Source organism: Anaerotignum faecicola, assembly GCA_024460105.1.
In the GTDB taxonomy this organism is placed as follows: domain Bacteria; phylum Bacillota; class Clostridia; order Lachnospirales; family Anaerotignaceae; genus JANFXS01.
In genome coordinates this window covers 115344-230686 of the sequence record JANFXS010000004.1, presented here as the reverse complement: position 1 = coordinate 230686, position 115343 = coordinate 115344, and the positions used below count along the sequence as shown (strand labels likewise).

The window sequence follows — 115343 nt, the reverse complement described above, 5'->3', positions numbered from 1 at the left end:
GCGGCACAAACGGAACGTCCATTTTATAAAGCTCGTGGGCAACCCTGTAAACGTATATTGCAAAAAGCCCCGGATATGAAAATATAATTTCTTCCTTGCTTTTCGCCGCCGGATCGCCGTCAAAACCGGCCTGTATGTCTTTAAGGAGCATCTGCTGTATATAGGGAACCTTTTCAAACAAACGGCAGCTTATTTCTTCCGCCCTCAGCGCTATTTCCTCTTCTGTGGCGTTATCGGCGTTTTTATATAGTATGGCCGTTTCAACCTGTAGTTTCAAAGCTTCATAAAGTTTCGTTATTGTGTGCCCGATAAAATATTCCGGTTCGGACGCCTTTATATTTTCGCTTCCGAAATACCCGGGAAACATAACGCGTCTTAATTCCTTTATTATCTGTATAATAACATACCTGCTGGGAAGTTTCCTTCCCTCCCTTGTTATAAAAAGTTCCTCGTTTTTGCAGTTTTCTGTTACGGAGTGTACGGCTTTATTAATAACTTTCCTAATGTCGTTTTCCATATGATATATCTCCTATCAAAATAATATGTTTTATACATTATCTCAAATAAAGGCAATTTCTTCAAGCATAAATTTGCGACGCTTTTTTCCGCAGGCAAAGACTCCGCATTTTCATTTGTTCCGTTTAAAGTTCGCCGTTCAGCCGCCGCTTAATCCGCTCTGTGGGGAACATATCTTTAATATCCGCTTTTTCAAACAAATTCGGCGGCAGTTCTTTTTGTCCCGTAAATTTCAGGTACCAATCAACCGCCCTTTTGTCGATTATAATTTTGCCGCGTCCGGCCCAATGCCTGTTGCTCTCCCGTTTTTTCACGCCTGAAATCCAATATTTATCCCCATTTTCTACGTCTTCATAATTGAAATAATATCCGGTGCGCTTCTGAAAAGCGCGGTCGTTAAAATAAACCGTCTTTCTGCTTTTTGAAGTTTTCACATAGCCGATCCATGCCGGGCCGTCGTCCGAATACCCTGTTTTTAACTCTATATACATTAAATCTTTTATCAAGTTTTCTCCCCCTTCCGAAATCCGAACGCGGCTTAGAGCCACGCCGCATTATTTCCCGGTTTATAGCCTCTAGGGCCGCATATTTATTTTCACATAAGTCTTTGCCGGCGGCATAAACGCATCTTTCCTCCGACGCTTTTCCTACGTCGGCCCAATCGCAAGCGTAATTACAAATTAAGATACCTTAAAGAGCTTCTTATAAAAAGTTCAACTCCGTATTTAAGCACGTTTTCATCTATATTGAAGCATGGGTGGTAATGCGGGTAAACGCTTCCTTCCGACGGGTTGTTAATACCGATAAAAGTCATAACGGAAGGTATGCGCTGGCTGATTTCGGCAAAGTCCTCTCCTAAAAGGCTTTTAAATTCCCTTATATTCCCGTTTGTGCCGAACACCGTTTCCGCCGCGCCTTTAACAAGGCTTACAAGGGCGGCGTCGTTTATCAGCGGCGGGTTGCTCGGTATAAAAGATATTTCAAACTCAAGATCCAAGGCGCTGCAAATGCCCTGCACAATTCTTCTGAAAGAGCTTTTTACTTTTTCCTTACCGCCGTCGCCGCCTGAAAAAAGGAACCTGATCGTACCGCCCATTTCAACCCTGTCGCTTATTATGTTCCTTGCCGTACCGCCGCTTATTTTTCCTACCATTACGGCCATAGGGCACAAAGGATCGTATTCCCTTGTGCACAATGCCTGAAGGGAATCTATAATTTTCGCCGCGCCGAGTATCGCATCCTTTCCCGTATGCGGCAGGGAAGTGTTCGCCGATTTGCCGTAAACCGTTATTTCAAACTCTTCCGTAGTGCCTATAACGGGGCCGCTGCTCAGCCCTATTTCGCCGCTTTCAATCTGATTCCAAAGCTGCACGGCAAAAGCCGCGTCCACAGCCGGGCTTTCAAGCACTCCGGCGTTTATCATTTCCAAAGCTCCCGTAACTTCCTCATTAGGCTGGAAAACAAATTTTATATTGCCCCTGAATTCGTCCCTGTGCCTTGAAAGTATTTTGGCCGCCACAAGGAGCATCGCCATCTGGCCGTCATGGCCGGAGGCATGCATTACCCCTTCGTTAACGGACGAAAACGGGAGCCCCGTTTTTTCTTCCACAGGCAGGGCGTCCATGCTTGAGCGGAGGAGTATTGTCTTTCCTTCTCCCGCCGTGCCCCGCACTATGCCGACAACGCCTGTTTTAGCTATGTTTTTAACCTCGATATCAAGCTTTTTCAAATATCCGTATATTATCTGCGACGTTCTGAATTCTTTAAATCCTATTTCCGGATTTTCATGGAAATCGCGCCTTAACGCTATAATTTCGCTTTCATACCCCGCGACTTCCCTTTTTATATCAAACACCTGAAAACGCCCCTTTCATTTCTGCCGTTCGGCGCCCTCCCCTATTTTAGAACTCATAAGGCATACTGAACCGACAATAAGGGCTATGCCGGCTATTTTAAGCGGCGTCGGGCTTTCATTATACGCAAAGCATCCCAAAAGCATTGCGCTTATCGGCTCTGTCGTTGAAATTATGGACGCTTTCGACGCTTCCACATGTTCAAGCCCTTTAAGATGCAGGAGGTAAGGCAGTATCGAAATCGCTATGGCAAAACCGGCCATACTCAGCCATGCCCCCGAGGCAGTGACCTTTGATATTGTGTCAACGGGATTTGCCGCTGCCGAAAAAACGAATATCGCGACAAAAAACAGATAGAAAGTAACGGTTTTTGCCGAATAGCCGCTAAGGTATTTTTTCCCCAGCACATTGTAAAGCGCGAAAGTAAACCCCGAAACTACGCCGAAAAATATGCCCGACGCGCTGTATGACGCCCCCTTCGTTTCAAGGGCCCCCGAAACAAAAAGGCAGCCGATCGTAGTTATAACTATAACCGCCACTTTTTTGGGAGTTATTTTTTCCCCGAACATGAACCTTGAAAGCACCAGCACAAACGCCGGATATGTATAAAAAAGCGCCCCGGCTACGCCGACGGACGTTTCGTTTATGGCAACGACGTATGCCGCCCCGTATGTGCAGTACCCAAATACGGCAATGGAAGCTATGCCGAGAAAATCCTTTATACTGCGGATTTTAAATATCCCCCTGTCGGTTATGAAAAAAACGGCCCCTATTATCAAAGCCGCAATCATGTTTCTTACAAGATTCATCTCCGACGGCGTAAATCCGTACCCGGTAAGCGTTTTTGTAAAAAAGCCGGTAACTCCCCAAAGCACTGCCGCAACCGTTATGTAAAAATATGAAACCGCCTTCCTGCCCATTTTAACACCAACCCTTTTGTCATTTTTCAAAGAATTATATACGAACGGCTAAAATAAATCAACACATTTATATGTATACAGATTAATTCGCAAAATACGGCGTGCGGCCGTAAAATTTTATCCGTCCCCGTAAAATAAATCCGCCCCGTTTCCGCCAATACATAGACGCGCCGTTTTTTACAGTTAAATCCCAACTTCATTATGCCTGCAAATCATATCCATATAACGATATGCGGCTGTATTTCATAACGGCTCATATAAAAATTAAAGGCCGGCAAACCTTTTAAACCGGTTTGGCGGCCTTTAAACTATGCGCAATAAATTTCAGCTCTGCCGAAAATACCCGCTTAATAAATTTTTACGTCGCGGATATTATAAAACGGCAACCGCGTCAATTTCCAGGTTCGCTCCGCCCGCAAGATCCGTAATCTGCATCGCAATCCTTGCCGGAGGGTTTTCGGGGAAGTATGAAGAATACACCTCGTTAAAATCAGCCATCATTTTTATGTCCTTTACAAACACATTAACTTTTACTATGTCTTTAAGCGTGCCTCCGGCGGCTTCGACAGTATTTTTGAGGTTTTCAAGGGCATATTTTGTTTCTATCTTAATATCGCCGTTTCCGACAATTTTATCCGTTTTCGGATCGTCGCCGCATACGCCCGCAAGATATACGGTGTTGCCCGCCTTTACCGCCTGCGAATATGGGGCGGTTGGTTTTGTGGCTTTTTCGGTAAATATAAACTCTTTTTCCATTTTTCGCACTCCCATTAATAATTATCGTTTACAATCTGTTTAACGGTTTCCATGCTTATGCCGTTTCCCGTTACGATTATGGCTACATTGCTGCCTTTTTTAATCGCGCCGCTCCTTAAAGCGTATGCAATTCCGGTTGCGCTTGCGCCTTCGGCAATTACATGGTGGTTTTCCATTATGTATGCGATGCCTTTCGATATTTCCTCTTCGCCTACCTGTACGGTTTCGTCGACATAGTCCCTTACAATATCAAAAGTATATTTATTGTCAAGGCCGATGCCGCCCAAAAGGCTGTCCGCCAACGTAGGCTCTTCCGGCATTTCAACGGGACGGCCCGCTTTAAGACTCTCGATCATGACGGCGGCGCGTTCCTGAGAAACGCCTATAACCTTAACCCCCGGAACGGTAAGCTTAAAGCCCAGCGTTACGCCGCTTATAAGCCCTCCGCCGGAAAGAGGGACTATCGCCGTGTCGATTTCAGGGCAGTCCTCAAGTATTTCAAGGCTCATGGTTCCCTGCCCGCATATTATTTCCTTGTCGTCGAAAGGCGGGATAACCGTAACCCCCTCCTTTTCCTGAAGCTCATAGCAGTAAACGCCGGCCGCGTCCTGGCTGTCCCAGTTTTGAAGTATCGTGGGGTTATACCTGCTTATGGCTTTAACCTTTACGTCCGGCACGTTTTTGGACATGCACACCGTCGCCTTGACATTAAGCCTGTCTGCGATATATGCAACCGCCATGCCGTGGTTTCCCGTTGAGAAAGTGGAAACGCCTTTTTCTTTCTGGCTTTCGCTGAGGCCGAGTATTTTGTTTGCCGCCCCGCGTACCTTAAAAGCCCCTATAGCCTGTAAGTTTTCCATTTTAATATAAATGTTTGCCCCCGTCATTTCGCTTAAAGCCGGGGAATAAACGAGCGGCGTCCTTGTTATATACGGGCTTATCCTTTGTTTTGCCCTCCAGATATCCCTTGATGTAATATCTTTTACCTGCATAATTTATGCCTCCAAACAATATAGACGCGCGGCGTCAAAGGGGAAATATGCCGCCGCGGCATTTTAAAATATAATATCCCGCCGCGCTGTCAACGGCGCGGCACAGGCTGCAATAAACTTTACTCGGCATTTACGGCCGCAACCTCTTCGAGGAGCTTGTCGAGTATAGCGGCGCCGTCTTGGCCTACAAGTTCTTTATATTTGTCATAAGCCGTTAATGCCTTTTCTTTGAATGCAGCCCTTTCTTCTTCAGTAAGGTCTACAACCTGTATGTCGCTTTCTTCAAGTATGAGATCCAACGCTCCGCCGTTTAATTCTTCCTGTATTTCAAAGGAGCGCGGAACCATTTCATCTATACAGTCAAGCACAATCTGCTGTATATCCGCCGGAAGCGAATTAAAGAAATCCGGGTTAACGCATGTCGCCGTTATATAGAGGTTTGAATTGGCTCTTGTAAGGTAATCCTGAACCTCATGGAACTTAGACGTATGTATTGCGCTTATCGGGTTTTCCTGTCCTTCAATCATGTTAAGCTGAAGTCCCGAATAAACCTCAAGGTAGCTCATAGGGGTTGGGTTTGCGCCGTAAGCTTCATAAGCCGCAATTATCATAGGCGACTGCATCGTCCTGAATTTAAGGCCTTTGAAAGCGTCCGGCGTATTGAGCGGCTTGTTTGCGGTCCACTGCATTGCGCCTTCCGTCCAGTAGCTTAAAGGCTGTATTTTCTTTTCAAGGTATTTTGCCGTAAGCATTTCGTTTAAAGCCACGCTGTCCCTTAAAATCTGCTGCGTTTTCGTCATATCCTCAGGGAAAAGGAAATGAAGTGAGAAAAGCTGGTTTTCAGGCACAACGGTTCCTGTGTTGCCCGGGCTTATAACCGCAAATTCAAGCCCTCCGTTTTGGAGCAGTTCGCACTGTTGGAGAGCGTCGCCGATTTGGCCTACCTGGTAAACCTCAAGCGTTATGCGGCCGTCGGACTTTTCATTAAGGAGCTGCGCAAATTCCTTGCAGTAAACGTCCTGCATGTCGCCTTCATATTCCTCGTGCGCCATCCTCCAGTTATATGTAGCGTCCGGATCCGATGCGGCTTCCCCTTCCGCGCCTTGGGCCGGAGCGCTTGTCGAAGCCGACCCGCTGCGATCCCCCGCGCACCCTGCAAATACCGAAACAGCAAGAACAGATACTGCCGCTAAAGCTAAAATCCTTTTTTTCATAATAAAATCCTCCCTTTCAGTTAACCGTTTAAAAACGACAATACATTACGCACCTGAAGTTCAACGCCGTATTTAAGCATATCTTCGTCAATATCGAATTTAGCGTGGTGGTGCGGGTAATCGCTGTGCTTTTCATGATCTGCAACGCCTATAAAAGTCATAACAGACGGCACTCTTTGGCTGAATTCCGCAAAATCCTCGCCCGCAAGGCTCCTGAAAGCCTCGACGTTTTCCCTTGTGCCGAATGTTTCAGCTGCATTTTCCTTAACAAGCGACGTAAGGGCCGCGTCATTGAAAAGCGACGGGTTGCTCGGTATGTATTTAAGCTTGTAGTCAAGCCCCAGCGCCATGCATGTGCCTTTTATCACCCTTTCAAAGGCTTCAAGCACTTTGGGCTTATTTATGTTTTCATCGGGGAAAAGGAAACGTATCGTCCCCCCGAGCTTAACGCTGCCGGTTATAATATTTCTTGCTGTGCCGCCGTTTATATGTCCAAACATCACGGCTATAGGCAAAAGCGGGTCAAACTCCCTTGTGCCCAAGCTCTGCATTGCATACACCACGCTGCATGCGCCCAAAAGCGCGTCCTTTGCTGTATGCGGCGTTGAAGTATGTCCGGCAGCGCCAAGTATTTCAAGTTCAAACTCCTCCGTTGTGCCGAGTATAGGCCCGTCGGAAAGGCCTATGTTTCCGCTTTTTATAGGGCTCCAAAGATGGAGCGCAAAAGCCGCGTCGACATGTGGGTTTTCAAGCACGCCTGCGTTTATCATATCAAGCGCGCCCGCTTCTTCCTCATTGGGCTGGAAAACAAATTTTACGCTGCCCTTTATTTCGTCCTTGTGCGCCGCAAGTATTTTGGCAACAATAAGCTGTATAGCCGTGTGGCCGTCATGGCCGCATGCATGCATAACGCCTTTATTTTGCGATGCGAAGGGAAGGCCCGTTTCTTCCTCCACGGGAAGGGCGTCCATATCCGCCCTTAAAAGTACGGTTTTGCCTTCCCCTGCGCCGCCTTTAAGCACGGCGCACACTCCCGTGCCGTTAACTGTTTCAACCTCAAGACCCAAAGCCGTTAAGTAACCGCAAACTTTTTTTGATGTCAAAAACTCCTTATATCCCAGCTCCGGATAGCTGTGGAAATCACGCCTTAAATCTATAAGCTCTTTTTCAAGGGCCGAAACTTCACTTTTAATATCGAACATCCAAACCCCTCCTTAAAGCAGGAACAGCGAAAGCTGCGGGCACAGTATTACAACCGCCGTTATTACGACAAGCATGATAAGGTATGGCGGCAGCCCCTTTACAATATCTATGTACGGCCTGTTGAATATCGCGCAGCCTGTAAATATATTGCATCCGAACGGCGGCGAGATTGAACCTATAGCGGCCTGAAGCGTTATTATAATGCCGAGGTGTATAGGATCGATACCTGCCTGCATTGCAAGCGGGTAGAAAATAGGGCTTAATATGATTATTACAACAAGCGAGTCTACAAACATACAGCCGATAAAGAAGAATATTGTTACCGTTACAAGTATCTTAATTGCGGAAGGATCAACGCCGAGTATTGCAGACGTAAGCATCTGAGGTATTTTCGCATAGGAGATAACCCATGAGAAAAGCTGTCCGCCCGCAACAAGTATAAATACGGCGCACGTAACGACTGCCGTTGAAAGGGCAATCCTGTGGAGATCCTTTATTTTAATTGTCCTGAAAACAAGCATTTCAAGTATAAGCGCATATAAAACCGCTATTGCCGCCGCCTCTGTAGGGCTGAAGAAGCCGCTGTAAATACCGGCAAATATGATTATAGGGAAGCCTAAAGGAGCGATAGCCCTTTTAAAAGCTTTTCCCCTTTCCTCCCATGTAGCTTTTTTAAGACGCGGTATATTAACTTTTTTCGCATAGAAATAGCTGTAAATCGCAAAGAAAATAAGTATCAATATACCGGGGCCAACGCCCGCTATAAACAAATCGCCTACAGACGAGCCCGTAACAACAGCGTACATAATCATCGAAATGCTCGGCGGTATCAAAAGGGCGATAATAGCGGAGCTTATAATAAGGCCGCTGGAGGCGCCGTCCTGATACCCAAGCTTTAAAAGCCTCTGGCGCATCGGTTTTCCGATTGCAACGACAGTAGCCTGTGTCGATCCTGAAATCGCGCCGAACATCGTGCACGTTATAGCCGTTGTAATGGCCATGCCGCCGTGGATGTGGCCTACAAATGTTTCAACAAGATCCAAAAGCCTTTTTGTAGTGTTCCCGGCGCACATTATGTCGGCCGCAAGTATGAACATGGGCACCGAAAGGAGCACTGTTGAAGAAACTCCCGCAATAAGCTGCTGAACGCTCATGGCCAAGTCCATATTAGGTATAAAGAAAATTATAACGGCTAAAGGCGCCGCAACCATCGGTATAACCATCGGGAAGTTTAATACAAGGAAAAATACCATTATCCCAAGCAGTAACGCCACCATATATTATTCCCCCTCCTTTTCTTCCTGAAATTCGGCGTCGTCCATATTTTCGCCGAGCCTGAATTCGCTCGATATAAATATCTCGCCTTTATGCGTTATATTCAAAAAGAATGTCCTTAAATATTCAATGCCGCCGAGAAAGAAGCCGACAGGCACGGGAGCTACGACAATCCACATAGGTATCCTTAAAGCCGCCGTTGTCCTTCCCAGTTCGTAAACGCTCATTGTGTAGTAAATTCCGAGATATGTTAAGTAGAACATTATAATTGCCGTTAAAAGCGTAATTATTATCATCATTGCTTTTTTATATTTTTCATTTACAAGGTCATACACAACAGACATGCTTATATGCCTCGCTTTTTTTGCACAGTAGCCTATACCGAAAAACGTTACTATGGTATTAAGCGCCTGGCCCACTTCTTCCGTAAATGTCCAGCTTGAGTTGAAAACGGCCCTTGCTATAACGCCGCCTATAAGGATAAACGCCATAAGCAGTACGGAAAAGCTTAATACAATCTCCTCGAATTTGGACAAATACTTGTCAAATGTTTTCATTAACGGTTTCCTCCCTTTGCCTGTAGTTTCCTGTTATGGATTTGCAGGTTTAAAACCCTTTTAAAATATTGTCCCAAACAAGGCTTTGCACGCCGCGGACCAAACCCGGCGGCGTGAATCCGTTATTCCCCGTAAAACGGATATAAGCCCTGTATCAAAATCCTTTTAAAATTATTTTACAAGGAGCTCCCTTCTGAATTGACAGAATGGCTCGGCGCCTGTTTCTGTTACAACGAAAGGTTCGCTTGTGTCAACGCCGCAGTCATCAAGCCAGATGCCCGGTATCATGTGGAATGTCATGCCCGGCACAAGCACTGTCTTATCCCCGGGACGAAGGCTTGCTGTGTGTTCGCCCCAGTCAGGAGGGAAGTTAAGACCCATTGAGTAACCGATACGGCTGTCTTTTACGAAACCGCTTTTAGCGATTGTTTTTGCCCAGATCCTTTCGACATCTTCACATAACATTCCCGGCTTAATGCCTTCAAGAGCGGCCGTAAGACCTTCTGATACTGTTGCGCCGAGGTCGCGTACTTTCTGTGACGCATTGCCGAGTATCATTGTCCTTGCAAGAGGGCAGTGGTAGTGGCGGTAGTTTCCGCTGAGTTCAAGTATAACTGTGTCGCCGTCCTTATAAACGTCGTCCGTCCAGCTTAAATGGGGCGTTGAAGTCCTCACTCCTGCCGGCATAAGCGGCGCGATCGCCGAATATTCTCCGCCGTATTCGGGAGTGCCGCTTATCTGCGCATGGTATACGGCGGCGGCAACGTCGCACTGCCTTACGCCTATATCAATCATGTCATAAGCTTTATTCATGGCGTTCTGCACTATAACGGAAGCTTTCTTTATGAAATCGATTTCCCTTTCGCTTTTAACAATCTTAACCCAGTTGACAATGTTGTATCCGTCTTTAAACGTTGCGTCCGGAAGGCATCTTTCGATTGTCTGCTGGCATTTTGCCGAGAAATAATATGCGTCTGTTTCCGTAGCGATAACCTTTTTGTCAAGGCCCCTTTCCTTAAGGATGTCAGCTACAAATTCATAAGGGTGTTTTACTGTAGAGTTTACATAGTCGTCTGTGTAAGGATAGATGTTTTTTTCATCAAGGTATGTAGTAAGCCTTGCCGCATTGCCGTCCTGTCCGCGGCCGAACCAAATCGGCTGTTCCTCGTCAAGCACGACAATCACGCCCTGATGTACATAGAACGACCAGCCGTCAAAGCCTGTAAGGTAGTTCATGTTGGCGGGGTCCGTTACGATAAGCACGTCGATACCCTTTTCTTCCATGCTCTTTTTGGTTTTTGCAACCCTCTGCATGTACTCCTCAACCGAAAAAATAAGTTCTTTCATTGTGCAACTCTCCTTTATTATTAAAATCCCTTAAAACATAACTTTTATTGTTCATTACTTATATATGCGGCCGTTTTTTCAGCCGTTATATAAGCAACTTGCCCTTTGTAATTACATGATACGCTTTCCCGAATATAAAAATCAATAAATTAATCCCATATTCGGCATTTTAGTTATCAATTTTTTTATCAATTACGGAATTTATGCAAAATGCAGTTCCGTTTTACGGAATATAAAACACATCTGCCAAGCCATCTTATATGGATATTTATCCCGATTTAATCTTTATTTTCGATATACGGCATATTTTTTCAGAACATACGATAAAATTCCGCTTATTAATTCTTATTTACAGAATTATATTTCATTTAAATATTTTTTCATTTTTTATGTTCTGTATATCAGAATATAAATCCTTATTTTGTATGCTATCTGTTCTTATACAACATATATCCCGTTATTTTTTTAATATTTTAAAAAAACTCTTTTTATATCTTTGTTTTTGATGTATTATATATAAATTAATTCCGTATTACAGAATAAATATCCGATAATATAAAAGGAGGCACTTATGGAAGAATATACGCCAAAATATCCGCTGCATACTTTGAGCAAAGCGCTCGAGATACTTAACTATATAAAAGACTGCCCTACAAGCAACGGCGCAACCCTCGCCGCCTTAAGCCACGATCTCGGCATAAGCAAATCCAGCGCGCACAGGATACTTGACACCCTGCTTGCCTACGGCTTTGTTGAAAAGACAGGCGGGGCTATAACAACATACCGCCTTGGCTGGTCGGCATATAAAGTCGGCAATTCCGTTTTGAAGTACCACACGCTGAACTCATCCGACTACGTCGCATTGCTTGAGGATTTGGCCGTAAAACTCAAACGCACCGTATCCCTTGACATATTGAGCCAGTACAGCGCCATTGTTATGTACAAGGTAGACCCCAACAACGCCGTCCCCGCGCCTAATTTTATAGGCGAAAGGAACCCGCTTTACGCTACGGCAAGCGGCAAACTTTTTATGCTTGATTTTACCAACGAAGAAATACGCGCATATTTCAAAAACACCACAATAAAAAAATACACGCCCAACACAATACTTAACTACATTGATTTCCTCGACGAGCTGGCCAAAATAAAACTGCGCGACTATTCAATCAATAACTGCGAATACCGCGAGGACAGTTTCTGCATATCCATGCCCGTACGCGACTACACAAAACGCATAGCCGCCACCATCAGCGTCAGCGCCGCGCCGCAAACAATGGGCGAGAAAGAAGTTTCGGAGATAATACCTGTTCTGAGAGAAGCATGCCGCCATTTATCAAAATTTCTTGGCGAATGATAAATCCGGGCCCGCTCTGCCTACCCGCCCCTTTTCACAACAGCCGCGTCCTTTACGGCTTGTACTTTAAAAAAAACAATTAAAACTCTCCAGTAGAATTTACGTTTTTATATAAAATATATGCAAAAAAGCAGGTCCAAACATCATAAAAATCGTCAAACGCAACATTTTTCAGCGGTTTTTAAAACCTTATAGCTAGTGTATTCTTTTATGAAAAACGGGAAAAATTTTTTCATCTGCTTCAATTTAATGTATTGACCTTCTATTTTGAAGATACTTTATACTCTGCCTATATCAGTAATCTTACATACGAAACAGGAGGGTAAAAAATGAGAAAACCACTTGAGGGTATAAGGGTATTAGACCTTACACAGGCTTACAGCGGCCCATTTTGTACAATGAACCTTGCTGACCACGGCGCCGAGGTTATCAAAATCGAACGCCCGGGCACAGGAGATCAGACAAGGGCATGGGGACCTTTCAAAAACGACTACAGCGGTTATTTCGCTTATATTAACAGAAATAAAAAAGGCATCACAATCGACCTTTCTACGGAAGAAGGCAAACAAATCCTGAGGGATCTTATAAAAACAGCCGACGTTATCTGTGAAAACTTCAAAGTCGGCGTTATGGAGAAACTTGGCTTCAGCTATGAAAATATGAAGGCAATCAACCCCAAAATCATTTACGGTTCAATTTCGGGCTTCGGCCTTGAAGGGCCTTTGGCAAAGCGCACATGCTACGACATCGTTGCGCAGGCAATGAGCGGCATGATGAGCGTAACCGGTTTTAAAGACGGCCCTCCGTGCAAAATCGGCCCTTCCGTCGGCGACAACTATTCCGGCGCATATCTCTGCATGGGTATACTTATGGCGCTTTATCAGAGGGAAAAAACAGGCGAAGGCCAGCGTCTCGACATATCCATGATGGATACGCTTTTCTCAGTTATGGAAAACTTTGTAATGGAATATACAATGGAAGGCAAAACGCCTATGCGCGCCGGCAACCAGGATCCGAGCATCGCTCCTTTCGACTCCTTTGAAGCTAAGGACGGCGGATTTGTTATGGGCTGCGGCACAGACCAGATGTTTGCAAACCTTGTAACTACAATGGGCATGCCGGAACTTATAACCGATCCTCTTTATTCGACAAACTATGCCCGCTGCGTTAACTATGAACAGCTTAAACCGACTCTTGAAAACTGGTTCAAAACAAAAACCGTTGCGGAACTTGAAGAAATACTTGTCGGACTTGGCATACCTTTCGGCAATATACTTACAATTCCTCAGGCCGCGGAACATCCTCAGCTTAGAGGCAGGAACATGCTTTGGAGCGTAACACAGCCGGGAATGGACGCGACTATTGAAATGCCCGGCACGCCTATTAAGATGCACGGCAAAGAGGACAAATGCAGCAAAGCTTCGCCGCAGCTTGGCGAGGACAACGATGCTATTCTCTCCGAGATCGGCTATTCGGCTGAAAAAATCAAAGAGTACAGAGAGAAAGGCATCATTTAATCAGCCCCCTAATGGACTCTATTTAAGAGCCTTATTATGATACTCATTTAACTCCCTAAAAAGCGCTGAATTTTTATTCGGCGCTTTTTATCTTTCCCGTTTAAGTTTATTTTCCACAGCCATGCTTACGCAAACGTTTCTGAAACACAAGAATATATATATGTAAATTATTAAACAATATAAAACCGCGCATGCCCTATACAAAAAGAACGCCTTAAATTCGGCTTTAAATTCACCGCTTCGCGCTCCAAATACGCGCCTTATATGCATCTGAACCCGTGCCGCGCCGGCATAAAAATAAGGGGGCGTGCCTTACCGCCCCCTTCGGCTTTGATTTTCAATTAATCTCATTCCCTTTTAATAAAAATTGAATTATCCGCCGTAAAATATCCGTCCGATATTTAAAAGGCCTTTCTTGCCCGGCATATAAGCGGCGTTTACCATAAGGCTTTTGACCCTGTCCGGGCTTATGCCGCGGCCGTGCTGTATCATAAGTGCGCATGCCCCGCTCACCATGGGGGTTGACATGGAAGTGCCGCTCATCCTTATATAATTTGTTTCAACGATATTATCGGCGCTGCGCCTTTTTCCCGTAAATGAAAATTCATGCGCCTTGCAGGAAACTATATTTTCTCCCGGCGCAAATACATCGGGCTTATAATAAACAAAATTTTTGCTTTTTATCTTAAACACAGACGGTTCCTCAATGCTGCCTACAGTTATAATCCTAGGGCTTATTCCCGGCGACGCTATGCCCCTGCTTTCATCATTCCCGGCGGCGCAGACCACTGCAATGCCGCTGTCCCAAAGCGCATTTACGGCTTTAATCAACGGCGACGATATGCTTTGGTCGTCGGTGCCTATTGAAAGGTTAACAACCCTTATATTGTATCTGTCCTTGTTCTTATAAACCCACCTTAAAGCGTTTATTGCCGAGGACGCCGTTCCGTTTCCGAACTCGTCAAGTATTTTAAGGGCTATTATACTGCTTTCGGGCGCCACTCCGCAGTATTTTCCCTCGCTTAAATATCCGTTTCCGGCGGCAATGCCGGCCACATGGGTGCCGTGCCCGTTATCGTCGTACGGTTTCTTTATATTGTTTACAAAGTCCTTAAAAGCCGCAATCCTGTTATTCGGCAGGGTAAAATCCTCCATCGGGCAGATTCCCGTATCCAATATGGCAATGCCTACGCCCCGTCCCGTAATTCCTTTGGGGGCGTCGGCGTTAATAGTTTCCAACGCGTTATTCATATTTACACATCCATAAAATCGGTTCAATACTATTTTATGGACATTTGGGCAATTCGGTGAGTGGACAAAATACAGCCTGTACCGATAAAAATTTTATTTTTCAGTCAATATTTTCAATACCGCCGCATAGAATTGACTATAAACAAAAAATGATTTTAAGGAGGATTTTACAATGGGATTTTTTGGCGGTAACAATTGCGAAGGCGGTAACAACATTCTTTGGATCATTATTCTTCTTTGCTGCTGCGGCTGCGGAGGAAATATGGTAGGCGGAACAAATACAGACGACTGCTCATGGCTTATTATCCTTATTCTTCTTCTTTGCTGCTGCGGCTGCGGCAATAATGTCGGCGGGAACAGCTGCGGTATGTGCGAAGCATAATTGCCGCATATTAATTTAAAACCGGGCAAAAAAACAGGACGGCGGGTAAATTCGCCGTCCTGATTTTTATTTGCGTCATTCATAGCTTCATTTTACAAGAGCACACACGGTTTTAACATACGTTAGCGGCGCAATAGCTGTGTTAAAGCCGCTTGACGTAGGATCCGCTACGCCTTCGCGTCTTTGCCTTGCTCTTACGCCGCTAACGTATGTTAAAACTCTCCGACCTCACAAGGAAAAAATTTTTTGCAGTTCAAGGCGCATATGCGCCGGCATAGCGGCTCCTATGACAAGCGTATGCAACACGGAAATGCGGAAAATTTTTCCTTGTGGGGCGTGTGTGCCCTTGTAAAATGAAGCTACGCTTAAACTCAAAGCATAAAAAGCCGTCGGTAATGACATTAAAAGGAAAATAGCTATCCCATATTAATAATAAGGATAGCTATATTGCAAGATAGATTAAAAGTAAAATACTATATATGGCAGTTACCGGATATTCATAAATCCCCAACTACATGCACGGTTAATTATACAACGGATTATTTATTTTATCAAGTATTTTTTACACTTTTTGTCTATATTATGCACATTTTGCTCTAAAACCAATATATTTTATGGTTTTAAATCCATAAATAATCACTTAATTAAAACCCTTCATCCTTTGCATCCAAGCCGAAAAAGCCACATATATACCTTTCAAATATACATCCATAGTACCCGCCCTTTTGCCGTTTTATGCCTTTACGGATTTTTAATTTCATTTTTACATGTCTTTTCTGTCCTTTATATTTTTATTAATTTCATCTTAACTTATAAATAAACATAATTTGTACAACACAATATCATTATAAATCAAAAGAAAACAATAATTTTATACTCCAATAGTTCTTTTATATACCTATTAGTTGGTTTTAAAATTCTTATATTTTGCTTATCATATTTGAATAGAGAAAATTTAATTTGAGGTGTATAAATTGGATCCAAAAACAGTCGGATTAACTATTCGTCAATGCAGAAAAAACAGGGGCATGACAGTAGAACAACTTGCAAATAAAGCCAACGTGTCCATAAAATTTATAGGCGATGTTGAACGCGGACAGAAAATGCCAAGCATAAATACATTCATTAAAATTGTTAACGCTCTCGACGTATCCTTTGATTATGTTCTTTCACAAGATGTTGTGCCGCAAAGCCTAAAACTATATCTTTTTACAGACCTCTTCCTTCATGCTGCAAACATAACCTGTAGCCTGCTTAAATACATAAAAAATCCTTCCCGGATTATAAAAATTTTTTTAAACAGGAACTATAGGTTAATAATGTTAACTATAGGCTGGTTGTAAATACCAGTTAAATGTCATATTATTACAACAAACTTAAAACTTTGCAGTTTCATGAGGTATATAGTATGCAGGATAAGACGATCGGCGCTTCAATTAGAAAATACAGGCGCGAAAAGAGCCTGACAATAGAAAAGCTTGCGGAAAAAGTCGTGGTTACGCCTAAATTCCTCGGCGACATTGAACGCGGGAAAAAATTTCCGAGCATTAAAACGCTTATAAAAATTGCCAACTCCTTAGACGTATCTATAGACTGCCTGTTGTCTAAAGAGGTTATCCGAAATAAGCCTATCGTTATTAATGAAATAGCAAAAAATCTCCAAAGCTTTAATTTATACCAACTGGAACTGTTTGTAAAGTTTGTTGAGGACATAAACGATCTGAACTATATTTTTAAAGATGAATAAACGCATAAAAACAGCATATTCATAAGAGGTATTTCAATGTCAACATTATTCGCACAAAGATTAAAGGAACTGAGAAAAGAAAAAAAACTGACTCAAGCCGTTTTGGCAAATGTGCTGGAATACGGCTATACCGCCATATCCAATTACGAATCGGGGAAAAACGAACCGTCTTATTCAGACCTTGTCGCCCTTGCGGATTATTTTTGCGTTACAACCGACTACCTTCTTGGGCGAACAGACATGCGTGTTTTTACAAATATAGAAACTGAAATATCATACCGCATTGACAACATGATTAAAGAATATGAAAAAATAAGCCTTGCGGATGTAATAAGGGCAATTAATTCAAATCCTTACTGAATTTAATCCTTTTTATATCGTTAACAATATTCTGGATATGCGCAATTTCTTCATCCTATAATCCTGTGACATGGATGTATCTTTTATCGTCAACAGACAACAGGTAATCGACAGACACGTCAAAAAGCCCCGCCAGTTTTATTATAGTTTCGACATTAGGAATGTTAAGCCCTCTTTCCCACTGGTATACGGCTTGTACAGAAACATCCATAAATTCGGCAATTTCACTTTGCGTAGATTTGTACGTTGTCCTTAAAATTTTAAATCTGTCTTTAAACATGATATCCGCCCTGTTTAAAGGATAGACTATTTTTTATAACTTTAACACTAAGTTATACTTTAATATTTTAAATAATAAATTTAATCAAATTAAATGCGCGCCGATTTATTCCTTGACGGTAATAACGTACCTGCCGCCTTCATATAAATTAAAAAGGAGGTGTTGTATTTTGGATGACTTTTCTATGGATAAAATAATGTCGCTTGCCGGGCTTCTGGGCCAAAACGCCGACATAAACGATATTATGAACGCAGTAAACGCCGCGCAGAAAATAAGCTCTATGATGAATTTTTCGGCCGACGGCCAACAGGAAACACCGGACGCGCCGGATGAAATCAAACCTTTTGCCGTGCCGGCCCAAAGACGGGAACACATTCCGCCGACGAATACAAGCGACGCGAGATCCCGTCAAATTAAGGCCATAAACGCCGTACTTCCGTTTCTGGCCCCTGAATACCAGCGCAGTATATTTACAGCCCTAAAGCTTATAGAAATAAACAGTTTTTATCCCGAAAGCCCCCTTACCATAATGGAAAAAGGCTCGGAAAACGAACGCCGTCTTAAAATGATTAACACAGTCGAAAGTTACCTGACAAGCGAAGAAAAACTTAAAATGAAAACTGTCTTAAACACAATAAAAGCCGGCTCCGTTATCATATAAGCTTCCCGTAAAAATACATCTTAAAAAGCCGCCCTCATTTTTAATGAAGGCGGCTGCTTCTGCTCTCCCTAAATCTTTGCCTGTTTTCCGCTCCTTCCCGGCTGTTTCAGCGCGCGCCGTCCTCTTTCAGCATGTCGATTAAAAGCGCCGCGGCAACAGCCGGATATATTCTGGGGCTTTTCCCCTGTTTTCTTATAGGCTTGTCAAAGCTTTCTTTCCGAACCTTAACGTCCTCGGCTTCATTTATATGTATGTCGTCGATATTTTCAGGCATAAAAAATTCTTCCGGTATAGGCCTTTTATTTTTAGCCGTCATATAACCCCTCCCGCCGTTTTATACTGTATAACAACTCAACCTTATACTATATTTATGACATATAGCGCAAATTTATGCCGTAAATGTTCCGTATTTATAAAAATATTTATGCCTTTTGCTATTTATTGGTAACCCGTATTGACTTGTGGCGCTTAAATAGTATAAAATATTTAACAAAAATTACTTTCTTAAAAAATCCATATATTTACATCTTAAAATTTAATAATGTTAAACAATTTATATTTACATATCCCAGCAAAATATAAAAATAGGAGGTTGAAAAATGTTCAAATTTAATAATAAAACTAATCTTCTGGAAAATGCCGGGCAGACATATCCATTGGTCCATGTTAAAGATCCGAACCTCTACAGGGATTTTTTCCCTTATGACGAAGTGCCGCGCGTTGTGTTTAACCGCCGTATAGTGCCTATGGAAACCCCGTCTGAAATTTGGATTACGGACACCACTTTCCGCGACGGACAGCAGTCAAGGGAACCGTACACCGTTAAACAAATGACACATCTTTATGACCTTCTTAATAAGCTTTCAGGGCCTAACGGCATTATCCGCATGAGCGAATTTTTCCTTTACACAAAAAAAGACCGCAACGCCGTTTACAAATGCCTTGAAAAAGGATATAAATTCCCTGAAATTACAAGCTGGATAAGAGCCTCAAAAAAAGATTTCGAACTTGTTAAAGAAATAGGGCTTAAAGAAACGGGAATACTTGTAAGCTGTTCCGATTACCATATATTCCATAAAATGCACATGACGCGCCAGCAGGCTCTTGACCACTACCTTGCGATAGTGCGTGAATGTATAGAAACGGGCGTTGTGCCCCGCTGCCATTTTGAGGACATTACAAGGGCGGATTTTTACGGCTTTGTAGTGCCGTTTGCCGCCGCATTGATGGAGCTTTCAAAAGAAACGGATACGCCAATTAAAATACGCGCCTGCGATACCATGGGATACGGAGTTTCATATCCCGGAAGCGTGCTCCCAAGAAGCGTGCCCGGCATAATATACGGCCTCAGCCAGCACGCCGGAGTACCGTCCCAATGGATAGAATGGCACGGGCACAACGACTTTTACCGCGCCGTCAACAACGCCACATACGCATGGCTGTACGGGGCGTGCAGCGTAAACTGCTCCCTTCTGGGCATTGGCGAAAGGACGGGAAACACGCCGCTTGAGGCAATGGTTTTTGAATACGCACAGCTGCGCGGCACCCTTGACGGTATGGATACAACGGTTATAACTGAGATAGCCGAATATTTTGAAAAGGAACTTCACTATCCTATACCGCCGATGACGCCGTTTATAGGCAAAAACTTCAATGTAACAAGGGCCGGCATACACGCCGACGGGCTTCTTAAAAACGAAGAAATTTACAATATATTCAACACCGATAAACTTCTTAACCGCCCCGTGCGCATAGCCATAAGCAACACAAGCGGCACAAGCGGCATAGCCCACTGGATAAACAGCTACTTTAATCTCAGAGGAGACGCCGCCGTTACAAAGAACGACAAACTTGTGGAAATCATTTACAACTGGGTTAACGAGCAGTACAACGAAGGGCGCGTGACAATGATAACCGACGGGGAACTTGAGGAACTTACTCTTTCCACAATGAAAAAGCTTGACGGCGAAAACAGCGGCGAATCCTCAGATGAAAATACTGAAACGGAAAACAAAAATTAAAGCAGGCAGGAGAGATTTACATATGAATCCAAATATTGAAAAAGCAAAGGAGCGTTTCGGCCTTCTGCTCGAAGAACAGCTTAAAAGAGTTGAAGCCATGAACGCAGGCAAAGAACCATACGATTTTTCAAAACTTGACAAAATAGTAATAGGCGTTGCAGGCGGCGACGGCATAGGCCCCGCCATTACGGCCCAAGGCAAAAGGGTTATGGAACATCTTTTGGATAAAGATATAAAAAGCGGCCGCATAGTTTTTAAAGACATCGAAAACCTTACAATCGAAAAAAGGGCGGCAGCGGGGAAAGCCATACCCGACGACGTGCTTGCAGAATTAAAGGAATGCCACGTTATACTTAAAGGCCCTACGACGACGCCGCGCAAAGGAGATCCATGGCCCAACATCGAAAGCGCAAACGTAATGATGCGCAAGGAGCTTGACCTTTTTGCAAACGTGCGCCCCGTGCGCGTGCCCGAACATGGGATCGACTGGACATTTTTCCGGGAGAATACGGAAGGCGCATACGCCGTCGGAAGCAAGGGATTTGCCGTTGACGAAAATATAAACGTAGACTTCACAATCGTAACGCAGGAGGGCACGGAAAGAATTATCCGCACCGCCTTTGAATATGCGAAAAAGAACGGAAAAACAAGGGTTACGGCCGTAACGAAAGCCAATATAATAAAGGCCACCGACGGCAAATTCCTTGAAGTTTTTTACAACACAGCCAAAGAATATCCGGATATAAAGGCCGACGACTGGTATATTGACATAATGACGGCAAAACTTATCGACGAGAAACGCCGCCGCGATTTCCAGGTTGTAGTCCTTCCTAACCTTTACGGCGACATCATAACCGACGAAGCCGCAGAGTTCCAGGGCGGTGTCGGCACGGCCGGAAGCTCCAACATAGGCAATAAATACGCTATGTTTGAGGCAATACACGGCTCCGCGCCGAGAATGGTTGAAGAAGGCCGCGCACAGTATGCAGATCCATGCAGTATCATGAGGGCCGTTGTACTGCTCCTTTCACATATAGGATACCAGGAGGAAGCGTCAAAGCTTGAAAAAGCCCTTGACATATGCACAATTACGGAACGCCGCATATTCACGACAGGCCACAGCGACGGCGCGACAAACGGCGAGCTTACGGACTATATAATCGAAACGATAAAAGGCCTTTAATAAGCAATGAAATTATGCCTTAAAGCACAGTACGGACTGTCTGCGCTTTAAGGCTCCTTTTTTTCTATGCGGGAAAATTATTTCGCCAATCGTGCGCAGTTTAAGAAAATCACTTTTTATTGCCGATCCAAATTAGGCTTTTAAAGCCATTCCCATATTTAATTTACACGGTATGTGTCAAACATACAGGCGAAATTTATTATTATCTTCCATGCGCATACTTATTTCATCTGCTCTTTTATACTTTCTTTAAACATATTGTATATTTTACATTTCCCTTCTGTTTCCAAAACGCGGAGCATGCACTTTACCGCAAACCTATTAACTGCATTGTTAACCGTATTTACATAATAATTTTTACATATTACAGCCGGGATTAATATATAAAGGGAATACTTCTCCAAGCTTTCAATAATATTGTACATTCTTTCAATCTCCATACTGTTGTGGCAGCTATAAATTTCGTTCCACATGTTTGGATATTCATTCATCCAATCCATAATATTCATAACATGGCGTTTAAATTCTTTCTCCTGCATTTTCCAATCCTCCAAATAATTTTAACCCCACAAAATAACTGCTATATGTAATTATTATATATTCAGGAATAAAACTACTGTTTGGTATTGTTATTATCATAGGAATCGCGGCAATTGCAAAAAATACCGCAAGACATTTTTATCGGCAAGAACATGAGAAGATTAAGAAAATTAAATAATTATTCGCAAGAAAATATTGCGCTTAAACTTCAGCTAAAAGGACGTTCCATGTCTGTGAGCCATTATGGACATATTGAACAAGGAGGAAAAAATATTTTTGTCAGCGATCTTATTTTGCTGTCCGAAATATTCAAAGCGGATTTCAACGAATTTTTTAAGGATCTCAAACCATCGGATAATAAACTTGAATAAACCCGCAGTACGCTGTACACTGTCGGATTTTTTCGATATTTGCATCGGATTTTTTCCCATATCCCGAATAAAAATAGTATATGGACAAAGCGGCGTCACGGCCGCCTAAATATACAAAATATTTATCGGATGTGATTCCAATGAAAAAGAATACAACCCAATTTATCGCGTACAGCCTTTTTGCTTTGATAGCGCTGCCGGTGGCCATTGCGTCATACGCCGCTAATACCGTACCTGATACGGCAGTAACCGCCGCCGCAGATATCGCGGAAGAAGAAAAAGAAGAAAAGCCCGCCGAAAATGGCGCCGCCGTTTTTGAGGAACCCTCCGAAGCGGTAACGGCTTTGGCTCAAACTATCGACAAGGAAAACCTTGAAAATTACATAGTGTGCGTTGTGGCAGCCGAAATGCCGGCCCTTTTTAACATTGAAGCCCTGAAAGCGCAGGCTGTCGCCGCCCGCACATACGCCGTTAACCAAATGGAAGCCAACGGATTTACCCTTGAAGACATGATCGCTTTCGGCGGACAGGCATACATCGACAGCCAGGGCATGCGCAGCAAATGGGGCGATAACTATGAAGTCTATTACAGCAAAATAAAAAAAGCCGTAGAGGAAACAAAGGGCGAAATAATGGTTTATGAAGGCGAGCCGATACTTGCCGTATTCCACGCCATAAGCCGCGGCAAAACGGAAACCGCCGAAAACGTGTGGCAGCAGGACGTTCCGTATCTGCAAAGCGTTGAAAGCGAAGGCGACACAAAAGCCGCCGAGTATAAATTTGAAACGTCAATGCCGTCGGACGAAATTATAAAGCTTCTGAGCGAAAAATACAACGGGTTCGCCGTCGAAGGCGATCTGTTTGAATCCATGGAAACGCTAAGCCAAAGCCCGGCAGGATACATACTGAAAATAAAGATAGGCAATATGACGTTCACAGGCAGGCAGGTCCGTGAAGCGCTCGGCCTCAGAAGCGCCGATTTTACATACAAAAAGGACGGAGAGAGCATTGTTTTTACAACAAACGGCTACGGCCACGGAGCCGGCATGAGCCAATACGGAGCTCATTATCTAGCCGAAGAAGGCAAAACATACAAAGAAATACTTGCCCACTACTACACGGGAATTTCCTTTTCGAAAATAGAATAAAAATTTTGCCCCGATTGTATAAACAAAGCCAAGCAGGTTCATAATACTTGTGGAGGTGTTTATTACATGAAGGTAAAAAGAATGAGCAAAAAAGAATATATTGCCGTTGCCGCAAGCCTTGCGGTTGTTGCGGTTGTCGGTATAAGCCTAGGCGGCGGCAGCGACAGGGAAGCCGAAATTAAAAATCCCAACCAACTGAGTTCCGCCGAAAAAGGAAAAGAAAACAGCGCGCCTGTAAAATCGGCGCAGCTTCAAACGGAAGAAGTTTCTCCCGTTACAGCAAACAAAAACGAAACCGTACCAAAGGAAACCCCTGAAACAAACGAAAAAAATGCGTCTGACGCCGCAAAAACAGACGGCGGCAAAACAGAAGATTCAAAACCGGCGTCAGAAATCCAAAACGGCGAAAACGGAACGGAAACATCCGAACCCCAAACTCCGTCCGACAGCTCCCAGACTTCTCAAATCTATGAGGACGAATATGAAGAAGCCGGTTTGTTTGACGGCGGCATAACTTTTATGTGGCCTGTCGAAGGGGAAATTGCCATGGATTTCTCAAACGACACCGTCGTTTATGATCCTACCCTCGATCAGTTCAGAACAAACGACACCGTATGCATACTTGCAGAGGAAGGCGCTCCTGTGGCATGCGCAGGCGACGGAACTGTCGCAAGCGTTACAAACGATTACGAAAAAGGTACAGTGGTAGTGGTTGATCACGGCGACGGATGGACAACTACATACAGCCAGCTTATGGATAACGCGGCTGTAGCAGTTGGCGACAAAGTAAAAAAAGGCGAAAAACTCGGCGAAGTCGGAGCTCCGACATCATTCGGCTCCGCAATCGGCACGCACCTTGAATTTAAAATCTGCCAAGGCGAAAACGCTATCGATCCGAAAGTCGCTTTGAACGGCTGAAGTATTTTAACGGACGCAGCGGCATATGAAAACCGTATTAAAACAAACAAAATTTACTGATTTTTTTCTGCAGCTCTCCTTTTTAAAATAATATTCCTATAAAATAAAACCCCTTTAATTTTATAAACGGACAGAACGGCCTGAAAAAGGCCGTTTTTGCCGTTTAAAATAATCATTCGTTTCTCCTCACAGTTAAATTCCATAATAATATGCCCAGCAAAACCGCTCCTTTTTTGCATCTTTCTTATAAGCGGCGCTGAAATCCGTCGGCCGCCCGGAATAGCCGTCGCGTTCATTCCAAAAACCCGGTCTTCACGCTTCTTTCTAAACTCACTTAAATACGCCGTCAGGCTGAAAATTTAATCTCGCCACACCGCAAAAATCGATTTAATCTTCAAAAAAATTCATAAATATATTGTATATACCGTATAGTATATGGTATTATTTATAAAATATATTGTATTTTTTTATTTATAAAAAACAAACTCTTGTTTACACATCACAAAAAGGAGCGGCTTATTATGAAATTAAAAAAACTTATATTTATGTTCCTCACAGTATCCTGTGCGGCGGCATTTTCCGCGTGCGGAAACGGTACTGAAGGCACAAGCGCGGCCGACACTATTAAAGACGCGGTTAACGACGTTTCAACCGCCGCACAGTCAAACGGCAGGGATTACGGCGAAACCATTGAGCTTGCGCAAACAGATGTAATGGAATCTGCATTTTTTAACTGTACTGTCAACTCGGCGGAGCTTGTCGGTGAAATTGACGGTTATGTTCCCAACGACGAAACATACAGCTTTTTAAGGCTTAATGTCACAATCGAAAACACCTTTGAAGATACAGCCGAAATAGCAATGTTTTACAACGATTTTGAACTTACATGGGACGGGCTTGACGGAAGTACGGTTTTCCCCGAAACCCAGTTTGCGGAAAACCAACTGCCCGACGAATATTCTATTTTTAAAAACGAATCGCGAACGGGAGATATAATATTTGTTATCCCTACGGACGCTCAAAATATTAAATTAAAATACATAGAATTCTGGGACGACGATTTTGAAGGCAACGAATATATAATGTCCGTCACCGATATTACAAAATAAAAATCTCAATTAAAAAAATTCCGTTTATGAATACGCAAAACGTTTTCATAAACGGAATTTTTTATTTTGCAGGCTGCATAAATATATGAGTTTTGAAAATAAAATCTTGTATTTTTCCATTTGCCGCATATGCCGAAAATGTCCGGCATACCCGCCGCCCGCATATTTACCGTCAACCGAAAACCGAAAAATAAAAATTCCGTAAAAACTTTCATATCGCGGATATTTTTATTGCCCACTGTTTATCCAGCCGTTTTTAGCCTTGCATGCCGCATCTGAGACGTTCCTCCGCTTTTTATACTGTCCTTAAAACAAGTATTTTCTGCCCCGGAAAAATCCTGTCCGGATTATCTATATCGTTAACCATAAGTATATTTTCAACGGTCGTATTAAATTTTTTGGCTATCTTCCAAAGGCTGTCGCCCTTCTGGACAACGTATATAACAACCGAAACGCACTTTTTCGGCGCGGCCTGATCGTCTTCTTCTATATCCACAACTATTGAGGCATTCTCAACGCGGCTTACGTTTGCTTCCGTCACAACCGCCGCGGAAACTTCCACTTCCCTGCCGCTCAGCATATTTACGGATATACGGTCAACCCATGTGTCCGTTTCCGCCGTATCGCTTTCCACGGCGTCCGGCAGCTCAATTACCTGTTCAAACGGCATCATAAATTCCAATGCGGAAACAGGCGCCGCGTCGTCCTTAGCTATGTAAAGAATGGATACTTTCAGCCCGCCTTCCACAACAACGCTTCCGTTTTCAACCCTGGGAGGATCCGGCATTACCTTTCCCCAGCATTTAACAACCTGCATAATATCCGGATTGTCTTTATCGATTGGTATAACGTCCTTGACAAATGTTTTAGCGGTGTTGCTTCCCACATGGACAACATATTCCATTTCTTCCCGCTCGGTTTTAACGGGCACGACGGTCGAATATGCGTCTTCTATATACTCCACATTCTCCGATCCTTTGGCTCCGCATGACGCCTGTATAACAACTTCTATATCGACGATCCTGTCCTCGCCTTCGGAGTTCGGCACGACAAAGCCTTCCGTTTTTTCAACCGTTATGCTTCCGAAAGGAATCATTCCTTCCGCCGCTTCCGGTATTTCAACCGTCCCGTTGACTGGCATGTAAAATTCGCAGACTTCCACAGTCGCTTCTTCCCCCGTTCCTGTGTATAGAACGCTTATAACGGCTTCGGCTTTAATATTTACCCCGCCCTTAACGGCTTTCATTTCCTTCTGAGATATAACCGTGTCGCATTGAAGTATTTCTTCAATATCGGGCTTTGTCCTGTCAAGGGTAAACTGATCGCGTATGCTGAACGTATCCTTTTTAATTTCCGTATCCAATCCGACGGCAAGCGTGCCGCATTTAAGCTGCAGTCCCTCGCCGGAAGCGTCGGAAGCTATTTCCCCCGAGTTTGTTTCCCAAACCGAAGCCGACACGGAAGCTATAGCCTTAACGCCAATCTTTCTGTCGTTTATCAGCCTGTATTCAATATGTTCAAGCCTGCATGACGCGGTTATGTCGCTTTGGCGCGTTACTCCGTCTATATTAATAAAGTCCTCAAAGTTTATTACGTCCGACATACTGTGTACGGGCTTTTCCGATTTTTTTGCGGCATATAAAACCTCAATATGGAGGCACCCCTTAACGCCGACTTTATCCTCCAACGGTTTTTCCTCCGTTAAATAACAGTTTCCCTGAACTTTCATAAGTTCCATTATGTCGCTTTTAATATCAGGCACTATTACGTCACCTTCAACTAAAACCTGCGTTTGCCCGCTGCCTGTTTCTTTCCGTTCCTTAATGTTGGTTTTTATCAATTCAAACGGCATTATTTACCCTCCTTATACAACTTAAAATTTAAATCCGCTAATTAAGTATATTAGAAAGGTTTGTATTTATTCCAAATTTGAATTAATTTAACCGATTATGACCTTCCCGATCTCCGCCATATGCCGTACATGTTTCTTTGCGCCGTTTACGGCTTTCTCACAAAGTTAAATACGTTTTGCAGACGGCAGTCCTCGGATATGTCTGCCTCCGTTGAATAAAACCGTATGCCGCGGCTTCGAAAAGCTTACGGACAATACTGTCCTTCACGTTTATTCGCCCAAAAAATTGATAAGCTCCCCTACAATAAGCCTTGTAAGTATTCTGTGCGGCAGAACAACCATATCCTTTTTTGTGGTCAGTATATAATCCCCGTTTATAATATCGGCTTCAAGCCTTCCCTGAGGATAGCTTTTCATATTGCCGGAGCAGTTTACATGCAGGAAACCGTCGCTAAGTTCAATAGTTATATACGGCCCTATTGCAAAAGGGGGTTCTTTCAAATATATCTTTTTAAAAACGGCGCATACCGCCGCTATTATTATAACCGACAAAACTGCCGCGCCTGCCGAAACGGCCGCAAAAAGTATATCTTTCCTGACAGCCGCAAAAAATACGGCTCCGAGTATAAAAATACACGTCAGCGCCGAAAGCGCAATTACAAAGGGCTTTCTCCTTCTTTTAGCATAAATTTTCACATAATGTTTTATTTCATCCGCCGAAAGTTCAAAGCTTGTTTTAAACCTATACATATCATCATTCCCGATTGAATTTATTTTTTCAGCTAAAAAGCCAAACCCGCCGCGCCCGTTTCACATATACGGCCTCGCCGCTTCTAAAAAATGTGCATTACCGCCGTCACTATTATAAAAACCGGCTCCCATTATATCGGAAAACCGGCCATCCGCTTTGCATAATTATATTGCCTTCCGTTCGACAACGTAAAAAAGGCGCTCCATTCAAAGCCCGTGTACGGCTATTTTTTTGAAACGGGGGAAATTTCGCCCGTTTCAATATCATATTTATATATATTTTCGCTTTCAAGGGCTATATAGTATTTGGCGGCTATTTCATTTGTGCCGCTGACGCCCTTTTCATACAAATTAATTCCGTAACATATCTCGCCGTTAATTTCAACCTGCCCTATATCAAATATATCCATATAATTTTCGACGGGCTGCGGGAGCATATCGTTTGCGTCGGCAAACTCCTCGAATTTCATATACGCGTCGTCCCTTGTAAATTCTTTTTTTACCTCTTTCGGACGCGGCACTTCGCCTTCCTCTTTTGAAACGGTTATAATATAGTCTTTGTCAACCGTTTCCATCCTGATTTTAAACATCATCCCCTCGTCTGCGGATTCTATAACATATATCAACGGCTCCCCGCCTTCCTTGCTTCCCATTGAAACATAGTTAAGCTCGTCTGTCAGGTATGACGTATACTCCGCTACTTCTTCATCTTTAATCTGCGTCCTTTTATACACATATGAAATTTCTTCCCCGCCGCCGTCCTGCGGTTCTGTTATTTCTTTAAGCTTTTTATCCTTTTCCAAAAAAGACGTAATGGATTTAACCGAATCATCCCCAACCCTGTATTCCTCAGCCTTAAGCGGAGGAGTGCGTTTTGCGGCATAGATATAGCCTATGGACGCCGCGGCTGCAAAAATAACAATAAGTATCGCCGCAAACGTCTTTCTGCTTAAATTAATCTTCTTCATATTCCATTCCTCTGTATAATTTATTATAACCCCCGATATATCATGCGCAAAAGCGGCCGTTTATAAACGCGCCTCTGCCTTCGCCGCGCCGTTAACCGCCTCAACGTCAGGTATAAACTCTGTTATTCCAAAAAATTCCGGTAAAGCGTTAAAGCAGTACCGGAACCTTTCGGCATAATTATCTTTTACGGCGCTTCGTTCGTAAATTCGCTGGACCAGTAGGACTCGCCCCTGCCAACGCCGTCGGCGCCTTCCATATCGTGGAAAGTAAGTTTCAGCATGCCTGATTTATTCCCATTCACGTCGCAAAGCTCATATGGGAAGAATATCGTATCCCTGTTGATAATTCCGGAGAACGATATTTTTATTGTCTTGATAGCCCTTCCGCCGTCGGCCGCCCTTTTTGTAGTATATTCGACAAGCTTAAGACGGGCCTTTGCAGCGCCGTTTACATCGATATTATCGTCGTCTGTCGTAGTAACGAGGTTGTCGCTGAAGAACTGGGCCGTAAGCTCCTGCATCTGCTGGTTTTCGCCCGGTATGTAGTACACTTCTTCAGAGAATGTCAAAAGTATCGTTCCCTTATACGGCTGGCCTTTATGAGCCACCGGCTTGGCATTTGAAATCGTCGTTACGACTTCAACCGAAGGCGCCGTTACGTCGGCAGGCGTTATATCCATTTCAAACGCGATTTCCGAATCGTCGCCCACATTTGTTTCGCCCGAATCTATATTAGTCCTTGCCACCGCAAAGAACACATAATATATATTCCTTTCGATGTCGTTAAATTCTATGGTTGAGCTGTACTTATTATTTGTTTTGTCATACTTTGTTATAACCGTTCCGAATCCGTTAGGCGTTATAGGCTTATAGTCAAGGTTTTCCTGACCGTTCCTTATAATGCCCTTAATCGTTTCCTTCATCGACGGATCTATTATTGTATTGCCCTTTTCGTCTTTTATAAACCATTTTTGGACGCTTAGCTGCGGCAGTACAATCCAGTCTATAGTCGCGTTCTTATCGGAATCGACTCTTATTGTCGCGCTTGATTCCGCCCTGTCAATAACCTGGAGGGAAAGCGTCGGAGGCGCAACTTTAAGAGTTTTAAACTTCATCACCTGTACAGGCGAAGGCTCCGGCGGGTTGCCTTTAAGGAAATAGTACATTTCATAGTCGGTTTCCGGAAGGAGGCCTTCTATAAGCACAGGCACTTCAATCCTTCCGCTCGGTATAGGATAGCTTCCGGTAACGCCTCCAGCCGGCGGCGCAATAGCCCCGCTCATAATCTGTATTGCGCTCGGCGTATCTTTAACCGTGCCCTCAGGAGCGATGAAATACCAGAAAACGCATTTTTTGTTCGTCATAATATCCGGACGGATTAAAGTATCGCCTATCTGTGAGACAATTACGTTTCCTTCGTCGTCCATGCCGTTTTCAAGTTCAGGATACCCCGGCATAAATTCCGGTATCGCCGTGTCGGTAAACGACGCCGAAACTTCAAAGTCAAGCGGGTAGTTAACCTGCGACGCGCCGTTTTCGAGGGCTGTGTCAAAACCGCCCTTAGGATTGCCGGCAAGGGCCGAAAGCACCGTTTTGGAGCCCGTTACGCATTTAATTTTCATTTTAACCGTACTGCTCCAGCTTCCCCTGTCTTCATCGCCGTTAATGCTTGTAAAACGTATGCCGTACTCCCTTTGCTCAAGTTCGTTGAACTTTTCAAACGTATAGTCCGGAAGGTTCAGCGATTTTCTGTCGATTATATAATGGAGAGTCATAGCGTCGCCGGCCAGTATAAGCGGCTTATAACTTTTCGGATAGAACATCGGATTGCCTTCGCTGTCCACAACCGGGTTGCCGTTTTCATCAACGCCCTTTTCATACAATATAAATTCAACAGTCGTATCCGTTTCAAAAATCATGTCGAAAAGCACCGTATCGGCAGTATTTATAGACTGCGGATCGATTGAAAAAGTAATATCCATATCCTCCGGCGCTTCCGTTTTTGAAAGCTGAACAAGGGGCGAAACGGTTTTAAATACGTCAAGCCTTGTTTCATCCTTCATCCTGTTGTTTGAGGTATCAACTATAAAGCTAAGTTCAAACTGGTATCTGTCGCCGCTGTTGAGGTTAAGCGACGCGCTTGGGAAAGTTACATATGTTTTGCCCTCGTCGTCTATTCCTATTTCGGCCATATCATACCGTATATCGACAAGCTCTTCCTCTATGTCCGTAACGTTATAAAGCTTAATGTTTTCGGAAAGGGTTGCGTTGTCAAGCGGTTTCATGGTGTTCCTGTTCCACACCTCTTCGCTGAACCTGATTGTTATATCCCCTTCAACTTTCGGCTCGCCGTTTATATCCAAAGAAAATTCCTGTTTTGCCGTCGGAGCGACCATGTCCGTTGTTTTAACGGATAATTTCTTAACGACGGACGTGTTTTTGGAGCTGTCCTGAGCGGCTACATAAAGGTCGTAGGAACCTTCCGCCTCCAGCCCGTTAAGCTTAATTGTGCCTTCAGCATCCTGTTTTACGGATACCCGGCCGTTTTTAAGGGTGTTGTTTCCCGTAACGACAGCGTCTTTCGCATCCTCCGAGTCAAGGGCGGGCGGCGTTGTTGAAGGCGGCACCGGAGGCGGGAAATCGGCTCCTTTTTTAACAAGCACCCAGTATACAGTGCTGTCCTCGTTAACCTTCACGCGCACGTCTATAGCCTTATCCGTTGTTTTGTCCTGCTTAGGGAACCCGTCGAGTATCACCGGCGGCGTTGTGTCGCTTGTTGAAGCCGTAACTTTCTTAACTGCCGAATTGTTTTCCCCATCGCTTAAAACCATGTATATATCATAGCTTGTTTTTTCTTTAAGGCCGCTTACCGTAAAATAAGAAATTTCGTTCTTTTTGCAGCGTTTTTCCTTGCCTTTGTCCACTTCTCCGTCGAGCTTCTGGTTAATAATCTCCCTGTCCGTAGGGGCCTGGCTTCCCGCCGGAAAAGCTCCCCAATAAACGGTTACGTCCTTTGTAGGGACAAGTTCAACCCTTAAAGTATTTCCCGTTGTAGCCGTAACTTTAGGATAACCGCTTGCAAAATTCGGTATCGTATTGTCAGCCGTCCTGAAATCCTCCGATTTCTTGCCGCTTGTATCGTCCCTTTCGTCTACAAGCACGGCCTCTATCGTATATCTTGTATCTGCTTTAAGGCCGCTTACTTTAACATTAACTTCCTCGTCGGCATTTTTTATAACAATAGTACCCGACTTTATAATCTGGGACACATTATCCGGCTTTTTAATCTCTTTTGCGGAAAGCCCGCTGTCCTCCTCATAAACTACGGCGTAATAAAGCGTTCCGGGCTTATTTGTCTTAACAAGCATGTTAACGCTTGTCGGCGCGATTTCGTCGTCTTTAGGGTATCCGGCAAGGATTTTGGGGAACGACGACGCCTGTTCGGCTTTTATGCTGTCCATTTTCTCGCCGTTGACTTCCGCCGTAAGGCCCGGACGGATTATAATCTCGTCGGGAAGCATTTCCGTTACCGTACCGTTTGATGAAACAGTAAGGCGCGACACCTCTCCCTCCCCGCGTACTTCGCACGGCGCGTCAAGGTTCAGATCGTTTACATATGTATCTTTATCAAGCGTTACAATGCTGTCAACGGCGTCCTCGTCTACAGTAAGAGTCTGTATGCTGCCCTTTCCGAGGCTTACATAATTTTCACGGCCTAAAACGGTAACTTTTTCAAAGTCTCCAGAAAGAGAAAGCTCCGTCTGCGGCTCGCCGTTTACTTCTATATCAAGGAAACCGTCGCTGCCCGAAAAATTCTCAAAATATGCGTCTGTTTTAACAACGGCTTTCCTTATAGTTGTGTTTCCGAGAGTATCTACAGAAACAATCTTTCCTTCTTCGCCGTCTATAATAAGCTTGTTAATGCTGCAGTCCTCAAAATTTATACTGTTCTGTCCGGCGTTGCTTTCGCCGCCGCCGCTTATTATGATTTCGCCGGTTACCTGCACGTTTTCAAAATTAACGTATCCCGATCCTACCCCGGCGGTTATATATATGTCGCCGTTTACAAACGTGTCCTTCAAAGTTGCGCCGGAAGATGAAACCGTTACGTTGCCGTTAACCTCCCCAAAGGAATAAGTGCCTGTTCCGGCTACGAGTTCGCCTACGACGTCCGCAAATATTTTTGCCGCTTCTCCTCTTGTAATGCTGTTGAATGGCCTGAACGTGCCGTCGGTATAACCGTTAACATATCCTTTTTCGCTTGCGGCGTTAATGGAGCTTTTGCTCCATTCGCTGAAAGTACGGCTGTCGGTATAGCCGAGAGCCTCGCCGTAATAGTCTTCCACTTTAAGGTTGCGGCAGATAAGGCTTACCGCCTGCTCCCTTGTAAGGTACGAATCGGGGCTTGCCGTACTTTTGGAATCGCCGCTGAAATATCCCTGGCTGTAAGCAATGGCAATATCGTCGGCATACCAGTCGTTTTCGTCTACGTCTTTAAAAGGCATTTTTACGCCCTGATATCTGTCATAACCGAACGCCCTGTTCGTCATGGAAACAAATTCGGCCCTTGTTATGGGCGCATCCGGATTGAGGTTTCCGCTTTGATCTCCCCTCATGATACCGTAGTGCATAAGTTTCTGCATATAAGGGCCTGCCCAGTGGTTTGTTATATCCGCCGCCGCAACCGTTCTCGCCCCCAGATACGGAGCCGTCTGGCCAAACGCCAAAAACGCGGATAATACCAGTGTTAAAACTTTTTTTCGCATTCCGAATAACCCCTCCTATAATTACATTTTGCTCCTCTTTTGGGAAATCATTTGATAAACTTTTTTTCGTATCATCTCTTCCTCTTTCATGCAGAGGCCGACAAAGCTGCATCCATAGACATATTCCTTTTCGTCCTCATGGTAAAGCCTTCTGACTATCTTAAAATCCACTATAATCGGTTCTTCCGAAACCTGAAGTATAGCCTCATATTTGTTTTCCATGTCAAGTTTGTCCCTGCATACAAAACAGAAGCCGCCTGCGCTCATATCCTTAACGTTTACTTCACGGCTGAATATCTTTTCGCCTTCATAATAAAAAATTCTGAATATCATGTCAACTTCAACTTTTATATCTTTATTAAGCTCTTTGGCGTCGTTTTCAAGGTTACCTACATATATAACGCCATTTTCCCTGTCTATACGTTCGACAACGGCGTTATAATATTCATAGTAGCTTCCGTTGACAATGAAGCTGATGTTTTCGCCTTTATAAATCCCGGACTTCTCAACGTCCGATATATTCTCAAGCGTTATAGCCGCCATTTCTCCGCTTGGATCAAACTTGGAAAACCCGCATGTGGAGTATTTCCTGTCCCCGCTTAACAAAACCGTCTTATTATCCATATAAATCCCCTCTGCACCTTATTGTCCTCCGTCCTGTACGGGCAGTTTTGCGGGCTCCGTTTCCATACCCGGCTGCTCCCCTTTGTTTTTAAGGGAGAAATTCAGAAAATAAACATAAATATCAACAACCATCTTAAAAAGTTCTTCCGGTATTTCCTGCCCAAGTTCAAGGCGCGACAGTATTGTTGCAAGGGAATTGTCCTCAAAAACAGGAACGTTGTTTTCAACGGCCGTTTCAACAATCTTTTCGGCCATGTGCCCCATGCCGGAGGCCACCACTATCGGAGCCACGTCGCTTCCGTCATATTTTAAAGCTACGGCGCGGCTTGAAGTATTTAAGTTATATTTTGACATTTACCCCGTTTTTCCTTTCATAAATTTTTGGGAAAACTTCGGTTATCGTTTTCGGCTTTACAGAACGTCCCAACGCCACATTTGCAGCCGAAAAACCGTTTTTCTCAACTATAGAAGCAATATCTTTTTTCAGCGCCTTTTCGTCGGCCGCAAGGGAAGGCGGATAAAACAGCTGCACTTCAACCTTGCCTTTGTGCTGTGAAACTATAAGGTCGAAAAATCCCAGATCCTTTATGTCGAACTTTATAAGCAGCTTATTGCGGCGTTCATCGTCGGAGCCCCCGCCTCCCGGCTGCCCGTCGTCGGGATCCACCCATATTTCCGAAAACATTACGTTTCCGAATATCTCGGCCGGTATTATAAAATGCATTAACGGCATATACACGCTTTGGTTTACAAGCATGGAGTTCAACACGTTTTGGAATACAAGTTTCGTTTCAAACCCGCCTTCTCCGCTAAGGCCCTTTTTCATAATCTGTATGAATGTTTCGACAAAATCATTCTCCTTATTTTCGGAAAAAAGTTTTAACAGCGCGTCGTCGCCCAGCCCGCCGAACACCGAATGGAAATCTTTGAAACTTAAAAGCTTCGTATAGCTTTGTACAAGTTTATCATAGCTCCCATTTTCGTATTTTGCAACATTTAACGTAAGCATAGTTATCATATCCCGAACTTTTCCCAAATCATTTGTCTGTTTGACATATTGGGAAAGAAAAGGTACAATCTCTTTTTTAAGGATCTGCGTATTCCGAGGATTTTCGCCTATATGCCCTCCGTTTTCAAACTGGAGCTTCTCCGCAAGGAGCGAAAGCTGGCCCCTGAAATTCGACGTCATATATTTAGACATATTTTTTATTATGGAATCTATATTTTTAAGCGTTGAGCCGCTTGAAGAAGCGTCGTTGAAAATTTTAAGGAAATTGAGTATTTCCCTTTGCAGTTCCATGGAATTTGTTTTCGCAAGCACGTTTTCCAACGCGTCGAAAAACACATTGTTGAATTTAACGGCCCCCTGCACCTGGGCTTTCACAAAATCCGCAAGCTGCTCCGGCGACATTTTCATCATTTCCATGAATTTTGAAATCTCGTTTGCAAAGTTTTCTCCTATGCCGCTTGAAACTTCCGTGCCCATCTGAAAAAATATCTGGCTGAAAATTTCGGTTATATTCGGCATATTCCTTAAAAGCGAAATAAATCCTTCAAAATTGGATTCGTAATTAAGGCCCAAATTCTGTTCGTTTGCGGCCGCCTGCCCGTCGGGGCGCGTAACCTTTGTAGGATCGGCAATATTTTGAATGACAGGGTCGTTAACCGTAACATTGTTTGGCCTTTGAGCATTCTCATATACTGTGTTCGGCGTTGTAACTTTTAAAATATCCGACATTTTTTCACCTTCTAGTTTATAATAAACTATTATTATTTTTCTTTTTTTTGACGATATAATTATTATTATTTTTCTTTTTTTGACGATATAAATTAATGAAGATAATTTTTATAAAAATATACCTATAAATAATTAAGGTGGTGTACAAGTATTATGGACAACGGCACAGATAACATGCTTGATATGTATCTATTTGAAACAAATACCCTTTTGGAACAACTTGACGGAATACTTTTAAACGCTGAAAAATCGAAACAATTTACTGTTGACGACGTTAATGAAATATTCCGTATAATGCATACCATAAAAGGCTCTTCCGCTATGATGGAATTTTCAGGCCTTATGAAAATTGCCCATAAAATCGAAGACTTATTCTTCTTAATAAGAGATAACGGCGTGGATACCTTTGACGAAGTCTGCAGCCAGCAGGAACATCATGAGCTTTTTGACCTCGTTTTTAACGGCATCGACTTTATGCGCTCCGAAATCGAAAAAATCGAAAACAACGAAACTCTTACTGATAATATCGACATCCAGCTTGAAAAAATTAATGATTTTATCAATAAAATTACAGGCCATTTTTCATCAGGCGCGGGCAGCGCGCAAAACGGCGGCTCCGAGAGCGCTCCCGCACAGGCCGGCGAGCCCGCCGCAAAAGCCGACGAAACGGAGCTTCCGGATAATTCCCCTTACTTTTTAAGGGTATTTTTCGACGAAGGGTGCGGCATGGAACATCTGCGCGCGTTTATGCTTATTACGGCTTTGAGCGACGCCGTAGGCGCCTTCACTTATTATCCGAAAGATGTGGAGTCCCGCTCCGAAGCCGCCCATGAAATTGTAGAACACGGGTTTTTTATAGGGCTGAACGACAAAGAATCCGCTGAAAAGGCCGTTTCTGTAGTAAAACAGCAAAGCAACATACAGACATATGAAATTATAGAAAACAGCGCGGCGGAACATCAGAACGTTTCCGAAACGCAAAGCACGGAACCGACGTCTTCCGAAAAATCCGAAGAACCGAAAAAACCCGCCGCATCTCCGAAAAAAAATGCCGGAACCCAGCCTTCCTCACATGCTCAGGCTAAACAAAGCCTCATAAGCGTTAACCTTTCAAAGCTTGACAGCCTCATGGCAATAGTCGGCGAAATCGTTATCACGGAAGCAATGGTTACTTCCTGCCCGGAACTTGCCGGCCTTAAACTTGACAGCTTCACAAAATCCGCGCGCCAGCTCAGGAAGCTTACGGACGAGCTTCAGGACATCGCTATGTCTATAAGGATGGTGCCTATTTCCGGAGTATTCCAGAAAATGAACCGCATTGTCCGCGATATGGGCCAGAAACTCGGCAAAGATGTGGAGCTTGTGCTTATAGGCGAAGATACGGAAGTTGACAAAGCCATTGTGGACGGCATAGGCGACCCTATTATGCATATCGTAAGAAATTCCATGGATCACGGCATAGAGGAAAACGTACAGGACAGGCTAGACGCCGGAAAGGCGGCCAAAGCCAAAATTATACTCAAAGCGGAACACACCGGAAGCGAAGTTATAATCTCCATTGAGGACGACGGCCAAGGCATAAACCCGGCTTCCGTTTTGGCCAAGGCGCAGCGTAACGGCCTTCTAACAAAGCCGGAAAGCGAATACAGCCAGAGGGAAATATTAAATCTCCTTATGATACCGGGATTTTCCACAAACGAGGAAGTTACGGAATATTCAGGCAGGGGCGTCGGCATGGACGTTGTGAAAAAGAATGTCGAAAATGTCGGCGGCATAGTTACAATTTCAAGCGCCATGGGACAAGGCACATGCACTACGCTTAAAATACCGCTTACAATGGCGATTGTCGATGGAATGGAAGTGTCCGTCGGAAAATCCATTTTCACAATCCCTATTAATAACATCCGCCAGTCAATAAAAGCTTCTTCAGCCGATATAATTCACAATGTCGACAACAGCGAAGTTATTAAAATGATGGACGAATTCTATCCTGTTTTCCGCCTTCATGAGCTGTATAACCTTGATACGGAAATAACGGAAATTGACGACGGCATTATAATTTGGGTTGAAGCCGCCGAAAAATCGTACTGCCTGTTTGTTGACGAACTTATAGGCGAACAGCAGGTTGTAGTTAAGCCGCTTCCCGCATATCTTAACAGTTTCAACATAAAAGACAGCGGCATTGCCGGATGCACAATACTCGGCGACGGCAACATAAGCATTATACTTGATATAGCAAACCTTTATGCCAAAGCGCACAATTTCAGCTGATTGGGAGGTAACTAGATATGTCTGAAAACAATAACAATACGGCGGCGGGCGAAAAGGAAAGCAGGCTTTCCGACATAGCGGCCGCTGCTGAAAACACAAGAAAATTCCTTACATTTTTATCGGACGGCCTTATTTTCGGCGTCGACGCTTCTTATGTTACGGAAATAATAATAAACCACAACATAACTTTCCTGCCTATTGTGCCGTATTATATAAAAGGCATAATAAATCTCAGAGGCCAGATTATACCGATAGTGGATATAAGGCTTAGGATGGGCAAACCGGAATATGAAAACCCACGCGGATCCAACTGCATTATAGTTTTAAACATTAATTCCGTTATGCTCGGCATACTTGTCGATACCGTCCAGCAAATGCTCGACATAGACACAAGCCGCATTTCCCCGCCTACCGTAAATAACTGCGAGGAACTTGTCAGCGGAATGTTAACACTTAACAACGGCAGCACAATGCTTGTCCTTGACAACGAAGCTCTGGGAAAGGCATACTGAAAATATATACCGCCGGATACGATGCCGTGTCCGGCGGATTATATAATTAAAGGCATATTTTAAACATGGAGGCGTTATGCTTAAAATAGACGACAAAGACTTTACAACCCTCGTTAAATTTGTACATTCAAATTACGGTATCGACCTGAATAAAAAAAGGCAGCTTATCGAAAGCAGGCTGACAAGCACAATAACCGCCATGGGTATGGCAGACTTTTCACAGTATGTAAAATATATTACGACTACGACAAATAAACCGGACATCGAAAAAATGCTGAATAAGCTGACTACGAATTACACATATTTCATGCGGGAAAAAGAACATTTCGACTTTTTCTCAAACACAATACTTCCCTACCTTGTTTCAACAAAGAAAAACAAGGTTTTAAGCATATGGAGCGCGGGATGTTCTTCCGGCGAGGAGCCTTATACCCTGTCCATGCTTATTAAAGATTATCTCGGAAGCAAGGCGGGCGCATGGGATACCCGCGTGCTTGCCACGGATATTTCACAAAATGTGCTTCAGGCGGCTATGAAAGGCGAATACTTGGCGGAGTCCATTAATTCGGTCCCTCCGCACTGGAAAACGGATTATTTCGTCCAGTCGCCTTCGGGCGGCAAAGTTACGGTTGCCCCCGCAATAAAAAACAACGTTATTTTCAGGACCTTCAATTTAATGGAGCCCATACGGTTTAAACTGCCTTTTGATGTGATATTCTGCCGCAATGTTATGATATATTTCGACCAGCCGACAAAAGACGCTTTGGTTGAAAGATTTTATAACGCTTCAAATCCCGGCGGCTATCTGCTTATAGGACATTCCGAAAGCATCAACCGCGCTGTCAGCAAATATCAGTATATTATGCCGGCGACATACCGCAAACCTTTATTAAACAAATAACAAATACAGGAAAGGTTATGGTAAATAATGTATCCATCATCAAAAATCATAAAAGTTCTCGTTGTTGACGATTCGATCTTTTTCAGGAAGGTTCTCATAGACAACCTTTCAAAAATGGATAATATAGAAGTTATCGGATATGCAATAAACGCTTTTGACGCCAAAAAAAAGATACCTCTGCTTAATCCCGACGTAATAACAATGGACGTTGAAATGCCGGGGCTTAACGGCATTGAATTCTTGAAACAGCTTATACCGCAGAACCCTATACCGGTAATACTCGTATCGTCTTTAAATATAAGCGTATTTGAAGCCCTGTCGGCCGGAGCCGTTGATTTTGTAAGAAAGCCGGACGCCTCTCAGGGGAACAATATACAAAACTTTATGTCGGATCTCGGCAGAAAAATCCATATAGCGTCAAATGCGAAAGTGCGCGTTCCTTCACAGGCCCAGCAGGTACGCAAAACATCTGCACGGCAAACGCCGCATGGCCTCCTAGGCCCATCGGCAAAACTTGACGGCACAATAATCGCCCTTGGAGCTTCTACAGGAGGCACTGAAGCAACATTAAGCGTTTTAAAGGAGCTCCCTGCCGATACGCCCGGTATGGTTATAGTGCAGCACATGCCGCCCGGATTTACAAAAATGTATGCCGACCGTCTTGACCGTTTATGCAGCATGACTGTAAAAGAAGCCAAAAACGGTGATAAAATAGTGCGGGGCCAAGCTCTTATCGCTCCGGGCGACATGCAGATGAAAGTTGTGAAAATAGGCGCGCAGTACAGCGTTTCCTGTTTCGACGGCGAAAAAGTAAGCGGCCACAAGCCTTCCGTAGACGTTTTGTTTAATTCTATGGCCGATTCGGTTAAAACCAACGGCATCGGCATAATACTAACCGGCATGGGCCGCGACGGCGCGGCCGGGATTTGCCGTATGCGCCAAAACGGAGCTTATACAATAGGTCAGAATAAAGAATCATGCGTTGTTTACGGTATGCCTATGGTCGCATATGAAATGGGCGGAGTATGCACTCAGGCGTCATGTGAAAATATCCCCAACATACTTATGCAGAAACTGCGTTCAATGAAATAACCCTACGCGCGGTATATATTGTAAAAGCCCCAAAAATTACGGAGTAACTGTTTCTGATTTTATTTAACCTGCCGCCTGCGGCACATGGGGGAAATTAAATGATATCTAAAAAGAAAATTGTTATTGCTGTAATATTTATATTTATACTTTCTTTCTGTTCGTACATGTTCTGGCCGATGACGTTGAACAGCATTATTTTCCATGGCGAGCCGGTTTTTATATCCTTCATTGAAAACAAAGTTGATAACGGCGTAACGTCACAAACGTCATACGATTATGTATTTGAATACGATTCTGACGAATACCGCCAATTATTTGATATATTGGACAAATATCCTTATCACAGGGGATTGTATTCGTTTACAGGCGATATATCCATACCGAAAGCGGGCCGCACCGTCACTCTTTATTCAAGCGGCAACCTTATCGTACTTGGATGTATTCCGAAAATCATAGTAAACGAAAAGGCTTACAGGCTGGGATATTTTAATAAAGAAATTCAAACAAATATTATAGACGAAATCTGCAATCTGCTTCCGGAAAAAAGCGTTTAATATGTCCGGCCGAAAAATCATTTTTTGTTTGCCTTGAAGCAGTTTATCGCATTGAATAATGATTTCAAACAGAAAAAGCCGTAATTTTCTATATGGCCTTAAGCCACCACGAAAACACGGCTTTTTGTATTGAAGCTTCCTGCCGAAAAAATAAATTCTGTATTCGGCACAATGTATTGTCGGATTTTTTATCCGCTTAATCTATATTTTATACGCAAATAAATACCTTTGGCACAGTGTCCGCACGGCTGAAACCATGCTTTTAACGCGCGTATCCGATACAGCCGCGCCGCCGTTTTACGGATACGCCGCTTTATTTTAATTTCCATACAAAATAAATCTAAGACGCCTACAGCATGCCGCTCTCCGGTAAAATAATCCGAACGTCAGATAATTTACACTCCATAGCTTTTGGCGCATGGCTTTAAGTCCTGCGCGCTTTAACGTCCGTTTGCATCTTTTTTCGCGATATTTTTAATCATCTGTATATCGCCGCTTTTTAATATGGATTCCTTATTCATATCGGCGGCAATTATAAGCTCTGTGCGCAGAATTGATATTTCTTTCGGGGCTTTTATGGCTATCTTAACCACCCCGGGATTTATTTCCGTAACCGTAAGCTCAATGTCGTCGCCTATCCTGATTGATTCGCCTTCACGCCTTTGCAAAACAAGCATATCAAATCAGCCCTCCTTTAAAAATTTATAAAAAGGATATTTAAATTCGTACCGATTGTTTTCCAAAATAACTTGAATTGCCTTTTTGTTTTCAGGGTTAACCGCAACAGGACATCTCAAATTAACAGTACTGTTTTTTATCTCGGGGGCTATAACACAAATATTATAAAAATTAAGTTCTTTTTCGTCGGCGGCGTCGAGGTATCTAAGCTCCTCTTCTGTAAGCGTCGGCGTATAATCAGGTATAAAAGCAAACGGGTTCATAACTGTAAAAGCAAGATCCACGTCGTCAAGGCTCTGCAAACACAATATATTCCCGCTTTCATTATCAAATCTTATTAATACAAACCTTTTATCCTGCTGAAATCCAAAAATACCTTTCTCAAATTTTATCTCCTCGTCGCTTGAAAAAGGCAGACTGCCGAAATATTTTGTTTCTATTTCCATGCTATTCCCCATTCCGCGTTAATATTGTAAACTATTATGAATTAAATCAATCGTGCAAAGAGATCCTACGCTATATAAATACCGGACGGATACCGCAATAATCCGGAAAAATATTGTCATATACAAACAATCAGTATGCCCAAATCCAGGGCATACTTTTCGTTGTATTGTTTAAAACTCTCAATCCTTCCGGAACATTTTCCTCCGGGCATATTAAACTTCAGAAAGCCGTTATGTCCGAAACAATCCTTTAAGTTAGCCTCAATTACGCCTTTACATCTATCGGTTCATAATTAGGATCGCTGCTTGGCGGAACATAAATAGGGCCGCCGATATACTCTATTATTACATCGGGCTGCTGCGTTATGTTAAACTCTATATTGCCCGGCACAAATTCAAAGTCGCCTTTAAAAATACGCCAGTCAAAATTAAGCTTATCCATTTGATAGTCTATTGTAACATCCGGCTGCGACCAGCTTAACTCAGCCATAGTATCCGGTATAAACTCAACGTTAAAATCCTTCATTTGAAAATATTTGTCCGTATTTTCCTTGATTATATTACCCAAAACGTCGTCGCCTATTTTTGCTTTAAGCATAAGACGCCCGTTTTGCGCCATGGATGCGGTAGCTTCGTATGCCGCTGTTTTTCCGGCTTGGGCATACCTTTGAATACTGCTGGAAACTGACGCCGGGGAAATTGAATCCCTTGCCTGGAAAGTATCTATGCTCAGCCTTATCGGGCTGCTGGAAATTTCCATCCTGCCGTCGTTCCTTTTTATCTCCAAATCCGCCGTGCCGTTTTTGTATTCCAAATGCGCATTATTTACCTTCATTTCAAACGCTATCGGAACATTAGTTATTTTAATTAAAGGTTCCATATTTCAAACCTCCCCAAACTATTTATAAATCCATTCCCTAAAAATACTTTTTACATTATTTCATAAAATCTATAAAAGAAGGCGAAAGTATGCTTGTTCCGACTTTTAACGCCGCATTATATGCATACTGCTGCCATACATAATCCGATATAGCCGCCGCCATATCGACATTTTCAACGTCTACAATCTGTACATTTATATTATCGCTTGCCGTTTCAAGCTGTTTTTTCCTGTTTTCCAAAAACTCGCTTTTTGTCCCAAGTTCCGCAACAAAATCGGCAACGTCGTTTTTGCTCTCAACAAACTGATCCATAAGCTTGCCGAATTTTGCCTCGTTAAGATTCGGTTCTTCAAGGGCATCGGCCATTTGTCCCAGAAGCGTTACAACATTTTTGCTTACGCCGTCGGCAGTCTGCCCGTATCCTACAATATTAAGACCCGGTACAGCCGTATTAAAGGCACTGCTTCCTACAACGTCGCCCTGGGCATTCTCCTCCATGCCGAATCCGATATCCACATAAAGCGTTTCATCCATCATTTCCTCAAGCTTTTTTATTTCGTCGGGATCCGTTGTATTAACATCTATCCCTCTGTAATAAAGCTTATCGTCTTTAAGCTCAAAAGGCGCTTCCTTCGTTCCCGCCCCGCCGAAAAGGAACCTGTCGGCATACTTTTCATTCAAGCTCAAAACTATTGAGTCCTGCATCCCTCTAAGGGTTTTCGCATATGTAAGCCTTGCTTCATAGCTTGTTGCGCCGTTAATTGCGCTGAGCGTATCTTCGTTTACCTGCTCGTTAAGCACGCCGCTTATGCTGAGCGCGCTGCTTGAAACAGTATCAAACATAGAAATGGTAGTTTTTACGTTTTCCAGATAGTCCGCATTCTGGTTAAATTCCCTCCTCAGCTTAAAAGAACGCGCCGCTGCGGAAGGGTCTTCATCTATATTGTTAAACTTCCTTTTGGTAAGAACCTTCTGCCTTGAACTGTCAAGGTTAGCCATGGTTTTATTAAGATTTCGGCTATAGTTGCTCATAATAGCCCTTGTAGTTACCCTCATGATTAATCAAATCCTCCTTCCGTTATCTTCCTACAACGCCCATTTTATTTATAATAGTGTCAAGCGCCTCGTCAAGCACTGTCATCATTCGGGCCGATGCAGAATATGCCTTTGAATACTGGAGCATATTCATGCCTTCCTCGTCAAGCGATACGCCTGAAACATTGTCACGGTCATCTGAAATGCTTCCGGCAAGCTGCACATGATTGTTAAGTATCTCTGTCGAGGATTTTATATCGAGGCCAAGCACAACGCCCATATTTGAGAAAAATTCCTGATATGTGCCTTCAAAGAGTTTTGTGCCCGTACCGTCGCCGTTTGTATCATACACCATAGATTCCGTAAAAAGGTTTTTCATATGCAGTATGTTGTCATTTGCCCCCTCAGGCGCATTGGGATCCTTTGAGGCCGTTATGCCGTATTCGTTGTTGTTCCAGCCATCGGCTATTTTTATATTGCCCGCCGTTATTTTATCGGTGCCGTCATTTGTTTCAAAAAGGTTGTGTTCAACAGGCTGTCCTGCCCCGTCCGTAAACTGATATGGATTATTCGCCTCATTTAACGTTGTGGCAATTTTATTTGCAAGGGAGTCCAGCATGTTCTGGTAATAGCCGATACCCCTTGTCGCGTTTGGATCCTGATCGAACTCGCCGTCGTCATTAAGGAGGTCAAGCGAGCTTTTAAGGGAGCCTGTTAATATATCGTCTGTAATATCGCCTATTGCCGCGCCCGCCGCCAACGAATCCTGCTTATCCTTATTTGCCTTATCAAGCTCCTTCTGCGCTGCATCAATCCTGTCTTTTTCCGTTTTTTGGAGTTCCGCAATTTCCGTATTGAGATCGTCGACTTTTTTCTGTGCCTTATCAGCCTCTGCCTGCGCATTAGTCAGGGCAGTCTGGGCTTTAACTTCGGCTTTTTCGGCAGTTTTCAGCGCCGCCCTCGCTTCGTCGTAAACCTTCCTCGCCGCCGTAATCTGATCCTTTGTGCTGTTCGGATTGGCCTTTATCGCCTCATAGTCCGCCTTCGCCTTATCGGCGGCCGTTTGTTTTGCGGCAGTATCCGCCTGCGCGGCCGTAAAAGCCGCATTTGCATTATTCAGCGTGTTATTGGCGTCCGTAAGTAACTTCTGAGCCTCTGTAAGCTTATCGGTGGCATTTTTCACTGCGTCCATTTCCTTCTGCAGTTTCTGCTGTGCCTCGGCTATTTTGAAATCAAGCTCCTTATCGTCCGGATCAAGCTTTGTAAGCCCGATTTTCCAATCCTCCGTACCGTTTTGATCGGGAGAAGTAAGCTCCAACTGCCTTGCCTGTTCGTCATCAACAAGGGTTATCTTCTTGCCGTCCTTGCCTACAAGCTCAATACTTAATTCTTCAACAGAAATACTGTCCGTATATTTTACCGTATCGTATTTAACTTCTATATCAAGATACGAGGAAAGCTCGTCAATAAGGAGATTTCTCTGATCCTTGAGTTCCAAAGCGGCGTTTCCGTGAAGGTTGGCTTCTTTTATGGATTTATTAAGATCCCTTATATTGTTCAATAAGTTGTTTACAGCCGGTATGTCGACGTCCTTTAAATCCGTTTCCTGATTTTTCCTTACTTCCTCAAGCTGCTTTGCCGCGGAATTTAAAAGCTCCGTAAGCACCTGGGCCGATGATTTAACCATGCTGTCAAATTCCTTGTTGCCTACGTTTGAAGCAAGCTTGTCAAGTTTGCTTAAAAGATCCCCGATCTGGTTATGGATACCGCCCTCATCGTCAACCTTCGAGGCCTCGTCAAGTATACTGCTGAGCTCCTTAAGCCCTGATATTTTAATGTCATATTCTCCTACCTGCGCCATTTCCGCCCTGAACCTTTTATCAAGGAACGGGTCGCGGATCTGGGAAATGCCCGTAACCAAGGCGCCGTTTCCTATATTTACATTATAAAATGACGAGTATCGGTTTGAGCCGCCGCCTACATTAAAGCTTACCTGGTCTACTCTCTGCCTTGTATAGCCGAGAGTGCTTATATTTGAAATGTTCTGCCCCGTTATGTTCAACGCCTGCTGCGCAACCGTCATACCGAGGCGGGCCGTCATAAAACCGCCGAATGTCGAATTAATCATAAACTATTCCTCCGCAAAAAATCTTTTCATATTAAACACGTCTGCTCCTGAAACTGCTTTCGCCCCTTACAACGCTGCCTTTCTCGTTATATACGCCCGCCGCTTCCGCGCCGTTAAGCTCGCTTAAGTATTTATCGAGCCTATGGAGGTTAATCTCGATAGCGTCCTGTGAAAGTTTGGACGTTTCCTTATAAAGTTTAAGGTTTTTCTGCATTTCATCAAAAAGCGCGTCAAAATTATGTTTTTCATCTTCCGCAAGCGTCCCGATAATTTCCTTAAAGCTCATATTTTCAAAGCCCAGCTCCTTCTGGACGGCTTCGCGTTTCCTATCCAGCCCCCTGAGCTTCAGCATCATAGCCTGTTCGCTTTTCATACATTCTTCCACACGGGATATATTGTTCTTTAAAACAAAATCAAATTTCTTTTTTTCAAGATCCGTAATTTCTTTTAAAAATGAATTTGTTTCTATTAATATATCCCGAAGTTTTGCGTTATTTTCCATTATATACTGCGCCCTTTCCAATGATATTTAAGAAAGCATCATTCTTCTGATAACCTCGTCAATGCCTGTTTCATAAGAGCCGTCTTCAATTTGGCATCTTATTTCTTCAATATTTTTTTCGGGAGCAGGCGCCTGCACTTCTTTTAAAATGCGGTTTTTTAGTTCGCTAATAAACATACCTTCCGGCATGGCTTCGTTTTTGCTGATTAGGATTTCATCAAAATTCTTAGTGTTCGTTTTTACCAGCGATGCCTGCCCTTTGTTAACGGGTTGTTTCCCGCCGTATCCTATTAACGGCGTATTAGGCGTTATTTTCATATTAATCAACTCCTGCCGATGGCAAACCAATTGTTATGCTTTTATATAATATATATCGTCACTATAATAATAAAGATAATATTTAAAACAAATAATTAGATAGAAAAACTAAAATATTTATATTGTTTTAGGCCGAAAATTATTAATTTATACTAAAAATCAATATAAAAAGCCTGTTAAAACAAGCAGGCTTTATATCAAATAACCATATTTTCCCTTTTTTACATCGCCTATTATGCGCCCGCCGTAAAGGGTTACAACACGCTTTTGCATTATGTTTACAATTTCTTTATCATGTGTTGCCATTATAACCGTAACGCCGAGCCGGTTTATTTCGTCAAAAAGCTGCGCAATATCCCATGCGGCATCACGGTCAAGTCCGCTTGTAGGTTCGTCGGCAATTATAACCGACGGATTGTTTACAAACGCCCTGGCAAGTTCAACCTTAGATCTCTCCCCTCCCGAAAGTTCATGGGGCATCGCTTCGGCTTTATCCCTCATGCCCACAAGGCCCAGCGCCTTAAATATTGTCTGTTCCATCAAGCCTGCCGGCTGCTGTGTTGCCAAAAGGGCAAGCTCGATATTTTTATATACGTTCCTGTCGTTTAAAAGAAGATTTTCTTCGCGGATAATTCCAAACTTACGTCTTAAGTACGGCAGTTTTTTCCTCTTCATTTTTATCAAATCGTTTCCGCCTACAAATATAGTTCCTTTAGTGGGAAGTATCTCCCTTGTCAAAAGGCTTAAAAACGTACTTTTGCCGGAGCCGCTTTGACCGAGCAGGAACACAAACTCACCGGTCGCTATATCGATATTTGCATCAATAAGCCCTGCCGCCCCGTTTTCATAAATTTTGCTTACGTCTTTAAAAGAAATGGAAAACATTCTAACCCGTCCTCATATATAAGCTGTATAACCTAACCAACTGCGGGCAAAACCCGTGCCGTCGCACGGACAAATGCCTCAAAATCCAATCAATGCCCGTCTATAAGCGGAATCTTTAATATTTGTTATTAATTTATATTAAGCCTCGCGCCGTTTCCTCAGCCGATGAAAAGTATCCCCGCCCCGCTCATTAATTCATGGAGGGAAATATTGTATTTTTCAAATTCCAACGTTATGCGCCAATATTACGGAAACTATGGTATAATATCTTTGTCCCAAAGCTGTTGCGGGAAAATAATATGTTATGTCTTCGGAGGCATTAAAATTGAGATTTATATATTACACGATAAAATTCATAATCTGCTTTTCGCTTTACATAGCCATTTTTTTTATGTTTCCGGAAATAGCCGAAAAAGCAGACGAACTGTATGCAGGCGCCGCCAATACGATTACGGCGCTTAAAACCGAAATTGCCGAAAGGCGCGCCAAAAACGAAATTGAACGCACTCCCGAGCCGAAAGAAGAAACCTTAACCGCCAAAACAGATCCCAACGGCGATATTATACTTCCCGGCAATTTTGTGAATATACACTATTATAACCAGTCCGACGAACGATGGGGAAACGAAATGTACGGACCCGACAATCCCATATCGATATACGGCTGCGGCCCGACTACCCTTGCTATGCTTGTTACAAGCCTTACGGGAAACGAAATCAATCCATATGATATGGCAAAGTGGTCTTATGATAACGGCTATTTCTGCCAAGACAGCGGTTCATACCATTCAATAATCCCCGGCGGAGCATCCCAGTGGGGTCTTACGGTTGAGGCCGTTAAAGACTATTCGCCCGAAAACCTTCAAATGCTTTTATCAACGGGCAATCTCATTGTTGTTTTAATGGGAAATGGCCATTTTACGGAAAATGGCCATTTCATACTAATCCGTGGGATAACCCTGGACGGAAAATTTTTGATAGCTGATTCTAAAAGCTATGAAAATTCCCAAAAAGAATGGGAACCTCTGACAATAATAGACGAGGCAAAATACGGCGCAAGCAGCAACGGCCCAATATGGGCCGTGCGCTATGAAAAATAACCTACTTTCCCGCCTTTGAATAAAACGACGAGCCGCCGGCAATTTTCCTGCTGATGCGGCTGTCTTTTTCAATTATCTTTCCAAGCTGGTTATGGATCATGCTTTTTAAGCTTATAACCTTTTTTATATCGTCGGGGACGTCCGCCCCGCCGTCCGCATTGTTTACGGCGTCGCGCTGATTAGGCGGAAGCGCCGCAACAAACTTGCCAATCTCCAAATCAAGCGTATCCACAGCGTCCATTTCTTCTCCCCGCATGGAAAGCACCATATTTACGCTTTGCTTATCGTTTCTGGAAAGAGCTTCCGTAAGTTCGTCCGTAAGACGGCCTATTTCTATAACCCTGCCGTATTTTTTTTGGAGTTTTGCCGTTATTTCCTGAGCAATGCTTTTTTCTTCCATACTTCCTCCGCTGCTTTTGACCGCCTATGTGTTCTGCTGCGTTTTTTTGCTCGCGTTCAGGCGATCCGCTTCTTTAAACGCATCCCTTAGTTCGCTTATATGCGATTTAAGCTCGGTAATAATTTCTTTGTTCCTGCCCGCCTCAAGCCTTCCGAGTTCATACATAAAATAATCGTACATGCGGTAGAGGTCGCGGCTTATTTCATACTTCCTGTCAAGAACCGAGGAAAGGTAGTTGATTATTTCCCTTGTCCTTTTAACAGCCCCGCCGAAAGTTTCGTAATCCTCTTTGCCCAATGCAAATTCGGCTATAGTAAGCCTTTTTATACATTCGTCGTAAAGCAGTACAAGCATTTCGCCGTTTGTCATCGTTGCAATCGACTGCTGTTTATATTGCTGGTATCCGTTATTAATCATAATTATCAATTACCGGCCTTTCTGAAATTTAAGCCAAAGACGCATCAGCCTCCGAACTGTGACGAAAGCCAGCTGCTTTGGGAATTCATATTTGAAATATAAGTTTCAAGGCTTGCGAATTTATTGTACGCGTTTTCAGTTTCCGTTTCAAGCTTATCTTGAAGTTCCGATATAATATCGTCTATATCGTCCATCTGTTTCTGGATTGAGTTGTTAAGGACGGAAAGCGGCGATTCCGGAGCGCCGGCCTTTTCGACAAATACGCCTTTCGTCGATCCCGTCGTTGCGGCATACTTTTCAAACACATCGAAAATCTGCGTCATAATGCCGCCCTTGGACGTCACCTCTTCTCCGTTTTCGTTAACCGTTGTTTTAGCCTCCGCCGTAAACAGCTCCTTAACGCCGTCAAGGTTTGATTCTATTGCCGCCTTAAATTTTTCTTCGTCAAAAGAGATTTTTCCGTGGTCGCTGTATGTAGACGATACCGTTATGCCCATTTCTTCAAGCGCCTTTATATCCGATGAGCTTCCTGAAAAAAGGAAACGTATTGCCGACGTAAAGCCTTTAACCTCGCTGCTGTTAAAAAGCATGCCGGCCTTAGCCTTTTCTTCCCACGCCTTAATTTCGTCCTCGCTCATTTCAGCCCTTTGTTCATCCGTAAGGGGCGGATAATCCCTATTCTTTTTCTCCGAAACGCTGTCGTTTGAGAGCTTTATAATCTCGTTAAAATCGTTAATCATCTCTTTAAAAGCCGTAACGATTTTATCGGTGTCGGCTTTCGCGCTGAAAGTTACGGCTTCAGACGCATCGTCAAGTATGGCGTTGCCGCTTCCGTCTACCATATCGTTGCCGTTTTCGTCCTTTTTAATTCCGAACGTGCCGTTAACGGTTACCGTAAGCCCGTCTAAATTGAAGCTGTTTGAACTTCTTGTAATAGCTACCGGATCTTGGCCGCCCGCCCCGTCGTAATCGACATATATTATGGCGTCCTGCCCCATTGTTGCGGAATAATCCGTTTCAACAGGCTTGCCGGAAGAATCCTTTTTGCCGAGGTTCTTTCCGAAAATAGCCTGGCCGAGATTGAACGAGCCGTCGTCCGGCTTTTCTTTTCCGTTTTCGTCAACCGCCCCCACTATGGAAAAATCTCCGCTTGCGCCGCCTTCCGTTGAAGATATATTGAATTTGTCCGTTGTTGAAAGGTACGAAACCTGCACGTTTGCGTCGCTTGCGTTTATGGCTTTTATAATATCCGACATGGACGTGTTTTCGTCAAAATCTTTTCCGTCCATCGTTTTGCTGATTGTAATAATCTCGCCTGTTTTATTGTTTTTAATATTAACCGCATATTCGTTTATAGCAGTGCCGCCGTTTTTGCCGATAATGCCCGATTCCGAGAAGGAAGCGTCAAGGTTGACCCTGTTTGATTCGCCCGCCTTAATGTCCAAAGCGCGCAGTGCGTCCGCGTCGCCGCCCGTTATCTTGAGTTCCGACGTGCCGTCAATCTTCCCTGTCTGAGGGTTTACGGTCTGGAACGACAGCTCCTTGTCGGCTTCGCTGTATTCGACTTTAATCCTTCCCGAGCCGAATTCCCTGTTAAGCTCCTTATTGAAATAATCGGCGAGCTTTTTCATATCGGCTTTGCCTGTCTTTTTATCAAATATATCGCTTTCATCGGCCGACGGTATAGTTATCTGCTTTGAAATGCCGTTATAGCTGAAAGTAACCGTTTTGCCCGCAAGCATGTCGGCTGAAGTCCTCGTCGTCTGGAGGCTTTTCATATATTCCTCCGTAAGCGCTTTCGTTCCGGTAATCGAATTTCCTTTGCCGGAAACTTTGTCGCCCTCTTCAAGGCCGAGGCCTTCGAGGAGTTTCTCGCTTCCGCCTTTGATTTCTATTTTGTTGCCGGTTTCCGCAACAGCGTCGGAAGCATAGCCTATTTTTATGCCTCCGTCGTAAGTAAGGCCGAACTTAATTTTGTCGCTTGCCTTTTCCCCGTCTGTACCGTAATCGATTTCGGAAAGGGATTTGTTAAGCGCGTCGACAACCTCCTCGGCCGTATTATATTCCTCGCCGCTTGGAAGGGTTACCGTAAAGCTTTTGCTGCCGTATCCCACCGTAAGGCTCGTTCCGGCAAGGCTGCTGTCCGTAAATGTTTCGTCGCCCGTAACTTCCCCGCTTGAAAGCTTCTGATCGCTTACGTTTGAACTTGAAACGTAGCTGGTATTCTTTGCAAGCTGTTTAACGGCGGCAATGGAAAGGGATTCCGCCGAATTCGACGAACCCGAAACGCTCACATACTTGCTGTTTTCACCGAGAGCGGAAATAAGCGTTTTAGCATAGAAGCTAGGACTCCTTAGGTTAGTGCCCGAACTGTATGAGGTGTATTTATTTTGGAAAGCTATTAATTTTGAACTTATGGAACGGTATGCGTCCATTTGCCACTGGAGAAGCTGTTTCTGCTGTTTCTGCTGGGCTATTTTACTTTTCGTGCCGAGAACCATTGCCTCGACCAAAGAGTCTGTATCGAGCCCGCTGGCAAGGCCCGTTATCCTTTTTGCATTGCTGTAAATGCTGTTTGACGTGCTTGAACTCAGACTGCCTATTGACGACATATATATTCCCCTTTCTTTATATCCTTTACATCAAATTATTTTTAAATTCTCTATACTTCTTTATCGACATATAGTATACTTTTATTAATATAAAAAAATAATTTTCTGTCTGTTGTAAGCCGCTCCGACGCTTTTTGAACTTTATCCGTATAAATTTCAAAAATGTTTAAAAACTTACATACATACAGATTTACTAATATCGGATACCGCGTGGCGCCGATTTATGAAAGTTAATAGGCGTTTCGACGGCAAGGGGGTAATTTTTTGGCATATGTAATAGCGTTGACAAATCAGAAAGGCGGGGTTGGCAAAACTACAACCTCATGCGCGCTTATAAGCGGGCTTACTGCCAAAAAGAAGAAAGTCCTCGGTATAGATCTCGATCCGCAGGGCAATTTGGGCTTCAGCCTGGGTATTGAAATAGAAGAATGCGCGACAATTTACGACGCGTTTAAGGGACAGGCCGATTTAAACGACATCATTCATAAAACGCCTTACGGCGACGTTGTGCCCAGCAATATACTTTTAAGCGGGGCCGAGCTTGAATTTAACCGTCCGGGCCGCGAATTCCTATTAAAGGATCTGCTGAAAACGGTCGGCGGCAAATACGACTATGTAGTTATAGACACTCCCCCGGCGTTAAATATACTTACGGTTAACGCATATGTAGCTTCCGACGCGCTCATAATACCTATGGTTCCAGAAATACTCAGCCTGCTTGGCATAAGCCAAATAAAGGAAACCATAGATTCCGTCAAAAAATTTTATAATCCGGGCTTAAATATACTCGGCATACTCCTTACAAAATACAACGGCCGCCTTAACCTTGCAAAAGAAGTGCATGAAATGAGCGAAAGCATAGCGGCGCAGCTCGGCACAAAGGTTTTCGACACAAAAATACGTTCCAGCGTTTCCATAGCCGAAGCTCCGGCTCACGGAGAAAGCATATTTGAATACTCGCCAAAATCCAACCCGGCAATCGACTATACGCTCTTTGTCGACGAAACGCTTAAAATAATACGCAAAAGCAGATAACGGACGGGAGGTTGAAACAATATGGCTAAAAAAAGCAGCAAAACGGCGCATGTATTAAACTTAATCTCATCGTCTGCGTCAGAACAGCCGCAAAAGGCAAAAGAAGAAAAAAACGAACAGAAAACCCCGTCGCCCGTTCAGAAAATATTTGAAAAAACCGCTAAAAACGAAGAAATATCAAACCGTATAAAAAACGGGCTTTTAAAAGAGCTTGAAAAAGAAGCCGGCATGGGCGGCGGCTTAACGGCCGGAAAAGAAACGGCCGATGTTATTCCGGGCGCCGCGGCCGATATATCCGTCAAAGACACAGGCGGCCTTTCAGCCAGTTTGGGCGATATAACGGATAATGACGGCACACTTCCGGCGAATACCGAAGATGGCTTCAACGATTATACGGAAAGTCCAAACAAACAAGATAATACCGACAGCGGCGGCTATGATACACAAAACTCCCCCGACAGCGGCGAAAGCTACGGCTTGCAGTATTCCTCACCTTCCCTCAACGGAACCGACGATATACAGAATTCCGACGGCGGCGGAAGCTATGGCTTGCAGTATTCCTCACCTTCCCTCAATGGAACCGACGATATACAGAATTCCGACGGCGGCGAAACTGTTAACGCCGAACAGGTATCCGTATCCCCTGAAGGCGGGGCAAACACGGATACAGTCGTTAGCATGCCGTCTGACGGCAATACGGCTGCGGCAAATATTCCCGCAAGCGGTTCCAATCATCCTGACGGAGAAAGCCTTGATATACGGGCGGATACAAAATACGGCGTTTCAGACGGCGGGACAAACGTCTCCGTTAAGCCTGAAAGCATAATATCATCCGAACCCAAAACGCCGCGTCCTCAATCCGAAAATTACGGCGGCAAGCCGGACAAAGATGAATGTCAAGAACTCGCCGAGAAAGAAAAAGAATTCAAATATATTAATATTTGCGAGCTTTTAGTTCAAGATCTTGCCGACGAATATATGGAAAAGTTCAGCGACTGCAGGTGCAGCAGATGCAGGGCCGACGTTATGGCCCTTGCGCTTACGAAACTGCCGCCTAAATATATCGTTACAGACAGCGACGACATTCTTATACTGATAAACTACTACAAAAAGAAACTTATGATTGAAGGCATGACCGCCCTTACAACGGCATGTTTCGCAGTAAACGGCAGCCCCCGCCATTAAGAGGCGGCATATATGCAAATAAAAAAAAGGGCCCTATTTCTTTTCGGGCTCCTTTTTTATATTCAGCGGCTTTAAATCCCGTTTTCCGTCGGGAATACCTTGCCGCTTATTCATATTTATTCGGCCTTGGCTTCTTCCGTTTCTTTCCTCAGCTCCTCAAGGTCTACCGCAAAATCATTATTGGGATTCATAAAAGTTTCCCAAATTTCGTTTACTTTCTCAACACAGTCAAAATAAATCTGTGCAAGCATATCCGTTTCCATGTTAAGCTCCCCTGCATATGAAACTATCGCCTTCCAATCGGCGCTTTCATAGCTTAAAACAAGCTTATAAAGCGTGCCGCATCTTCCTTCCTGCGATATAATAGCGTCCCTTACTTCTTCAACTACGGGAATTTCGCTCATAACTTCCTCAATAGGAGCGTCCACAAGCGCGTCTATCGTTGAAAACATGCCCAACAGATACGCGTCGGCCTGCGTTATGGGGAGGCCCTTTATATGAGTGTAAAGTTCCGAACAGAAATTAGCGCGCAGGAACGATGTTTTAAGTATTTCCTCTGAATTTGAATCCGTTTCGTTCTTTTCAAAGCTTAAAAGGTAAACCCACTGTTTAAGCTGGCTTAAGCCGAGTATAACAAGCGCCTGCTTAACGGACGACGTCCTGTGGCGCAGTGCAAAATGCACGGAGTTAACCATTTTTAAAAGCGCGTATGTAAGGGACGCGTCCCTTGAAATAATTTCCTCAATTTCATCCATATCGGGTATATCTTTTGTAATAGCAACCACAAGCTGGAAGAAATTCGACTGGAGGTATTCGGTTTTATTCGCCTTTGTGGCCATCGCCTCGGCAATATAACACCCCTGGAAATAATCCGCCGGTACGGCTTTAGCCTTTTCATAAAGCGCCTTGCTGTCAATGCCGGTTACAATACACTTTTTCTGGAAACCTTTTCCGAGTTTAAGTATATTGTCTATGGAAGTTACGTCCGTAATAAGGTGCACGTCTATTTTTATATAGTCTATAAATTCGAGAAGCGCAAAATACCTCGGCGCAAACTGGAAATCCGTCATACAGATCTTATACCCGTCGTCTTTATACCTTTGGAGGACTTTCGACGCCAAAGGATGAACTGTAAAGCTGTCTTCAATCTGTATTACAATATCGCCTTGTTTAAACATTCTCGGCGTGTTTTTAAACAAAAGGTTAGGCGTGAACGTTATAAACGTCATTCCTTTTGAAAAAACCTTTTCACTGTTTTGCAGAAGAAACGATGAAATCGTGTCCGCCGCCACATAATCGCCGTTTACGTTATTGTAAAGCCCGTTGTCAACATTAAAAAGTATCTCATAACCAACAGTTGCGCCGTCTATATCTTTAATAGGCTGTCTGACAACAAATTTGCGCATATTTAAATACCTCCTTTTTCAATTACCCACAGGTTGCTCTTAATATTTTCTTCAAAGTTTTTAAAAGGCGCCGGCTTGGAAAAATTATATCCATGCGCCGTATCGCAGCCTAAATACAGAATAAACTGCTCCTGCTCGTCCGTTTCGGCCCCCTCGGCTATTACATTTGTTCCGAGAGCTTCTGCCGGCGGAATAATATTTAAAAAAATCATTTTCCTTTTCCTGCTTGCAATATCCTTGTCAAAAAAGTTCCCGTCTATTTTAAGTGTGCCAAAACTTATATTCCCGGGCGCATTTAAAGGCGAATATACCGGACCCACGCCGTCCATTTCCGGCTCAAGGCCCTTTTTATGAAAGGGTTCAAGCGTTTCGCTCAAAAACAAGCGCAACCTATCCGGAAATATAACGGTATAACGCCTTTGCCCCGTCCTTCCGCGCCATAAAAAACCGTTTTGTTCAAAAATCCGGTAAGGCTGTCCGTTTCGGCGTTCCCCTCAAAGGGCGGCGCATCCGGCGCACACATAATCATGTTTTCTATAATTCGGCATAAAATTGAAACAAAAGCCCTTTTTAAAGGTTCCTTTATAAATATATATCCCTTGAATAAATTTCCCGTTAAAGATTACGCGAATAATACAAATTTACCAAGCCGATAAATCAAAAAACGTACGAACGTTTCCACGCCGAATTCCCGGCGTATTCATTATTTTCCGGTTAAAAGCCTTGAGCCCGTTTTCAGGCTCCCTCACTTGCTTTCGGAGCCAAAACGCCTTAACTTAGAAAAATCCGTATGCCACGCCCTTTAACCAAACCGCACTGCCGCGCTGTCGTATATACCGTATACCTAACCGCGATACGCCGTAAGTTTTAATCATGCGTCAAAAAATAAAGGGGCGGCATATATCCTGAATAATAACCGGTTGTTTTATACCCCTGCATAAATTTAGGATTATCCGTCCCTTTTAAGAACCATGGGTTATTTGGATCTTATAAGAAGCTGATCTATAACTTCCACAAGATAGCCTATTTCAGGTTTGGAAAGCTGCTCGTCGGCTCCAACCTGCTTGCCCTTTATCTGCATTTCGGGATTTATCAGGGACGAAAATATTATAACTGGTATATTTTTAAGTATATCGTCGCTCTTTACAAGCTTCGTAAGCCTGTGGCCGTCCATTTTGGGCATTTCGATATCGGTTATTATAAGCGACGCTTCGCTTTTAATACTGCCGGCATTGTCTTTAAGGGATGAGAGGTATTCCCATGCCTCCTGGCCGTTATTGAATTCCTTTAAATTTATATAGCCTGCCTTTTTAAGAGATTCCCTAATCATTTTTGTAAGAAGAATGGAATCTTCGGCAAGCACAATAGGCGTTTCATTGCGATCCCTTGCACCCAATTTTTCTATTTCGCTTATTTGTATAGTTGTTTCCGGCGCTATTTCGGCTACGATTTTTTCAAAATCAAGTATTGTAACCAAATCGTCGCCGCACTGGGCAATTCCCGTTGCAACGCCTTCCTCGCCGCCTGAAACCGTTTTGTCCGGCTTTTGTATGTCGCCCCATGAAATCCTGCTTATGCCCTCAACCGTATGCACCCTAAAAGCAATGTTCAGGTTATTGAAGTTTGTTATGATAAACAAATCCTTTGGGTTCTTTTTGGAAGGCACATCCGTAAGGTACATGGGAAGGTCGACAACCGTAAGCAGTATGTCCCTCGGCTTAAAAACGCCCTCCACGGCAGGATGTGAGTGCGGCATAGGCTTTACCTTGTCGCTCATGATAATTTCCCTTACCTTTGCGACATTAATGCCGTAAAGGTTGCCGTCAATCGTAAATTCCATTATTTCTATTTCATTTGTTCCTGTTTCAAGCAGGATATTTGTCTTGTTTTCGCTGATACTGCTCATATAAACGCCCCTCCCTGACCGCTTTGGATATTGGATTATTTTAAAACAAAGATAATACCGGATTTTTAAAAACCGCATCTTCCGCCTTTCAAATCTCCCCTTATAAGATTTATCGGCGGATTTATGTAAAAAAATAACTGAAAAAACATGCCCCTGCGGCGTAACGCAGGCTTACAGTTTCTTTTCAGGCTTTCCATAAGATTTAATAGTCGCTTCGCCGTTTGAAGAATCGAAATACATTGTCCTTGCATAGTTTGACCCTAAGTCCTCCTTTACAATGCGCACGCGTTCCTTCATCAAAACGGCTTTAACGCTTTCGGCATTCCTTGCGCCTATATTGCCGAGAGTTCCGTTGCCTTTAAGCTCGAACATCTTCGCCCCGCCGGCAATTTTGCAGACCATGCGGCTCCTCACCCCGCCGAAAGCCTCCATTTTCCTTATGGTTTCGGGTATGCCTGTGTCGGCGTACTTAAAAATGTTGTCCTTATTATTTTCATACATGTTCGGAAGCATGATATGCACCATGCCCGCAAGCCTTATAACAGGATCGTACACGCATACCCCGATGCAGGAGCCTAAGGCATATGTCACAAGCACTCCCGGGCTTCTGCATATCTTCATATCCGCAATGCCAACCACATAGGTCTTATTCACTCTCAACACCTAATTTCTTCATTAAAAAGTCCAGCGACTTCATATCCGGCAGCATTAAAAGCCGGCTGTATACCTCCTTGCCGTTGCATTTAAAATTGCCGCCTATAGTCATAATCTTATCGGATTCATATCCGTATTCGGCCATAGGCACGGACACAATTGCGCCCAGCATGTTTGTACATATAGCCGGCACTGAAAGGTGTACGGATATTCCCGTTAAGGTAGAAATGGCGTTTATATATGATGAGATAATGATATTTCCTATTTCAATAAGAGCCGATGTGTCAAGCTCGTTTAATTCCATATAATCGTTTATTCTTCGTCCGTTCAGAAGCTTTTCCAAAACTACGTTTATAAGATCCATATCCTGCATATAAAGCATAATGCCGTTTATTTCGCCGCTGAATGCCACAAGCTCGCCGCACACAATCCTTTCGGCGCCGCCCATTTCCTTTATGGCTTTATTGTAGTCCATAATCTTAACTTCCGGCAGCGACATTTCAATCTTCTGTGAAAGCACACTTGAAAGGGCTGTCGCCGCATTGCCCGTTCCTATGCTGCCTATTTCCCTTAATACGTCAAGCTCGAAACTGTCCATATCTTCATACTTTTTAATCGTCATATGTTAGTCCCCCTAATATAGATCACCTGAGGCTGTTAATTGTGTTTTCAATTTCGTCGGAAGTCTGGACCATTTTCAAAGACATCTGATAAGCCCTCTGCGTTTCGATAACTTTTGTCATTTCCTTTGCGAAATCAACATTTGAACCTTCAAGCGCCCCTTTAACTATAACTCCGGCCCTGTAGCCGTCCAAAGCCCGCGGAACGCCGTTTTTCTCAACCGGCTGATATTCGTTGTCGCCGATATTCAAAAGGCCGTTTTTTTGTTCAAATACATAAACTCCAATGCCTATATTATCGCTTGGATTTTCAACGACAATAGGGTTGCCGTTTGCATCAAGAACCCATTTATTATTTTTTGAAACAAGGTAAAATTGCCCGTTCGGCTGCTGCGACGTTGAAAAAGCGCCGTCCCTCGTATATGTTATTTCGCCCGTAGCCGGTTCCCTGAGAGCAAAAAAACCCGGTCCGTTTATGGCATAGTCAAGGCTGAAGCCTGTAAGCTCCAGTGCGCCCTGTACAAAATCCGTGTCGTCTTTGAGCATTTTAACTCCCGCTCCGTATGTAAGCTGTGTTTGGGCGCCGTCGGGCGCGTTCATGTTTTTATAAACAAGATCTGTGAATACGCCGTTTTTTGCTTTAAATCCGTTTGTATTTGTGTTTGATATGTTATTTGCGATAACTTCAAGCCTTTTTGAATGTGACATTGCGCCTACCGCGCCGGAATAAAACGAAAAGTTCATTTTTCAAGTACCCCCTGTTAAATGTTTCCAAGCTGTGTCGTCGCCTTTCCCATCAGCTGGTCGTATATCTTCAAAACCTGGGCCGCGCTTTGGAGCGCCCTCTGGCTTTCAATCATTTTAGAAAATTCTCCCGTTGCGTCCACGTTGGATCTTTCAAGCGTTTTCTGTTCCACGGAAGGATCCGCAACCGCAACCGGGGCCGCGTCCGAAGCAAACAGGCTGCCGCCCGTTTTCCTAAGCTGCGCCATATCGTCAAAGGTTACAATATCAAGCTGATCTATGTAGTCTCCCCCGCTTGTATATACAAGCCCGTTGCCGTCAACGGTGAAATCGTCGGCGCCGAGGAGTATAGGCCCGTTCTTGCCCATAACGCGTCCGCCTTCCGGCAAAACCAAGTATCCGTCGTCGCTGATTGCAAAAGAGCCGTTTCTTGTATAAAGCTCGCCGTTTCCTGTGTCAATCCTGAAAAAACCTTCCGACGTAATTGCACAGTCAAGCGGATTGTCCGTTATTTCAAGCGCTCCCTGCTCATAATCCGTAATGGTTTCAAGGGCGCTTCTGAACCTAGAGGCGTCCCCAAGCCCTTCGGGATTGTCCTTGTCTATATTGCCCGTTCTCGAAACAAGCTCCTCGCGGAATGTGCTGGACACCATTGTATCCTTCTTATATCCCGGGGTTAATACGTTTGCTATATTATTGCTTACTACGTTAAGGTTCCTGTTCTGCGTAATCATGCCGCTGGTTAAATTATAAAATCCCTGAAACATTATATCATCCCCTTATTCTTATTTTTCTCCAAAAATACCTTGAGTTTTGCAAGGGCGTTGGAATGTATCTGCGATATACGCGGTTCGCTAAGATTCATAACGGCCGCTATTTCCTTCATTGTAAGTTCTTTTCTGTAATAAAGGGAGATTACCGTCTGCTCCTTCTCCCTGAGAGACATAATTCCCTCTTTAAGTATACTATGGAATTCTTTTTCTTCAAGCTTTTGTTCCGGAGGCGTTTCGCGGCTGACAAGGCTTTCCGTATTCTGTTCGCCGTTCTGCTCCCAAAGGAAATAGTCCAGTGAAATTACATTGTAAAGATTGGATTTTCCCAAAACCTTTTGGTACTTTTCCAAGCTCATATTAAGGTAATCGGCGGCTTCCTGATTTGTCGGATAACGTCCGAGCCGCTCGTAAAGGGTATGTATAGCGTCGTTCACCTCTTTAGACTCCCGGCGCACGTTGCGCGGTATCCAGTCCTGTTTTCTCGCTATATCGATTATAAGCCCCTTGAGCCTTTTTGAAACAAACGTTTCAAAGCGCGCGTTTTTATCCGGATCGTATTTATCCACCGCTGCCATAAGCGCGATTATGCCTTCGTTTACAATGTCGTCAAGCTGCGTAAAGCTTGCGTAAACGCCTCTGTACTTCATCGCTATGTTTTTAACCAGGTAAACGTACCTAAGCACAATTTCCTGCTTAACCTGCCGGTCTTTTCCCGCTTTATAAAGCGCCAGCAGTTCTTCGTTTGTTTTTTCCTTCAATTCGTCTGGAATATTCATACCGGGTTCTCCAAATTTAGATGTTTTGCCTGGGCTATTTTTCGATAACTATGTTGCCTACGGCCTGTATCTGCACATTATTTGCAATTTCATTAAACGAAAGTACATGAACGTTCGGATAAAACTGTTCAATAAGCCTGTAAACATACAGCCTTATAACATGGCTTGTAAGTATAATAGGCGGCTGGGAAAGCTCGTTGAATTTTTTAATGTTGTCCGCCAGCTGCGTTATAAGCTGCTGCATTGCGTCTGGATTTAAAGCAAGGTAAATACCGTGCTCGCTTTTTATTAGGCTAGACGCGATTGTCTTTTCAGTTTCGCCGTCAAGGGTTATAACCCGCATCTGCCCGTTTTCACAGAAACGCCTTGTAATAGTCCTTTTAAGCGCCACACGTATATTGCCTATCAGCGTATCTATATCCCTCGTATCCGTTGAAGAATCTACAATACACTCTACTATTGAGTTCAGGTCCTTAATAGGTATTCCTTCTTTCAGAAGGTTTGAAAGTATCTTTTGAAAGCTTCCGTAAGATATAATGTTCGGGAACGCCTCCTCCACAAGCTGCGGCGAAATCTTTTTAAGGTTGTCTATAAGCTGCATTACTTCGCCCCTTGAAAGCAGTTCCGACACATTCTGCTTAATAACTTCAGAAAGATGCGTAACCATAACGGAGAGGGGATCTATAACTGTATATCCGTATATTTCGGCCATTTCTTTAAGATCCGGCGTTATCCATTTGCTTGGTATGCCGTAGGCCGGTTCTATAGTTTCTATTCCGTCTATTTCGCCGGTGGGGTTAGGCGGTTCAAGAGCGAGGAAGTAATCCACAAGTATTTCGCCGCGGGCCACTTCTTCACCTTTAATCTTTATTACATACTGGTTCGTATTTAAGTTTGAACTGTCCCTCAGCCTTATAGAAGGTATAACAAAACCCATTTCCTGCGCAAACTGGCGGCGGAAAATCACAATCCTGTTTATAAGCTTGCCGCCGCTTCCTTCGTCTACAAGCGGTATAAGGCTGTAGCCGAATTCCATTTCAACAGGCTCCACATTTAAAAGCGAATAAACGCTGTTTATATCCTTATAGTAATCCTCCGGCGACGGCGCCGTTTCCAGCGCCGCGTCCTCCATTGCCGCCACAGCATACGCCTGCTCGGCGGCGGCCGCCGTTTTCATCCGCTTTGAAACCGTAAGCCCCAGCGCGATAAGCGCCGCCGATATAATTATAAGCTGGAAATGCGGCATGCTCGGCAAAAGCGATATGGCGCCGATTATTATGCCGCCGATAAGTATCGACTGCGGCTGCGCCAAAAACTGTTTCGCAACGTCCGTGTTAAGGCTTCCGTCCGACACCGCCCTTGTAACAATCATACCCGTTGAAGTTGAAATAAGCACGGCCGGTATCTGGCTTACAAGCCCGTCGCCGATTGTCGCTATGGAATACACCTGAAGCACTTCGTTAAACGACATAGTGGACTGCACCATGCCAATAACGGTTCCGGCAACGAAGTTTATAACCGTAATGATTATAGACATAATGGCGTCGCCCTTAACAATTTTTGTAGCGCCGTCCATAGCGCCGTAAAAGTCGGCTTCCCTCTGTATTTTCTGCCGACGGTTCCTCGCCTCTTCTTCTGTAATAAGGCCGCTTGATAAATCGGCGTCAATAGCCATCTGTTTTCCCGGCATAGCGTCCAAAGTGAACCTTGCGGCAACCTCCGCTACACGCTCCGCGCCTTTTGAAATTACTATAAACTGCACAAGCACGATTATGAGGAATATAATTACGCCGACAACGACGTTGCCTTGGAGCACAAATTCTCCAAAGGCTTTAATAACCTGCCCCGCGGCGCCCTCGCGTGTTAATATAAGCCTTGTGGACGATATATTTAAGCCCAGCCTGAAAAGCGTTGTTATCAAAAGCAGCGATGGGAAAATAGAAAATTCAAGCGCTTCTTTTATATTCATTGTTATAAGGAGTATAATTAATGAAAGCGAAATATTCAAAATAAAAAATATGTCCAGCACAAACGGATCCAACGGTATTATAAGGAGCAATACTATTACTATAACAAATAATGAAATTGCATGGTCAAAAATCCTTTTCATTCCTATTTCTCCAATTTTGCGTTATAATTTATTCTTAATCCTGTAAACGTAAACAAGCAGTTCCGCTATAGCGCCGTAATAATCCGGCGGTATTTCCGCATTTACGTCCGCCTGGGCATAAAGCGCCCTGGCAAGGGGTTTATTTTCGATTACATAAACTTTGTTTTCTTCAGCTATGCGGATAATACGCAGCGCAAGCTCGTCCTGCCCTTTTGCCACGACGACGGGCGCATTGTCCTTATCCGGATCGTATTTTAAAGCAACGGCAAAATGCGTAGGGTTTTTAACTACAACGTCGGCCGTTGGCACGGCCTGCATCATCCTGCTCATCGCCATTTTCCTTTGAGTTTCCTTAATTTTGCCTTTAACCTTCGGATCGCCTTCCATCTGCTTATATTCTTCTTTTATTTCTTCCTTTGACATTTTTATCTGCCGTTCATATTCCCACCACTGGTAAAAGTAATCCAGCACCGAAACGGCCGCAAAGGCTATAGAAACAGTCATAACCATCGAAAAAATGGAACTTAATATATATGTGCTTGAAGAAATAAGATCCATATATAAAAGTTTCGGAAATTCAATAAGGCGTTTTTCTACAAAATCATAAAGTATCGCAATAAGTATCGTTATTTTTATAACGCCCTTTATTATTTCAACTATACTGCGCAGGGAAAAAAGGTTTTTTATGCCGTTTATCGGGTTAAGTTTATTAAATTTCGGCTTCAGGTTTTCCGTTATAAATATCGGCTTTGTCTGGAAAACCGTGGCGGCAACCGCAAGCAGTATTGAAATAAACAAAAGCGGAGCCGCTATTTTTGCAAAAGCAATAATAAATTCATTTGTAATTTCCCTTATAAGTTCGTTTGTTACTTCCGTAGTTTCCCCGGCAAGTACAATTCCGTCCGCCATATATGATTTTACGGAAACATATATATTTGGAAAAAGAAGTTTTAAACTGAAAAACATACCCAACAGCGAAACAAGGGTAACAATATCTTTACTGAGGAATATATTCCCTTTTTTGCGTTCGTCGCTTCGCTTTTTCGAGGTGGCTTTTTCGGTCTTGGAGCTGTCCGCCATTTCCGCAAGTCCCCCCTTTTTACATAAGCGTCAATATTTCCTGCAAAACCTTAAACATATCTTCAATTACGCCGTCCAAAAATCCGGCCATCGGCGTGAACAAAAATACAAGAAGTATAAGGCCGAATATTATCTTGGCCTGTATGTTGACAACAAAAACATTAATCTGCGGTATCGTTTTCATCAGTATGCCCACGCCGACTTCAACAAGTATCTCCGCCGCAAGCATGGGCATAGCCATTCTTACGGCAAGCACTATGCAGTCGCAGAAAACAGTCAGCACAGCCGACGAAAGCCCGCTTGTTATAATTACGCTGCCGTACGGCACAACCTCGCCGCTTGTTAATAGCATGCGTATTAAAGCCAAATGGGCGTCTGAGGCAAAAAAGAGAAGTATAAAAACAATATTAAAAAACGTGGCGCTCAGCGAAAGCTGGGCGTTGCTTGACGCGTCGAATATTTTCGACATGGAAAGCCCCATCTGCATGTCTATGCTTTCGCCCGCAAAAACGATTATATTCAAAAACAGGTTTACAACCGTGCCGATAACAAACCCAAGGAAAAACTCCTTTAACAGCAGGAACGAATATTCCAAGGCGTTTGCCGCTTCCACGGGAGCCTGCCCGTTATATGAAACGGCTATAATGCTTAAAGCCATTACAATGCCCATTTTCACAATAGCCGGGGCGTTGCGCCTGCCCAAAATGGGATTAAATACGATAAATCCCGTTATTCTCATCACTATAAGCGAAAATAAAAGTATATTTTCCATTCCACGCATAGCATAAAGCTCCTTACGCCCGTTTTACCGCAGCATCATTGTAAATATATCAAATGTGAATTCCTGCAGGGAAGTAAGCATCCATGAACCGGTTATAAGGCATACCACTCCTATAACGATAAGCTTAGGCACGAAAGTAAGCGTCTGCTCATGTATTTGCGTAGCCGCCTGCAAAACCGAAATAAGCACGCCGACAGCCATGCTTAACAAAAGCATAGGCCCGCTCAGCTTAACGGCCATTACAAGCGCGCTTCTCATTATATCCAACACTTCAGCGTTAGTCACAGACTTCGCCTCCTCCCTTTAACCGCCGAACCCTTTGACAAGGGTTGAAAATAAAAGTTCCCACCCGTCAACCGTTACAAAAAGCAAAAGCTTAAACGGCAGGGAAATTGTCGCCGGCGGAAGCATAATCATACCCATTGACATAAGCGCGCTGGAAACGACTATGTCAATAAGCAAAAACGGTATAAAAATCAAAAACCCCATTATAAACGCCTGCTTCAGCTCGCTTGTCATAAAAGCCGGTATAACTATTTTTAAAGGAAGTTCGTTAACATCCTCGGGCATTTCTTCCCCGGCAAAATCAAGGTACATATTAAGCGAACTTATTTCAGTTTCGCCCAGCATAAATTCCTTCATCGGCACGGAAGCGCGTTTCAACGCTTCTTCCTGAGTTATCTCTTCGTTTTTATACGGGATATACGCGTCCCTGTTAACCGCCTCAAGCGTCGGCGACATTATAAAAAGCGTCAAAAACAGCGCTATGCCTACAAGCACTGTGTTTGGCGGGGTCTGCTGCGTGCCCAGCGCGTTTCTTGTAAAAGAAAGCACTATCACAATCCTTGTAAATGACGTCATCATCACCACAATAGACGGCAGGAGCATCATCACTGTCATTATAAAAAACAGCTCTAAAGTTTGGATATTGCTTCCGTTTATGTTTACAATCGATTCACCCATTTAATTACACTCCAAATTATTCCGGCGCTTTAAGAATTACTTTTTATTTCTTTTAGCATTAAAAAGCTTGCCTGAAAAAATATCCGAAAAAGCGGGAAAATTATCCGGCGGCGGCATATCCGGCGTTAATTCCGTAATGTCGCTTTCCTCAAGGTCGCCCAGAAACTGTATCCCCGCCGCCGAAACGCCGACAAGGCAGTACCTCCCGCCGATTTGGACTATAAGAAGGCTCCTGTCTTGTCCCACAAACATCCTGTCGATAATTTTCATATGCCGGGAATTGTGGACGGCCGCCATTCCTTTTCCGACGCGCTTTGACACTATATAGCTTAAATAAAGTATCGCGGCCACCGTAAAAAGGGTTCCGGCCACTGTTATTATATCTCCTAGTATTTTAACCACATCCCTTATTTATGTAAAATCAGCCAAGCAGGGTGGTAACTGTTTTTAAGAGCCTGTCAGGCTTAAAAGGCTTAACAATAAAGTCCTTAGCCCCGGATTTAAGAGCGTCGATAACCATAGCTTCCTGACCCATTGCCGAGCACATAACTATCGTGGCATTGGCGTCTTTGCCCCTTATTGTTTTTAAAGCTTCAAGGCCGTCCATATTCGGCATTGTTATATCCATTATAACAAGATCCGGTTTCAGCTCGTCGTATTTTTCCACGGCTTCGGCGCCGTCGCAAGCCTCGTAAATATCTGTGTAGCCGTTTTTCGTAAGGGTGTCCTTCTCCATCATCCTCATAAAAGCCGCGTCGTCCACTAATAATATTTTTGCCATATTGTTGTACCTTTCCTTTCAATCTTTAATATTATATTTTAATTAAAACAGATACTAAAAATTAATTCTTTTCAACTTCATTTTTGATTATTTCCGTTATCCTAACACCGAAATTGTCGTCAACCACTACTACGTCGCCTTTTGCAATGCACTGGCCGTTGGCATATATATCAACCTGTTCCCCGGCAAGCTTGTCGAGCACAACCAGCGATCCGCTTGCAAGCTCCAATATTTCCTTAATAGGCTTTTTAGTTCGGCCTATTTCAACGGAGATTTCAAGCGGGACATCCATAATCAGTTCAAGGTTTTCCGCCTGTTCTTCGCCTATGGTTTCCGCCGCCCCAAACTGCTGTGTTTCAACAGGGCGGGCGTTAATCATTTTCGGCTCCTCCTTAGGAGCTTTTTCCTGCTGCTGAGGAGGTACAGGCGGATATCCGTACGGCGGATAATAGCCGTATCCGTACATAGGCGGGTATCCCGGAGGCGCCTGCGGATACCCTTCGGGAACCTGCATAGCCGTAGGATAAGGCGGATACGGAGGATACGGCGGCATCTGCTGGGCTGCCTGCGGCGGCGCATCCTGCGCTTTGGCGGCAGATGTCTTTTCCGTCTGCGCTTCTTCCTTCGCCGCCCCGCCGCTTATAAGAGCCTCTATCTCTTCCTGCGACATCATTTTGCCGGAAGGTTCTTCTGCCGGGGCTTCTTCTTTTGGCGCCCCGCCGCTTATAAGAGCCTCTATCTCTTCCTGCGACATCATTTTATTGGAAGGTTCTCCTGCCGGGGCTTCTTCTTTTGGCGCCCCGCCGCTTATAAGAGCCTCTATTTCTTCCTGCGACATCATTTTATTGGAAGGTTCTCCCGCCGGGGCTTCTTCTTTTGGCGCCCCGCCGCTTATAAGAGCCTCTATCTCTTCCTGCGACATCATTTTATTAGAAGGTTCTTCCAAAGGCAGTGGAGCCGGGTCCGGTTCCGCCGCTTTTTCCTCCTCTATATAATCCCCTAAGCCAAACGCGGAAACAAGCTTTTTAGCAAGCTTAGTCGGCATAAGGTTCATAAAACGGCTTTCAATAAGTTCGTCAATTTTAAGGTTAAAATTGATAACCACCATTTGTTCTTCGCCGTTAAAGCATTTCTCTTTGAAAGCTTTAATATCCTCTATCTCATAAGAAACAGGAGTTGAAATATTTACTACCTCGCCCAAAAATTCCGACAGCGCCGTTGACGACGCCCCCATCATCTGGTTCATAACCTCGCATACGGCACTCATATTCATCTCGTTAAGCTCGAATTCTTCATCCGACATTTCTACGCCCATCAAAAGCTCAACTATAACTTTAACGTCGTGGCGTTTTAAAAGCATTATGTTGCTGCCGCTTAAGCCTGATACATATGTTATTTCAACTCCGATAGCCGGGTCCATTTCCGTATAATCAAACTCGTCAAAATCGACAACCTCCACATGCGGCGTTGTTATATCGACCCTTTTGGTAAGCATAGTGGATATAGCGGTAGCCGAGGCGCCTAAACTTATGTTGAGTATTTCGCCTATCGCATCGAGTTCGATTGGGCTAAAAATTTTAGAACTCATCTTTTCCTATTCTCCCCTTTTGATGGAACTATATTTTCTCACAAATTTCGTTAATCTTAACAGCCATGTTTTTATTGCTCTTTCCGAGTTCGCCTTTAAACCACGGTTCCCCTTCAATGTAAAGGAAAACGTCCGAATCCTTAGGCTTGTTCAAATTGATAACGTCCCCCACCTGAAGGCCGTATACGTCCTTAAGCATAAGGACAGAGTTTCCAAGCTCCGCTTTGATCTCCATTGCGGTCCCTTTAATATTTTCAAATATTTCAGCGCTTGAATCCTCGTCGCGTTCCGCACGTTCGGGGTTGTCGTCAAATATCTTAAATACTCCCGCAAGGAAGTTGCCCGGAAGACAGATATTTATCTTGCCTTTAACCGAGCCGATTTCAACGTCAAGAACAATAATAACAATCGTTTCATCCCTGCCTATTTTCTGCATCATGCTGGGGTTTGTTTCAACTTTTTCAAGTTCAAACTTTAGGTCAAGATAATTCATCCAACCGTCAGCCATAATCGAAACAAGGTATTTAACTATATTGTTGTAAAGGGCTATTTCTATATCTGTATAAACGTATGAATTTGAAATATCCTCCTCGATTTCCTCGCCTGTGCCGCCGATCATCCTGTCTATCATGCAAAGCATAAGCGGCCCTGTAGTATGGAGCACAATGGGGCCGTTTACGGTATCGTCCGGCATTTTAACATTAATAAGAGTTATAACGTCGTTATCGCTTAATGCGTTGCTGAATTCATAATACCTTTGTTCTTCAACCGCGGCTACCTCTACGGCGCTTGATCCTCTTACAATGCTGTTTATCCTTGAAGAACAGAGCCTTGCATAATTTTCATATATTCCGAAAAGCATTTTAAGCTTATCTTTTGTGAATTTTTTAGGGCTGTAGAAATCGTATTTTTTATAATGCTTTTCTTCCTTTTTTTCTTCAGCGGCCCCGCCGCTTGCCATGGAACTTATTAATGCGTCAATCTGACTTTGCGATAATACCTCTGGCATGTGTCCGCAGTTCCCTCCTTTCAGAAATTATTCGTTTTGAACTAAACTTTCATCCACCATATGGGCTTCTTCATAATACTGTTCAAGCGTTCTTACTACGCTGTCTGTTTTTGTAATAAGTATTTCAACGCGCCTGTTTTTTGCCCTCGATTCCCTGGTATCAAAAGGGCTTATCGGCCTGAATTGGCCAAAGCCGCTTGATACAAGCTTTGCCGGGTCTATTATATTTTTTTCCTGTATATAAAGCAGTACCGTTGTCGCCCTGTTTGAAGCAAGGAACCTGTCGCTTATAGGTTCGTTAGGCTCCGTAGGGCTTGCCTGCGAAGTATGGCCTAAAATCTGTATTTCTTCAATGGAGTCGCCGGCTTGTGCGATTGCGTTTGAAAATTCATCAAGCACGGCTTTGCCTTCATCCTTTAATATGTAGCTGTCGCCGTCAAAAAATACGTTGTCCCTGAATGTTATAAATGTAAAGCCGTCGCCCTTTGAAAGCTCTACGCTTGATTCCATGTTGTTTTGCTTAATATATTCCGAAAGCTGGTAATAAAGCTGGTCGAAATCATTCATTGCCTCCGGCGGCTCAACCGATCCGTCAACCGCATTCTGCATACTATTCTGTTCCTCTCCCGTCACTATCTGGGAAAGCTCCTCTGCATCGGGGTTGAAACTCCTCACCAGTATTTCCCACTTTTCGGTGCTTAATGTACTCATTGAATAAAGCAGCACAAAAAAGCAAAGCAAAAGCGTTACCATGTCGCCGTATGTATCCTGCCATTTCGCGCCGCCGCCACTATCCTTTTTCTTCTTGCCCGCCATCTAAACACATCCCATTTTATTTATAGGTTTTAAAACTGCCGCCTTATTATTCCTTATCTTTCCTGCCTTTTTTAACTTTTCCAGGCGTGCCTTCCCCGTTTGCGGCGTCGCGCTGGCGCTGTTCAAGGTAGGAAATAAGTTTTTCCTTCATAAATTTCGGATTTTCCCCGGATTGTATTGACAGTACGCCCTCTATTATGATTTGCTTGCAGAGATATTCCTCGTCGTTTCTTACGCTCAATTTTTTCGCAATCGGCATAAATATAAGGTTTGCCATGACGCAGCCGTAAAATGTCGTAATAAGGGCTACGGACATATCAGCGCCGAGACTGCTTGTTCCCGTGCCCGAATCAAGGCTCATGCCCTTAAGCATGTTTACAAGGCCTATAAGCGTACCGATCATACCGAAAGCCGGGGCGTATGCCGACGCCTTTTCATACATTCCCACTCCTTCGGCATGCCTGTCGGCAAGGTAATCCAAATCGTTTGCAAGTATTGATTTTACTTTCTCCGGATCCGTTGCGTCGACTATGAGCATAATGCTTTGCTTTAAGAACGGATCAGTCTGCTGGTTAGCCTTTTCCTCAAGGGCCAGAAGGCCGTTTTTTCTTGCTATCTGCGAAAATTCAACAAGAAGATCTATGTACTCCATAGGTTTGAATTTTTTATCGTCCAAAATAATTTTCATATGTTTCGGTATCTGTTTAAGCATGCTCGCGGGGTAACTTGCCACAACGGCCGCAAGCGTTCCGCCCACAACTATAAGCACACTCGGCACGTCAAGGAAGTTTATCATTTTGGCAAAATCTACGCCCGCCTCCATATCGAAAACTATACCGAATGTAATTAATATCCCGCCAAGTATAATACCAATAATCGTTGTTAAATCCATAATCCAAGCCCTCTACATTATTTACTCTTTATTATCAACAACAGTAATATTTTTATAGTAATTGTGTATCTTCGCATTATAAGCGATGATTTTTTCTATAATTTCGTCAACGCTTTCTTTAACAATAAAAAAATCCTTGTTTGCCATAATAACCTTCGATTCCGGAATAATCTCGATACATTCAATCTGGTTCGAGTTTAAAACAAACTGGTCGTTATTAAGTTTTGTCAGCCTAATCATGTTTTCCATTCCTTCCGATATTAATTTTAACGTGTTCTCCATTGCTTATAAAGGCTTAAACCCAACAACAAAGGTTTGACCCTTTATAAGCAATGGATAACTATGTTTTAAATTATAAAACATATATATTTTTTTCAAAATATTATCCCCATTACATATCATACTAAAATACTGCCGCCTAATATCATGCTTAATTTAATTGCCCGCCTCAAAATCTTTAAATATCGGCGTTCGGCGGCGGCCGCCTGACAAAGCGCGCCGCCTGCCGTTTCCGCCGACGTTTTGAATCGGATTACAGCCGGTAAAATCAATTACCTTTTCATGCTGATCAGCTCTTGGAGCATTTCATCGGAAACCGTAATAATTTTTGAGTTTGCCTGGAATCCCCTCTGGGTTGTAATCATGTTTGAAAATTCCGTCGCGAGATCCACGTTGGCCATTTCAAGTCCGTTTGGAATAAGCGGGCCCGTCGTGCCGTTTCCGGGCGCGAAAGCCTCGCAAAGGCCTGTGTTTGTCCTTGCCTCGTAATAAGAATTCTGTACTTTGTTAAGTCCGTTAGGGTTAGGCACGTTGCACACCGCAATAACGCCGATTTTATATGTGCCAAACTCACCTGTGCCAGTTATAACGCCGTCAGGGCCTATGCTGATATTTGAGAGGTTGAGCCTTTCCGTATCTTCATAGTCGACTGCAGGCACCTGCGCCGCATCGTCGACATCATGGGGGATACGTATCGGCACAAGCATCGACGTATCATATTTAAACTCATTTTCACCCATTGCAGCATTGCCGCCTTCTCCAACAAAGCCGTAAACCACATTGCCGTTGCCGTCTACAAGGTAGCCGTCGCCGTCGAACCTGAAATTGCCTGTTCTTGTAAGGTAGAGGCTTGAAGCGTTATAGCCGTCATCTTCACTGTTTCCGACGCCGTCGTCAATAGTAGGCACGCCGCCGTCCGCATCAAGTTTAGGCCCTACAAGGAAAAATCCCGTGCCGTCTATCATACAGTCGGTGCCGTAGCCTGTAGGCTCATAGCTGCCTGTGCCGTAATTAACGTCTACAGAGCCAATCTGGCTTCCGTAGCCGATCTGGCTTGGGTTTGTGCCGCCGTAAACATTGTTTCCGTCGCCGCCGCTTTTGCTTGTCTGGTATATTGATTCTATAAACGTAGCTCTGGCAGATTTATACCCCGTTGTATTTACGTTTGCAATATTATTGCCTATAACGTCCATTTTGCTCTGATGTGTGCGTAAACCCGCTACTCCCGAAAACATCGATCTAATCATTTTTTATTTTTCTCCTTTCAAGATATGCCGCGCTGGATTTATACTTCGGATAAATCCCAAAGCCTCCCGTAAGGGTCCGGCTTATAACATTACGGCGCTGTCAATATTTGTAAATATATTATTCTTCATTTCATTTCCGTTCATTGCCGTTATAACTATATTATTGGGAATATTAACTATAAAAGCCGCTTCCCTGCCAATCATCACTACGTCTTTCGCGCCCTTTATCCGTGCGCTTTCAGCCGCGCTGTTAAGGCGTGACATCAGTTCATCCGTAACTTCTATGCCTCTTTGGCTGATCCTTTCCTTGGAATGTTTGGAAAACTGAAGCGTTTTTTCTTCATTCAGCCTGTTCTCAAGTATGGCTTTAAAGTTTTCGCCATTTTGAACGCCCGTTTCCCGGCGCTTCTTTGCCGCGGCTACCTCGTTTGGCTGCAACTGGCGCAATTTCAAGTTATTGATATTTTCAATCATTATATCACCTCGCCTTTATATGGGAACAAGCATACTCATCGTATATCAGCTTTCAGTTTTGCCGCCGCTTTCAGATGAACCGTCCCCTTCGGTTCCGCCGCCTTCTGCCGAACCGCCTCCTTCGGTTTCGCCGCCGCCTTCTACAGAGCCGCCTCCTTCGGTTTCGCCGCCGCCCTCTACAGAGCCGCCTCCTTCGGTTCCTCCGTCTTCACCGTCTCCTCCGTCAGGCTTTTCCGGCTCTTCGGCCTCAGGAACGCGGCCAACCGCCATAATGCTGCTGAGACTGTATGCATTTTCACCTATGTATATAAACGGTTCGCCGCTGAAAAGCGCAACGCCTGTAACAACGCCTACCTCCGTTTTATAGTTGCCGTTTGCATCATATGCCGCAACGGTTACTTCTTTTCCGACAAGCGACGCCGCATATGTAGTGACAGACGTCTGCACCATGCTTGTCATTGCCTCGACAGTTACCATCTGCGCAAGCTGCATCATATAATCGTCCTGGCTCGTAGGGTTCATCGGATCCTGGTTTTGCAGCTGCACGGCCATAAGCTGAAGGAAACTTGACATATCCATGGATGTGGCATTATCCTTTACCTTTGTTGTCTTAGGCCTTATATACTGCAACGGTCCCTGCGCAATAGAGTTTTGGTATCCCGGAAATAAATGTTCCTCCGCCATGTTTTACACCTCCAAACCTAAACCAATCCCAGCCTAAGCTGCTGCAGGAAATCCACAGCGTCGTCTTTTTTCTGCTTTTGCCGCCTGTTTTCATCGCCGCCGTTTTCCCGGCTGTTATGGCCGTCCTGGTAATTCTCATTATAAAACGTTTCTTTTTCCTGCGTTATATTTACTGTAGCCGTTGCGCCCGTTTTACTTTCAAGGGCGGCGGCAATGCCGTTTGCATGATCCGTAAGCGCTTCAAGCGCCTTTGGGTTTGCGCATAAAATCGAAACTCTTGTTTCGCCCTTTTCAAAAACCAGTTTTATCTGGATTTTTCCGAGGTTTTCCGGCGCAAGTTGAATTTCAAATTCATTTTGCTTTGTCCTGAGTATTTCTTCGCCGAGCTTATCGGCAAAATCCTGGGAATTAACATTAACCGGCTCCGCAACTTTAACCGTTACGGCCTTTCCGTCGATAATCCTGTCCTTCACTAACACAACGTCCTCTAAAGTGGCGCCGCTGTTTTTGTTTTCCGTTTTTACGCCTTCCGCTTCCGCACTGTCCTTATTTTTGACAACCGTAGTTTCGCTTCCGGCCGCCTTGTCATTTTCAGCCGTATTTACATTTTTTCCGCTGATAACAACCGGTTCTTCCGTTTTTGCCGTTTCCGCCGTATTGGCCTTTGCATTTTCACGCGGCGCCGCCGAAGCCTGCTCGATCAATTTCTGTTTTATATCCACAACTTCGGGCTGTGCCTTTTTGAGGGCGCTTATGTCAATGCCTTTTGTGTCTGCCGTCAATTCCACCGTTTCATTTGCCACAGCGTCCGTTATATGCTCCGCCAATGTTTCCGCATTACTTTCAGCATGTTTTAAGCTGTTAAGCATGTTTTCGGTATCCATTGGTATAACAAAATTTTCAAGCAGTATAACTGCCGCCGTCTGGTTTTCGCCATTTGTGTCAAGCGCATTTTTCCGCCCGTCTTGGCCCTTTCCGCCCGGTTTTTTACCGACATGGCCGCCGTCGTTGATTTCTTCTTTATTATTTGAACCGTTTTCGGTTTTGCCTGCCTGCTGGCCTGCCTTATCAGTTTCATTTTTAATGGCCGATTCAAACGAAGATTTATCCGACGAACCTGTTTCCGGCTTCTGGGGTTTTGCCTGTATGGTATCGGCCGCACGGACTCCCGCCGCAAATGATAAATTCATGCCCGCCATATACAGCACCTCCTTTCCACACTTAAAATATTTATAAAATTAACCCCAAAGCGGCTTAAATGCCTGCATTGAGTTTAATTTTCGCATTAGAAACAAACTCCTCTATAAAAGCTTCATTTTCTTTCTGCATAGCCTTGTTATACTGGGAAATTTTGATTTCCTTTAACTTTTCTATCGAAAGCTTTTCTTTTTTTGCTTCAATCATTTTTTCCCTTTTTTCGGCCTCCGCTTTTTGAAGAGTCTTGAGAACAGCATACTCCCTTTTCAAAACCGCGTCCTGCCTTGCTATATACATGCCGTAAATTTCGGCCTCTGCAACCGTTATAAATTTTTTCTTTTTTTCGTCAAACTGTCTTATGTATTCTTTTTTGTTGTTTTCTATCGTCTTGATCCGTTCTTCCTGATCCGCTACGTCCCTAAGGGCTTTGCTGTGCTCATTTTTAACGACCTCAAGTATATCGCCCTTATATTTCAGCACCGGTTCCAAATGGAAAGAAAATTTCTTCATTTTTACCACCTGTTTTTATAATAAATAACAGCCGCGCTCCCTGTCCTCAGACATATATTTAAAGGGAGTTTAATCGCCGCCGCTTTTTCGGCCCCGGCATTATTTCAATACGGCATACATAAACCTGCCGCATTAAAATCAGCCTGTAAGTATTTCTTTCATTTTGGCAAGAGTTTCTTCATATGAAAACGCTTCGTTTATGCCTTGTTTCAAAAATGCGTTTATTTTATCAATTTTGCTTATTGCGTAATCGAGTTTAGGGTTTGTTCCCGCTTTATATGCGCCTATAGATATAAGATCCTCATTTTTGTCATATATGCTTAACAAATCCCTGAATTTAGACGCCATATCCAAATGCTCCTGCGGAGCTATTGAATTCATCAAACGCGATATGCTGGCGTTTACGTCTATTGCCGGGAAGTGGTTGGCATTGGCAAGTTTTCTTGTCAAAACTATATGCCCGTCCAGTATACCCCTTACAGTATCGGCAATAGGTTCGTTTGTGTCGTCGCCTTCCACAAGCACCGTATATATTCCCGTTATTGAGCCGCTTTCAAAGTTTCCGCTGCGCTCAAGGAGCTTCGGAAGCTCCGAATATATGGAAGGCGTATATCCCCTTGCAATAGGCGGTTCCCCAACGGCAAGGCCTATTTCCCTCTGCGCCATTGCAAAACGCGTCAGGGAATCCATCATCAAAAGCACGTCTTTGCCTTGGTTTTTAAAATATTCGGCAATAGCCGTCGCCACTATAGGGCATTTTAAACGGAGCATGGGAGACTGGTCGCTTGTAGCGACTACAAGCACGCTTCTTGCAAGGCCTTCTTCGCCCAAATCATTCTGGACAAATTCCAAAACCTCCCTGCCCCTTTCCCCTACCAGGGCTATTACGTTTATATCGGCTTTAACGTTTTTTGCAATCATGCCCAAAAGCGTGCTTTTGCCTACGCCGCTTCCCGCGAATATGCCTATCCTCTGTCCTTTGCCGATTGTAATCATACCGTCGAGCGCTTTAATGCCGAATACCATTTTTTCCCGTATCGGCGGCCGTGCAAGCGGATTTATATACGGGCTGTTAACGGAAAAATACTCCGTTTCCTCTATAGGCCCCAAGCCGTCTATAGGCTTTCCGACAGCGTCGATTATACGCCCCCTGAGGTTGTCGCCGACAGGTATTTTAAGGCTTTGGTTTGTACTTCTTACAAAGCTCCCGGACGTTATGCCGTCTGTATTTTCATAGGGCATCAAAAGCACCCTGTCATTTTTGAACCCTACTACTTCCGCAAGAACCTGGCTTTTTGTATTCTCATTGTATATTGTATTTATATCGCCTATGGCGGCTTTCCCGCCGGAAGCTTCGATTGTCATGCCGACGATGTTTTCAATCTTGCCGACATGGCTTATAGTTTCGGCGTTCCGTATAATTTCCGGAATACTTTTAAACGACATGGCTTTACGCTCCTGTGTTTTTCAATATTTCCTTAATATTTTCAACCTGTGTTCCGACGCTTGCGTCGATTATTTCATCAGGGAACTCAAGTATGCATGTTCCCCGGTTTTCGTTTTCCATGGCTATTATACGCACATGGCTGCTTATATCCGAAAGGGCATTTATAATGTCCTGCCCTCCTTCAACCATCATTTCGGCATCGGCTTTTGAGATGTAAACCTTCGCCCATTCTTTAGTTTTAAGCCTTTCCGTCGCGGCAATTATCATATGTTCGATAATGTCGCCGCTCGACTTAAGGCTTACCATTATAACCTTTTCGCCTACGGCTATGGCTATGTCCCTGAGGTTTGTAAGATATTCCTTTAAAAGTTCTTCCTTTTTACGCCCGGCTTCTTCAATTACCCTTTTAAGTTCATTTAAAAGCTCCTCGCTCTCGGCTCCCAAAGTTTCCTTTACCTTTGCCGCCGCTTCGCCGTAGCCTGCGGCGTAACCTTCGTCATAGCCGCCGTCATAGCCTTTCTTGCCTTCTTCTTCTTTAATTTCCTCCGCCCGGGCTTTTGCTTTTTCGAGTATTTCGGCCGCTTCCTTCCTTGCGTTTTCAAGCACGGCTTCCGCCTCGTCCAATATTTTCTTTTCTTCTTCAAGTATTTCGGGCCTTATTTTCGGTTCTTCAGCCTTTTTCTTCTCTTCCAATATTTCGGCAAAACTGCCTCCGGCTGCTTCCGAGTCGGAGTCCGCATTTATTTTCGGTTCTTCCATTACGATCTCATGCGCCACATAATCCTCGGCTATACCGCTTTTGGCATCATCTTTTGTGCCTTTGGCTTTTTCATCGGCTTTTGTATACTCGTTCAAGAAATTATAGGCCGCCACCTTTTTGTCAATGGCCAGCCTCCTTAGCAGATTAGGCAATTATATCATCCTTTCCGCCTTTCATAATAACAAGCTCGCCTTCTTCCTCAAGCTTCCTGATGACGTTGACAATCCTCTGCTGAGCGTCTTCAACGTCCTTAATCCTGACGTTAACCGTAACTTCAAGGTCGCTTTTAATAGATTCAGCCATACGCGTTGACATATTGGAGAATATAAGGTTTGCAACCTCCGTATTTGCGCCTTTGAGCGAAAGCACGATATCTTTCGGATCGCAGTCGCGCAGGAAACGCTGTATGGAGCGGTTGTCCATAGTCGTAATATCTTCGAAAACGAACATCCTCTTGCGGATTTCTTCCGTAAGTTTTTCGTCCTTCTGGCCGAGTTCGTCGAAAATAAATTTTTCGTTGCTCCTGTCCATATAGTTGATAACTTCGGCAATATAATCGATGCCGCCGGCTTTTGTAAAGTCGGTTGTAAGTACGGACGAAAACTTCTTTTCAATCTGCGTTTCCACAATTTTTATGGCCTCCGGCGAGGCGCTGTCCATTTGCGCTATGGCCTTTACGACGTTAAGCTGTTTCACCTTAGGCAGGGACACTATAACGTCGGCGGCCTGATCCGGATTTGCATATGAAAGCACAAGGGCAATGGTCTGCGCCCTTTCATGCTGAAGTATAGAATAAAGGTTTTTGCTGTCCACTTTCCGTATGAAGGAAAACGGCATAGTTTTAAGGGATTTCGCAACTTTCTCCAGAAGGCTTGCGGCAGTCTGCTGGCCGAAAGCCTTTTCAAGGACGCTGCGGGCATACTCGAGCCCGCCTTCGGTAACGACCTTCTGAGTCATACATTCTTTATAAAAATCGTCTAATATGCTTTCCGTTTCTTCCGGGGAAAGGTGGCGCATTTTGGCTATTTCAACTGTTAACGCCTCAATATCTTCCTCGCTTAAAAACTGGTATATCTGGGAGGCCTTATCTGTTCCCATGGATATAATAACGGCCGCGGCCTTTTGCTCAGGCGTAAGCTCGCGTTTCTCATCCATTGTTATTCCCTCCCCTCAGCCAAGATTTAAGGATTTGCGCCGAAACTTCAGGGTTTTCTTCCGTAATATCCCTGATTTTATTTTTAAGCTCCATGCTTCTTTCATTTTTAATATTAAGAAGGCTTGCGGCCGCGTCAAGCCCTTCAGGCTCGCCGCTCGGCAGATCTTCCATACCCAAAGGAAGATTCCCTTGATCTGCAAGCATCTGCTGACGCTGTTTTTTCTTTTTCCGTTTTTTCCTTACGGCAAGCACAATAAGGATGATTATCAAAATAAGCACAAGCCCGCCTGCGGCTATGCCGGCAATCATTATAAGGCGCTGCATGTCGATTTCGCCGGTAGCGTCGTCTACTATGCCCGGTATATTTTCCTGATAGAACGGCACCGCCATTATTTCGATTTTTTCATCCTGAATATCGGCGCTTATTCCGGCGGCGCGTCCCACAAGCGACGTTATGTCGTCCCTTGTGGCGTCGGACATTTCGTCGCCGTCTATAATCACGGCCACCGTAAGATCCACAAGATCGCCCGCATCCACCTGTTCCTGCTGTTTAAGCTGATCCACCAAGTAATTTGCAGTGCCGTCGCTTAATATATACGTTTCATTTCCGTCTGTGCCTATCGTTGTGTAAATAGGTATATCCGCATTTGTTTCCGTACCCGGCACGCCGCCGATCTGTTCTCCGTCCTTCGCTATTTCCTGAGTTGCGCTCTGGCTTGAAAGGACGCCTTTGTTTTCTTCGTCCTCGCCGGAGTAATTTATCAGCTCGCGTATTTTTTTATTAATATCAACTTCGCTTTTTACGGAAACTTTTACATGTTCCTCGCCATATATAGGTATAAGCATGTCAAGGATTTTATTTTTTATTTTCCTGTCGATTTCGTCTTCGACTTTAAATTTAAGTTCGTTGGCGCTTATCCTCGAACCGTTTTCTTCATCTATTGTAACATCTTTGCCGTTGCAGATAACGCCTACCCTGGAAAACTCAACATTAGGTATACTTTTTGATATAAGCCTTTGTATAGCCTCAACCTGTTCTTCTTCCAAATCGTTTCCGTCGTCGGTTACAACTGTTACGGACGCGCTTGCCTGCGAATCTTCGCTTTTATCGAGGACATACTTTTTCTCTTCCCCCGGCGCGATTGTAACCCTCGCCTCCTTAATATTCGGGAAAAGAGATATTGTGGCCCCCATTCTTTCCTGAAGATCGAGCATCTTATAATGTTCCATTTCCGTTTGGGTTGTAGTAAGGTCTATATTGTCTGTAAAAGTGCCGTATGTAAAACCGCTTTTAGGGTACCCTTCATATACAAGCTGAGCCTTAAGCTGTTCTTCCTGCTCCTGGGGGACAAGTATTGTGCCGCCCGTTTCATATTTATATTCAACCCCGTCGGATTGCAGCTTTCCCATTATTTCGCTGGCTTCCTGATCATTCAAGCCGCTGAAAAGAACTTCATAAGGCCTGTTGTTAAGCCATACCGCAATACCTACGGACGCAATTACGGATACGGCAAGGCCAATTATAATTATTTTTTTTGTTTTACTGCTTAACTTTGATAATGTTTCCTTTGCTTTTTCCAAAAAAGCTTTAAGCCGTTCGTTCACTTTATATCCCTCTCCATATCCGTTTTATGTAAAACGTATATATTTTGCCTGCTGTTTCTGCGGATAAAAATGCCGCCGCGCCTTTAGAGGCTTATCCTCATAATCTCATTATATGATTCAACGGCTTTGTTCCTAAGGCTTACCATAAGGTCTACGGAAAGCTGCGCCGTAGCCGCCGATACCGGAACCGTATGCGCGTCGTCTATTTCCCCTATGGAAAGGAGATATTCATTTTTTGCAAGCTCTTCCTCGCTTGAAACAACGTCGTTTAACACGTTTGTAAACAGTTCTTTAAAAGGGGACGCCGCTCCCCGGGCCTTTTTTTCATCCTGCTCAAAAAATGAGGAAACGGGCGTAATTCCCTGCATCGGTTCTATAAACATAGTTGAAAACTCCTTTCAAAAATAATATGCATACTGTTTTCCGCATATAAAAAAGCAGAAAACAGCGCTATTTCCCAATCTCCAAAGCTTTAGCCGCCAATGTTTTGACAGTGTTGAAAACCGTCAGGTTGGCGTCGTATGCACGGCTTGCGGCCATACTGTCAACGGTTTCTTTGAGCATGTCCACATTAGGCATCTGCACATATCCGTTTTCATCGGCATCCGGATGTTCCGGATCGTACAGCATTTCAAAAGGGCGTTCATCCTCCACTATTTCCGCCACCCTTACGCCGCCGCCGGAAGCGCTTTGTCTTGCAATTTCCGAACGGAACGCCTGCCTGAAGCTTGTTTTTTCGATTGGCTCAAAAACGACCATTTTCCTCCTGTACGGCCCTCCGGCCTCTGTCCTTGTCGTATTTGAATTCGCAATATTTTCTGCCGCTATATCCAAGCGCATTCTTTGTGCCGTCATGCCTGATGCGCTGATATCAAGAGCGTTTAAAAAGCCCATTGTTTTCCCCTCCCCATGGTAAAATTAATCAGCCTTTTATTACTGTCCTGAGCCTTGTTATATCATCGTTAAAGGCCTTCATCATATACTCGTACTGTATTCCCGTTTTAGCTACTTCCATGCTTTCCACATCCACGTTGACGTTGTTTCCGTCGGCGCGTGTTGTTTCATCATTGGTGTAGTTAACTTCGGCCCGGGCCGAACCGATAGCTTCCCTGATATCCGTTCCCGTTTTATGGTCGGCGGCGTTAACGCGGCTTCTCAGTTCCTCTTCAAAAGTAACGTATTTCGCTTTGTACCCCGGAGTTTCGGAATTCGCTATATTATTAGCCGCAACAACCTGTTTTTCCCATAAAAAATCCATTACCCTTTTAGAAAGGAATAATGAATTATTGTTTAAAAACCGCAACAAAAACACCCCTTTTAAATTTTATAAACATAACGGAACCATATCGGCCGTTTTATCGGCGCATTTAATTATATTTGAAAAATAAAACGGCGCCCGAAAATCGAACGTGCCAACATTGAAATCTCATAAAATTATACAAATCATAACAATTCCTTACAATAATATTTAAAAACTTATTTTTTATATAAGTATATTACTAAGCTCCTTAAAATTCAACATTTTTTTAGGCAAAAAGCAAATCTTTAAAGATCAAAATATATAAAAAGATCTTTTAAAATTTTATTCATTATCAAAAATTTTATTTATTACAACCCGTAATTTTGTTACTTTTTAAATCATATGCCCAATATATCGCTTCTTTTTTATATATTACAGACTAATATAATGCCGATAATATTTATATCTTTTATAAAAAACTAATGATTTTTTTATAGATCTTATGCATTTTACATCACTTTTACATACATTTCCAAAATGACGGGGAGGATACTAAATCGCATATTTGAATATATATTGCGTAAAATGATCCTTGTATACCGCGCAAAACCACTTAAAACAGCATATTTTATAATATCAAACATTCGCTCGCATATCGAACTTTATAATTTTACAAAAAATTTATACATATATTATCAATAATTGTCATATTCTTATAAATCATGTGTTTTCGATTTTATATAAAATCCCATGCCCACACAACTTTTATTGATCTTTTATACAAAGCCCTTTTTATCCCCTTTGCAAAAAACTTTTCGTATGATAGAATAATAGTGCGTTAAAATTAATAGCACCAACATCATAAGGGGGACTCAATTATGTTAAAGAATTTCAAAATCGGCAAAAAGATCGCCTCGCTTTTTGTCGTCGTATGTATCCTATCCGTCATATCCGGCGCCGCAAATGTTTTTTCCATACATAACATTAATACCAAATATTCCGACGCAATGTCGCGCTATGGTTTTGCCCAAGGCGATTTAGGCCTTATAATCGCAAACCTCGGCGTTATAAACGCAAACGTTAAAAACGCCATAAATCTCAGCACTCCGGCGTTGCGTCTTGAGGCTACGACGGCTTTTGAAGAGGATTGCGCCGAGGTTGAGCAATATTTCGACACTATCGGTCAAACCATAACGCCCGGAGAAGCTTCGGAGCTTTTTGAAAGTTCAAAATCAAATTGGAACGAATACTTTGCAAAAGCGCAGGAACTGATTGACCTTGCCGCTACGCAAAACGGCAGCGGCATCTTAAAGGCACAGCAGAAAATCGTAACGGAGCTTAACCCTCTTTATGATGAAATGTATTCCGGCCTTGTAGGCCTTATGGACAACAAACAGGAACTCGGGAATAAAGTTCACGACGACCTTGCACGCCTCGCAGTTATAGCGACAGCGGGCACCGTACTGCTTATGGCGGTCTCAATAGCCGCGGCTGTGCTTTCAACGGTATATCTTGTGCGCAGTATAAGCGGACCGATAAAAAAATGCAGCGAACGTATAGCTATGCTTGCAAAAGGCGATTTAAGCTCCCCCATACCATCCTTTGCTTCAAAAGATGAAATAGGCGAACTTGCCGCTTCCACACAAATAATCGTGGACGGCCTTAAAAATATTATTTATGATGAAAACCGCCTTTTAAGCGAAATGGCTAAAGGCAATTTCGACATAAAAAGCGATCACCCCGAAAACTACATAGGCGACTTTGCGCCCCTTCTCAATTCCATAGACAATATACTGGAAAACTTAAATGCCACCCTTTCCCAGATAAGCCAAAGCGCGGATCTTGTAAACCGAAACAGCGATCAGGTTTCGGCCGGAGCGCAGGATCTCAGCCAAGGAGCAACGGAACAGGCAAGTTCCGTAGAAGAGCTGGCCGCAACCATAAACAGTATTTCCGCCCAGATCGGAAAAAATGCCGAAAACGCCAAATCTGCAAATATTACCATACATGAAGTAGGAAACGAAATGGAAAGCTGCAATGAAAAAATGTCCGATCTTGTTGAAGCGATGAAAGACATTACGGCAAGTTCAAACGAAATAAACAAAATCATAAAAACAATAGAAGACATTGCTTTTCAAACTAATATATTGGCGTTAAACGCCGCCGTGGAAGCGGCGCGGGCAGGAGCCGCCGGAAAAGGCTTTGCCGTTGTTGCCGACGAAGTGCGCAACCTCGCAAGCAAAAGCGCCGAGGCCTCCAAAAATACCGCCGCTTTAATTGAAAATTCGATTAAAGCCGTCAATAACGGATCGGGCCTTGCGGACTCCACAGCAAAATCCCTGAGCGAAACCGTTGAAAAATCCGAAATGATTATCGACTTGATACAAAAAATTTCCGCCGCTTCCGATGAACAGGCCGAATCGATTTCGCAGATAACTATCGGCATAGATCAAATTTCCTCAGTCGTACAGACAAATTCCGCTACGTCAGAGGAAAGTGCGGCGGCTAGCCGGGAGCTTTCGGATCAGGCCGATATGCTTAAACGCCTTGTCGAAAAGTTCACGCTCCGCTCCGATTGTTTTGCCGTAGCCGACGCTTTAAACGGCATGGAAAGCGTTCATGAAATTCCCGAGGCCGGAAGTATGGGAAACGCGGACTGCGAACTTTATTCATACTCTAATTCCAAATATTAAACCGTATATGTTCCTGCTCAAAACCGTATTTTGCCCGGCGCGCGTTATACGCCGCGGATCATAATATCCGCCAAACGGAAATTCCGGCGGACGGCTGTGCATAATCGTATTTTCTGTGCATGCCGTCCGCCTATAAAAAATCTCAGACTATGTTTCATACGCAAATTCGGCAGGCTTAGATTCCTTGTATGCGGCGCATATGATCCGCAAATCCTATGGAACGGAATTTACTTATGCATATTTAAAATCACTATTTTATATCTTCATTCAGCAGTTATAAAATACTGTTCCGCTTTATTAAATCCATTCAAAACAAAAAGAAGCCGATATTTTCAGAATATTGAAAATATCGGCTTCCTTCATTTTAACGCGCATTGCCCGATACTGCCGCGCCGCGTTTTAAATCCTGCGCCTTCAGCAAAACTTTCGTCCGTTATTCAAACTGCCTTAACACGACGAACGGGAACAAAAAAACTTAAATTCCGTCTTTTAACCCGTCAGGTTAACCCGCGTTTTGTTTAGCGTTGTTTTTGCCCGCCGGCGGTTATGCAAAACTTTAACCATTAACCGCCCTTAACGGACAAAATTTGTTTTTTGCATACTTCAGCTTACAGTATTCCTTCCCTTTTCAGGAATGAATTAAATACATTTGCGGCGGCGTTTGTATTTGCCGTTTCCCGAAGAAGCGCACCGTCTTTTACAGCTTTAAGGGATATGCCGACGGTCCCTTTATTAAGCGCCCCGTTTCTTTCCATTTCCCTCAACGCTTCTTTATGGTCTGCATATTCAAAATTCTCACCCATTACGTTGGCAATATCTTTTATAATTTCTATATTGCTTTTTGAAAGAGGCGGTATAGCGGCATGCACGCTGTTTACAGCGCCGTCGCAGCTTACGGTTGTGCCGTCCGACTCCGCAAGGGAAACGAGAGGAATCACAATGTCGGCCTTTTTCGCCGTTTCCGTAAGATAAGTGTCGCACACAGCAAGGAAATCAAGGCCGCTTAGATCTTCTTTTACATCCTCGCCGAATATAATCATTGCGTTTAATGACAATACGTCGGCCTTTCCGATGCCGAGCATGCCAAGCCCCTGAGAATTCACATTGCGTTTAACCTGTATTATTCCGTTCCTTGCGCCGTATGCATGGCCGCCAAGCACGGCCATATCGGCTACGGCGACAGCCGCATCCTTTGTAAGCTTATACTGTTCAAACACAACCATTGCTTTTTTGGCGTCCTTAAACATTTGCGCAAAGGCCTTTATTTCATCGGTAACTTCTGCATTTTCAACAGATTTCAAAAGTTCTTCGTCGGCTTTTGCGCCAAGCGCCGTTTCGGCCTTAATAACGGCTTTAAGCACAGCAAGGCTGTTGTCCGTTTCAAGGCATATGTCCGCCCAATCGGTACATTCCGTTGTGTCGCAGTCGTTTGTTATAACGGCTATTTTTGCGCCGCGCTTTTTAGCCTCGATTATTTTAACGCCGAGTGACGCATGCCCTTTCATGAGATCCGTTGCCACAAGGACGATAAGATCCGTTGAAACGAGTTCTTCTATTTTATTGAGCCCTCCGTCAACGCCGAGGACTTCCTTCAAACCGCTTTCATCAGACGAAAAACTTACGGCAGGCCTGCCTAAAGCTTCCCTTGAATACTTATCTATTAAATAAATCTCTTCGTTTGTAAGTTTATCTCCGACGGCGGCGGCCGCCTTGCCGCCCCTGATAACCGTGCTTTGGAGCTTTTTGGCCGCAAACATAGCCGCCTCTTTAAAGCATACCTCCGTCAACACGCCGTTTTTGCGCACCATAGGCTTTGTAATCCTGTCGCCCGTAAGCGTTTCAAAGCCGAAACGCCCGCGCACGCACAATGTGCCGCCGTTTGCATCGTCAGGCCTGCTTTTAACGATTGAGCCGCCCGTTGTTTTTAATGAGGTTTTACATCCTACGGAGCAGAAAGCGCATGTGGTTTCCGTACTTTCCTCTTTAAGCGGAACGCGTTTTGCCGCTGTAAGCTTTTCGCCCAAAGCGCCCGTCGGGCAGAGATTTATACACTGGCCGCAGCTTATGCAGTCCGTTTCTTTAAGCGGCATGTCAAGCGCCGGCTTAACTATGGAATCAAAGCCCCTATCCACAAGGCCGAGGGCCGTGCGTCCCATAACTTCATCGCACACCCTCACGCAAAGGCCGCAAAGGATACATTTGTCAGGGTTCCTGTCTATAAACGGATGGCTGTTGTCAACCGTCCTGTTATGGTTTTCGCCTTCATATTTTTCGGGCTTTACGTCCATTTCGTTTGCACGCTTTATAAGCTTGCACTCAAAATAATCGTGGCAGCCGCATTCAAGGCACCTTTTTGCTTCGTTAACAGCCTGTTCTTCGGTAAAACCGTAATTAACTTCATTGAAATTATCTTTCCTTGCCTCGGCCGGAAGATGGCCCATGCATGTGCGGGGCATTTTAGGCCTGTCGGCAAAGTCCTCGGCAGTGAGATCGTGCCTTTCCACAAGGTATGGTTTTTTATATGATATTTCAACGCCGTTAAGATATGCGTCAATAACTTTCGCGGCTTTTTCGGCTTCGCCTATGGCCGCAATGGCTATGCCCGCGCCTTTGTTTGTGGCGTCGCCCACCGCAAAAACGCCCTCAAGGTTTGTCCTGAAAGTTGTTTCGTCAGCCGAAACAGTCCCTTTTTTCGTAAGCTCCACGCCGTCGAGGCCGTAAGGATCCAGTTTCTGGCCCAACGCCATTATAACCGCGCTTACCTTAAGTTCTTCTGTTGCGCCTTCCACGGGAACCGGGCTCCTCCTGCCGCTTTCATCAGGCTCGCCAAGCTCCATTTTCTGCAAAAGCACATGCTTGATGCTTCCGTCGTCATTAGCCGCAATCTCAATAGGGTTTGTAAGGTACTTAAATACGACGCCCTCTTCCTCGGCCTCTTTTATTTCTATATCCTCGGCGGGCATTTCCGCCCTTGTCCTTCTGTATACGCAGTATACGTTTTTCGCACCCAGGCGCACGGCCGTGCGGCATGCGTCCATGGCCGTGTTGCCGCCGCCTACTATCGCAACGTCGTTTCCGACGATTATTTCTTCATTTAAAGCGGCTTTCCTCAAAAAGTCTATGCCGCCGTGGACATTTATGTTGTCCTCGCCCTTAACGCCCATTTTCATGCTTGTCCATGCGCCTACGGCTATAAGTACCGAATCGTACGTTTCCCTTATGCTGTCAAAGGAAAGATCCTTGCCGATTTTGATGTTGTTGAGCATTTTAACGCCCATTAAGGCAATAAGGTCTATTTCCTTTTGAAGCACTTCCTTTGGAAGGCGGTATTCCGGTATACCGTAGCGGAGCATACCGCCCATTTTCGGCATTGCGTCGAAAACGGTAACGTCATGGCCCTTTCTCCTAAGCTGGTAAGCCGCCGTAAGCCCCGCCGGCCCGCCGCCTATAACGGCTACGGTGCGGCCCGTAGGCTCTCCCACAGGCGGCATATAAGGCGAACCGCTTGCAAGATCCTTGTCGCCTATGAAGCTTTTTATAAAAGCTATTGAAACAGGTTCCTCAACCATTTGGCGGCGGCATGCCGTTTCGCACGGGTGCGGGCACACGCGGCCGATTGAGCTTGGGAACGGGAAAACCTCCTTCACTATTTTAACGGCTTCTTTATATTCGCCGTTTGCAACCATGCCCACATATCCCTGGCAGTCCGTTCCCGCCGGACAGTTCAGGGCGCACGGCGGGCGGCAGTCGCCCGTATGGTCGCTCAGTATCAGTTCAAGCGACGTCCTCCTGCTTTCCTTTACCTTTTCCGTATTTGTATTTATAACCATATTGTCGCTTATGGCCGTTGCGCAGGCGCGCAAAAGCTTCGGGTTCCCTTCCTGCTCCACAACGCACAGCCCGCATGCGCCGTATACGGCAACCCTTTCGTCATGGCAAAGGGTAGGTATGTCAATGCCGTTTTCCCGGGCCGCTTCCAATATGGTCTGGCCTGCAAAGCCCGTAACTTCTTTTCCGTTTATGTTAAGCCTTAATTTAGACAATTTAAATCCCTCCCTTTCAATCTATTTTAACTGCCCCGAATTTGCAGCTTGTTTCGCATTTGCCGCATTTTATGCATATATCCTGATTTATTTCGTGAGTTTCCTTAACCTTGCCGCTTATGGCGTTTACAGGGCAGTTTCTTGCGCACATTGTACAGCCGATGCATTTATCCTTATCAATCTCATATTTAACAAGGCTTTTGCACTGATGCGCCGTACATTTTTTATTATAAATATGGTCCTCGTATTCGTTCCTGAAATACCTGAGAGTTGTTAAAACGGGGTTGGGGGCAGTCTGGCCGAGGCCGCACAGCGACGACGCCTTAATCTGGTTCGCAAGGTTTTCGAGCAGTTCTATATCGCCGTCCTTTCCCTTGCCTTCAGTAATCCTCGTAAGTATTTCAAGCATGCGTTTTGTGCCCAGCCTGCACGGAACGCATTTGCCGCAGCTTTCCTTACATGTAAAGTCAAGGAAAAACCTTGCCATGTCAACCATGCATGTGGTTTCGTCCATAACTACCATGCCGCCGCTTCCCATGATTGCGCCCGTAGCCGCAAGCGAGCGGTAGTCGATTACCGTTTCAATAAGCTCGGCGGGAACGCAGCCGCCGCTTGGGCCGCCCATTTGTACGGCTTTAAAAGCTTTATCGTTTTTAATGCCGCCGCCCACGCCGTATATAACGTCCTTAATTTTTGCGCCCATAGGTATTTCGACAAGGCCGCCTTTTTTGATTTTTCCCGTAAGGGCGAAAACTTTCGTGCCTTTGCTGTTTTCCGTGCCCATAGCCGAAAAGGCCTTCCCGCCGTTGGCAATTATCCATGGCACGTTTGCGTATGTTTCCACGTTATTTATGTTTGAAGGCTTCTGCCAGAAACCTTTTTCGGCAGGGAAAGGCGGTTTTAACCGCGGCATGCCCCTTTCGCCTTCAAGGGAAGCTATAAGGGCCGTTTCCTCGCCGCATACGAAAGCCCCAGCCCCCGCTTTTATGCGGAGATCGAAACTGAAATTGCTTCCGAATATATTTTTGCCGAGGAAACCTTTTTCCCGCGCCTCTTCAATGGCGTTATTAAGCCTTGTTATGGCAAGGGGGTATTCGGCGCGGACATACACAACGCCTTCGTCGCTGCCCATGGCGTATGCGCCTATAAGCATGCCCTCAATAAGCGTATGCGGATCGCCTTCGATAACGGCCCTGTCCATAAATGCGCCCGGGTCGCCCTCGTCGGCGTTGCAGATCGTATATTTTTTATCGCCTTTTGCATTTTTTGCGGCGTTCCATTTAAACCATGTGGGAAAGCCCGCACCGCCGCGGCCCGCAAGGCCCGAAACCTTTATTTCGTTTATAACGTCGTCCCGAGTCATTTCCCCGACGCATTTTTCAATGGACTTATAGCCGCCCTTTAACATGTATTCGTCAATATTTTCAGGGTCTATTATGCCGCAGTTCCTGAGGGCGATCCTTGTCTGTTTTTTAAGTATCCCGCCGTCCTCTTCGCTTATGGCATAATCCTTGTTTGTTTCGCCTTTAAGCTCGCTGTCTATAATTTCCTTTACGCTTTCGGCGTTTACCTTAACATATGTGGTTTTTGTGCCGTCATCGCGCACAACGTCGATAATCGGTTCAAGGTAGCACATGCCAATGCATCCCGTAACGGTTACGGGTATGTCAAGGCCTTTTTCCTTTATATATTTTTCGGCGGATTCAGAAACCTTATTCGCCCCGGCGGCAATGCCGCAGCTGCCTTTGCCCACTATTATTTTCATTTTGTTTCCGCCTCCTTCCGCCTTATTTCCGCAATAATTTCTTTAGCCTTCGCGGGGGTAAGGGCGCCGTAGGTTTCGCCGTTAATCATCATAACGGGGGAAAGTGAACAGCAGCCGAGACAGGCCACGTTGTTAAGCGTAAAAAGCCCGTCGGGAGTTGTTTCGCCTTCCTTAATTCCCAGCTCCTCGCAAAGGGCCGTTTCAATGCCTTCGGAACCGTTGACATGGCATGCGGTGCCCTGACAGAGCATAATCAGATATTTTCCTACGGGCGAAAGCCTGAACTGTGCGTAAAATGTGGCTACGCCAAGCACTTTCGCCGGTTTAACGCCCGTTTTAATCGCTATATAATTTAAAAGCTCAACCGGCAGATAGCCGTATATTTCCTGTGCCGACTGCAAAATCGTGATAAGGCTCCCCTCCGTATTCCCGTACTTTTCAAGCACGGGATTTAAAAGGCTTACGTCAATCCCGGCCTTTTCAAGGGCGGCGGCCGACGCGAGAGCGCAGTTTTCCTTGCAACTCATCATAAACACTCCTTTTTCTCCCCGTATTATTATAACATTGTAAAAATGTGTTGAATTTAAGTTTACCACACCGAAAAGCCTATTGCAATAAACCGTATTACAAAAATAGGCGGCTGTTTTTCAGTAATTTAAGTTAAAATTACCTTGCCGTCGCCGCTTCCCGCATAATGTAAATAACTTGCCCGCCCTTCTTGAAAAACGTCTGAAAAACTGCTAAACTTCCCATATATATTAAAGGGGGAATAAAAATGGAATACGGATTTATAGGCGGAGGAAATATGGCCGGGGCAATAATTGCCGGAATGATTAAAAGCGGCGTAAACGGCGGCAATATAAACGTGTACGAGAAAAACGCCGAAACGGCGGAAAACCTTAAAACTTCCTGCGGAGTTAACCTATGCCTAAGCCAGAAAGAAGTTACAGCAAAAAGCGAAGTTATAATATTGGGCGTTAAACCTAACGTGCTTGACGCGATAATCGGCTCGGTAAAGGATGACATAGGCGAAAAACGCCCGCTTGTCATATCCATAGCCGTCGGCAAAACCATAGCATATCTCGAAAGCGCGCTTGGAAACGGCCTGCCTATCGCAAGGGTTATGCCCAACATTAACGCAAAAGCGCTTAAAGCCACAAGCGGCTACTGCCTGAATAACGCCGCGGGGGCGGAGCATGCGGAGATTGTGGAAAAAATATTCGGTTCCATAGGAACTATAAGCGAAATATCCGAAAACCTTTTCAGCGTTTTCGGCGCGGTTGCCGGTTCGTCGCCCGCTTTTGCATATCTGTATATAGACACGCTGGCAAGGGCGGCGCAGAAGGCGGGCATGCCTAAAAAGCAGGCTCTTGAAATAGCCGCGTCAACTGTATTGGGGAGCGCGGAAATGGTGCTTAAAAGCGGCGAACACCCATGGGAGCTTGTGGATCAGGTATGCTCGCCGGGCGGCACAACTATCGAGGGCATTTTTACCCTCGAGGACAACGGCTTTGAAAGCACAGTCATAAAGGCTGTTGACGCCGTTTTGGCAAAGGATTTGAAAATACAGGGGAAATAAAAAATCAGCGTTTTAAAATGCGCCGCGCGGCGGGAAAATCAACCTTGCCGGGCGGCGCATTTGCTTTTTCATTTAAGCATACATTTATTATTTAAGCTTATAACCGTTATTTTTTTGCATCGTATTTTTACCTTCCGTTTCCAAAATACGGCCTATTGTTTCCACTGCCAGAAGAAGGAACGCCCTCAGCTCCGTTAAATCGTTGTATAAAGCATACTTTTTATTAAATCCTTTGCAGGCCTGCATTTTGCCTGCAAGGCAATCAATAGTTACGCCAAGGATATCCGACAGCCGTATAAGCTCGTCCATATCGGGAATTGCATCTCCGCTTTTAAAGCCGTTTATACGGCTTGCATCAATTTCGGCCAATGCCGAAAGCCTGTTTATGCTTATGTTCTTTTCTTCCAGTATAATAGCCAGCCTTTTTGAAAATAATGACATAAAATACATCACCGCCTTATAAAATTCTATTTTTATAAATTATATTTTTTATAAATTTTGAAATAATTATATATTATAAAATTATATCATACCAATAATAACATTTATTAAATTATTAATCAAGCTATATAACTATAATATACAATTTTAAAAATTATGAACCTGAACCCCTGATGCCGTATAATAAAAAGTATGGTTAGGGGCAATTTTATTTTTGGAGCAAATTCTTATGGATAAAAATTTTATCGGAAACCGGATAACAAAATTAAGGATGGAAAGCGGCATTTCGGAACGGGAATTGAGTTTCCGCCTCGGAAAAGCACACAATTATATTTACAGCATTTCTTCGGGAAAAATACTGCCTACTATGGAAAGCTTTTTAGATATCTGCGATTATTTCGGCATTACGCCTTCGATGTTCTTTGACGAACAAACAACCGAACCGCTTTTGATAAGGGATATAACGGGAAAATTAAACGGCCTTCCGGCAAAGGACCTATCATTACTATCCGATATTTTAGAAACGGCGGAGCCCGAACATTTAAAATCATATTTTGAATTCATGGATAAATTCCGCAAAAACCATGGGTGATATAAATGGTATTCGGTTACGGCATTTTCTGTAAAAACTTAAAAATTCTAAGGAAGGCTGCGGGATATAATAAATTTCAGATGTCTATTCAGGCAAACATTAATTACCAATACTACTGCAATATAGAAAACGGCAACAGGATACCGAACTTTAAAACTGTAATATCCATTGCAAACGCCCTGAAAATCAGCATATCCCAGCTGTTAAACTGTGTGCCGCTTAAAGATTCATCAGTATTGGAGTTGTCAGTAATTTCAAAATTAAAGTCAATATCGGACGATACCGATCTGCTTATAAAACTATACGAGGTATTAATTGCTTTAAAAACGCAGGGTGAAGAGGTTGAAAGAATACAGCAATAAAATTATCGGCAGGCAAATTAAAAAATACCGTCTTTCAAAAGGATATTCCATAAAAAAGCTGTCCGAACTTACGGGCATCTCCGAAAGCTATATACACGGTCTGGAGCATGGCGGGGTTTCTGAAAGTTCATCCGTAAGCATGGAAAAAATCTGTAAAATTTCCAATTCTCTCGGCGTATCCTTAGATGATTTGGCTTATACAAATATGGAATATGCCGTTACAAATAATAACAGCCTTATAAATGAAATATCAATAGAATTAAAATCCCTCTCAGAAGCAGATTTGCTCCTGTTTGATAAAATAGTTACTATATTTATGCCTGATAAAAAGCGTAAATTAAACTGAATTTTTCAAATATCATAATTTTAAAGGCGGTGTATTCACCGCTTTTTTATTTACAGTTTCCATAGCTTCAGTTTACAATGGTATCCACGCCCCACAAGGAAAAATTTTCCATTTGGTTTTATACCGTCAGATTAAATTGAAGGAATATGGGATATTGCCTTTTACGGGTATGCGCCAACATCCAAAACACAAAACGTTAAACGTCGATTTTTCATCCGAAACGCATACGCGTTTCCTTCAATATCGGAAAATATTAAATAAACCGCCGGATTAATATACTCCCTGCAACTACGCCATGCGGTTTTTCCCTTCCGTTCATTTTTATTGTAAAAAACCCGAATTTAGTGTAACATTATATTCAATGAATAAGGAATTTTTAGGAGGGAACAGAATTGAGCAGAACGATTATGACCGGCGACGAAGCGCTTGCCCGCGGCGCTTACGAAGCGGGGGTCCTTGTCGGGGCGGCTTATCCCGGTACGCCGAGCACTGAAATAATGGAAAATTTCTCCGCATACGACGGCGTTTACGCCGAATGGTCCGTAAACGAAAAAGTCGCATGCGAGGTTGCGGCGGGCGCGTCTACAAGAGGGGTCCGCAGTTTCGCCGCCATGAAGCACGTCGGCCTTAACGTTGCCGCGGACGCGTTTACAAGCTACGCTTATCACAGTATAAACGGAGGTTTTGTCGTTGTATCCGCCGACGAGCCCGGCATGCATTCGTCGCAAAACGAGCAGGATAACAGGCATTACGCTCCTCTTGCGAAAACTGCCATGATGGAGCCTGCCGACAGTATGGAATGTCTGGAATTTATGAAGGCCGCTTTCGAAATAAGCGAAAAATACGACACTCCCGTTTTAATGAGGGTTACAACCCGTATATGCCACTCAAAATCCGTGGTTGAAACGGGCGCAAGGGAGATACCCCCTTTACGGGAATTTACAAAGGATATTAAAAATATGCTTATGGTGCCGGCAAACGCAAGGCTCCGTCATCCTTTTATAGAAGAAGAACGCCTTCCGAAGCTGAGGGATCTTTCAAATAAAGGCGGTTTTAACAAAATCGAGTACAACAGCAAAAAAATCGGCATAATAGCCAACGGCGTAAGCTATCAGTATGCCCGCGAGGTTATGGGAGAGAACGCAAGCTATTTGAAAATAGGATTTTCATACCCTTTGCCCGACGAACTTATAAAGGATTTTGCCGCCGAGGTTGAAACGCTTTACATAATCGAAGAAGGCGATCCATATATGGAAAACTTTGTTAAAGGGCTTGGCATAAAATGCACGGGCAAAAGCCTTTTTCCTCTTTGCGGCGAATTTTCCCCGGAGCTTATACGCGAAAAGCTCACGGGCAGACGGCTTGAAAAATCATATTCAACACGTCTTTCGGCTCCTCCGCGCCCGCCTGTGCTGTGCGCCGGATGTCCGCACCGCGGCCTTTTCTATGAACTTGGCAAATATGCCGATAAAGCGTATTTCAGCGGCGATATAGGCTGTTATTCCCTCGGAGCCCTCGCCCCGCTTTCGGCCCATGATTCCCTTTTATGTATGGGAGGGGCGATTACGGTTGCCCACGGGTTTGAAAAGGCCTCGAAAATAAGCGGGGCAGACACGTTTACAAAGACGTTCTCTATTATCGGCGATTCCACTTTCTTCCATTCGGGAGTAACGGGGCTTATAAACGCCGTTTACAATAAAGCCGACATAACAATGATAATACTTGACAACAGCATAACCGGCATGACGGGCCATCAGGAAAACCCCGGCACGGGAAAAACAATAACGGGAGAACCGGCGCCCGCCGTAAATATACCTTCCCTCTGTCTTGCATGCGGGATAAAAAAAGAAAACATACTTGTATGCGACCCCTATAACCTTGCGGAAACCGCCGAAGCGCTAAGGAAAGGATACGAAGCCGACGAACCTTTCGTTATAATAACAAAACGTGAATGCGCCCTTTTAAAGCCCATAATTAAAAAGCGCGAAAAAATGAAATGCGCCGTAAATGCCGATAAATGCGTGGCGTGTAAAAAGTGCCTTAAAACGGGATGCCCGGCTTTGGCTTTAAACGGAAAGGTTTCGATTGACAGCGTAAACTGCAACGGCTGCGGCATATGCATGCAGGTATGCCCGTTCGGCGCGATAGAAAGCGTAGGTGAACAATATGGAAATTAAAAACATACTCCTTATAGGCGTAGGCGGCCAGGGGACTATATTAACTTCAAAAATACTTGCAAAGGCTATAATGGAAAAAGGCCTGGACGTTAAAATGAGCGAAATACACGGCATGAGCCAGCGCGGCGGCACAGTTACGACACAGATAAGGTACGGAAAAAAGGTGTCAAGCCCCGTCATTGAAGAAGGCTGCGCCGATATTATAGTATCTTTCGAGAAATGCGAAGCCCTGCGATGCCTTTCAAGCTTAAAAAAAGGAGGCGCGCTCATTGTCAACAACTACGAGCTTCAGCCCGTTACCGTTGCCATAGGGGCGGCGGAATATCCGAAAGATATAATTGCGGAATACAAAAATAAAGTTGAAAACACATACGTTATAGATGCATTCGGCATTGCGGAAAGCCTTGGCAACGCAAAATGTATGAACATAGCGCTCCTGGGAGCCCTTGCAAAAAGGCTCGGCCTCGACGGCACAGACTGGGAAAGGCTTATCAGAGAAGAGGTCCCCCGGAAAGCCGAAGAGCTTAATATATCGGCGTTTAAGCGCGGTTTTGAAATGGGATAGCCCTATAGAAACGGTAATATTTTTTGTTACCGTATAAGCCGCTGATTTTAAATACAGCCAAAAACGCCGGCAGTCCGTTAGGGTTTTATAATTCTGCCGGACCGCACCGTTTTTTGTTTATGCGCGGTTGACGGAGGTACGTCAAAAATATTTTCCATACACGCCATATTTAATAAAGGCGAATAAAAAGCCCCTTTTTGTACTATGAAGGCGCGGCCTGCCCTAAATTGCGGGGACAGTACGTTTTTCATTCTGCTGTAAAGGGGCTTTTTTATATATCAAGTTTTTAATGGGCTTATGCGCCTTCCGTATCATTTTGTTAATCTGAAATTATTCATCCGCCGATTTTCGGATATGCGGGATTAATCTATGGCTTACCTAAAGCGGCCATAACGGTCCCTCAACATGGGCAGGGCCGAGGAACAATTCCATATTACGCCGTTTATACGGAAGGGATTATTTTTTGCCGTACTCCGTATATCTGCCGTATTTTTTCAATATACGCACTATTTCGCTGTGGGGTATGGCGGGAACAAAATTCCGATCCCTTCCCACCATATCCTCGGCGGCTACCATAGCGTTTACAATAGATTCCTCAACGGCCTCGGCCGTGGCCTTATATATTGGGTTGAGCTTTTCGTCGGACAGGAGTTCCACCTTAGAGGAAGTATAGCTGAAAGCGTCTTCGTTGGCTGTTGAAAAAGCTATAAAAATATCGCCGGAACCGTTTTCGTAACCGCCGCCCAGCCGTCCTATTCCGATTGTAACGCGGCGGCATATTTTTTTCAGCTGCCACGGCAGTACGGGGGCGTCCGTTGCGACAACAACTATAATAGAGCCGTCGCCCGGATTTGTGTCGTATGTGTTTATAATGGGCTCCGCATTTTTAACCTCTTTTCCGAAAGGTATGCCGGCTATTTCAAATTTTTCCCTTGTGCCGTGGTTGGCTTGTACCAGAACCCCTACAGTGTATCCGCCGTCCTCCGGCAAAAGCACGCGTGACGATGTTCCCGTGCCGCCTTTAAACATATGGCAGCGCATTCCTGTTCCTCCGCCGACGTTGCCTTCCGGCACCGGCCCGGATTTTGCCGTTTCCAAAGCTTCAAGCACATGTTCCTCTTTTACGTTAAAACCTGTTATGTTGTTTAAAACGCCGTCGTACGTTTCCCCCACAGTGGGATAAAAATATCCCAGGCGTTCTATTTCCTTCCCGTCCTTATATGTGGGATAGAAAAATTTGTTTTGTATCATCCATTTGGCCGTAGTATCCCTTACAATACCGACGCTGTTTGTATTTGTTATCATAACAGGGCCATGGAGGAATCCGGAATCGTCAATCCAATGGCTTCCCGTCAGCTCGCCGTTGCCGTTTAAATCGTGGCGGCCCGCAAAAACGGCGCTGCGCTTTTTCCCGCGCGGAAGTATGGCCGTTACGCCTGTACGCGCAAAGTCGGAATCAACCGGCGTTAAAAGCTCCGGTTCCCCTTTAATAACAGTGCATACTCCCACTTCAACCCCCTTTACGTCTGTAATGGCATTGTATCTGCCGCATATGCCTTCAAAAGGGATCCCTAAATCCCTTGCCCTTTTTTTCATATGAAAACCTCCAATTCCATGTTTCGAGCGTTGCATGCTATACTCCGAATAAATTTAATACCGTGTTTCCCACAAACACGCCGAAATAATTTCCGAGTATGTATCCCAAAACGCCTGCCAGCACTGCCGGGGTTATTAAATCCTTCCACCCTTTAGCCCCGGCAACAGCGGCCGCCGTGCTGGGCCCGCCCAGGCTTGCATTTGAGCATATAACCATTTCTTCGATTGTAAAGCCGAATATTTTCCCGCTGCCCAGAAGCACTGCAAGCTGTGTAAGGAACGTAATCCCACAGAATATAAAAAGGTACGGCCCCTGTGCAAACATTTCTTTCATATCTGCCGAAACGGTTGAAGAAATAAAGAAAAAGCTTAAAAACATCATCCCCAATTCATACGCGCCTTTTAAACTGCCCATAAATTTTGGGAAAGCAGTTGCAAGTATAACAGATATAAGCGTGATTATCAAATATCTCTGCCCAAAAAGCTGCTTAACCAGGTTTGGGGCGTTTGTGCCGTTTACAAACCCGGTAAAAATATCGGTCGCAAATAATATTGCAAAAGCAATGCCGAAAATCTGGATTATACCGAAAGACGTTATGCCGGTTTCTTCCTCGCCCTCTTCTGCCGCCAGTTCGACGCTGTTTACAGGATAAGAACATTTATAAAACTTCCGTACAAGCGGTACGGCGGGCAGGGTAAGCATAACAAATGTAGTTATAACGAAAGCAATGTTGTCGGCCAGATAAGTTATCGTAAACATTGTGGGGCTTATGCCGAAAACTTCCCGCATAGCGGCCACGTTTACCGCGCCTCCCGTTTGGCTTCCCGTGATTAATGCGGCCACTTTATGCATTTCGGGTATATTTTTATATAATAACGCGGAACCGATTATTGCGCCGCCCACTACTCCGGCGCAGGCGATTATAAATATAACCGTCATCCTGCCGCTTTGTTTCGCAACTTTTTTTAAGTCGGCGTTAAACAAGAGCATTGGTATTGCCAATGGAGCCACATAGTCCGAAACGGGCGCATACGCCGGGGACTCCGGCGGCAGTATGCCCACAGTGCAGAGGGCCGCGCCTCCAATCAGGCATAGCGTACATGCATTTGCATATTTTTTGGACCAATTCCAATGGCGTTCCGCATACATGGCAAAAACAACGTAAAGGCACATGACCATCCAAATTCCTACGGTATTATCTGCATTTATAAGACTGTTCATAAGATTCCCTCCTATCTCTAACGGCGGCAACATGTTACGTTTGTATATACAGCAATCCGCATGCCAATATGGAAAACGCACAATGGCGGCATTTTGTATATATAAACGCCGTTTTTTCAAGATATATTTATGCAAAAATGGATTTTTTGATTTAAAATATAACTGATTATATATTATTTTGATATTTAGGGGGTATATAGAACAAATATATTTATCAAAAATATATAAATAAAAAACGCGGCTAATAACGGCAAGCAGATTTTTCTACAAAATTTTATATTTAATAAAATTTAATCCCGTTAGGCCACGATTTTATATTATTCAAAAACGGATATTATATTCATTTTTGGATATTGCGTATGCCGTATTTCGACAGTTTTCTTGATACGGTAGATTGGCTTATTTTAAGTATACGGCTGAGAGCTTGTTCCGTTTTGTAAACGGCAGCATACTGGCGCAGTATTTTTTCTTCGCAGTTTTCCAAAATTTCTTTAAGCCCCGTGTTATTTTGCGGCATAATAATTTTTTCTTCATCCGAAAGTATCATTTCAACATCAACGGCATTTATTATGTCGTTCTCGCACAGCATAAGAAGCCTTTGCACGCTGTTGCGCAGGCCGCGGACGTTGCCTTTCATTGATATATGCTGGAAAAATTCCACGGCATCAATGCTGAAAGTTTTCTTACAGCCGTACTTTTCGTTAAATTGTTTTGTAAAATGCCGTATCAAAAGAGGTATATCCTCTTTCCGTTCCCTTAGCGACGGAACGCGGATTTGAATTACATTAAGCCTATAATAAAGATCTTCGCGAAAAGTTTTGTTTTCAATCATTTCCTGTAAATTTCTGTTAGTAGCGGCTAAAATCCGCACGTCTGCATATACGGGATTTCTGCCGCCGACACGGTAAAACTCGCCTTCCTGTAAAAAACGCAGTAATTTTGCCTGGAGCTTTATGGGAAGTTCGCCTATTTCGTCCAGCAGCAACGTGCCTTTATCGGCATATTCCAACAGCCCCTTTTTGCCCTTATTGTTCGCGCCTGTAAAAGAGCCTGCTTCATACCCGAAAAGTTCCGATTCCAATAGATTTTCGGGAATTGAAGCGCAGTTTATTTTTAAAAATGTACCGCCGCTTCTCCGGCTCCTTTCAAAAATATATTCCGAAACAAGTTCTTTGCCTGCCCCCGATTCACCTAATATAAGGACGGCGGCGTCATATTGCGCGGCTTTTTGGCACAAAAGCAGCATATTGTGCATCGCGTCGCTTCGGTAGATAATTTTGCTTTCAATCTGTATTTGGTTTTTAAGCTCCTTTACTTTATCATTCAGCTTTTCATTGGCCGACTGTATATTTTTCAGTTTTTCTTTGGTTCTGTTTATTTCTGTGGAATCAATGAGATTATTGATTATGTATTTAAGTTTTCCGTCTTTGCCGAAATAAGGTATGCCGTAAACAAGATAGCTTTTCCCGTTTACAATATGCTGTTCCAGCTTGACAGGCGCGCCGCTTTTTTTCACTTTTACCGAGGCGGACGGGGATTTATCGGATTTTTCCACATCGCGCATGTTTCTGCCCAGATTCACCTCCGGCGCCTGGCCCGTAATCCGGATTTGAGCCGGGTTTATTTTTATAACGTTACATTCCCCATCCGTAATAAGGTAGCCGATTTCAGACAGATCAATGGCCGCCTCAAGCATTTCAAGATATTCTTTTTCGGATTTAAAACTGCTGTATAATGTTGTGGCCGTATCCTGCTTATCCATATTACCCGCTCCTTTTGAAATATTCAGCTAAATTTATTGTAAGAAACGCGGCGGCCTTTGTCCAGCTGAACGGAAAATTTTTGCAGTTCAAGGCGCTTATGCGCCGGCATATCGGATCCTACGGCAAACGTATGCAGCAAAGGAATGCGTAAAATTTCCCTTGGGTATGGGGGAGTCTTAACGGCCTTATGAAAAATGTCAAATCCCGTCGCCATATGCCCGTGCCGCCGTTCGGCGGCTTATATAATATTGAACTCTTATGTTTAAACGTCGCTGTTACGGCTTATAAATTAATATTTCCAAACATAAAGCGGGTTTTCTTCTCTGTTAAAGCCTCAGACGGTTTCGCCGCAATATCCTAAAAAGGCCGAAATTTCCGAACATACTTTTTTAAGCTCGGCGCGTATTTCTTCAAGCTTTATGCCCTCCATCCTTTTGGCGGGGCCGCTTACGCTTATTCCGCTTACGGTTTTCCCCGTAAAGTCCTTAACCGGCATTGCGCAGCATATCATGCCTTCAAAAAATTCCTCGTTGTCCATGGCGTAGCCTAACCGCCTCACTTTTTTCAGTTCTTCTTTCATATCGGCGGCGTTCGTAATGGTGTTGGGGGCAAGGGAACTTGTGTCGGCTGCGGCAAAGTATTCCTCAATGGCCTTATCAGTAAAATCGCATAAGAAAAGCTTGCCCATTGCCGTGGCGTAGAGCGGCTCGCGTTCGCCTACCTGCGCGTTCGTCCTTATTTTTATATCGGGTTCCATTTTGCATAATATAACCGCCTCGCGGCTGTTGAGCACCCCTAGGTTAACGGTTTCGTTAAATGTTGAGCAGAGCCGTTCCAAAAGCGGCGTGTAGTTTGCGCCGTTAAGCGTGTGCTGTTTGGGCACGGCGTTTCCGGCGTCGAAAAGCCCCCAGCCGAGACGGTATGTTGTGGCGGCGTTTTCCACCTTCTCAACAAAGCCGTATGCCATCAATGTGTCCAAAAGGCGGTGCACACCGCTTTTCGCCATGTCGAGCTCCCTGCTTATTTCGCTGATGCTTACGCCCTCGGCTGTATTGTTGTTTTTTAAATATTCAATTATATCAAGGGCTTTGCTTAATGTCTGCACCGGATATTTGGGAGTATATCCTGTTAAATATGGGCGGGCCATAAGACGTCTCCTTTCATATTTTATGTTCTAAATAATAGAATACATATATCATTATATAGATTTTGACTAAAAAAGTAAAGAAAAATTTTGAAATTTTCTGTTGAAAATATTATTGACGTGAATATGTATACTTATTATAATTAAGGCATAAAAATTAATTAGAAAGGTGTTCTTATATTTAGAACGGAATATGAATTCCGTTTGAACATATTAAGCCGCCCGGGGCCATACCGGGCATGTCTAAAGGAAACCCTACATGCCAAAAGGAGTGAAAGTTATGAACCGTGTAACAGTTGACCGTGAAATGTGCAAGGAATGCGAATACTGCATGACGTTCTGTCCGAAAAAAACTATCCTTGCAAAAAGCTCTACAGTTAATAAAAAAGGTTACTATGCAGTTGAAGCCGTTGACCTTAAGGACTGCATCGCTTGCGGAATATGCGCAACCGTATGTCCGGAAGGCGCAATAATGGTTGAAAAAGACGTTTAATTTAAGGGGGAAATAAAAATGGGTGAAAAAGTTTTTATGCAGGGAAATGAAGCCTTTGCAGAAGCCGCTATCCGCTCCGGCTGCAAATTTTTCTTCGGCTATCCTATTACGCCTTCAAGCGAAATGCCGGAATACTATGCTAAAAAAGCTCCTTCGGAGGGTTTGACATTTATACAGGCCGAAACTGAAGTTGCCGCTTTCAATATGATTGCGGGCGTTGCGGCTACAGGCAAAAGGGGCATGACGGCTACAAGCGGCCCGGGATTTTCCCTTGGATGCGAGGCTATGAGCTATATGTCTGCCGCAAGCCTTCCTTCCGTTGTTGTCGACGTTATGCGTCCGGGTCCGGCCGACGGGGAGATCCTCGGAGCGCAGGGGGATTATTTCCAGCTTACAAAAGGCGGCGGCCACGGCGATTACAGGACGATTGTGCTTGCGCCTTATTCGGTTCAGGAATTTGCGGATTTTGCCCCGCTTTCGTTTGAGCTTGCGGAAAAATACCTCAACCCTGTTGTTGTTGCAAGCGACGGCACATTGTCAAAGATGATGGAAAACGTAGTGCTTCCGGAAAGGACGGAAGGCCCGGCAAGGCAGCCTTGGGCAGTAGACGGCGCTAAGGGCAGGCCGCACAACGACATCACCACATGCGGCGACGGCCCTGAACAGTGGGAACAGTTTAACCTTAAATTACAGGCAAAATACAATAAAATTAAAGAAAACGAACAAAGATGGGAAGCTATCAACGTTGAAGATGCAGACGTTGTAATAGTCGCTTACGGCGTTTTAAGCCGCGTATGCATGTCCGCTATGAAGCTTGCGGAAGAGCAGGGCTTAAAGGTTGGCCTTATAAGGCCTATCACACTTTGGCCGTTCCCTGAAAAAGCTTTTGAAGGCCTTGACGATAAAAAATTCTTTGTTGTCGAGTTAAGCGCCGGACAGATGGTTGAAGACGTTAAGCTTTCAGTTAAAGATAAAGACAGCGTAACATTCTACGGAAGGCTCGGCGGCATTACACCGACTCCTGTTGAACTTTGCGAAAAACTTGTTGAACTTTATAAGTAATTAACCTTAGGAGGTGGAAAAAATGAGTATAGTATATAAAAGACCGGATGTTTTTACAGACGAATACATGAAATACTGCGGCGGCTGCGGCCACGGAATTATAAACAGGGTTATCGGCGAACTTATTGAGGAAATGAATTTACAGGAAAAGGCTGTTTTCGTTTGGCCTATAGGATGTTCTGTTTATGCCGACAAATATTTTAAGGTTGACAGCATATGCGCTCTTCATGGACGTGCGCCTGCTGTAGGCACAGGCGTTAAAAGGGCGACTCCGGATAACCTTGTAATCGTTTACCAGGGCGACGGCGACCTTGTTTCGGAAGGCATGAGCGAAATTATGCACTCGGCAATCAGGGGAGAAAAATTCACGGTTGTATTTGTAAACAACGCTATTTACGGCATGACGGGCGGACAAATGGCTCCTACAACGCTTATGGGTCAGCATACAACAACGTCGCCTTATGGCCGCGGCGAGGAATTTACGGGACATCCTGTTAACATGGCCGAAATTATCGCCGGCATACCGGGATGCTATTACAGCGAAAGGGTTACGGTTTCAACTCCTGCGAACATAAGGAAAATGAAAGCCGCTATCAAAAAGGCGTTTACATATCAGCTTGAAGGCAAAGGGTTAAGCTTTGTGGAAGTTGTTTCGCCATGTCCTACAGGCTGGGGCGTAAAACCTGTTGAAGCCCTTAAATGGGTTGACAACACAGTTTTATCGACATTCCCGTTGGGAGTATTTAAAGCGCCAAAAGAGGAGGGCAAATGATTATGAAAAGTGAAATTATTTTCTCTGGAATAGGCGGACAGGGTACAATCCTTATGGGAAAAATGGTTTGTACAGCCGCATCGAAAAAAGGCCTTAATGTTACGCTTTCACCTGCATACGGACAGGAAAAAAGGGGCGGGCGCGCAAGCTGCCAGGTTGTAATCTCCGAAGAGATGGGCTCCCCTATCATAAGCATGGCCGACACTATACTTGTTATGGATGAAAAATCATTCGACGACTATGAAGGCAAAGTTAAACCGGGCGGCACTTTTATTGTAAACAGCTCTATGATTAGCAAAAAAGCGTCGAGGACGGATATTAACGTGCTTGAAATACCTTTCACGGAAATTGCGACGGAGGTTGCGACGGCAAAATCGGCCAATATGGTAGCCCTTGGAGCAGTTGTTAAAACGCTCCACATTGTTGACCTTGAAGATGCTAAAGCCGTTGTTGCGGCTAAGATGAAACCGGCGCTTGTGGAACCGAACATAAAAGCCCTTGAAGCCGGGTTCAATTTCAAAGGCTGAGAATAAGTTATAAAAGGCTCTTCCAAGCCCCCCTTTGGAATGTGGCCTTAATATAGAATAGGTTGTAGGATTATGCGGTGTCGGCATAACGGAATTTGCCCGATACCGATGTATGAAGCTGGAAACCGTCTGCTTTCGGCTGTTTTTAAAAACATGGATTTTGCCGTGTTTTTAGAAACCGGGCCGGGGGCGGGCGGTTTTGCTTTTGCAAAAAAACATTTTCGGATTATGAAACCATACCTTCAGTTTACAAGGGCATACACGGTTGAGGATATCATTAGCGGCACAATAGCGGCGTCAAAAGCCTTTGACGTAGCTTTAGCTACGCCTTCATGCTTTTTCCTTGCTCTTAAACCGCTAATGATGTTCTCAACTCTTTGACTCCACATGGAGAAATTTTTTTGTTATTCAAGGCGCAAATATGCAGGCTTTCCCATAGGCCGGCCAAGTATTTGCAACGCCAAAGAGCAGAAAAATTTGCCATGCGGAGCGTGTATGCCCTTGTAAACTGAAAGTACGCGGCCAAAAACGTCATCAGTGACCTAAAAGCGGCGCCAAAAGCCTCCTATACGGTTTCGGCTTCACATTCATGCTTTTTGCCCGCCGTTAAATTTCTGATGACGTTTTTGAATTTTTGATTTATCATGGAGAAATTTTTTGTTGTTCAAATCGGAATACGCATACTTGCTTTTATATAAGCCAACTGAAATTGCCGTTGTAAGCCGTTCAAATTTAAGCCGTATAAAAAGGGTAACCGAGAGAGGGCTCTTTGATAGTATATTAATCCTGTTAAAAGGCGGCGGCCTATATTATAAAAGGAGGATTTTTATGGCTATTGAAAGGGCAAAGGAACTTAAAGGTAAAAACGGTATGATTGCAGGCACGGCAGAATATTTGAACGATCTTAATTCGGATCTTGTAATTAAGCAGTTAACAAAAAAGGCGAACGCTTTTAATTACTACAGGAGCATAAAATCAATTAATAATGACGTTTCAAAACCTGCCGGGGAAATATTGCGGGATTTGAAGGAATACGCGCCTTTACTTCGTTATGTGCCGTCAGGCAGGCGCGATACGCTTAAGAGATTTTTAAACGGGCTGTATGAGCTTTCGGGGTATACCGGGGCAAAAGAAAGCAAGCTGAAACAAGCTATAAGCCTTGCGGATCTTTCGGACAGCCGCACAAAGAAAAATTCAAGGGCGTCGGACAGAGATATTGACAAAGAAGTTGACATCATGTATCATGGAAGTGTCGGAAAGAAAGGATCGTTGAATAATTCAAGCTCCGGCAAAGGGAGACGTAAACCCGACGATAAGTTCTATATGGATATTGTCAATAAATATCAATATAAATATGAGTTTAAAGGCGTTTTAAAAGGCAAAAACGGCGTCGACATATTTTCAGACAAATATATAGAGCATTATGAAAAGGAAATATTCAAAACGGCGGTTGCCTATAAGCATAACGGCGGCAAGTTTACATACGTTCAATTCATTAAGGAACTTTTGAACGGGCTTTATGGCAGAATTATATATGATGTAGATAGCTTCATTTTACAAGAGCACACACGGTTTTAACATACGTTAGCGGCGCAATAGCTGTGTTAAAGCCGCTTGACGTAGGATCCGCTACGCCCTCGCGTCTTTGCCTTGCTCTTACGCCGCTAACGTATGTTAAAACTCTCCGACCTCACAAGGAAAAAATTTTTTGCAGTTCAAGGCGCATATGCGCCGGCATAGCGGATCCTATGACAAGCGTATGCAACACGGAAATGCGGAAAATTTTTCCTTGTGGGGCGTGTGTGCCCTTGTAAAATGAAGCTAAAGGTGTTAAAGGGAAAGACGTAATTAAAGTCGATAATGCCCTGCGGCTGAAAATCGCCGTCGCCACCATTGGCAAATGCGGCGTCGATACAAGCGGTTTCTTAAAGAAAATGGAAAAATATCAGCTTGAGGACGTTACAAAAGCTATGTTTTTGATTATGAAAAACGCTAAGGCATATGGACATAAACGGGCGGCTGAATTTTTAAGTACAAGAAGGAGCTTGGATGAGTTTGACAAAAGGGCAGGTATTATTGGCAGTATAATAATTTTGCCTGAATTATATAATGAGATAATGGAATTTTATGATTTTATGATGCATGATTTTGTGGATTTGGTGGCAACGGGCGCGGTTTATGATATAAAAATACAATATGCCTTTAAACGCCAGCAGCAATATTATTTTGACGGTATGGTTATAGACTATGACGATACGGGGAATATACTTTACGGGGTTTACGGTAAGGCGCTTGTAACAGATGTTATTGATTACTATATTAAGCTTGCGGAAATACTGCATGATAATAATTTTTTAGATTCGATTTACTTTTTAGTAGGACTCGTATTCCCACATTTGGATGGATTTGAGATTAAAAAATTAAGCGGTGCGTTTATTAATTATTTTTCGCAACCGGAATTGACAAGCGAAGAAATTTTGCATATAGGTGCGGGGATTTATAATATCCGTTCAGCTATAGAGGGCGCTGATGGAGATATCGAGGAGCTTAATAAGGTAATTAAAAGGGAATTTGGGTGGTTAAAAAACTACTTGGGCGATGATCCAAGGGATTATGAGGCAGTTGAACTTGGATATAAATATTATGATAAAGTGTAGGATTTGTATGTGAATTGTAAAGAAAATCTGAGTTTAATTAAAAAGGTATGTGCCATATGAAAAACATAAATTATATGTATGTTAAGAGAATATATTCAATTATATATATAATTATATATATTTTGAGGTTGCTTGTCACGGCGAAACTTATGCTGTTTTACATGTGGTTTCTATTGATACAAATTGTATCCGCACTTTTTTTTGGATTTGATCCTGATCCGGGAAAAACAACAGAGGCAATATTTTCATGCCTTATGTTATATACAGGCTTTTTGATAAAATGGATAGGGATTATTAAAGTACCGTTCCACTACCTTTTCCCAATTTTAATATTGTTTTTTTGTATAACAATAGGCCCATAATTAACAATGAAGTATGGCAATGTGTATTTTCAGAGAGTAAATGGTGAAGTTATGAAATATAAGTATGCTTTTACTATAATACGTATAATCTATATATTAAAGCTTGCTGTATCTGTACTATTGGTTGTATTTTATTTAAATATGCTTTATAAATCTATATTTGAGGTGGCAATAATAAATAAAAACGGCAGATTGAATTCTTTCGGCTATATGACGCTGTGGTGCGGCAGTATATTCCTAAGTACAGTATTAATAAAGAAAATAGGCGTATTAAAAATACCGAAGGACGCTTATATGGTGCCTATAATGGTGTATGTTATAGCAGTGCTTATGAAACTTGTGTCAATGGGAGTAATTTAATTATGACGTTGCAGTGTTGTTGCGTAAAGCAATCTATTTTATAAAATCAATATGTTGCCGAAAAGCTGTTATTCAAGGAATGAATATATGAAATACGTTTTAAAAAAGCTTATATATGTATTAAAGGCCGTATCCACAATGGCTTTAATCATTGTTTATTGGCCGTGCATGATTTTATCGCTTACCAGTATACTGCTTGTTGCCGCCGACGATATAGTTTCCTTAGATATAATGCCGTGGATGATATGCCTTATGGTTTATATAGGATTTTTAATTAATTGGATAGGGATTGTAAAGGTACGTTTCCATTATGTAATCCCTATGTCTATACTGTTGGTGGCGGTTTTACTGAGGGGAATTTTAAGATATGGTTTCTAAAAAGGATTTTAAAAATCTCGATATAAAACGTATATTCAAATTGATTATATCCGTTATGCTGGCGTTTGCATATTTCTATATGCTGTATAAATCGATACCCCGCATTATAAGGAACTACGGATGCGTATACCCCTCGTTTTTGTTTATAACGCTTTGGTGCGGGAGTATTTTTTTAATTACCGTAATAATAAAGAAAATCGGCGTGCTGAAAATGCCGCCGCAGGACTATATAGTTCCGATACTGCTGTATACTATATCTGTCACAATGAAGCTTATCTGTATGGGTATTTTATAAATTGTGTTGCGTTACGCATTGAAAAACGTCTATATGCCGTCATTTTGTATTATAAATAAGTATGGATTTATTTTTAAAAGGGTTATGCCATATGAAAAACATAAATTACATGTATGTTAAGAGAATATATTCAATTATATATATTTTAAGGATAATTGCTACGGCGGCGCTTATGATTTTTTATATGATTCTTCTATTGGCGATAATTCCATCGGTAATTTTTTTTGCTTTCGATCTTGAGGCGGGAAAAGGAACGGCGGCAATGTTTTCGTGCCTTATGTTATATATAGGTTTCTTGATAAAATGGATAGGTATTATTAAAGTGCCGTTCCACTGCTTTTTTCCGATTTCAATATTGGTTTTTTGTATAATAATCTGTCCTTAATTAAAAAATAAGTATGGCCATGAATATTTTTGTGGGTCAAAAGGTGCGGTTATGAAATATAGGTATGCTTTTACTATAATGCGTAAATTTATATATTAACAATCATCCCTTAATTAATTGGGAAGTATATTTTTATACTAATTTAAAAAGAAAAGCCCCGCCGTGAAATATTCAGGGCGGGGCGCATTTTTAATAATCCTGCATTGGGTAAACCATATTTTCTTTTTTAATCGGTATTAGAACTTCATTTAAAAACTTCCTGCTTTCTATTTTTGTGATTTCAAGGTTGTGATCTAAATAATTTCCGCACATAAATGATTTTGCAGCCGGTATTTCTCCTTCGTATGAAACGATATATTCAAAACATCCTTTCACAGCTTCCAAAATATCTTCCGGTTCCAAATCTCCTATAAAAAGCAGATACATTCCTGTACGGCAGCCCATCGGCCCGACATAAAGCGTTTTTTCTTTCCATGTTTCGTTTCCCCTGAAATATATTGCCATCAAATGCTCTAAGGTATGCATAACGGAAGTATCCAGAACCATTTCCCTGTTAGGTTCTTTCATCCTTAAATCAAAACTTGTAACAACGCCGTTTCCTACTTTATCTTTACGGGAAACGTAAATCCCCCTCAGCAGTAAATCATGGTTAATTCCAAAACTTGTAACATCCATAGAACTTCACTCCGTTTTTGATTTTATTTTATATCCGTTAAGTATAAAAGTAAAGGGGAAATATAGCCGAGCCGTTACTTTATGCGGCGCCTTATAGCCGTTGCCGGGTTTATAAAAAAATACTCCGGTATATTGTATCCGCTTGCAAAGGCGGCGAAAAAAGATTTTATAAGCCGTTTGGTTATTAGTTTAATATTATAAGGAAATAATGCTGTTAAAATATAACGTCGACTAAAAATAAATCTTGCGTGCCGCAAATTTATAATTTAGATTTTTTATCTTCAAAAAATAAAAAACCATGTAAATAAATTTTACATGGTTTTAACTGTACGGAGAAGGAGGGATTTGAACCCTCGCGCCGCGTGAACGACCTACACCCTTAGCAGGGGCGCCTCTTCAGCCACTTGAGTACTTCTCCATCTCTTCTAAAGGCCTACTGCAAGAAATAGTCTATCACAATACGATAGGTTTGTCAAATGTTTTTTATAAATTTATATGCGGCACATAAAATTGGATGCCGCCGCTTCCAAATGGGAAATAAATACGTTCTGCTTTTGTATAAAAACGGCTTATTTATACACGATATTTAGTTTGACTTTACAGGAGCATACGCGGTTTTAACGGGCGTCAGCGGCGCAATAACTGTGTTAAAGCATCTTGCCTGTGTCCTGCGCCGGCGCGCCTTTACCTGCCCTTTCGCCTCTGGCGCACGTTAAAACTATTCGGCCTCGCAAAATTTTTTGCTGTTCAAGGCGCATGGGGATCATACGGCAAGCGTATGAAGCGCGTTAATACGGAAAATTTTTGCTTTTAGGCGTGTGCGCCCTTGTAAACCGAAGCTATAAAGAATGTATAAATATTGCTTTGGACAACTTTTGTATGCGGAAATTGGCATGCGCCAAAAGCCCGGCATTTAGCGGGACTTTTCGGTTAGCGTATGGTTCAGCGTCTGACGGTAAATATGCTTACGGCGTTATTAACATTTTTTATATCCGCAAAACTGTGTTTGCCGCCGTATTCCCCGTCAAGGGTCCAGCTTATTTTTTCGGCGCTTTTTATTGTGAGCGAATGGGTACGGAAATTGCAGAACTCGGGAGATGAAAAATCCTTCATCAATAGCCCTGTTATTATGGACTGAAGTTCTATGGGCGTTTCCGGAGCCTTAATGAAAACACATTCGAAAAGCCCGTCCGACATGTCGATATCTTCAAACCTGTATGTTTTAAGGCCTCCTACGTATGATGAATTTGAAACCATTCCGTATATAAAGCTGCCTTTTACCGTATCGCCGTCGTGCTCTATTTCCATTGAACAGCTTTTAATTGTCGGCAGGCGTTTTATGCCTTCAAGTATATACGCCATATGCCCGATGTAATTTTTTACGTTTTGCGGCGTGGCGTACGCAACGTCGGTAAATGCGCCGAAAGCCGCAATGTACACAAAACAGGAATCATTGAATTTGCCCACGTCAAATTTAATCGGCGCGCCTTCGATTATATTTTTAATCGCCGCCGAAGGGTTTTTAGGTATTTTAAGGCTGCTTGCAAAGTCGTTTGTGCTGCCTGACGGGATATAACCGATACACGGACGAACTTCCGCGGGAAGGCTTAACAGGCCGTTTATGCATTCGTTTAAAGTGCCGTCGCCGCCGCTTATAAGTATTTTTTTATACTGCCCGCCCGTTTCGCCGATAATTTTTTCCCCGTCGCCGTGTTTTGAAGTTGGGTATACCGTTACAATACAGCCGTTTTTTGTGAATACGTCTACTATTTGAAATATATGGTTTTTAATAGTTCCTTTTCCCGAGTTGGGATTAAATACAAAGAGGATTTTTTCTGGCATAAATTCGTTCCGTCCTAGTTTTATTTTATTGAAATTATACTATATATAAAGGGTTAAAAACAATATACCGTTTAAAATTTTATTATACAAACCCTCCAGTAATTTTCAAGGAGAATTTGAAGCGCATAGTGCATAATTTTTAAAAAAACGTAATATAAAACCTTTGTTTTATTGCATTTAAGATATATTTTATTCGCCGCATACCGTTTCATTTTCAGCTATAGTAACTGTAAGCTTTTGGTTTATAGCCGTTAAAAATTTTTAAAAAATTTTGATTTGCTATTGACCGTCTATCTAAAGCATGCTTTATAATCCTAACCATAAACAGGATATCGCATACTTGAAAAATAATTTTATCCTGTATTCAAAGAGAAGCAAAATAAAAGCTGATTTTTAAAGGAGGAAATGAAAATGGTAGGAGAGAAAGTAGTTCTTCACGCTATGATGAAAGGTAGCGACGGACATTATGTAGGCGGTTTAGTAAACGGTGCAAGAATCGTACACTTCTGGGGCGACGTTGGAACAGAATTAATGGTTCGCGTAGACGGCGACATCAGCCTTTTCCTTGGATATGAAGAAATCAACTTCACAGCTCCTGTTTATGTAGGCGATTTTATGGAATATGTAGGCTGGATTGAAAAAGTAGGCAATACATCATATACATGCAAATTTGAAGCTTACAAAGTTGCTACAATGTGCGACAGGACAGATATGGACATGACAGGCGTTGAGCACACAGCGGCTACAGCATGCGTACCTCCTGTACTTTGCGGAACAGCAACAGGCAGCCTTTACATAGCTAAAAAGGATCAGAGGGGCGAAACAGATCCTGCTTTCGTTCATGAACATGTGTCAAAGAAATAATTTTGTAAAGCATTTCGGTTAAAAAATCAGATTATTTTGATATAGGAGGAATAGATCATGGTAGGAGAAAAAGTAGTACATCATATAATGATGAAAGGTGCAGACGGACATTATGTTGGCGGCCTTGTAAACGGCGCAAGGATTGTTGATATGTGGGGCGACGTTGGAACAGAATTAATGGTTTATGTAGACGGCGACATCAGCCTTTTCCTCGGTTACAAAGACGTTCAGTTTACAGCTCCCGTTTATGTAGGCGATTTCATGGAATACCATGGCTGGATTGAAAAAGTAGGCAACTGCTCATACACATGCAAATTTGAGGCTTACAAAGTTGCTACAATGTGCGACAGGACAGGTATGGATATGACAGGCCTTGAACACACGGCAGCTACGGCATGCGTGCCTCCTGTACTTTGCGCTAAAGCAACAGGCAGCCTTTACATTGCTAAGAAAGACCAGAGGGGACCACAGAAAGAATCTTTCAAAGACGCTGTTCACCCAACAAAATAATTAAATTTTAAAATTTAGGTTCTAAACTTTATTTAAAAGTAAAGTTTAGAACCTTTTTATTTATCCGATAATGCCTCAATGATAAAATTCCCTTTTTTATTTTATATGGATTATAAAATTAATTAAGAATTATGTCAAAAAAGCCGCATTTCTTTATAATGCGTAATCATTTCTGAACTTATTCCTTGCCCTTTATATTTAATTCCCCATGTTCTTTTTCAAATTTTTCTATGCATTGGCGTATTAAAACATTAATCTGCCCGTTTGCAGAACGTCCTTCATATGCGGAAATAATATGCAGTTTGTGAAGGGTATTTTCATCAATTCTAATAGATAGATTTTTAATAGACATTTTTTCACCTCATTAAAATTATTATATATTTATTTTAGTACAATAATATGATAATATGTTTGAAATGAATGTATAAAATATCTAAAATATATTTTAAATAAATCTATTAAATGTTTAAATAAAACTTAATGAATGTTAGAAAGAGGGGGATATAATTAATGAAAAAAACTTATACATGTTCTTTTTTCGGGCATCGTGACTCGCCGGCGGAGATATACCAGCTGATACGGAAACAAATTGAACGGCTTATATTGGAAGAAAATACGCGTCTGTTTTATTTTAGGGGATACGGCAGGTTTGGCGCTATGGCGGCAAGGGCGGCAAATTCCCTTAAAAAAGAATACCCGTTTATAAAACTGATTTGCGTTATGCCTTATATAGAGCGTTTGGAAACCTACGATGAGTATATAGAAAATAATTTTGACGGGAGCCTTTATCCACATGGATTGGAGTTTGTCCACAGGAAATATGCAATATCCTTCCGCAACAGATGGATTGCCGATAATTCGGATTTTATGATTGCATATGTGAAGCATGAATACGGCGGTGCGTTTCAGGCTATGAAAATGGCGGCAAACAATGGCGCGCATGTTTTTAATATCGCATGTACAAAGTATGATATGGATTAATGCGATATAAAAATATAAGCCATAACCGCGCAAGAAAGCGTGGTATGGCTTGAATATACGGCAAATATTCAGCCATTAATTTTGAATAAGCATGTGTAGCTTCGGTTTACAAGGGCACACACGATTCTAACCGGCATCAGCGGCCCAATAGCCGCCTTAAGGCGGCTGGCTTATAGCTTGCTGTACCTGCGCATCTTTGCCTTGCTCTTATTCCGCGGCTGTCGGTTAAAGCTCTTAGACTTCATAAGGAAAAAATTTTTTGCTGTTCAT

The 115343-nt window shown here is 43.6% G+C and carries 117 protein-coding genes and 1 tRNA gene (1 of these 118 only partly in view); 41 read left to right on the top strand and 77 right to left on the bottom strand.

Annotated features, from left to right (window positions below; translation table 11 throughout):
- The 11 genes from NE664_08280 to NE664_08230 all read right to left on the bottom strand — a co-directional run.
- A protein-coding gene (locus tag NE664_08280; protein MCQ4726654.1) for a serine O-acetyltransferase crosses the window boundary here: on the bottom strand, window positions 1–517 show its 5' portion. 380 nt of this gene lie to the left of the window's left edge; 517 of the gene's 897 nt are visible here — the first part of the coding sequence; the start codon lies at window positions 515–517; the stop codon falls past the left edge of the window.
- A gap of 124 nt (window positions 518–641) precedes the next feature.
- On the bottom strand, window positions 642–1022 hold the full coding sequence (locus NE664_08275; GenBank protein ID MCQ4726653.1) for a mannose-1-phosphate guanylyltransferase: 381 nt from the start codon (window positions 1020–1022) through the stop codon (window positions 642–644).
- A 167-nt stretch (window positions 1023–1189) separates the two neighbouring features.
- Complete coding sequence (locus NE664_08270; GenBank protein MCQ4726652.1) at window positions 1190–2371, bottom strand: amidohydrolase; 1182 nt, start codon at window positions 2369–2371, stop codon at window positions 1190–1192.
- Between the two features lie 15 nt (window positions 2372–2386).
- Complete coding sequence (locus tag NE664_08265) at window positions 2387–3289, bottom strand: DMT family transporter (protein MCQ4726651.1); 903 nt, start codon at window positions 3287–3289, stop codon at window positions 2387–2389.
- 372 nt (window positions 3290–3661) lie between these two features.
- Complete coding sequence (locus NE664_08260; protein ID MCQ4726650.1) at window positions 3662–4045, bottom strand: Rid family detoxifying hydrolase; 384 nt, start codon at window positions 4043–4045, stop codon at window positions 3662–3664.
- 14 nt (window positions 4046–4059) lie between these two features.
- Entirely contained in the window at window positions 4060–5037 is a 978-nt protein-coding gene (locus NE664_08255; protein MCQ4726649.1) for a threonine/serine dehydratase, read from the bottom strand.
- Window positions 5038–5156: 119 nt separating this feature from the next.
- Window positions 5157–6251 (bottom strand): DctP family TRAP transporter solute-binding subunit, encoded by a 1095-nt coding sequence (locus tag NE664_08250; GenBank protein MCQ4726648.1) that lies wholly within the window; start codon window positions 6249–6251, stop codon window positions 5157–5159.
- 20 nt (window positions 6252–6271) lie between these two features.
- On the bottom strand, window positions 6272–7453 hold the full coding sequence (locus tag NE664_08245; GenBank protein ID MCQ4726647.1) for an amidohydrolase: 1182 nt from the start codon (window positions 7451–7453) through the stop codon (window positions 6272–6274).
- Between the two features lie 12 nt (window positions 7454–7465).
- Window positions 7466–8731, bottom strand: coding sequence for a TRAP transporter large permease (locus tag NE664_08240; GenBank protein MCQ4726646.1), 1266 nt, complete (start codon window positions 8729–8731; stop codon window positions 7466–7468).
- Between the two features lie 3 nt (window positions 8732–8734).
- Window positions 8735–9286, bottom strand: coding sequence for a TRAP transporter small permease (locus NE664_08235; GenBank protein MCQ4726645.1), 552 nt, complete (start codon window positions 9284–9286; stop codon window positions 8735–8737).
- A gap of 171 nt (window positions 9287–9457) precedes the next feature.
- Window positions 9458–10633 (bottom strand): Xaa-Pro peptidase family protein, encoded by a 1176-nt coding sequence (locus tag NE664_08230; GenBank protein ID MCQ4726644.1) that lies wholly within the window; start codon window positions 10631–10633, stop codon window positions 9458–9460.
- A 571-nt stretch (window positions 10634–11204) separates the two neighbouring features.
- Here NE664_08230 and NE664_08225 point away from each other — a divergent pair.
- A complete protein-coding gene (locus NE664_08225; GenBank protein ID MCQ4726643.1) occupies window positions 11205–11987 on the top strand; it encodes an IclR family transcriptional regulator in 783 nt (260 codons plus the stop codon).
- 329 nt (window positions 11988–12316) lie between these two features.
- Window positions 12317–13504: a CoA transferase gene (locus NE664_08220; GenBank protein MCQ4726642.1), complete on the top strand. Its 1188-nt coding sequence runs from the start codon at window positions 12317–12319 to the stop codon at window positions 13502–13504.
- Window positions 13505–13876: 372 nt separating this feature from the next.
- On the opposite strand, the gene NE664_08215 is transcribed toward NE664_08220, so the two are convergent.
- A complete protein-coding gene (locus NE664_08215) occupies window positions 13877–14755 on the bottom strand; it encodes a S8 family peptidase (GenBank protein MCQ4726641.1) in 879 nt (292 codons plus the stop codon).
- A 172-nt stretch (window positions 14756–14927) separates the two neighbouring features.
- On the opposite strand from NE664_08215, the gene NE664_08210 reads away from it, so the two are divergent.
- The 4 genes from NE664_08210 to NE664_08195 all read left to right on the top strand — a co-directional run bounded on the left by NE664_08210 (window position 14928) and on the right by NE664_08195 (window position 17244).
- Window positions 14928–15137 (top strand): chorion class high-cysteine HCB protein 13, encoded by a 210-nt coding sequence (locus tag NE664_08210; protein ID MCQ4726640.1) that lies wholly within the window; start codon window positions 14928–14930, stop codon window positions 15135–15137.
- A 974-nt stretch (window positions 15138–16111) separates the two neighbouring features.
- Window positions 16112–16480: a helix-turn-helix domain-containing protein gene (locus tag NE664_08205; protein MCQ4726639.1), complete on the top strand. Its 369-nt coding sequence runs from the start codon at window positions 16112–16114 to the stop codon at window positions 16478–16480.
- A gap of 65 nt (window positions 16481–16545) precedes the next feature.
- Entirely contained in the window at window positions 16546–16884 is a 339-nt protein-coding gene (locus NE664_08200) for a helix-turn-helix transcriptional regulator (GenBank protein ID MCQ4726638.1), read from the top strand.
- A 36-nt stretch (window positions 16885–16920) separates the two neighbouring features.
- Entirely contained in the window at window positions 16921–17244 is a 324-nt protein-coding gene (locus NE664_08195) for a helix-turn-helix domain-containing protein (protein ID MCQ4726637.1), read from the top strand.
- Between the two features lie 55 nt (window positions 17245–17299).
- On the opposite strand, the gene NE664_08190 is transcribed toward NE664_08195, so the two are convergent.
- Window positions 17300–17524, bottom strand: coding sequence for a helix-turn-helix domain-containing protein (locus NE664_08190; GenBank protein MCQ4726636.1), 225 nt, complete (start codon window positions 17522–17524; stop codon window positions 17300–17302).
- A gap of 169 nt (window positions 17525–17693) precedes the next feature.
- On the opposite strand from NE664_08190, the gene NE664_08185 reads away from it, so the two are divergent.
- On the top strand, window positions 17694–18185 hold the full coding sequence (locus NE664_08185) for a hypothetical protein (GenBank protein MCQ4726635.1): 492 nt from the start codon (window positions 17694–17696) through the stop codon (window positions 18183–18185).
- A gap of 106 nt (window positions 18186–18291) precedes the next feature.
- Here the strand turns inward: NE664_08185 and NE664_08180 are convergent, their stop codons facing one another.
- A complete protein-coding gene (locus tag NE664_08180; protein ID MCQ4726634.1) occupies window positions 18292–18501 on the bottom strand; it encodes a hypothetical protein in 210 nt (69 codons plus the stop codon).
- Between the two features lie 283 nt (window positions 18502–18784).
- On the opposite strand from NE664_08180, the gene NE664_08175 reads away from it, so the two are divergent.
- Both NE664_08175 and NE664_08170 read left to right on the top strand, forming a co-directional pair.
- Window positions 18785–20206 carry a 2-isopropylmalate synthase gene (locus tag NE664_08175; GenBank protein ID MCQ4726633.1) on the top strand — a complete coding sequence of 474 codons (1422 nt, stop codon included), beginning with the start codon at window positions 18785–18787 and terminating at the stop codon, window positions 20204–20206.
- Between the two features lie 22 nt (window positions 20207–20228).
- Complete coding sequence (locus NE664_08170; GenBank protein ID MCQ4726632.1) at window positions 20229–21389, top strand: isocitrate/isopropylmalate family dehydrogenase; 1161 nt, start codon at window positions 20229–20231, stop codon at window positions 21387–21389.
- A 221-nt stretch (window positions 21390–21610) separates the two neighbouring features.
- On the opposite strand, the gene NE664_08165 is transcribed toward NE664_08170, so the two are convergent.
- Window positions 21611–21928, bottom strand: a complete 318-nt coding sequence (locus tag NE664_08165; GenBank protein MCQ4726631.1) for a hypothetical protein — start codon at window positions 21926–21928, stop codon at window positions 21611–21613.
- Window positions 21929–22042: 114 nt separating this feature from the next.
- Here NE664_08165 and NE664_08160 point away from each other — a divergent pair, with 114 nt between their 5' ends.
- The 4 genes from NE664_08160 to NE664_08145 all read left to right on the top strand — a co-directional run bounded on the left by NE664_08160 (window position 22043) and on the right by NE664_08145 (window position 25475).
- Window positions 22043–22300, top strand: coding sequence for a helix-turn-helix domain-containing protein (locus NE664_08160; GenBank protein ID MCQ4726630.1), 258 nt, complete (start codon window positions 22043–22045; stop codon window positions 22298–22300).
- Between the two features lie 140 nt (window positions 22301–22440).
- Window positions 22441–23448: a stage II sporulation protein D gene (spoIID, locus tag NE664_08155; GenBank protein MCQ4726629.1), complete on the top strand. Its 1008-nt coding sequence runs from the start codon at window positions 22441–22443 to the stop codon at window positions 23446–23448.
- Window positions 23449–23514: 66 nt separating this feature from the next.
- Window positions 23515–24366 carry a M23 family metallopeptidase gene (locus NE664_08150; GenBank protein ID MCQ4726628.1) on the top strand — a complete coding sequence of 284 codons (852 nt, stop codon included), beginning with the start codon at window positions 23515–23517 and terminating at the stop codon, window positions 24364–24366.
- 521 nt (window positions 24367–24887) lie between these two features.
- Window positions 24888–25475 carry a DUF4352 domain-containing protein gene (locus NE664_08145; GenBank protein MCQ4726627.1) on the top strand — a complete coding sequence of 196 codons (588 nt, stop codon included), beginning with the start codon at window positions 24888–24890 and terminating at the stop codon, window positions 25473–25475.
- A gap of 295 nt (window positions 25476–25770) precedes the next feature.
- On the opposite strand, the gene NE664_08140 is transcribed toward NE664_08145, so the two are convergent.
- The 7 genes from NE664_08140 to NE664_08110 all read right to left on the bottom strand — a co-directional run bounded on the left by NE664_08140 (window position 25771) and on the right by NE664_08110 (window position 36173).
- Window positions 25771–27327: a DUF3794 domain-containing protein gene (locus tag NE664_08140; protein ID MCQ4726626.1), complete on the bottom strand. Its 1557-nt coding sequence runs from the start codon at window positions 27325–27327 to the stop codon at window positions 25771–25773.
- Window positions 27328–27597: 270 nt separating this feature from the next.
- Window positions 27598–28077, bottom strand: coding sequence for a hypothetical protein (locus tag NE664_08135; protein MCQ4726625.1), 480 nt, complete (start codon window positions 28075–28077; stop codon window positions 27598–27600).
- Window positions 28078–28301: 224 nt separating this feature from the next.
- Entirely contained in the window at window positions 28302–29045 is a 744-nt protein-coding gene (locus NE664_08130) for a hypothetical protein (GenBank protein MCQ4726624.1), read from the bottom strand.
- 185 nt (window positions 29046–29230) lie between these two features.
- Window positions 29231–33811 (bottom strand): S-layer homology domain-containing protein, encoded by a 4581-nt coding sequence (locus NE664_08125; protein ID MCQ4726623.1) that lies wholly within the window; start codon window positions 33809–33811, stop codon window positions 29231–29233.
- 21 nt (window positions 33812–33832) lie between these two features.
- Entirely contained in the window at window positions 33833–34435 is a 603-nt protein-coding gene (locus NE664_08120) for a PilZ domain-containing protein (GenBank protein ID MCQ4726622.1), read from the bottom strand.
- An 18-nt stretch (window positions 34436–34453) separates the two neighbouring features.
- A complete protein-coding gene (locus NE664_08115) occupies window positions 34454–34789 on the bottom strand; it encodes an EscU/YscU/HrcU family type III secretion system export apparatus switch protein (protein MCQ4726621.1) in 336 nt (111 codons plus the stop codon).
- On the bottom strand, window positions 34776–36173 hold the full coding sequence (locus NE664_08110; GenBank protein MCQ4726620.1) for a hypothetical protein: 1398 nt from the start codon (window positions 36171–36173) through the stop codon (window positions 34776–34778). Before NE664_08110 ends, NE664_08115 begins: the two co-directional genes overlap by 14 nt.
- Window positions 36174–36326: 153 nt before the next feature.
- On the opposite strand from NE664_08110, the gene NE664_08105 reads away from it, so the two are divergent.
- From NE664_08105 to NE664_08085, 5 genes are all read left to right on the top strand, one after another.
- Window positions 36327–38444: a chemotaxis protein CheA gene (locus tag NE664_08105; protein MCQ4726619.1), complete on the top strand. Its 2118-nt coding sequence runs from the start codon at window positions 36327–36329 to the stop codon at window positions 38442–38444.
- 17 nt (window positions 38445–38461) lie between these two features.
- On the top strand, window positions 38462–38956 hold the full coding sequence (locus NE664_08100) for a chemotaxis protein CheW (protein ID MCQ4726618.1): 495 nt from the start codon (window positions 38462–38464) through the stop codon (window positions 38954–38956).
- A 76-nt stretch (window positions 38957–39032) separates the two neighbouring features.
- The gene (locus NE664_08095; GenBank protein MCQ4726617.1) at window positions 39033–39857 is read left to right on the top strand and encodes a protein-glutamate O-methyltransferase CheR; all 825 of its coding nucleotides are present in this window, start codon (window positions 39033–39035) and stop codon (window positions 39855–39857) included.
- Between the two features lie 27 nt (window positions 39858–39884).
- Window positions 39885–40949 carry a chemotaxis response regulator protein-glutamate methylesterase gene (locus NE664_08090; GenBank protein MCQ4726616.1) on the top strand — a complete coding sequence of 355 codons (1065 nt, stop codon included), beginning with the start codon at window positions 39885–39887 and terminating at the stop codon, window positions 40947–40949.
- A 98-nt stretch (window positions 40950–41047) separates the two neighbouring features.
- Window positions 41048–41503 carry a hypothetical protein gene (locus NE664_08085; protein MCQ4726615.1) on the top strand — a complete coding sequence of 152 codons (456 nt, stop codon included), beginning with the start codon at window positions 41048–41050 and terminating at the stop codon, window positions 41501–41503.
- A 440-nt stretch (window positions 41504–41943) separates the two neighbouring features.
- Here NE664_08085 and NE664_08080 read toward each other — a convergent pair whose 3' ends face one another.
- The 8 genes from NE664_08080 to NE664_08045 form a co-directional block, all read right to left on the bottom strand.
- The gene (locus NE664_08080; protein MCQ4726614.1) at window positions 41944–42180 is read right to left on the bottom strand and encodes a carbon storage regulator; all 237 of its coding nucleotides are present in this window, start codon (window positions 42178–42180) and stop codon (window positions 41944–41946) included.
- Between the two features lie 6 nt (window positions 42181–42186).
- Window positions 42187–42627 (bottom strand): flagellar assembly protein FliW, encoded by a 441-nt coding sequence (locus tag NE664_08075; protein MCQ4726613.1) that lies wholly within the window; start codon window positions 42625–42627, stop codon window positions 42187–42189.
- Window positions 42628–42892: 265 nt separating this feature from the next.
- Window positions 42893–43507, bottom strand: a complete 615-nt coding sequence (locus NE664_08070; protein MCQ4726612.1) for a DUF6470 family protein — start codon at window positions 43505–43507, stop codon at window positions 42893–42895.
- Between the two features lie 55 nt (window positions 43508–43562).
- Window positions 43563–44564 carry a flagellin gene (locus NE664_08065; protein MCQ4726611.1) on the bottom strand — a complete coding sequence of 334 codons (1002 nt, stop codon included), beginning with the start codon at window positions 44562–44564 and terminating at the stop codon, window positions 43563–43565.
- Window positions 44565–44586: 22 nt separating this feature from the next.
- The gene (locus tag NE664_08060; protein MCQ4726610.1) at window positions 44587–46671 is read right to left on the bottom strand and encodes a hypothetical protein; all 2085 of its coding nucleotides are present in this window, start codon (window positions 46669–46671) and stop codon (window positions 44587–44589) included.
- A 31-nt stretch (window positions 46672–46702) separates the two neighbouring features.
- Window positions 46703–47173: a flagellar protein FlgN gene (locus NE664_08055; GenBank protein MCQ4726609.1), complete on the bottom strand. Its 471-nt coding sequence runs from the start codon at window positions 47171–47173 to the stop codon at window positions 46703–46705.
- A gap of 27 nt (window positions 47174–47200) precedes the next feature.
- Window positions 47201–47491, bottom strand: a complete 291-nt coding sequence (locus NE664_08050; protein MCQ4726608.1) for a hypothetical protein — start codon at window positions 47489–47491, stop codon at window positions 47201–47203.
- A 192-nt stretch (window positions 47492–47683) separates the two neighbouring features.
- Window positions 47684–48376, bottom strand: coding sequence for an ATP-binding cassette domain-containing protein (locus tag NE664_08045; GenBank protein ID MCQ4726607.1), 693 nt, complete (start codon window positions 48374–48376; stop codon window positions 47684–47686).
- 325 nt (window positions 48377–48701) lie between these two features.
- Here NE664_08045 and NE664_08040 point away from each other — a divergent pair, with 325 nt between their 5' ends.
- Window positions 48702–49475 (top strand): C39 family peptidase, encoded by a 774-nt coding sequence (locus NE664_08040; protein MCQ4726606.1) that lies wholly within the window; start codon window positions 48702–48704, stop codon window positions 49473–49475.
- Between the two features lies 1 nt (window position 49476).
- On the opposite strand, the gene NE664_08035 is transcribed toward NE664_08040, so the two are convergent.
- Genes NE664_08035 through fliD form a run of 3 tightly spaced genes read right to left on the bottom strand, consistent with a single transcriptional unit; the run spans window position 49477 to window position 52904 of the window.
- The gene (locus NE664_08035; GenBank protein MCQ4726605.1) at window positions 49477–49875 is read right to left on the bottom strand and encodes a hypothetical protein; all 399 of its coding nucleotides are present in this window, start codon (window positions 49873–49875) and stop codon (window positions 49477–49479) included.
- 24 nt (window positions 49876–49899) lie between these two features.
- Complete coding sequence (fliS, locus tag NE664_08030) at window positions 49900–50292, bottom strand: flagellar export chaperone FliS (GenBank protein ID MCQ4726604.1); 393 nt, start codon at window positions 50290–50292, stop codon at window positions 49900–49902.
- 44 nt (window positions 50293–50336) lie between these two features.
- A complete protein-coding gene (gene fliD, locus NE664_08025; GenBank protein MCQ4726603.1) occupies window positions 50337–52904 on the bottom strand; it encodes a flagellar filament capping protein FliD in 2568 nt (855 codons plus the stop codon).
- Between the two features lie 264 nt (window positions 52905–53168).
- Here fliD and NE664_08020 point away from each other — a divergent pair, with 264 nt between their 5' ends.
- A complete protein-coding gene (locus tag NE664_08020) occupies window positions 53169–53939 on the top strand; it encodes a ParA family protein (GenBank protein ID MCQ4726602.1) in 771 nt (256 codons plus the stop codon).
- 21 nt (window positions 53940–53960) lie between these two features.
- Window positions 53961–55124 (top strand): late competence development ComFB family protein, encoded by a 1164-nt coding sequence (locus NE664_08015; protein ID MCQ4726601.1) that lies wholly within the window; start codon window positions 53961–53963, stop codon window positions 55122–55124.
- Window positions 55125–55240: 116 nt separating this feature from the next.
- Here the strand turns inward: NE664_08015 and NE664_08010 are convergent, their stop codons facing one another.
- The 32 genes from NE664_08010 to flgB form a co-directional block, all read right to left on the bottom strand.
- Window positions 55241–56530 carry an HDOD domain-containing protein gene (locus tag NE664_08010; GenBank protein MCQ4726600.1) on the bottom strand — a complete coding sequence of 430 codons (1290 nt, stop codon included), beginning with the start codon at window positions 56528–56530 and terminating at the stop codon, window positions 55241–55243.
- Window positions 56531–56532: 2 nt separating this feature from the next.
- On the bottom strand, window positions 56533–56907 hold the full coding sequence (locus NE664_08005; GenBank protein ID MCQ4726599.1) for an EAL domain-containing protein: 375 nt from the start codon (window positions 56905–56907) through the stop codon (window positions 56533–56535).
- 599 nt (window positions 56908–57506) lie between these two features.
- Window positions 57507–58436 carry a chemotaxis protein gene (locus tag NE664_08000; GenBank protein ID MCQ4726598.1) on the bottom strand — a complete coding sequence of 310 codons (930 nt, stop codon included), beginning with the start codon at window positions 58434–58436 and terminating at the stop codon, window positions 57507–57509.
- Window positions 58437–58607: 171 nt separating this feature from the next.
- Entirely contained in the window at window positions 58608–59057 is a 450-nt protein-coding gene (locus NE664_07995; GenBank protein ID MCQ4726597.1) for a chemotaxis protein CheD, read from the bottom strand.
- Between the two features lie 25 nt (window positions 59058–59082).
- Window positions 59083–59712 (bottom strand): chemotaxis protein CheC, encoded by a 630-nt coding sequence (locus NE664_07990; GenBank protein ID MCQ4726596.1) that lies wholly within the window; start codon window positions 59710–59712, stop codon window positions 59083–59085.
- A gap of 22 nt (window positions 59713–59734) precedes the next feature.
- Window positions 59735–60454, bottom strand: coding sequence for a flagellar hook-basal body protein (locus tag NE664_07985; protein ID MCQ4726595.1), 720 nt, complete (start codon window positions 60452–60454; stop codon window positions 59735–59737).
- 17 nt (window positions 60455–60471) lie between these two features.
- A complete protein-coding gene (gene flgF, locus NE664_07980; GenBank protein MCQ4726594.1) occupies window positions 60472–61221 on the bottom strand; it encodes a flagellar basal-body rod protein FlgF in 750 nt (249 codons plus the stop codon).
- Complete coding sequence (locus NE664_07975) at window positions 61221–62003, bottom strand: FliA/WhiG family RNA polymerase sigma factor (protein ID MCQ4726593.1); 783 nt, start codon at window positions 62001–62003, stop codon at window positions 61221–61223. The genes flgF and NE664_07975 overlap by 1 nt, the downstream gene beginning before the upstream one ends.
- Before the next feature lie 34 nt (window positions 62004–62037).
- Entirely contained in the window at window positions 62038–64113 is a 2076-nt protein-coding gene (gene flhA, locus NE664_07970; GenBank protein ID MCQ4726592.1) for a flagellar biosynthesis protein FlhA, read from the bottom strand.
- Between the two features lie 21 nt (window positions 64114–64134).
- On the bottom strand, window positions 64135–65193 hold the full coding sequence (gene flhB / locus NE664_07965) for a flagellar biosynthesis protein FlhB (protein ID MCQ4726591.1): 1059 nt from the start codon (window positions 65191–65193) through the stop codon (window positions 64135–64137).
- A 19-nt stretch (window positions 65194–65212) separates the two neighbouring features.
- On the bottom strand, window positions 65213–65974 hold the full coding sequence (gene fliR / locus NE664_07960; GenBank protein MCQ4726590.1) for a flagellar biosynthetic protein FliR: 762 nt from the start codon (window positions 65972–65974) through the stop codon (window positions 65213–65215).
- 24 nt (window positions 65975–65998) lie between these two features.
- On the bottom strand, window positions 65999–66259 hold the full coding sequence (gene fliQ, locus NE664_07955) for a flagellar biosynthesis protein FliQ (GenBank protein ID MCQ4726589.1): 261 nt from the start codon (window positions 66257–66259) through the stop codon (window positions 65999–66001).
- An 18-nt stretch (window positions 66260–66277) separates the two neighbouring features.
- The gene (fliP, locus tag NE664_07950) at window positions 66278–66937 is read right to left on the bottom strand and encodes a flagellar type III secretion system pore protein FliP (GenBank protein MCQ4726588.1); all 660 of its coding nucleotides are present in this window, start codon (window positions 66935–66937) and stop codon (window positions 66278–66280) included.
- A 36-nt stretch (window positions 66938–66973) separates the two neighbouring features.
- On the bottom strand, window positions 66974–67309 hold the full coding sequence (locus NE664_07945) for a flagellar biosynthetic protein FliO (protein ID MCQ4726587.1): 336 nt from the start codon (window positions 67307–67309) through the stop codon (window positions 66974–66976).
- Window positions 67310–67358: 49 nt separating this feature from the next.
- Entirely contained in the window at window positions 67359–67718 is a 360-nt protein-coding gene (locus tag NE664_07940; GenBank protein MCQ4726586.1) for a response regulator, read from the bottom strand.
- 61 nt (window positions 67719–67779) lie between these two features.
- On the bottom strand, window positions 67780–69306 hold the full coding sequence (fliN, locus tag NE664_07935) for a flagellar motor switch protein FliN (protein ID MCQ4726585.1): 1527 nt from the start codon (window positions 69304–69306) through the stop codon (window positions 67780–67782).
- 28 nt (window positions 69307–69334) lie between these two features.
- Window positions 69335–70315: a FliM/FliN family flagellar motor switch protein gene (locus NE664_07930; GenBank protein ID MCQ4726584.1), complete on the bottom strand. Its 981-nt coding sequence runs from the start codon at window positions 70313–70315 to the stop codon at window positions 69335–69337.
- Window positions 70316–70342: 27 nt separating this feature from the next.
- Window positions 70343–71131, bottom strand: coding sequence for a flagellar motor protein MotB (locus tag NE664_07925; GenBank protein MCQ4726583.1), 789 nt, complete (start codon window positions 71129–71131; stop codon window positions 70343–70345).
- Between the two features lie 46 nt (window positions 71132–71177).
- On the bottom strand, window positions 71178–72023 hold the full coding sequence (locus NE664_07920; GenBank protein ID MCQ4726582.1) for a MotA/TolQ/ExbB proton channel family protein: 846 nt from the start codon (window positions 72021–72023) through the stop codon (window positions 71178–71180).
- Between the two features lie 21 nt (window positions 72024–72044).
- Window positions 72045–72263: a flagellar FlbD family protein gene (locus NE664_07915; protein MCQ4726581.1), complete on the bottom strand. Its 219-nt coding sequence runs from the start codon at window positions 72261–72263 to the stop codon at window positions 72045–72047.
- Between the two features lie 311 nt (window positions 72264–72574).
- A complete protein-coding gene (locus tag NE664_07910) occupies window positions 72575–73549 on the bottom strand; it encodes a flagellar hook-basal body complex protein (GenBank protein ID MCQ4726580.1) in 975 nt (324 codons plus the stop codon).
- 81 nt (window positions 73550–73630) lie between these two features.
- Window positions 73631–74023, bottom strand: coding sequence for a flagellar biosynthesis protein (locus tag NE664_07905; protein MCQ4726579.1), 393 nt, complete (start codon window positions 74021–74023; stop codon window positions 73631–73633).
- Window positions 74024–74068: 45 nt separating this feature from the next.
- Window positions 74069–74707 carry a flagellar hook capping protein gene (locus tag NE664_07900; GenBank protein ID MCQ4726578.1) on the bottom strand — a complete coding sequence of 213 codons (639 nt, stop codon included), beginning with the start codon at window positions 74705–74707 and terminating at the stop codon, window positions 74069–74071.
- A 17-nt stretch (window positions 74708–74724) separates the two neighbouring features.
- Entirely contained in the window at window positions 74725–75906 is a 1182-nt protein-coding gene (locus tag NE664_07895; GenBank protein MCQ4726577.1) for a flagellar hook-length control protein FliK, read from the bottom strand.
- A gap of 55 nt (window positions 75907–75961) precedes the next feature.
- Window positions 75962–76414, bottom strand: a complete 453-nt coding sequence (locus tag NE664_07890) for a flagellar FliJ family protein (protein MCQ4726576.1) — start codon at window positions 76412–76414, stop codon at window positions 75962–75964.
- Between the two features lie 138 nt (window positions 76415–76552).
- Entirely contained in the window at window positions 76553–77860 is a 1308-nt protein-coding gene (gene fliI / locus NE664_07885) for a flagellar protein export ATPase FliI (GenBank protein MCQ4726575.1), read from the bottom strand.
- A 4-nt stretch (window positions 77861–77864) separates the two neighbouring features.
- Window positions 77865–78773 carry a FliH/SctL family protein gene (locus NE664_07880; protein ID MCQ4726574.1) on the bottom strand — a complete coding sequence of 303 codons (909 nt, stop codon included), beginning with the start codon at window positions 78771–78773 and terminating at the stop codon, window positions 77865–77867.
- Window positions 78766–79776: a flagellar motor switch protein FliG gene (gene fliG, locus NE664_07875; protein ID MCQ4726573.1), complete on the bottom strand. Its 1011-nt coding sequence runs from the start codon at window positions 79774–79776 to the stop codon at window positions 78766–78768. Before fliG ends, NE664_07880 begins: the two co-directional genes overlap by 8 nt.
- Window positions 79769–81382 carry a flagellar M-ring protein FliF gene (gene fliF, locus NE664_07870; GenBank protein MCQ4726572.1) on the bottom strand — a complete coding sequence of 538 codons (1614 nt, stop codon included), beginning with the start codon at window positions 81380–81382 and terminating at the stop codon, window positions 79769–79771. Before fliF ends, fliG begins: the two co-directional genes overlap by 8 nt.
- A gap of 83 nt (window positions 81383–81465) precedes the next feature.
- The gene (locus tag NE664_07865) at window positions 81466–81765 is read right to left on the bottom strand and encodes a flagellar hook-basal body complex protein FliE (GenBank protein MCQ4726571.1); all 300 of its coding nucleotides are present in this window, start codon (window positions 81763–81765) and stop codon (window positions 81466–81468) included.
- Window positions 81766–81832: 67 nt separating this feature from the next.
- Window positions 81833–82276 carry a flagellar basal body rod protein FlgC gene (gene flgC / locus NE664_07860; protein MCQ4726570.1) on the bottom strand — a complete coding sequence of 148 codons (444 nt, stop codon included), beginning with the start codon at window positions 82274–82276 and terminating at the stop codon, window positions 81833–81835.
- Between the two features lie 28 nt (window positions 82277–82304).
- A complete protein-coding gene (gene flgB / locus NE664_07855; protein MCQ4726569.1) occupies window positions 82305–82685 on the bottom strand; it encodes a flagellar basal body rod protein FlgB in 381 nt (126 codons plus the stop codon).
- Between the two features lie 815 nt (window positions 82686–83500).
- Between flgB and NE664_07850 the strand changes: the two genes are divergently transcribed.
- Window positions 83501–85315: a methyl-accepting chemotaxis protein gene (locus NE664_07850; protein ID MCQ4726568.1), complete on the top strand. Its 1815-nt coding sequence runs from the start codon at window positions 83501–83503 to the stop codon at window positions 85313–85315.
- A gap of 608 nt (window positions 85316–85923) precedes the next feature.
- Here the strand turns inward: NE664_07850 and NE664_07845 are convergent.
- From NE664_07845 to nuoE, 3 genes are read right to left on the bottom strand one after another with little or no spacing between them, the layout of a single operon-like run.
- A complete protein-coding gene (locus NE664_07845; protein ID MCQ4726567.1) occupies window positions 85924–89358 on the bottom strand; it encodes an FAD-dependent oxidoreductase in 3435 nt (1144 codons plus the stop codon).
- Window positions 89359–89374: 16 nt separating this feature from the next.
- The gene (locus NE664_07840) at window positions 89375–91123 is read right to left on the bottom strand and encodes an NADH-quinone oxidoreductase subunit NuoF (GenBank protein ID MCQ4726566.1); all 1749 of its coding nucleotides are present in this window, start codon (window positions 91121–91123) and stop codon (window positions 89375–89377) included.
- Window positions 91120–91650 carry an NADH-quinone oxidoreductase subunit NuoE gene (gene nuoE / locus NE664_07835; protein ID MCQ4726565.1) on the bottom strand — a complete coding sequence of 177 codons (531 nt, stop codon included), beginning with the start codon at window positions 91648–91650 and terminating at the stop codon, window positions 91120–91122. Before nuoE ends, NE664_07840 begins: the two co-directional genes overlap by 4 nt.
- Before the next feature lie 248 nt (window positions 91651–91898).
- Here nuoE and proC point away from each other — a divergent pair, with 248 nt between their 5' ends.
- The gene (gene proC, locus NE664_07830; GenBank protein MCQ4726564.1) at window positions 91899–92702 is read left to right on the top strand and encodes a pyrroline-5-carboxylate reductase; all 804 of its coding nucleotides are present in this window, start codon (window positions 91899–91901) and stop codon (window positions 92700–92702) included.
- A gap of 87 nt (window positions 92703–92789) precedes the next feature.
- Here the strand turns inward: proC and NE664_07825 are convergent, their stop codons facing one another.
- Window positions 92790–93143 carry a helix-turn-helix domain-containing protein gene (locus NE664_07825; protein ID MCQ4726563.1) on the bottom strand — a complete coding sequence of 118 codons (354 nt, stop codon included), beginning with the start codon at window positions 93141–93143 and terminating at the stop codon, window positions 92790–92792.
- A gap of 229 nt (window positions 93144–93372) precedes the next feature.
- On the opposite strand from NE664_07825, the gene NE664_07820 reads away from it, so the two are divergent.
- The 5 genes from NE664_07820 to NE664_07800 all read left to right on the top strand — a co-directional run bounded on the left by NE664_07820 (window position 93373) and on the right by NE664_07800 (window position 97185).
- Window positions 93373–93735, top strand: coding sequence for a helix-turn-helix transcriptional regulator (locus NE664_07820; protein ID MCQ4726562.1), 363 nt, complete (start codon window positions 93373–93375; stop codon window positions 93733–93735).
- A 5-nt stretch (window positions 93736–93740) separates the two neighbouring features.
- Complete coding sequence (locus NE664_07815) at window positions 93741–94097, top strand: helix-turn-helix domain-containing protein (protein MCQ4726561.1); 357 nt, start codon at window positions 93741–93743, stop codon at window positions 94095–94097.
- Window positions 94078–94443 carry a helix-turn-helix domain-containing protein gene (locus NE664_07810; protein MCQ4726560.1) on the top strand — a complete coding sequence of 122 codons (366 nt, stop codon included), beginning with the start codon at window positions 94078–94080 and terminating at the stop codon, window positions 94441–94443. The genes NE664_07815 and NE664_07810 overlap by 20 nt, the downstream gene beginning before the upstream one ends.
- A gap of 407 nt (window positions 94444–94850) precedes the next feature.
- The gene (gene iorA / locus NE664_07805; protein MCQ4726559.1) at window positions 94851–96620 is read left to right on the top strand and encodes an indolepyruvate ferredoxin oxidoreductase subunit alpha; all 1770 of its coding nucleotides are present in this window, start codon (window positions 94851–94853) and stop codon (window positions 96618–96620) included.
- Entirely contained in the window at window positions 96610–97185 is a 576-nt protein-coding gene (locus tag NE664_07800) for an indolepyruvate oxidoreductase subunit beta (protein MCQ4726558.1), read from the top strand. The genes iorA and NE664_07800 overlap by 11 nt, the downstream gene beginning before the upstream one ends.
- Window positions 97186–97641: 456 nt before the next feature.
- Here the strand turns inward: NE664_07800 and NE664_07795 are convergent, their stop codons facing one another.
- The 4 genes from NE664_07795 to NE664_07780 all read right to left on the bottom strand — a co-directional run bounded on the left by NE664_07795 (window position 97642) and on the right by NE664_07780 (window position 102913).
- The gene (locus tag NE664_07795; protein ID MCQ4726557.1) at window positions 97642–98781 is read right to left on the bottom strand and encodes a P1 family peptidase; all 1140 of its coding nucleotides are present in this window, start codon (window positions 98779–98781) and stop codon (window positions 97642–97644) included.
- A gap of 37 nt (window positions 98782–98818) precedes the next feature.
- Window positions 98819–100003 carry a DUF819 family protein gene (locus tag NE664_07790; GenBank protein MCQ4726556.1) on the bottom strand — a complete coding sequence of 395 codons (1185 nt, stop codon included), beginning with the start codon at window positions 100001–100003 and terminating at the stop codon, window positions 98819–98821.
- A 340-nt stretch (window positions 100004–100343) separates the two neighbouring features.
- A complete protein-coding gene (locus tag NE664_07785) occupies window positions 100344–101765 on the bottom strand; it encodes a sigma 54-interacting transcriptional regulator (GenBank protein ID MCQ4726555.1) in 1422 nt (473 codons plus the stop codon).
- Window positions 101766–102100: 335 nt separating this feature from the next.
- The gene (locus NE664_07780; GenBank protein MCQ4726554.1) at window positions 102101–102913 is read right to left on the bottom strand and encodes an IclR family transcriptional regulator; all 813 of its coding nucleotides are present in this window, start codon (window positions 102911–102913) and stop codon (window positions 102101–102103) included.
- 277 nt (window positions 102914–103190) lie between these two features.
- Between NE664_07780 and NE664_07775 the strand changes: the two genes are divergently transcribed.
- From NE664_07775 to NE664_07730, 10 genes are all read left to right on the top strand, one after another.
- Window positions 103191–103403, top strand: coding sequence for a 4Fe-4S binding protein (locus NE664_07775; GenBank protein MCQ4726553.1), 213 nt, complete (start codon window positions 103191–103193; stop codon window positions 103401–103403).
- An 18-nt stretch (window positions 103404–103421) separates the two neighbouring features.
- Complete coding sequence (gene vorB / locus NE664_07770; GenBank protein ID MCQ4726552.1) at window positions 103422–104465, top strand: 3-methyl-2-oxobutanoate dehydrogenase subunit VorB; 1044 nt, start codon at window positions 103422–103424, stop codon at window positions 104463–104465.
- Between the two features lie 22 nt (window positions 104466–104487).
- Complete coding sequence (locus NE664_07765) at window positions 104488–105237, top strand: thiamine pyrophosphate-dependent enzyme (protein MCQ4726551.1); 750 nt, start codon at window positions 104488–104490, stop codon at window positions 105235–105237.
- A gap of 2 nt (window positions 105238–105239) precedes the next feature.
- The gene (locus NE664_07760) at window positions 105240–105764 is read left to right on the top strand and encodes a 2-oxoacid:acceptor oxidoreductase family protein (protein MCQ4726550.1); all 525 of its coding nucleotides are present in this window, start codon (window positions 105240–105242) and stop codon (window positions 105762–105764) included.
- 72 nt (window positions 105765–105836) lie between these two features.
- Window positions 105837–106145, top strand: a complete 309-nt coding sequence (locus tag NE664_07755) for a hypothetical protein (GenBank protein ID MCQ4726549.1) — start codon at window positions 105837–105839, stop codon at window positions 106143–106145.
- Window positions 106146–106592: 447 nt separating this feature from the next.
- Window positions 106593–107342: a hypothetical protein gene (locus tag NE664_07750; GenBank protein MCQ4726548.1), complete on the top strand. Its 750-nt coding sequence runs from the start codon at window positions 106593–106595 to the stop codon at window positions 107340–107342.
- Between the two features lie 356 nt (window positions 107343–107698).
- Window positions 107699–108421: a hypothetical protein gene (locus tag NE664_07745; protein ID MCQ4726547.1), complete on the top strand. Its 723-nt coding sequence runs from the start codon at window positions 107699–107701 to the stop codon at window positions 108419–108421.
- Window positions 108422–108804: 383 nt separating this feature from the next.
- Window positions 108805–109143: a hypothetical protein gene (locus NE664_07740; GenBank protein ID MCQ4726546.1), complete on the top strand. Its 339-nt coding sequence runs from the start codon at window positions 108805–108807 to the stop codon at window positions 109141–109143.
- Between the two features lie 87 nt (window positions 109144–109230).
- A complete protein-coding gene (locus tag NE664_07735) occupies window positions 109231–109521 on the top strand; it encodes a hypothetical protein (protein ID MCQ4726545.1) in 291 nt (96 codons plus the stop codon).
- Window positions 109511–109816, top strand: coding sequence for a hypothetical protein (locus NE664_07730; protein MCQ4726544.1), 306 nt, complete (start codon window positions 109511–109513; stop codon window positions 109814–109816). The genes NE664_07735 and NE664_07730 overlap by 11 nt, the downstream gene beginning before the upstream one ends.
- Window positions 109817–110390: 574 nt before the next feature.
- Here the strand turns inward: NE664_07730 and NE664_07725 are convergent.
- From NE664_07725 to NE664_07715, 3 genes are all read right to left on the bottom strand, one after another.
- Window positions 110391–110876 carry an S-ribosylhomocysteine lyase gene (locus NE664_07725; protein ID MCQ4726543.1) on the bottom strand — a complete coding sequence of 162 codons (486 nt, stop codon included), beginning with the start codon at window positions 110874–110876 and terminating at the stop codon, window positions 110391–110393.
- Window positions 110877–111206: 330 nt separating this feature from the next.
- Window positions 111207–111294 (bottom strand) — tRNA-Ser (locus tag NE664_07720).
- Between the two features lie 524 nt (window positions 111295–111818).
- A complete protein-coding gene (locus NE664_07715; protein MCQ4726542.1) occupies window positions 111819–112718 on the bottom strand; it encodes a diacylglycerol kinase family lipid kinase in 900 nt (299 codons plus the stop codon).
- 411 nt (window positions 112719–113129) lie between these two features.
- Here NE664_07715 and NE664_07710 point away from each other — a divergent pair, with 411 nt between their 5' ends.
- Window positions 113130–113582: a hypothetical protein gene (locus tag NE664_07710; GenBank protein ID MCQ4726541.1), complete on the top strand. Its 453-nt coding sequence runs from the start codon at window positions 113130–113132 to the stop codon at window positions 113580–113582.
- Window positions 113583–113639: 57 nt separating this feature from the next.
- Window positions 113640–114092, top strand: a complete 453-nt coding sequence (locus tag NE664_07705; protein ID MCQ4726540.1) for a hotdog fold thioesterase — start codon at window positions 113640–113642, stop codon at window positions 114090–114092.
- Between the two features lie 178 nt (window positions 114093–114270).
- Here the strand turns inward: NE664_07705 and NE664_07700 are convergent, their stop codons facing one another.
- Window positions 114271–114444 carry a hypothetical protein gene (locus tag NE664_07700; protein ID MCQ4726539.1) on the bottom strand — a complete coding sequence of 58 codons (174 nt, stop codon included), beginning with the start codon at window positions 114442–114444 and terminating at the stop codon, window positions 114271–114273.
- A gap of 158 nt (window positions 114445–114602) precedes the next feature.
- Between NE664_07700 and NE664_07695 the strand changes: the two genes are divergently transcribed.
- Window positions 114603–115073 (top strand): SLOG family protein, encoded by a 471-nt coding sequence (locus NE664_07695; protein MCQ4726538.1) that lies wholly within the window; start codon window positions 114603–114605, stop codon window positions 115071–115073.
- Window positions 115074–115343: the final 270 nt, after the last annotated feature.

What these genes read in the sequence shown, in the direction of transcription:
- NE664_08265 (MCQ4726651.1), bottom strand. Translation starts at nt 3,289, where the DNA reads ATGGGCAGGAAGGCGGTTTCATATTTTTACATAACGGTTGCGGCAGTG.
- NE664_08260 (MCQ4726650.1), bottom strand. Translation starts at nt 4,045, where the DNA reads ATGGAAAAAGAGTTTATATTTACCGAAAAAGCCACAAAACCAACCGCC.
- NE664_08255 (MCQ4726649.1), bottom strand. Translation starts at nt 5,037, where the DNA reads ATGCAGGTAAAAGATATTACATCAAGGGATATCTGGAGGGCAAAACAA.
- NE664_08250 (MCQ4726648.1), bottom strand. Translation starts at nt 6,251, where the DNA reads ATGAAAAAAAGGATTTTAGCTTTAGCGGCAGTATCTGTTCTTGCTGTT.
- NE664_08245 (MCQ4726647.1), bottom strand. Translation starts at nt 7,453, where the DNA reads ATGTTCGATATTAAAAGTGAAGTTTCGGCCCTTGAAAAAGAGCTTATA.
- NE664_08240 (MCQ4726646.1), bottom strand. Translation starts at nt 8,731, where the DNA reads ATGGTGGCGTTACTGCTTGGGATAATGGTATTTTTCCTTGTATTAAAC.
- NE664_08235 (MCQ4726645.1), bottom strand. Translation starts at nt 9,286, where the DNA reads ATGAAAACATTTGACAAGTATTTGTCCAAATTCGAGGAGATTGTATTA.
- NE664_08230 (MCQ4726644.1), bottom strand. Translation starts at nt 10,633, where the DNA reads ATGAAAGAACTTATTTTTTCGGTTGAGGAGTACATGCAGAGGGTTGCA.
- NE664_08225 (MCQ4726643.1), top strand. Translation starts at nt 11,205, where the DNA reads ATGGAAGAATATACGCCAAAATATCCGCTGCATACTTTGAGCAAAGCG.
- NE664_08220 (MCQ4726642.1), top strand. Translation starts at nt 12,317, where the DNA reads ATGAGAAAACCACTTGAGGGTATAAGGGTATTAGACCTTACACAGGCT.
- NE664_08215 (MCQ4726641.1), bottom strand. Translation starts at nt 14,755, where the DNA reads ATGAATAACGCGTTGGAAACTATTAACGCCGACGCCCCCAAAGGAATT.
- NE664_08210 (MCQ4726640.1), top strand. Translation starts at nt 14,928, where the DNA reads ATGGGATTTTTTGGCGGTAACAATTGCGAAGGCGGTAACAACATTCTT.
- NE664_08200 (MCQ4726638.1), top strand. Translation starts at nt 16,546, where the DNA reads ATGCAGGATAAGACGATCGGCGCTTCAATTAGAAAATACAGGCGCGAA.
- NE664_08195 (MCQ4726637.1), top strand. Translation starts at nt 16,921, where the DNA reads ATGTCAACATTATTCGCACAAAGATTAAAGGAACTGAGAAAAGAAAAA.
- NE664_08190 (MCQ4726636.1), bottom strand. Translation starts at nt 17,524, where the DNA reads ATGTTTAAAGACAGATTTAAAATTTTAAGGACAACGTACAAATCTACG.
- NE664_08180 (MCQ4726634.1), bottom strand. Translation starts at nt 18,501, where the DNA reads ATGACGGCTAAAAATAAAAGGCCTATACCGGAAGAATTTTTTATGCCT.
- NE664_08175 (MCQ4726633.1), top strand. Translation starts at nt 18,785, where the DNA reads ATGTTCAAATTTAATAATAAAACTAATCTTCTGGAAAATGCCGGGCAG.
- NE664_08170 (MCQ4726632.1), top strand. Translation starts at nt 20,229, where the DNA reads ATGAATCCAAATATTGAAAAAGCAAAGGAGCGTTTCGGCCTTCTGCTC.
- NE664_08165 (MCQ4726631.1), bottom strand. Translation starts at nt 21,928, where the DNA reads ATGCAGGAGAAAGAATTTAAACGCCATGTTATGAATATTATGGATTGG.
- spoIID (MCQ4726629.1), top strand. Translation starts at nt 22,441, where the DNA reads ATGAAAAAGAATACAACCCAATTTATCGCGTACAGCCTTTTTGCTTTG.
- NE664_08150 (MCQ4726628.1), top strand. Translation starts at nt 23,515, where the DNA reads ATGAAGGTAAAAAGAATGAGCAAAAAAGAATATATTGCCGTTGCCGCA.
- NE664_08145 (MCQ4726627.1), top strand. Translation starts at nt 24,888, where the DNA reads ATGAAATTAAAAAAACTTATATTTATGTTCCTCACAGTATCCTGTGCG.
- NE664_08140 (MCQ4726626.1), bottom strand. Translation starts at nt 27,327, where the DNA reads ATGCCGTTTGAATTGATAAAAACCAACATTAAGGAACGGAAAGAAACA.
- NE664_08135 (MCQ4726625.1), bottom strand. Translation starts at nt 28,077, where the DNA reads ATGTATAGGTTTAAAACAAGCTTTGAACTTTCGGCGGATGAAATAAAA.
- NE664_08130 (MCQ4726624.1), bottom strand. Translation starts at nt 29,045, where the DNA reads ATGAAGAAGATTAATTTAAGCAGAAAGACGTTTGCGGCGATACTTATT.
- NE664_08125 (MCQ4726623.1), bottom strand. Translation starts at nt 33,811, where the DNA reads ATGCGAAAAAAAGTTTTAACACTGGTATTATCCGCGTTTTTGGCGTTT.
- NE664_08120 (MCQ4726622.1), bottom strand. Translation starts at nt 34,435, where the DNA reads ATGGATAATAAGACGGTTTTGTTAAGCGGGGACAGGAAATACTCCACA.
- NE664_08115 (MCQ4726621.1), bottom strand. Translation starts at nt 34,789, where the DNA reads ATGTCAAAATATAACTTAAATACTTCAAGCCGCGCCGTAGCTTTAAAA.
- NE664_08110 (MCQ4726620.1), bottom strand. Translation starts at nt 36,173, where the DNA reads ATGTCGGATATTTTAAAAGTTACAACGCCGAACACAGTATATGAGAAT.
- NE664_08105 (MCQ4726619.1), top strand. Translation starts at nt 36,327, where the DNA reads ATGGACAACGGCACAGATAACATGCTTGATATGTATCTATTTGAAACA.
- NE664_08100 (MCQ4726618.1), top strand. Translation starts at nt 38,462, where the DNA reads ATGTCTGAAAACAATAACAATACGGCGGCGGGCGAAAAGGAAAGCAGG.
- NE664_08095 (MCQ4726617.1), top strand. Translation starts at nt 39,033, where the DNA reads ATGCTTAAAATAGACGACAAAGACTTTACAACCCTCGTTAAATTTGTA.
- NE664_08090 (MCQ4726616.1), top strand. Translation starts at nt 39,885, where the DNA reads ATGTATCCATCATCAAAAATCATAAAAGTTCTCGTTGTTGACGATTCG.
- NE664_08085 (MCQ4726615.1), top strand. Translation starts at nt 41,048, where the DNA reads ATGATATCTAAAAAGAAAATTGTTATTGCTGTAATATTTATATTTATA.
- NE664_08080 (MCQ4726614.1), bottom strand. Translation starts at nt 42,180, where the DNA reads ATGCTTGTTTTGCAAAGGCGTGAAGGCGAATCAATCAGGATAGGCGAC.
- NE664_08075 (MCQ4726613.1), bottom strand. Translation starts at nt 42,627, where the DNA reads ATGGAAATAGAAACAAAATATTTCGGCAGTCTGCCTTTTTCAAGCGAC.
- NE664_08070 (MCQ4726612.1), bottom strand. Translation starts at nt 43,507, where the DNA reads ATGGAACCTTTAATTAAAATAACTAATGTTCCGATAGCGTTTGAAATG.
- NE664_08065 (MCQ4726611.1), bottom strand. Translation starts at nt 44,564, where the DNA reads ATGAGGGTAACTACAAGGGCTATTATGAGCAACTATAGCCGAAATCTT.
- NE664_08060 (MCQ4726610.1), bottom strand. Translation starts at nt 46,671, where the DNA reads ATGATTAATTCGACATTCGGCGGTTTTATGACGGCCCGCCTCGGTATG.
- NE664_08055 (MCQ4726609.1), bottom strand. Translation starts at nt 47,173, where the DNA reads ATGGAAAATAACGCAAAACTTCGGGATATATTAATAGAAACAAATTCA.
- NE664_08050 (MCQ4726608.1), bottom strand. Translation starts at nt 47,491, where the DNA reads ATGAAAATAACGCCTAATACGCCGTTAATAGGATACGGCGGGAAACAA.
- NE664_08045 (MCQ4726607.1), bottom strand. Translation starts at nt 48,376, where the DNA reads ATGTTTTCCATTTCTTTTAAAGACGTAAGCAAAATTTATGAAAACGGG.
- NE664_08035 (MCQ4726605.1), bottom strand. Translation starts at nt 49,875, where the DNA reads ATGGAAGAAAAAAGCATTGCTCAGGAAATAACGGCAAAACTCCAAAAA.
- fliS (MCQ4726604.1), bottom strand. Translation starts at nt 50,292, where the DNA reads ATGATTAATAACGGATACCAGCAATATAAACAGCAGTCGATTGCAACG.
- fliD (MCQ4726603.1), bottom strand. Translation starts at nt 52,904, where the DNA reads ATGTCGTCAATAGGCAGTCTGAGTTCAAGCACGTCAAACAGCATTTAC.
- NE664_08015 (MCQ4726601.1), top strand. Translation starts at nt 53,961, where the DNA reads ATGGCTAAAAAAAGCAGCAAAACGGCGCATGTATTAAACTTAATCTCA.
- NE664_08010 (MCQ4726600.1), bottom strand. Translation starts at nt 56,530, where the DNA reads ATGCGCAAATTTGTTGTCAGACAGCCTATTAAAGATATAGACGGCGCA.
- NE664_08000 (MCQ4726598.1), bottom strand. Translation starts at nt 58,436, where the DNA reads ATGAGCAGTATCAGCGAAAACAAGACAAATATCCTGCTTGAAACAGGA.
- NE664_07995 (MCQ4726597.1), bottom strand. Translation starts at nt 59,057, where the DNA reads ATGAAGATATGCAGAAGCCCGGGAGTGCTTGTGACATATGCCTTAGGC.
- NE664_07990 (MCQ4726596.1), bottom strand. Translation starts at nt 59,712, where the DNA reads ATGACGATTAAAAAGTATGAAGATATGGACAGTTTCGAGCTTGACGTA.
- NE664_07985 (MCQ4726595.1), bottom strand. Translation starts at nt 60,454, where the DNA reads ATGAACTTTTCGTTTTATTCCGGCGCGGTAGGCGCAATGTCACATTCA.
- flgF (MCQ4726594.1), bottom strand. Translation starts at nt 61,221, where the DNA reads ATGTTTCAGGGATTTTATAATTTAACCAGCGGCATGATTACGCAGAAC.
- NE664_07975 (MCQ4726593.1), bottom strand. Translation starts at nt 62,003, where the DNA reads ATGAATATTCCAGACGAATTGAAGGAAAAAACAAACGAAGAACTGCTG.
- flhA (MCQ4726592.1), bottom strand. Translation starts at nt 64,113, where the DNA reads ATGAAAAGGATTTTTGACCATGCAATTTCATTATTTGTTATAGTAATA.
- flhB (MCQ4726591.1), bottom strand. Translation starts at nt 65,193, where the DNA reads ATGGCGGACAGCTCCAAGACCGAAAAAGCCACCTCGAAAAAGCGAAGC.
- fliR (MCQ4726590.1), bottom strand. Translation starts at nt 65,974, where the DNA reads ATGCGTGGAATGGAAAATATACTTTTATTTTCGCTTATAGTGATGAGA.
- fliP (MCQ4726588.1), bottom strand. Translation starts at nt 66,937, where the DNA reads ATGGGTGAATCGATTGTAAACATAAACGGAAGCAATATCCAAACTTTA.
- NE664_07940 (MCQ4726586.1), bottom strand. Translation starts at nt 67,718, where the DNA reads ATGGCAAAAATATTATTAGTGGACGACGCGGCTTTTATGAGGATGATG.
- fliN (MCQ4726585.1), bottom strand. Translation starts at nt 69,306, where the DNA reads ATGAGTTCTAAAATTTTTAGCCCAATCGAACTCGATGCGATAGGCGAA.
- NE664_07930 (MCQ4726584.1), bottom strand. Translation starts at nt 70,315, where the DNA reads ATGCCAGAGGTATTATCGCAAAGTCAGATTGACGCATTAATAAGTTCC.
- NE664_07925 (MCQ4726583.1), bottom strand. Translation starts at nt 71,131, where the DNA reads ATGGCGGGCAAGAAGAAAAAGGATAGTGGCGGCGGCGCGAAATGGCAG.
- NE664_07920 (MCQ4726582.1), bottom strand. Translation starts at nt 72,023, where the DNA reads ATGGATTTAACAACGATTATTGGTATTATACTTGGCGGGATATTAATT.
- NE664_07915 (MCQ4726581.1), bottom strand. Translation starts at nt 72,263, where the DNA reads ATGATTAGGCTGACAAAACTTAATAACGACCAGTTTGTTTTAAACTCG.
- NE664_07910 (MCQ4726580.1), bottom strand. Translation starts at nt 73,549, where the DNA reads ATGATTAGATCGATGTTTTCGGGAGTAGCGGGTTTACGCACACATCAG.
- NE664_07905 (MCQ4726579.1), bottom strand. Translation starts at nt 74,023, where the DNA reads ATGATTGAAAATATCAATAACTTGAAATTGCGCCAGTTGCAGCCAAAC.
- NE664_07900 (MCQ4726578.1), bottom strand. Translation starts at nt 74,707, where the DNA reads ATGGCGGAGGAACATTTATTTCCGGGATACCAAAACTCTATTGCGCAG.
- NE664_07895 (MCQ4726577.1), bottom strand. Translation starts at nt 75,906, where the DNA reads ATGGCGGGCATGAATTTATCATTTGCGGCGGGAGTCCGTGCGGCCGAT.
- NE664_07890 (MCQ4726576.1), bottom strand. Translation starts at nt 76,414, where the DNA reads ATGAAGAAATTTTCTTTCCATTTGGAACCGGTGCTGAAATATAAGGGC.
- fliI (MCQ4726575.1), bottom strand. Translation starts at nt 77,860, where the DNA reads ATGTCGTTTAAAAGTATTCCGGAAATTATACGGAACGCCGAAACTATA.
- fliG (MCQ4726573.1), bottom strand. Translation starts at nt 79,776, where the DNA reads ATGGATGAGAAACGCGAGCTTACGCCTGAGCAAAAGGCCGCGGCCGTT.
- NE664_07865 (MCQ4726571.1), bottom strand. Translation starts at nt 81,765, where the DNA reads ATGTTTATAGAACCGATGCAGGGAATTACGCCCGTTTCCTCATTTTTT.
- flgC (MCQ4726570.1), bottom strand. Translation starts at nt 82,276, where the DNA reads ATGGGCTTTTTAAACGCTCTTGATATCAGCGCATCAGGCATGACGGCA.
- NE664_07850 (MCQ4726568.1), top strand. Translation starts at nt 83,501, where the DNA reads ATGTTAAAGAATTTCAAAATCGGCAAAAAGATCGCCTCGCTTTTTGTC.
- NE664_07840 (MCQ4726566.1), bottom strand. Translation starts at nt 91,123, where the DNA reads ATGAAAATAATAGTGGGCAAAGGCAGCTGCGGCATTGCCGCCGGGGCG.
- nuoE (MCQ4726565.1), bottom strand. Translation starts at nt 91,650, where the DNA reads ATGAGTTGCAAGGAAAACTGCGCTCTCGCGTCGGCCGCCGCCCTTGAA.
- proC (MCQ4726564.1), top strand. Translation starts at nt 91,899, where the DNA reads ATGGAATACGGATTTATAGGCGGAGGAAATATGGCCGGGGCAATAATT.
- NE664_07825 (MCQ4726563.1), bottom strand. Translation starts at nt 93,143, where the DNA reads ATGTCATTATTTTCAAAAAGGCTGGCTATTATACTGGAAGAAAAGAAC.
- NE664_07820 (MCQ4726562.1), top strand. Translation starts at nt 93,373, where the DNA reads ATGGATAAAAATTTTATCGGAAACCGGATAACAAAATTAAGGATGGAA.
- NE664_07815 (MCQ4726561.1), top strand. Translation starts at nt 93,741, where the DNA reads ATGGTATTCGGTTACGGCATTTTCTGTAAAAACTTAAAAATTCTAAGG.
- iorA (MCQ4726559.1), top strand. Translation starts at nt 94,851, where the DNA reads ATGACCGGCGACGAAGCGCTTGCCCGCGGCGCTTACGAAGCGGGGGTC.
- NE664_07800 (MCQ4726558.1), top strand. Translation starts at nt 96,610, where the DNA reads ATGGAAATTAAAAACATACTCCTTATAGGCGTAGGCGGCCAGGGGACT.
- NE664_07795 (MCQ4726557.1), bottom strand. Translation starts at nt 98,781, where the DNA reads ATGAAAAAAAGGGCAAGGGATTTAGGGATCCCTTTTGAAGGCATATGC.
- NE664_07790 (MCQ4726556.1), bottom strand. Translation starts at nt 100,003, where the DNA reads ATGAACAGTCTTATAAATGCAGATAATACCGTAGGAATTTGGATGGTC.
- NE664_07785 (MCQ4726555.1), bottom strand. Translation starts at nt 101,765, where the DNA reads ATGGATAAGCAGGATACGGCCACAACATTATACAGCAGTTTTAAATCC.
- NE664_07780 (MCQ4726554.1), bottom strand. Translation starts at nt 102,913, where the DNA reads ATGGCCCGCCCATATTTAACAGGATATACTCCCAAATATCCGGTGCAG.
- NE664_07775 (MCQ4726553.1), top strand. Translation starts at nt 103,191, where the DNA reads ATGAACCGTGTAACAGTTGACCGTGAAATGTGCAAGGAATGCGAATAC.
- vorB (MCQ4726552.1), top strand. Translation starts at nt 103,422, where the DNA reads ATGGGTGAAAAAGTTTTTATGCAGGGAAATGAAGCCTTTGCAGAAGCC.
- NE664_07765 (MCQ4726551.1), top strand. Translation starts at nt 104,488, where the DNA reads ATGAGTATAGTATATAAAAGACCGGATGTTTTTACAGACGAATACATG.
- NE664_07760 (MCQ4726550.1), top strand. Translation starts at nt 105,240, where the DNA reads ATGAAAAGTGAAATTATTTTCTCTGGAATAGGCGGACAGGGTACAATC.
- NE664_07755 (MCQ4726549.1), top strand. Translation starts at nt 105,837, where the DNA reads ATGCGGTGTCGGCATAACGGAATTTGCCCGATACCGATGTATGAAGCT.
- NE664_07750 (MCQ4726548.1), top strand. Translation starts at nt 106,593, where the DNA reads ATGGCTATTGAAAGGGCAAAGGAACTTAAAGGTAAAAACGGTATGATT.
- NE664_07745 (MCQ4726547.1), top strand. Translation starts at nt 107,699, where the DNA reads ATGGAAAAATATCAGCTTGAGGACGTTACAAAAGCTATGTTTTTGATT.
- NE664_07735 (MCQ4726545.1), top strand. Translation starts at nt 109,231, where the DNA reads ATGAAATACGTTTTAAAAAAGCTTATATATGTATTAAAGGCCGTATCC.
- NE664_07730 (MCQ4726544.1), top strand. Translation starts at nt 109,511, where the DNA reads ATGGTTTCTAAAAAGGATTTTAAAAATCTCGATATAAAACGTATATTC.
- NE664_07725 (MCQ4726543.1), bottom strand. Translation starts at nt 110,876, where the DNA reads ATGGATGTTACAAGTTTTGGAATTAACCATGATTTACTGCTGAGGGGG.
- NE664_07715 (MCQ4726542.1), bottom strand. Translation starts at nt 112,718, where the DNA reads ATGCCAGAAAAAATCCTCTTTGTATTTAATCCCAACTCGGGAAAAGGA.
- NE664_07710 (MCQ4726541.1), top strand. Translation starts at nt 113,130, where the DNA reads ATGGTAGGAGAGAAAGTAGTTCTTCACGCTATGATGAAAGGTAGCGAC.
- NE664_07705 (MCQ4726540.1), top strand. Translation starts at nt 113,640, where the DNA reads ATGGTAGGAGAAAAAGTAGTACATCATATAATGATGAAAGGTGCAGAC.
- NE664_07700 (MCQ4726539.1), bottom strand. Translation starts at nt 114,444, where the DNA reads ATGTCTATTAAAAATCTATCTATTAGAATTGATGAAAATACCCTTCAC.
- NE664_07695 (MCQ4726538.1), top strand. Translation starts at nt 114,603, where the DNA reads ATGAAAAAAACTTATACATGTTCTTTTTTCGGGCATCGTGACTCGCCG.